At 61.8% G+C, this 112,186-nt stretch carries 105 protein-coding genes, 1 tRNA gene, 3 pseudogenes and 1 riboswitch (2 of these 110 only partly in view); of the genes and pseudogenes, 52 read left to right on the top strand and 57 right to left on the bottom strand.

Features of this window, described 5'->3' with window-relative positions:
* The 4 genes and pseudogenes from AC1DX6_RS13870 to AC1DX6_RS13855 form a co-directional block, all read right to left on the bottom strand.
* Window positions 1-239: the start of a glycosyltransferase gene (locus AC1DX6_RS13870; protein WP_477314194.1), read on the bottom strand. The gene continues 766 nt to the left of window position 1, outside the view; only the first 239 of its 1,005 coding nucleotides appear in the window; the start codon lies at window positions 237-239; the stop codon falls past the left edge of the window.
* A gap of 5 nt (window positions 240-244) precedes the next feature.
* Window positions 245-1,450: a glycosyltransferase family 2 protein gene (locus AC1DX6_RS13865; protein ID WP_477314192.1), complete on the bottom strand. Its 1,206-nt coding sequence runs from the start codon at window positions 1,448-1,450 to the stop codon at window positions 245-247.
* Between the two features lie 303 nt (window positions 1,451-1,753).
* Window positions 1,754-1,888 (bottom strand): annotated as a pseudogene (locus AC1DX6_RS13860) (helix-turn-helix domain-containing protein); the annotation flags it as partial.
* A gap of 39 nt (window positions 1,889-1,927) precedes the next feature.
* Entirely contained in the window at window positions 1,928-2,812 is an 885-nt protein-coding gene (locus AC1DX6_RS13855) for an AraC family transcriptional regulator (protein ID WP_477314190.1), read from the bottom strand.
* 129 nt (window positions 2,813-2,941) lie between these two features.
* Here AC1DX6_RS13855 and AC1DX6_RS13850 point away from each other — a divergent pair, with 129 nt between their 5' ends.
* Both AC1DX6_RS13850 and AC1DX6_RS13845 read left to right on the top strand, forming a co-directional pair.
* Entirely contained in the window at window positions 2,942-3,904 is a 963-nt protein-coding gene (locus tag AC1DX6_RS13850; protein WP_477314188.1) for an aldo/keto reductase, read from the top strand.
* Window positions 3,905-4,055: 151 nt separating this feature from the next.
* Window positions 4,056-4,442 (top strand): limonene-1,2-epoxide hydrolase family protein, encoded by a 387-nt coding sequence (locus AC1DX6_RS13845; protein WP_477314186.1) that lies wholly within the window; start codon window positions 4,056-4,058, stop codon window positions 4,440-4,442.
* 103 nt (window positions 4,443-4,545) lie between these two features.
* On the opposite strand, the gene dnaE is transcribed toward AC1DX6_RS13845, so the two are convergent.
* Entirely contained in the window at window positions 4,546-8,040 is a 3,495-nt protein-coding gene (gene dnaE, locus AC1DX6_RS13840) for a DNA polymerase III subunit alpha (RefSeq protein ID WP_477315101.1), read from the bottom strand.
* A gap of 270 nt (window positions 8,041-8,310) precedes the next feature.
* On the opposite strand from dnaE, the gene AC1DX6_RS13835 reads away from it, so the two are divergent.
* Window positions 8,311-8,538, top strand: coding sequence for a hypothetical protein (locus AC1DX6_RS13835; protein ID WP_477314184.1), 228 nt, complete (start codon window positions 8,311-8,313; stop codon window positions 8,536-8,538).
* A 5-nt stretch (window positions 8,539-8,543) separates the two neighbouring features.
* Window positions 8,544-8,993, top strand: a complete 450-nt coding sequence (locus tag AC1DX6_RS13830) for a hypothetical protein (protein WP_477314182.1) — start codon at window positions 8,544-8,546, stop codon at window positions 8,991-8,993.
* 12 nt (window positions 8,994-9,005) lie between these two features.
* On the opposite strand, the gene AC1DX6_RS13825 is transcribed toward AC1DX6_RS13830, so the two are convergent.
* Window positions 9,006-11,018: an acetyl-CoA carboxylase biotin carboxylase subunit gene (locus AC1DX6_RS13825; RefSeq protein ID WP_477314180.1), complete on the bottom strand. Its 2,013-nt coding sequence runs from the start codon at window positions 11,016-11,018 to the stop codon at window positions 9,006-9,008.
* On the opposite strand from AC1DX6_RS13825, the gene AC1DX6_RS13820 reads away from it, so the two are divergent.
* The 7 genes from AC1DX6_RS13820 (at window position 11,017) to AC1DX6_RS13790 (ending at window position 16,069) form a co-directional block, all read left to right on the top strand.
* Entirely contained in the window at window positions 11,017-11,220 is a 204-nt protein-coding gene (locus AC1DX6_RS13820; protein WP_477314178.1) for a hypothetical protein, read from the top strand. The two genes, AC1DX6_RS13825 and AC1DX6_RS13820, sit on opposite strands and share 2 nt — an antisense overlap.
* The gene (locus tag AC1DX6_RS13815; RefSeq protein WP_477314176.1) at window positions 11,217-12,344 is read left to right on the top strand and encodes an S-(hydroxymethyl)glutathione dehydrogenase/class III alcohol dehydrogenase; all 1,128 of its coding nucleotides are present in this window, start codon (window positions 11,217-11,219) and stop codon (window positions 12,342-12,344) included. The genes AC1DX6_RS13820 and AC1DX6_RS13815 overlap by 4 nt, the downstream gene beginning before the upstream one ends.
* Before the next feature lie 67 nt (window positions 12,345-12,411).
* Window positions 12,412-12,981 (top strand): S-(hydroxymethyl)glutathione synthase, encoded by a 570-nt coding sequence (gene gfa / locus AC1DX6_RS13810; RefSeq protein WP_477314174.1) that lies wholly within the window; start codon window positions 12,412-12,414, stop codon window positions 12,979-12,981.
* A gap of 64 nt (window positions 12,982-13,045) precedes the next feature.
* Window positions 13,046-13,513, top strand: coding sequence for a YaiI/YqxD family protein (locus tag AC1DX6_RS13805; protein ID WP_477314172.1), 468 nt, complete (start codon window positions 13,046-13,048; stop codon window positions 13,511-13,513).
* A gap of 19 nt (window positions 13,514-13,532) precedes the next feature.
* Window positions 13,533-14,282, top strand: a complete 750-nt coding sequence (locus AC1DX6_RS13800; RefSeq protein ID WP_477314170.1) for a DUF1345 domain-containing protein — start codon at window positions 13,533-13,535, stop codon at window positions 14,280-14,282.
* A 109-nt stretch (window positions 14,283-14,391) separates the two neighbouring features.
* Entirely contained in the window at window positions 14,392-15,276 is an 885-nt protein-coding gene (locus tag AC1DX6_RS13795; protein WP_477314168.1) for a cytochrome b/b6 domain-containing protein, read from the top strand.
* Window position 15,277: 1 nt separating this feature from the next.
* Complete coding sequence (locus tag AC1DX6_RS13790) at window positions 15,278-16,069, top strand: molybdopterin-binding protein (RefSeq protein ID WP_477314166.1); 792 nt, start codon at window positions 15,278-15,280, stop codon at window positions 16,067-16,069.
* Window positions 16,070-16,147: 78 nt separating this feature from the next.
* Here AC1DX6_RS13790 and AC1DX6_RS13785 read toward each other — a convergent pair whose 3' ends face one another.
* Complete coding sequence (locus tag AC1DX6_RS13785; RefSeq protein WP_477314164.1) at window positions 16,148-16,570, bottom strand: hypothetical protein; 423 nt, start codon at window positions 16,568-16,570, stop codon at window positions 16,148-16,150.
* Window positions 16,571-16,831: 261 nt separating this feature from the next.
* Between AC1DX6_RS13785 and AC1DX6_RS13780 the strand changes: the two genes are divergently transcribed.
* Window positions 16,832-17,980 carry a helix-turn-helix transcriptional regulator gene (locus tag AC1DX6_RS13780; RefSeq protein ID WP_477314162.1) on the top strand — a complete coding sequence of 383 codons (1,149 nt, stop codon included), beginning with the start codon at window positions 16,832-16,834 and terminating at the stop codon, window positions 17,978-17,980.
* Here the strand turns inward: AC1DX6_RS13780 and AC1DX6_RS13775 are convergent.
* Window positions 17,977-18,978: a hypothetical protein gene (locus AC1DX6_RS13775; protein WP_477314160.1), complete on the bottom strand. Its 1,002-nt coding sequence runs from the start codon at window positions 18,976-18,978 to the stop codon at window positions 17,977-17,979. The two genes, AC1DX6_RS13780 and AC1DX6_RS13775, sit on opposite strands and share 4 nt — an antisense overlap.
* Before the next feature lie 231 nt (window positions 18,979-19,209).
* A riboswitch (glycine riboswitch) is annotated at window positions 19,210-19,296 on the top strand.
* 148 nt (window positions 19,297-19,444) lie between these two features.
* Here AC1DX6_RS13775 and gcvT point away from each other — a divergent pair.
* The 3 genes from gcvT to gcvP are packed head-to-tail and all read left to right on the top strand — an operon-like array spanning window position 19,445 to window position 23,744.
* Window positions 19,445-20,542, top strand: coding sequence for a glycine cleavage system aminomethyltransferase GcvT (gene gcvT / locus AC1DX6_RS13770; protein ID WP_477314158.1), 1,098 nt, complete (start codon window positions 19,445-19,447; stop codon window positions 20,540-20,542).
* 5 nt (window positions 20,543-20,547) lie between these two features.
* Window positions 20,548-20,916, top strand: coding sequence for a glycine cleavage system protein GcvH (gcvH, locus tag AC1DX6_RS13765; protein WP_477314156.1), 369 nt, complete (start codon window positions 20,548-20,550; stop codon window positions 20,914-20,916).
* Between the two features lie 17 nt (window positions 20,917-20,933).
* The gene (gene gcvP / locus AC1DX6_RS13760) at window positions 20,934-23,744 is read left to right on the top strand and encodes an aminomethyl-transferring glycine dehydrogenase (RefSeq protein ID WP_477314154.1); all 2,811 of its coding nucleotides are present in this window, start codon (window positions 20,934-20,936) and stop codon (window positions 23,742-23,744) included.
* A gap of 15 nt (window positions 23,745-23,759) precedes the next feature.
* On the opposite strand, the gene AC1DX6_RS13755 is transcribed toward gcvP, so the two are convergent.
* The 10 genes from AC1DX6_RS13755 to cpaB form a co-directional block, all read right to left on the bottom strand.
* Window positions 23,760-24,932, bottom strand: a complete 1,173-nt coding sequence (locus AC1DX6_RS13755) for a GGDEF domain-containing protein (RefSeq protein ID WP_477314152.1) — start codon at window positions 24,930-24,932, stop codon at window positions 23,760-23,762.
* A gap of 170 nt (window positions 24,933-25,102) precedes the next feature.
* A complete protein-coding gene (locus AC1DX6_RS13750; RefSeq protein WP_477314150.1) occupies window positions 25,103-25,573 on the bottom strand; it encodes a tetratricopeptide repeat protein in 471 nt (156 codons plus the stop codon).
* A 131-nt stretch (window positions 25,574-25,704) separates the two neighbouring features.
* A complete protein-coding gene (locus AC1DX6_RS13745) occupies window positions 25,705-26,541 on the bottom strand; it encodes a PA3715 family protein (protein WP_477314148.1) in 837 nt (278 codons plus the stop codon).
* 79 nt (window positions 26,542-26,620) lie between these two features.
* Window positions 26,621-27,583: a type II secretion system F family protein gene (locus tag AC1DX6_RS13740; RefSeq protein WP_477314146.1), complete on the bottom strand. Its 963-nt coding sequence runs from the start codon at window positions 27,581-27,583 to the stop codon at window positions 26,621-26,623.
* 1 nt (window position 27,584) lies between these two features.
* On the bottom strand, window positions 27,585-28,550 hold the full coding sequence (locus AC1DX6_RS13735) for a type II secretion system F family protein (RefSeq protein WP_477314144.1): 966 nt from the start codon (window positions 28,548-28,550) through the stop codon (window positions 27,585-27,587).
* Between the two features lie 3 nt (window positions 28,551-28,553).
* The gene (locus tag AC1DX6_RS13730; RefSeq protein WP_477314142.1) at window positions 28,554-29,975 is read right to left on the bottom strand and encodes a CpaF family protein; all 1,422 of its coding nucleotides are present in this window, start codon (window positions 29,973-29,975) and stop codon (window positions 28,554-28,556) included.
* Window positions 29,972-31,186 (bottom strand): CpaE/TadZ family protein, encoded by a 1,215-nt coding sequence (locus tag AC1DX6_RS13725; RefSeq protein WP_477314140.1) that lies wholly within the window; start codon window positions 31,184-31,186, stop codon window positions 29,972-29,974. The genes AC1DX6_RS13730 and AC1DX6_RS13725 overlap by 4 nt, the downstream gene beginning before the upstream one ends.
* Before the next feature lie 42 nt (window positions 31,187-31,228).
* On the bottom strand, window positions 31,229-31,498 hold the full coding sequence (locus tag AC1DX6_RS13720; protein ID WP_477314138.1) for a hypothetical protein: 270 nt from the start codon (window positions 31,496-31,498) through the stop codon (window positions 31,229-31,231).
* Between the two features lie 4 nt (window positions 31,499-31,502).
* Window positions 31,503-32,894: a type II and III secretion system protein family protein gene (locus AC1DX6_RS13715; protein ID WP_477315099.1), complete on the bottom strand. Its 1,392-nt coding sequence runs from the start codon at window positions 32,892-32,894 to the stop codon at window positions 31,503-31,505.
* 82 nt (window positions 32,895-32,976) lie between these two features.
* Window positions 32,977-33,906 (bottom strand): Flp pilus assembly protein CpaB, encoded by a 930-nt coding sequence (gene cpaB / locus AC1DX6_RS13710; RefSeq protein ID WP_477314136.1) that lies wholly within the window; start codon window positions 33,904-33,906, stop codon window positions 32,977-32,979.
* 232 nt (window positions 33,907-34,138) lie between these two features.
* Between cpaB and parE the strand changes: the two genes are divergently transcribed.
* Window positions 34,139-36,193, top strand: coding sequence for a DNA topoisomerase IV subunit B (gene parE, locus AC1DX6_RS13705; protein WP_477314134.1), 2,055 nt, complete (start codon window positions 34,139-34,141; stop codon window positions 36,191-36,193).
* A gap of 38 nt (window positions 36,194-36,231) precedes the next feature.
* The gene (locus AC1DX6_RS13700) at window positions 36,232-38,295 is read left to right on the top strand and encodes an FUSC family protein (RefSeq protein ID WP_477314132.1); all 2,064 of its coding nucleotides are present in this window, start codon (window positions 36,232-36,234) and stop codon (window positions 38,293-38,295) included.
* Between the two features lie 141 nt (window positions 38,296-38,436).
* Here the strand turns inward: AC1DX6_RS13700 and AC1DX6_RS13695 are convergent, their stop codons facing one another.
* Complete coding sequence (locus AC1DX6_RS13695; RefSeq protein WP_477314130.1) at window positions 38,437-39,558, bottom strand: DUF2336 domain-containing protein; 1,122 nt, start codon at window positions 39,556-39,558, stop codon at window positions 38,437-38,439.
* A gap of 151 nt (window positions 39,559-39,709) precedes the next feature.
* Between AC1DX6_RS13695 and AC1DX6_RS13690 the strand changes: the two genes are divergently transcribed.
* Together AC1DX6_RS13690 and AC1DX6_RS13685 are read left to right on the top strand one after the other, a co-directional pair.
* Entirely contained in the window at window positions 39,710-40,162 is a 453-nt protein-coding gene (locus AC1DX6_RS13690) for a MaoC family dehydratase (protein ID WP_477314128.1), read from the top strand.
* Window positions 40,163-40,165: 3 nt separating this feature from the next.
* Window positions 40,166-41,041, top strand: coding sequence for an HpcH/HpaI aldolase/citrate lyase family protein (locus AC1DX6_RS13685; protein ID WP_477314126.1), 876 nt, complete (start codon window positions 40,166-40,168; stop codon window positions 41,039-41,041).
* Between the two features lie 2 nt (window positions 41,042-41,043).
* Here AC1DX6_RS13685 and AC1DX6_RS13680 read toward each other — a convergent pair whose 3' ends face one another.
* Both AC1DX6_RS13680 and AC1DX6_RS13675 read right to left on the bottom strand, forming a co-directional pair.
* Window positions 41,044-42,945, bottom strand: coding sequence for a CASTOR/POLLUX-related putative ion channel (locus AC1DX6_RS13680; RefSeq protein ID WP_477314124.1), 1,902 nt, complete (start codon window positions 42,943-42,945; stop codon window positions 41,044-41,046).
* 106 nt (window positions 42,946-43,051) lie between these two features.
* Window positions 43,052-43,636, bottom strand: coding sequence for a nitroreductase family protein (locus AC1DX6_RS13675; protein WP_477314122.1), 585 nt, complete (start codon window positions 43,634-43,636; stop codon window positions 43,052-43,054).
* A gap of 165 nt (window positions 43,637-43,801) precedes the next feature.
* Here AC1DX6_RS13675 and AC1DX6_RS13670 point away from each other — a divergent pair, with 165 nt between their 5' ends.
* A complete protein-coding gene (locus AC1DX6_RS13670) occupies window positions 43,802-44,746 on the top strand; it encodes a hypothetical protein (RefSeq protein WP_477314120.1) in 945 nt (314 codons plus the stop codon).
* Between the two features lie 11 nt (window positions 44,747-44,757).
* Here the strand turns inward: AC1DX6_RS13670 and AC1DX6_RS13665 are convergent, their stop codons facing one another.
* Together AC1DX6_RS13665 and thrS are read right to left on the bottom strand one after the other, a co-directional pair.
* Window positions 44,758-45,696 (bottom strand): lysophospholipid acyltransferase family protein, encoded by a 939-nt coding sequence (locus AC1DX6_RS13665; RefSeq protein ID WP_477314118.1) that lies wholly within the window; start codon window positions 45,694-45,696, stop codon window positions 44,758-44,760.
* An 84-nt stretch (window positions 45,697-45,780) separates the two neighbouring features.
* Window positions 45,781-47,757 carry a threonine--tRNA ligase gene (gene thrS / locus AC1DX6_RS13660; protein ID WP_477314116.1) on the bottom strand — a complete coding sequence of 659 codons (1,977 nt, stop codon included), beginning with the start codon at window positions 47,755-47,757 and terminating at the stop codon, window positions 45,781-45,783.
* 204 nt (window positions 47,758-47,961) lie between these two features.
* Here thrS and AC1DX6_RS13655 point away from each other — a divergent pair, with 204 nt between their 5' ends.
* Complete coding sequence (locus AC1DX6_RS13655) at window positions 47,962-48,795, top strand: SAM-dependent methyltransferase (RefSeq protein ID WP_477314114.1); 834 nt, start codon at window positions 47,962-47,964, stop codon at window positions 48,793-48,795.
* Between the two features lie 64 nt (window positions 48,796-48,859).
* Here the strand turns inward: AC1DX6_RS13655 and AC1DX6_RS13650 are convergent.
* The 3 genes and pseudogenes from AC1DX6_RS13650 to AC1DX6_RS13640 all read right to left on the bottom strand — a co-directional run.
* A pseudogene (locus AC1DX6_RS13650) lies at window positions 48,860-49,006 on the bottom strand (class D beta-lactamase); the annotation flags it as partial.
* Window positions 49,007-49,146: 140 nt separating this feature from the next.
* Entirely contained in the window at window positions 49,147-49,521 is a 375-nt protein-coding gene (yidD, locus tag AC1DX6_RS13645; RefSeq protein ID WP_477314112.1) for a membrane protein insertion efficiency factor YidD, read from the bottom strand.
* Window positions 49,522-49,612: 91 nt separating this feature from the next.
* Window positions 49,613-49,777, bottom strand: a complete 165-nt coding sequence (locus AC1DX6_RS13640) for a hypothetical protein (protein ID WP_477314110.1) — start codon at window positions 49,775-49,777, stop codon at window positions 49,613-49,615.
* Between the two features lie 92 nt (window positions 49,778-49,869).
* On the opposite strand from AC1DX6_RS13640, the gene AC1DX6_RS13635 reads away from it, so the two are divergent.
* Window positions 49,870-50,787, top strand: a complete 918-nt coding sequence (locus AC1DX6_RS13635) for a LysR substrate-binding domain-containing protein (RefSeq protein WP_477314108.1) — start codon at window positions 49,870-49,872, stop codon at window positions 50,785-50,787.
* Between the two features lie 106 nt (window positions 50,788-50,893).
* Here the strand turns inward: AC1DX6_RS13635 and AC1DX6_RS13630 are convergent, their stop codons facing one another.
* Window positions 50,894-51,340 (bottom strand): iron-sulfur cluster assembly scaffold protein, encoded by a 447-nt coding sequence (locus tag AC1DX6_RS13630; RefSeq protein WP_477314106.1) that lies wholly within the window; start codon window positions 51,338-51,340, stop codon window positions 50,894-50,896.
* Between the two features lie 243 nt (window positions 51,341-51,583).
* Between AC1DX6_RS13630 and folE the strand changes: the two genes are divergently transcribed.
* The 3 genes from folE to AC1DX6_RS13615 all read left to right on the top strand — a co-directional run bounded on the left by folE (window position 51,584) and on the right by AC1DX6_RS13615 (window position 53,889).
* Window positions 51,584-52,210 carry a GTP cyclohydrolase I FolE gene (gene folE, locus AC1DX6_RS13625; protein ID WP_477314104.1) on the top strand — a complete coding sequence of 209 codons (627 nt, stop codon included), beginning with the start codon at window positions 51,584-51,586 and terminating at the stop codon, window positions 52,208-52,210.
* A gap of 164 nt (window positions 52,211-52,374) precedes the next feature.
* Window positions 52,375-52,833, top strand: coding sequence for a phosphoribosyl-AMP cyclohydrolase (hisI, locus tag AC1DX6_RS13620; RefSeq protein WP_477314102.1), 459 nt, complete (start codon window positions 52,375-52,377; stop codon window positions 52,831-52,833).
* An 84-nt stretch (window positions 52,834-52,917) separates the two neighbouring features.
* Window positions 52,918-53,889, top strand: a complete 972-nt coding sequence (locus AC1DX6_RS13615; protein ID WP_477314100.1) for a patatin family protein — start codon at window positions 52,918-52,920, stop codon at window positions 53,887-53,889.
* Between the two features lie 16 nt (window positions 53,890-53,905).
* Here AC1DX6_RS13615 and recJ read toward each other — a convergent pair whose 3' ends face one another.
* The 6 genes from recJ to AC1DX6_RS13585 form a co-directional block, all read right to left on the bottom strand.
* A complete protein-coding gene (recJ, locus tag AC1DX6_RS13610; protein WP_477314098.1) occupies window positions 53,906-55,690 on the bottom strand; it encodes a single-stranded-DNA-specific exonuclease RecJ in 1,785 nt (594 codons plus the stop codon).
* A 155-nt stretch (window positions 55,691-55,845) separates the two neighbouring features.
* Entirely contained in the window at window positions 55,846-56,070 is a 225-nt protein-coding gene (locus AC1DX6_RS13605) for a DUF6434 domain-containing protein (RefSeq protein WP_477314096.1), read from the bottom strand.
* An 85-nt stretch (window positions 56,071-56,155) separates the two neighbouring features.
* A complete protein-coding gene (gene glpX / locus AC1DX6_RS13600; RefSeq protein WP_477314094.1) occupies window positions 56,156-57,139 on the bottom strand; it encodes a class II fructose-bisphosphatase in 984 nt (327 codons plus the stop codon).
* Between the two features lie 144 nt (window positions 57,140-57,283).
* Window positions 57,284-58,597, bottom strand: coding sequence for a homoserine dehydrogenase (locus AC1DX6_RS13595; protein WP_477314092.1), 1,314 nt, complete (start codon window positions 58,595-58,597; stop codon window positions 57,284-57,286).
* Window positions 58,598-58,644: 47 nt separating this feature from the next.
* On the bottom strand, window positions 58,645-59,862 hold the full coding sequence (locus AC1DX6_RS13590) for an LL-diaminopimelate aminotransferase (protein ID WP_477314090.1): 1,218 nt from the start codon (window positions 59,860-59,862) through the stop codon (window positions 58,645-58,647).
* Between the two features lie 54 nt (window positions 59,863-59,916).
* Complete coding sequence (locus tag AC1DX6_RS13585; RefSeq protein ID WP_477314088.1) at window positions 59,917-60,264, bottom strand: hypothetical protein; 348 nt, start codon at window positions 60,262-60,264, stop codon at window positions 59,917-59,919.
* 163 nt (window positions 60,265-60,427) lie between these two features.
* Here AC1DX6_RS13585 and phaC point away from each other — a divergent pair, with 163 nt between their 5' ends.
* The 5 genes from phaC (at window position 60,428) to AC1DX6_RS13560 (ending at window position 66,343) form a co-directional block, all read left to right on the top strand.
* A complete protein-coding gene (gene phaC / locus AC1DX6_RS13580; RefSeq protein WP_477314086.1) occupies window positions 60,428-62,263 on the top strand; it encodes a class I poly(R)-hydroxyalkanoic acid synthase in 1,836 nt (611 codons plus the stop codon).
* Window positions 62,264-62,589: 326 nt separating this feature from the next.
* Window positions 62,590-63,729, top strand: a complete 1,140-nt coding sequence (locus tag AC1DX6_RS13575; protein ID WP_477314084.1) for a YcbK family protein — start codon at window positions 62,590-62,592, stop codon at window positions 63,727-63,729.
* 444 nt (window positions 63,730-64,173) lie between these two features.
* Window positions 64,174-64,248, top strand: a tRNA-Glu gene (locus AC1DX6_RS13570).
* 482 nt (window positions 64,249-64,730) lie between these two features.
* Window positions 64,731-64,934 (top strand): YjiS-like domain-containing protein, encoded by a 204-nt coding sequence (locus tag AC1DX6_RS13565; RefSeq protein ID WP_477314082.1) that lies wholly within the window; start codon window positions 64,731-64,733, stop codon window positions 64,932-64,934.
* Window positions 64,935-65,956: 1,022 nt separating this feature from the next.
* The gene (locus AC1DX6_RS13560) at window positions 65,957-66,343 is read left to right on the top strand and encodes a hypothetical protein (protein WP_477314080.1); all 387 of its coding nucleotides are present in this window, start codon (window positions 65,957-65,959) and stop codon (window positions 66,341-66,343) included.
* A gap of 50 nt (window positions 66,344-66,393) precedes the next feature.
* Here the strand turns inward: AC1DX6_RS13560 and AC1DX6_RS13555 are convergent, their stop codons facing one another.
* Entirely contained in the window at window positions 66,394-66,765 is a 372-nt protein-coding gene (locus AC1DX6_RS13555) for a hypothetical protein (protein WP_477314078.1), read from the bottom strand.
* A 53-nt stretch (window positions 66,766-66,818) separates the two neighbouring features.
* Window positions 66,819-67,556, bottom strand: coding sequence for a hypothetical protein (locus AC1DX6_RS13550; protein WP_477314076.1), 738 nt, complete (start codon window positions 67,554-67,556; stop codon window positions 66,819-66,821).
* 305 nt (window positions 67,557-67,861) lie between these two features.
* Here AC1DX6_RS13550 and AC1DX6_RS13545 point away from each other — a divergent pair, with 305 nt between their 5' ends.
* From AC1DX6_RS13545 to AC1DX6_RS13535, 3 genes are all read left to right on the top strand, one after another.
* The gene (locus AC1DX6_RS13545) at window positions 67,862-68,080 is read left to right on the top strand and encodes a Flp family type IVb pilin (protein WP_477314074.1); all 219 of its coding nucleotides are present in this window, start codon (window positions 67,862-67,864) and stop codon (window positions 68,078-68,080) included.
* A 762-nt stretch (window positions 68,081-68,842) separates the two neighbouring features.
* Window positions 68,843-69,517, top strand: a complete 675-nt coding sequence (locus AC1DX6_RS13540; RefSeq protein ID WP_477314072.1) for a peroxiredoxin-like family protein — start codon at window positions 68,843-68,845, stop codon at window positions 69,515-69,517.
* A 399-nt stretch (window positions 69,518-69,916) separates the two neighbouring features.
* Window positions 69,917-70,861 (top strand): hypothetical protein, encoded by a 945-nt coding sequence (locus tag AC1DX6_RS13535; RefSeq protein ID WP_477314070.1) that lies wholly within the window; start codon window positions 69,917-69,919, stop codon window positions 70,859-70,861.
* Between the two features lie 38 nt (window positions 70,862-70,899).
* Here the strand turns inward: AC1DX6_RS13535 and AC1DX6_RS13530 are convergent, their stop codons facing one another.
* Window positions 70,900-71,235, bottom strand: a complete 336-nt coding sequence (locus AC1DX6_RS13530) for a hypothetical protein (protein ID WP_477314068.1) — start codon at window positions 71,233-71,235, stop codon at window positions 70,900-70,902.
* A 676-nt stretch (window positions 71,236-71,911) separates the two neighbouring features.
* Between AC1DX6_RS13530 and AC1DX6_RS13525 the strand changes: the two are divergent.
* From AC1DX6_RS13525 to AC1DX6_RS13515, 3 genes and pseudogenes are all read left to right on the top strand, one after another.
* A pseudogene (locus AC1DX6_RS13525) lies at window positions 71,912-72,061 on the top strand (sunset domain-containing protein); the annotation flags it as partial.
* A 54-nt stretch (window positions 72,062-72,115) separates the two neighbouring features.
* Window positions 72,116-72,253, top strand: a complete 138-nt coding sequence (locus tag AC1DX6_RS13520; RefSeq protein ID WP_477315141.1) for a hypothetical protein — start codon at window positions 72,116-72,118, stop codon at window positions 72,251-72,253.
* Window positions 72,254-72,585: 332 nt separating this feature from the next.
* On the top strand, window positions 72,586-73,056 hold the full coding sequence (locus tag AC1DX6_RS13515) for a nucleoside deaminase (RefSeq protein WP_477314066.1): 471 nt from the start codon (window positions 72,586-72,588) through the stop codon (window positions 73,054-73,056).
* Between the two features lie 196 nt (window positions 73,057-73,252).
* Here AC1DX6_RS13515 and AC1DX6_RS13510 read toward each other — a convergent pair whose 3' ends face one another.
* Window positions 73,253-74,155, bottom strand: a complete 903-nt coding sequence (locus AC1DX6_RS13510; RefSeq protein WP_477314064.1) for a LysR substrate-binding domain-containing protein — start codon at window positions 74,153-74,155, stop codon at window positions 73,253-73,255.
* 95 nt (window positions 74,156-74,250) lie between these two features.
* Between AC1DX6_RS13510 and AC1DX6_RS13505 the strand changes: the two genes are divergently transcribed.
* From AC1DX6_RS13505 to AC1DX6_RS13490, 4 genes are read left to right on the top strand one after another with little or no spacing between them, the layout of a single operon-like run.
* A complete protein-coding gene (locus AC1DX6_RS13505; protein ID WP_477314062.1) occupies window positions 74,251-75,273 on the top strand; it encodes an agmatine deiminase family protein in 1,023 nt (340 codons plus the stop codon).
* Between the two features lie 50 nt (window positions 75,274-75,323).
* A complete protein-coding gene (locus AC1DX6_RS13500; protein ID WP_477314060.1) occupies window positions 75,324-76,364 on the top strand; it encodes an agmatine deiminase family protein in 1,041 nt (346 codons plus the stop codon).
* Between the two features lie 8 nt (window positions 76,365-76,372).
* The gene (gene aguB, locus AC1DX6_RS13495) at window positions 76,373-77,263 is read left to right on the top strand and encodes an N-carbamoylputrescine amidase (RefSeq protein WP_477314058.1); all 891 of its coding nucleotides are present in this window, start codon (window positions 76,373-76,375) and stop codon (window positions 77,261-77,263) included.
* A 39-nt stretch (window positions 77,264-77,302) separates the two neighbouring features.
* On the top strand, window positions 77,303-78,388 hold the full coding sequence (locus tag AC1DX6_RS13490; RefSeq protein WP_477314056.1) for an extracellular solute-binding protein: 1,086 nt from the start codon (window positions 77,303-77,305) through the stop codon (window positions 78,386-78,388).
* A 45-nt stretch (window positions 78,389-78,433) separates the two neighbouring features.
* Here the strand turns inward: AC1DX6_RS13490 and AC1DX6_RS13485 are convergent, their stop codons facing one another.
* The 5 genes from AC1DX6_RS13485 to AC1DX6_RS13465 all read right to left on the bottom strand — a co-directional run bounded on the left by AC1DX6_RS13485 (window position 78,434) and on the right by AC1DX6_RS13465 (window position 80,848).
* On the bottom strand, window positions 78,434-79,096 hold the full coding sequence (locus AC1DX6_RS13485) for a DUF2161 domain-containing phosphodiesterase (protein WP_477314054.1): 663 nt from the start codon (window positions 79,094-79,096) through the stop codon (window positions 78,434-78,436).
* Between the two features lie 147 nt (window positions 79,097-79,243).
* Window positions 79,244-79,489 (bottom strand): DUF6074 family protein, encoded by a 246-nt coding sequence (locus AC1DX6_RS13480; protein WP_477314052.1) that lies wholly within the window; start codon window positions 79,487-79,489, stop codon window positions 79,244-79,246.
* A gap of 181 nt (window positions 79,490-79,670) precedes the next feature.
* The gene (locus tag AC1DX6_RS13475) at window positions 79,671-79,967 is read right to left on the bottom strand and encodes a DUF982 domain-containing protein (protein ID WP_477314050.1); all 297 of its coding nucleotides are present in this window, start codon (window positions 79,965-79,967) and stop codon (window positions 79,671-79,673) included.
* A gap of 135 nt (window positions 79,968-80,102) precedes the next feature.
* Window positions 80,103-80,339, bottom strand: coding sequence for a hypothetical protein (locus AC1DX6_RS13470; RefSeq protein ID WP_477314048.1), 237 nt, complete (start codon window positions 80,337-80,339; stop codon window positions 80,103-80,105).
* Between the two features lie 116 nt (window positions 80,340-80,455).
* Window positions 80,456-80,848: a hypothetical protein gene (locus tag AC1DX6_RS13465; protein WP_477314046.1), complete on the bottom strand. Its 393-nt coding sequence runs from the start codon at window positions 80,846-80,848 to the stop codon at window positions 80,456-80,458.
* A gap of 218 nt (window positions 80,849-81,066) precedes the next feature.
* Between AC1DX6_RS13465 and map the strand changes: the two genes are divergently transcribed.
* On the top strand, window positions 81,067-81,894 hold the full coding sequence (map, locus tag AC1DX6_RS13460; RefSeq protein WP_477314044.1) for a type I methionyl aminopeptidase: 828 nt from the start codon (window positions 81,067-81,069) through the stop codon (window positions 81,892-81,894).
* A gap of 54 nt (window positions 81,895-81,948) precedes the next feature.
* Here map and AC1DX6_RS13455 read toward each other — a convergent pair whose 3' ends face one another.
* Together AC1DX6_RS13455 and AC1DX6_RS13450 are read right to left on the bottom strand one after the other, a co-directional pair.
* Window positions 81,949-82,851 (bottom strand): SDR family oxidoreductase, encoded by a 903-nt coding sequence (locus AC1DX6_RS13455; protein ID WP_477314042.1) that lies wholly within the window; start codon window positions 82,849-82,851, stop codon window positions 81,949-81,951.
* Window positions 82,852-82,912: 61 nt separating this feature from the next.
* A complete protein-coding gene (locus AC1DX6_RS13450) occupies window positions 82,913-83,653 on the bottom strand; it encodes an SDR family oxidoreductase (protein WP_477315097.1) in 741 nt (246 codons plus the stop codon).
* Window positions 83,654-83,775: 122 nt separating this feature from the next.
* On the opposite strand from AC1DX6_RS13450, the gene AC1DX6_RS13445 reads away from it, so the two are divergent.
* Entirely contained in the window at window positions 83,776-84,678 is a 903-nt protein-coding gene (locus AC1DX6_RS13445) for a LysR family transcriptional regulator (RefSeq protein ID WP_477314040.1), read from the top strand.
* Between the two features lie 131 nt (window positions 84,679-84,809).
* Here AC1DX6_RS13445 and AC1DX6_RS13440 read toward each other — a convergent pair whose 3' ends face one another.
* On the bottom strand, window positions 84,810-85,778 hold the full coding sequence (locus AC1DX6_RS13440; protein WP_477314038.1) for a quinone oxidoreductase family protein: 969 nt from the start codon (window positions 85,776-85,778) through the stop codon (window positions 84,810-84,812).
* 97 nt (window positions 85,779-85,875) lie between these two features.
* Between AC1DX6_RS13440 and AC1DX6_RS13435 the strand changes: the two genes are divergently transcribed.
* On the top strand, window positions 85,876-86,751 hold the full coding sequence (locus AC1DX6_RS13435) for a LysR family transcriptional regulator (RefSeq protein WP_477314036.1): 876 nt from the start codon (window positions 85,876-85,878) through the stop codon (window positions 86,749-86,751).
* A gap of 38 nt (window positions 86,752-86,789) precedes the next feature.
* Window positions 86,790-87,545 (top strand): RadC family protein, encoded by a 756-nt coding sequence (gene radC, locus AC1DX6_RS13430; RefSeq protein ID WP_477314034.1) that lies wholly within the window; start codon window positions 86,790-86,792, stop codon window positions 87,543-87,545.
* A gap of 51 nt (window positions 87,546-87,596) precedes the next feature.
* Here radC and AC1DX6_RS13425 read toward each other — a convergent pair whose 3' ends face one another.
* On the bottom strand, window positions 87,597-89,096 hold the full coding sequence (locus AC1DX6_RS13425; RefSeq protein ID WP_477314032.1) for a hypothetical protein: 1,500 nt from the start codon (window positions 89,094-89,096) through the stop codon (window positions 87,597-87,599).
* A gap of 571 nt (window positions 89,097-89,667) precedes the next feature.
* Here AC1DX6_RS13425 and AC1DX6_RS13420 point away from each other — a divergent pair.
* A complete protein-coding gene (locus AC1DX6_RS13420; RefSeq protein ID WP_477314030.1) occupies window positions 89,668-89,892 on the top strand; it encodes a hypothetical protein in 225 nt (74 codons plus the stop codon).
* A gap of 774 nt (window positions 89,893-90,666) precedes the next feature.
* Window positions 90,667-91,425 (top strand): LuxR C-terminal-related transcriptional regulator, encoded by a 759-nt coding sequence (locus AC1DX6_RS13415; protein WP_477314028.1) that lies wholly within the window; start codon window positions 90,667-90,669, stop codon window positions 91,423-91,425.
* Between the two features lie 295 nt (window positions 91,426-91,720).
* Here the strand turns inward: AC1DX6_RS13415 and AC1DX6_RS13410 are convergent, their stop codons facing one another.
* From AC1DX6_RS13410 to AC1DX6_RS13395, 4 genes are all read right to left on the bottom strand, one after another.
* A complete protein-coding gene (locus AC1DX6_RS13410; RefSeq protein WP_477314026.1) occupies window positions 91,721-91,999 on the bottom strand; it encodes a hypothetical protein in 279 nt (92 codons plus the stop codon).
* Between the two features lie 205 nt (window positions 92,000-92,204).
* Window positions 92,205-92,858, bottom strand: a complete 654-nt coding sequence (locus tag AC1DX6_RS13405) for a PIG-L deacetylase family protein (protein ID WP_477314025.1) — start codon at window positions 92,856-92,858, stop codon at window positions 92,205-92,207.
* Window positions 92,855-93,670: a sugar phosphate nucleotidyltransferase gene (locus tag AC1DX6_RS13400; protein WP_477314024.1), complete on the bottom strand. Its 816-nt coding sequence runs from the start codon at window positions 93,668-93,670 to the stop codon at window positions 92,855-92,857. The genes AC1DX6_RS13405 and AC1DX6_RS13400 overlap by 4 nt, the downstream gene beginning before the upstream one ends.
* On the bottom strand, window positions 93,667-94,962 hold the full coding sequence (locus AC1DX6_RS13395; RefSeq protein ID WP_477315095.1) for a methyltransferase domain-containing protein: 1,296 nt from the start codon (window positions 94,960-94,962) through the stop codon (window positions 93,667-93,669). The genes AC1DX6_RS13400 and AC1DX6_RS13395 overlap by 4 nt, the downstream gene beginning before the upstream one ends.
* 341 nt (window positions 94,963-95,303) lie before the next feature.
* Here AC1DX6_RS13395 and rfbC point away from each other — a divergent pair, with 341 nt between their 5' ends.
* Window positions 95,304-95,855, top strand: coding sequence for a dTDP-4-dehydrorhamnose 3,5-epimerase (gene rfbC, locus AC1DX6_RS13390; protein WP_477314023.1), 552 nt, complete (start codon window positions 95,304-95,306; stop codon window positions 95,853-95,855).
* Here rfbC and AC1DX6_RS13385 read toward each other — a convergent pair.
* Window positions 95,850-97,166, bottom strand: a complete 1,317-nt coding sequence (locus AC1DX6_RS13385; RefSeq protein WP_477314022.1) for a DUF4910 domain-containing protein — start codon at window positions 97,164-97,166, stop codon at window positions 95,850-95,852. The genes rfbC and AC1DX6_RS13385 overlap by 6 nt on opposite strands.
* A gap of 4 nt (window positions 97,167-97,170) precedes the next feature.
* The gene (locus tag AC1DX6_RS13380; protein WP_477314021.1) at window positions 97,171-98,232 is read right to left on the bottom strand and encodes an NAD-dependent epimerase/dehydratase family protein; all 1,062 of its coding nucleotides are present in this window, start codon (window positions 98,230-98,232) and stop codon (window positions 97,171-97,173) included.
* Between the two features lie 453 nt (window positions 98,233-98,685).
* On the opposite strand from AC1DX6_RS13380, the gene AC1DX6_RS13375 reads away from it, so the two are divergent.
* Window positions 98,686-99,888: an acyltransferase family protein gene (locus AC1DX6_RS13375; protein ID WP_477314020.1), complete on the top strand. Its 1,203-nt coding sequence runs from the start codon at window positions 98,686-98,688 to the stop codon at window positions 99,886-99,888.
* Window positions 99,889-100,114: 226 nt separating this feature from the next.
* Here the strand turns inward: AC1DX6_RS13375 and AC1DX6_RS13370 are convergent, their stop codons facing one another.
* Window positions 100,115-101,548, bottom strand: coding sequence for a DUF4214 domain-containing protein (locus AC1DX6_RS13370; RefSeq protein WP_477314018.1), 1,434 nt, complete (start codon window positions 101,546-101,548; stop codon window positions 100,115-100,117).
* 137 nt (window positions 101,549-101,685) lie between these two features.
* Window positions 101,686-102,771, bottom strand: coding sequence for an acyltransferase family protein (locus tag AC1DX6_RS13365; RefSeq protein WP_477314016.1), 1,086 nt, complete (start codon window positions 102,769-102,771; stop codon window positions 101,686-101,688).
* A 400-nt stretch (window positions 102,772-103,171) separates the two neighbouring features.
* On the opposite strand from AC1DX6_RS13365, the gene AC1DX6_RS13360 reads away from it, so the two are divergent.
* Together AC1DX6_RS13360 and AC1DX6_RS13355 are read left to right on the top strand one after the other, a co-directional pair.
* Window positions 103,172-104,281 carry a hypothetical protein gene (locus AC1DX6_RS13360; RefSeq protein ID WP_477314014.1) on the top strand — a complete coding sequence of 370 codons (1,110 nt, stop codon included), beginning with the start codon at window positions 103,172-103,174 and terminating at the stop codon, window positions 104,279-104,281.
* The gene (locus AC1DX6_RS13355; protein WP_477314012.1) at window positions 104,278-105,771 is read left to right on the top strand and encodes a lipopolysaccharide biosynthesis protein; all 1,494 of its coding nucleotides are present in this window, start codon (window positions 104,278-104,280) and stop codon (window positions 105,769-105,771) included. The genes AC1DX6_RS13360 and AC1DX6_RS13355 overlap by 4 nt, the downstream gene beginning before the upstream one ends.
* 124 nt (window positions 105,772-105,895) lie before the next feature.
* Here the strand turns inward: AC1DX6_RS13355 and AC1DX6_RS13350 are convergent, their stop codons facing one another.
* Window positions 105,896-106,915 (bottom strand): glycosyltransferase family 2 protein, encoded by a 1,020-nt coding sequence (locus AC1DX6_RS13350; protein WP_477314010.1) that lies wholly within the window; start codon window positions 106,913-106,915, stop codon window positions 105,896-105,898.
* A 379-nt stretch (window positions 106,916-107,294) separates the two neighbouring features.
* On the opposite strand from AC1DX6_RS13350, the gene AC1DX6_RS13345 reads away from it, so the two are divergent.
* The gene (locus tag AC1DX6_RS13345) at window positions 107,295-108,263 is read left to right on the top strand and encodes a phytanoyl-CoA dioxygenase family protein (protein WP_477314008.1); all 969 of its coding nucleotides are present in this window, start codon (window positions 107,295-107,297) and stop codon (window positions 108,261-108,263) included.
* Between the two features lie 169 nt (window positions 108,264-108,432).
* On the opposite strand, the gene AC1DX6_RS13340 is transcribed toward AC1DX6_RS13345, so the two are convergent.
* Entirely contained in the window at window positions 108,433-109,554 is a 1,122-nt protein-coding gene (locus tag AC1DX6_RS13340) for an acyltransferase family protein (protein WP_477314006.1), read from the bottom strand.
* Between the two features lie 164 nt (window positions 109,555-109,718).
* Window positions 109,719-110,996 (bottom strand): glycosyltransferase family 4 protein, encoded by a 1,278-nt coding sequence (locus AC1DX6_RS13335; protein WP_477314004.1) that lies wholly within the window; start codon window positions 110,994-110,996, stop codon window positions 109,719-109,721.
* 136 nt (window positions 110,997-111,132) lie between these two features.
* On the opposite strand from AC1DX6_RS13335, the gene AC1DX6_RS13330 reads away from it, so the two are divergent.
* Window positions 111,133-112,186, top strand: the 5' portion of a protein-coding gene (locus AC1DX6_RS13330) for a glycosyltransferase family 4 protein (protein WP_477314002.1). 137 nt of this gene lie beyond the right edge of the window; the window shows 1,054 of its 1,191 coding nt (coding positions 1-1,054); the start codon lies at window positions 111,133-111,135; the stop codon falls past the right edge of the window.

Here is a 112,186-nt window from a genome sequence, read left to right as displayed (position 1 = left end):
CGAAGGGGCAATCGGTGAGCAAATCGCTCCACGATGGCAGCAGTGGTGCTCGTCGGGCTGCTGTCGACAACGATTATTTCCAGCTTGTCGGTCGGCTCAGCAGCCAGCGAGTCAAGTGTCGCATCAATCCATGCCGCCCCTTCGTGGACCGGCATAACGACGGACAGAAATGGCTTTTCGTCGACACAGCCACCTACTCGAGTTTCCGCTCGGAAGCCAGTCGGGTGGTCAGAACCCATCCCTGTCACTCCAGATTGTCAAGCAGCAACTTGAGCACAAAGCCGGACAGCACCATGGACATGCCGGCCACGCAGGCGGTGGTGATCACAAACGTTAGATGCACCGACTGCTCCATCGGGCCGCCAATGAAAATCCAATGCAGCGCCAGCAGCACGTCCGCGACAAAGCCTGCCACCGCGAGAACGCCTCCGGAAAAGACCAGCCATTCCAACGGGCGGCCGCGCATCAGCCAGGGCACGATACGGCCTCCGTGGACTGGGTGATAAATGGCGATCGCCACCTTGGCCAGCATACCGAAGAGGATGGCTGAAAGGCCGATCAATGTCGCCATGGCGGAGAGCGCGACGAAGTGAATTCCGAAATACCACCCCCCGATGCGGACAGGCCCAGTGGCGAGGATTGCAAGGCCAGCAATGCCAATCACCAGCAGGGTCAGTCCCGGTATGAGGTACATGGTATCGGGTGCATGGGCTACGATCAGCCGCAGGTGTCGCCAACCGTCGCGGAATGAGCGCAGATGAGGCGGGCGGCCACGCTTGTCCGGATAGAGCTTGATCGGCACTTCGCGGATCACCAAGCCTGCGCGATGCGCGTTGATGACCATCTCCGAGGCGAATTCCATGCCGGGCGAGCGCGCGCCCATCTTTCGGAACGCATCGCGGGTGAAACCCCGCATGCCGCAATGGAAATCGTGTATCGGAGAGTGGTGAAGCCAGCGGGCAATCGTCGAAAGCACCGGATTGCCGAGATATCGGTGCAGCGCCGGCATGGCGCCAGGCTCGATACCGCCAGCAAAGCGATTGCCCATGACCAATTCGGCACCACCCTCCAACGCATCGATGAAATCTCCGAGGCTGCTCCAGTCATAGGAATCGTCTGCATCCGCCATGATGAGATACTTGCCTCGTGCAGATTCAGCCGCCGCGCTGATCGCCGCGCCGTATCCCTTGACCCCCTGGTGCACGACACGCGCACCGAGGGACTCTGCAATCTCAACCGACCGATCGCTCGACCCATTGTCTCCGACGACCACCTCGCCCGCGATGCCCCGCTTTGCAAAAACATCGAGAGCCTTTTGGATGCAGATGCCGAGCGTGCGCTCTTCGTTCAGGCAAGGAATAATGGCCGACACGAGAGGTGCTCCCGCATCATCGGCGCGCAGGACATTCAGATCGGCCTGGACCGCCGCAAGATCTGCCTTCGCGATCATCGTGCCTCGCTCCGCCCAATCGTAAGCCCTTACGGACAACCAGGCTACACCCAACATTTCCGCTGCCTAGCGGCAACGTTTAGCAAGAACAAGTTAGTCAATGATATACGAGAGAGCCGTGCCCCGTTGGCGGGTTATGTGGTCCATCAAGTAATTGGTGAAATTTTATGCTCTCGTCGTAAGAGCGGCACATCCGGCACGCTGGCCCTATCGGGCGCCGTGTCAGACCCAGCGCGGTTTCAATCGGCGATGCGCTGGCCGATATCCATGCGGTTGCCGTCAGGGTCTTCGAAGACAAAGGCGCGCAACGTCGGTTGCGCTCCGATCGCCGGCCAAAAGCAGCTGGCGTACCTCCTGCAAACGAAGCTGCTTTTGATACTGGAGGGGGCTGAGGCCGGTCATCGCCAGGAAATGGCGATGCAGACTTGCCCGGCTCATGAAAGCAACGGGCGGTCGACAGACCAAACGCTTCTACGACTAATGCAAGCCAGTTTCGACCATCGTTTGCACCATGTCGGCATCACGACGCGGAGGCGCACCAAAAAGGCGCTTGTATTCCCTGCTAAATTGCGAGGTGCTCTTATAGCCGACAGCGAACGACACAGAAGCCGCGTCGGCCTCCTTGGAAACCATGCGACGGCGCGCTTCCTGCAGCCGGATTTGCTTTTGGTATTGCAGCGGACTCAGAGCCGTTACCGCCTTGAAGCGTCGGTGGAACACGGACCCGCTCATACCAGCAACCGCAGCCATGTCCTCAACGCTGAGTTGCTCCGTGTAGTGCTCACGGATCCACGCCATAGCCTGCCGAATATGCGACAATCGGGAGTCGACGCCGGCGATCTGGCGCAACATCTCGGCGTGAGGGCTCAACATCAGCCGAAACATCAGCTCATGCTCCAGGTGCAGCGCCATCACCGGGATTTCCTTTGGGCGCTCGTACATTGCCAGCAGTCTTTGCCAAGCGCCGATCAGCTCGGCATTGGCCATGCTAAAAGCGAAGCCCGGCTGCATCTGCAACTCCGGGGTCTTGGAGAGGTAGAGCACCACGTTCATGATCACGGCTGGATCGAGATCGAGGCTGATCGCCAGGAACGGTTTGTCCGGTGACGCCTCCACGATCTGACCCATCGCAGTGATCTCGGCAGCGACGACCATTGTCTGTCCGGGACCGTATTCGAACACCTGATCGCCGATAATCGTCCGCTTGATTCCTTGCAGCACGATGAACGCCATCGGGTCGTAAACCAAGGCGTTCAGCTCGGTCGGCTCGTTGATCCTGTAGATGCTGAGACGCGACATGCCAAGATGTTTGACACCAGCATGTCTGATGGCCAGAGCGCGGATTTCGTCGAGGTTGTCCATGCCTCATCAGGGGCCAGTTGCCTGAAAAAATCAACCTGCTGGCGGGATCAGGCAATTTTTCAGGACCATCAGGCATGGCGAAAACCCCGTGGCTGACCCAGATTCCTTCACACAATGAAAGGTGCGATCATGCAAAAGCGAAAACTGGGTACCAACGGCCCGGAAGTCTCTGCCATTGGTTACGGCGCGATGGGCTTTCATCTGGCCTACGGCTCTGCCGACGAAGAGGCAGGCTTGGCAACAATCCGTCGTGCCTACGATCTCGGCGTGACGTTCTTCGATACGGCTGAGCTCTATGGCTGGGGTGAAAACGAGAAATTCATCGGCCGCGCCGTCAAAGGCTTCCGCGATGACGTAGTGTTGGCAACCAAATTCGGGTTCACCCGCTCATGGGAAGCTGACAGCCGGCCCGCGCACATTCGCGAAGTGGCCGAGAACAGCCTCCGCTATCTCGGCGTTGACCATATCGATGTGCTCTACCAGCACCGCGTCGATCCCAACGTGCCAATCGAAGATGTCGCCGGTACAGTCAAAGACCTGATTGCCGAGGGCAAGGTCAAGCATTTCGGGTTAAGCGAAGCTGGTCCCCAAACCATCCGCAAGGCCCATGCCGTGCAGGAAGTGGCGATGCTTCAGACCGAATATTCGATCTTCGAGCGCGACGTGGAAGTCCTGTTCCCGGTCACGCGCGAGCTCGGTATCGGCTTCGTCCCCTACTCGCCGCTCGGTCGCGGTTTTCTGACTGGTGCGGTCAAGCCCGCCGCCGAATACGAAGAGAGCGATATGCGCCGGGGCGATCCGCGCTGGCAGCCCGGCAATTTCGAAAAGAACGTCGAAGCCGTTCGCCAGTTGAAAGAACTTGCCACCTCCAAGGACGCCACTGTTTCGCAAGTCGCGCTTGCCTGGCTGCTAGCCCAGGGCAACGACATCGTGCCGATCCCGGGCTCTCGCAAGGCGGAGCGCGTCGCGGAGAACGTCGGTGCTGTCGATCTGGTGCTGACGGCGGAAGACCTGGCCAAGATCAAGGAAATCCTACCGGCAGGCGGTTTTGGCGAGCGCTATGCCAAGGAACACACGCCAACCTGGCTATAAACCCCTTCTGCGGGCTGGGGTGAGTAACCTGAGCGCTATGCGGCGGTCAGACGAACGCGCTCCTCGCGGACTAAATGCTGATTAACAAGCTCCGAAACATCTGCTCCGTTACCTCACATCCCGTTCCCTCGAAAGTAGAAAGGACGTCGTAATGCCGACCCCGATTGAGACAGTAACTGCCTTCTGCGCAGCGTTTTCCAAGGATCACGGCAAGAGTGCCGTCCGCCAATGGTTCACACCGGAAACAGTCCGGGTGAATGAAGGTATTTCGGTCACTACCGGCATCGATGAAGCGATCGCTGCACTCGAAGCGGTGGAAAAGGCGGTGGGGATCAAGGATGCCTATTTCGACATGCTTGCAATTGCAGCTGATGGCAACCGCGTGCTTACCGAACGACTGGATCGGTTCGAGCGCGTCGACGGTAGTGAGATCGGTGCGGCGATGGTGATGGGCATCTTCGAGGTCGATGGCGATCATATCGTAGCGTGGCGTGACTACTACGACGTCAGGAACGCCGAGAAATGGGCGACCAGCTAAATGGCACCGCCCCTGGCTACGCCATCACGTCCGTGACCCTCGTCATTGCGGCGCTGATAATGAGCAGATCCCTCGTTACATAGCTGCGGAAGCATTCTGCCCTCTACACCAGCTCGACTTCCACCACGCCCTGCACCGCGCGCATGGCGGATGCGATTTGTGGCGAGACGCGATACCCGCCTGGCAAAGCGATCTCGACCTCGCCCTGCGCCTCTCCTTTGATCACGATAATACTGACCTGGCTGTCGCCGCGCTGTTTGAGCTGCGATTGAATGATTGACGTTGGCCCCTCGTCTCGCACAAAGACGCGCAGCGCCTTCTGGATGCGGCTGGCCTCGTCCTCCAGCGATTGCACCGAATTGATGCGCAGATTGACGCCTTCGGGCCGGTCTTCGGCCGAAACGGTGATCACCACCGAGCGGCCGGGCTCGAGCAGGTCGCGATACTGCGCCAGCCCCTCGGAAAACAGCACCGCCTCGTACTGGCCCGATGTGTCGGAAAAGGCCACGACCCCCATCTTGTTGCCGGTGCGCGTCTTGCGCTCCTGCTTGGTGGTCACGGTGCCGGCCAGCCTCCCGGCCGCGGCACCGCGTTTGACGGCAGCCGAGAACTCGCCCCAGTTCTGCACCCGCATCTTCTGCAAGGCAGCCTTGTATTCATCGAGCGGATGCGCCGACAGATAGAAGCCGACCACCTGGAATTCACGATGCAGACGGTCGGCGGCAAGCCATGGCTCGGTCACCGGCAGGTTGAGCGCCTGCGACTGTGCGCCGAGCGAAGCGCCAAAGATGTCAGCCTGACCGGAGACGGCGTTCTGCTGCGCCAGCGAGGCCAGCCCCATCATCCGCTCGACACCGGCCATCATCGCGGCGCGGTCGTGGCCGAAGCAGTCAAGCGCGCCGGCGGTGATCAGGCTTTCGAAGACGCGCTTGCCGACGATCTTCGGATCGACCCTTTCGCAGAAATCGGCGAGGTTCTTGAACGGTTTTTCGCCGCGCATGGCGACGATATGCTCGACCGCCGCATCGCCGACGCCCTTGAGCGCCGCCAGCGAATAGAAGATGCGGTTCTCACCGACTTCGAAATTCCGGAACGACGTCATCACCGACGGCGCCGAGACCACGATGCCGAGGCGCAGCGCATCCTGGCGGAAATCGGCAAGCTTGTCGGTGTTGCCCATGTCGAGCGTCATCGACGCGGCCAGGAATTCGACGGGGTAATGCGCCTTCAGAAAGGCGGTCTGGTAGGAAACGACCGCATAGGCGGCGGCGTGTGATTTGTTGAAACCGTAGTCGGCGAACTTGGCCAGCAGATCGAAAATGAAATCGGCTTGCGGCTTGCCGACGCCGCGCTCGACGGCACCGGTGACGAAGCGCTCGCGCTGCTTGTCCATCTCGGCGCGGATCTTCTTGCCCATGGCGCGGCGCAGCAGGTCGGCTTCGCCCAGCGAATAGCCGGACAGTTCCTGCGCGATCTGCATGACCTGTTCCTGGTAGACGATGACGCCTTGCGTCTCCTTCACCAGATGATCGATCTTGGGATGGATCGAGGCCATCTCCTCCTCGCCATGTTTTCTGGCGTTGTAGGTGGGGATGTTCTCCATGGGGCCGGGACGATAGAGCGCGACCAGCGCGATGATGTCCTCGATGCAGTCGGGCCGCATGCCGATCAGCGCCTTGCGCATGCCGGCACTTTCCACCTGGAACACGCCGACCACTTCGCCGCGCGACAGCATGGCGTAGGTGTCGGGATCGTCGAGTGGGATCGTCGCCAGATCGATCTCGATGCCGCGACGGCGGATCAGCTTGACCGCCGTCTCCAGCACCGTCAACGTCTTCAGGCCGAGGAAGTCGAATTTTACCAGCCCTGCCTGCTCGACATATTTCATGTTGAACTGGGTGACCGGCATGTCCGAACGCGGATCGCGGTACATTGGCACCAGTTCGGACAAAGGCCGATCGCCGATGACGATACCGGCGGCGTGCGTCGAGGCGTGGCGGTAGAGCCCCTCCAGCTTCTGCGCCATATCGAGCAAGGTCTGGACGATCGGCTCGCGTTCGGCCTCTTCGGCAAAGCGCGGCTCGTTGGCTATGGCGTCGGCGAGCTTGACCGGATTGGCCGGGTTCTGCGGCACCATCTTGGAGAGCTTGTCGACCTGGCCATAGGGCATCTGCAAAACGCGACCGACGTCGCGCAGCACGGCGCGGGCCTGCAGCGTACCGAAGGTGATGATCTGTCCGACCTGGTCGCGGCCGTATTTCTGCTGGACGTAACGGATGACCTCCTCGCGCCGGTCCTGGCAGAAGTCGATGTCGAAATCGGGCATCGAGACGCGGTCGGGATTGAGGAAGCGCTCGAACAGCAGCGAGAAGCGCAACGGGTCGATGTCGGTGATCGTCGTGGAATAGGCGACCAGCGAACCGGCGCCCGAACCACGGCCCGGCCCGACCGGAATGCCTTGCGCCTTCGCCCATTTGATGAAGTCGGCAACGATGAGGAAGTAGCCGGGAAACTTCATCTTCTCGATGATGCCGAGTTCGAAATCCAGCCGCTCGCGATACTGCTCGACCGTGTAGCCGACGGTGGGGCCATGCGCCGCCAACCGCGCATCGAGCCCTTCATGGGCCTGCCGGCGCAGTTCGTCCGCCTCTGCCTTAAGCGCCAATTCATTGTCGGCGACATCGCCACCGGTAAAGCGCGGCAGGATCGGGTTGCGGTTTTTCGGATAGTAGGAACAGCGCAGTGCGATCTCGACCGTGTTGTCGATCGCTTCCGGCAGGTCGGCGAACAGCCGCGCCATGTCGGCCTGGCTGCGCAGGAAATTGTCTGGCGACAGCCGGCGGCGGTTGTCGGCGGCAACGACCGAACCCTCGGCAATGGCGATCAGCGCGTCATGCGCATCATAGTCGTCACGCGCGAAGAAAAACGCCTCGTTGGTGGCGACCAGCGGCAGGTCGTGGCTGTATGCGAGATCGACCGAGGATTTTTCGATCGCCCGGTCATAGCCGGAAACCCGGTCCAGCTCGACATAGAGCCGGTCGCCGAACAGCGCCTTCAGCGCCAGGAGCCGCGCCTCGGCGAGATCGCGGCGGTCTTCCTTCAAGGCCCGGCCGATGGGGCCGCGCGGCCCGCCGGTAAGGCAGATCAAGCCGTCGGAATGGCCCTGCAGCATCTCGGTGGTCAGATGCACGGGTTCGCCGGGCGGCGTCTCGAGATAGACGCGGCTGACCTGCTTGACCAGATTGGTGTAGCCGGCCTCCGTCGCGGCGAGCAGCACGACGGCGCTCATCTCCGGTCCATGGCGGCGGCGGTCGCGCTGCGCGTCGCTGGTTTCGCCGGAAAAAGCCAGGTCGATCTGGCAGCCGATGATCGGCTGGATGCCGTCCTTCACCGCCTTCTGGGCGAATTCGAGCGCGCCGAACAGATTGTTGGTGTCGGTGACGGCGATCGCCGGGCACTCGTCCTGCACGGCATGGCCGACGATCTTGCCAAGCTGCAAAGCCCCCTCGAGCAGCGAATAGGCCGAATGCACGCGCAGATGGATGAAGGGCCGCGCTGGCGCTTCGGGCCTGGCAGCTCGCGCAATGGCCTCGCGCATCAGCGGATCGCGTGTCGTCTTCTCGTCTGCCACTCGACTTGGCTCTCAATTCTGCCGGCGAATCTGGTTGTCGCCCTAATCTAGGCTCCCGCGCCACCGCCCGCCAGCATTCCCGGTCCCGATATCTGCCGATCCCCGACAAACTGAACGCCGGCGCGAACGGCCGGCAGCGTCCGAGATCGGTCCGTGTGAAGCGCTTCATGGTTGGCGGGCACCGGCACCGGCACACTGCCAATGTGGACGAAATCATCTTTTTGACAGGAGATTTTCATGGCCAACCGTTTTGTCGTCGATCTCAGCGGTCTCAAGCTCTCCAAGGGTATGGATGAGAAGCTGGCGAAGACCATCCAGCACGCCGTGCTGGCGTCGCTCGCCGACACGCACACGCAGCCGGAGCTCGTCTTGCGCTTTCCCCGTGAATGGCTCGGGCTGGTCGCGCATATCGACCAGCATCAGCTGCCCGCGCTCGACAAAGAGATCAACGGAATGCTGCGCTGACACCCATGGTAGTTGCCTCAGATATCAAAAAGGCCTCGGCGGGTTCGAAAATCGCCGAGGCTGGCGAAAAATCCTGTCCGAGCGCTCGCGCCGAACCGGGCGCCTTGCTGATCGGCGTTGTCGGCGCGGACGGCATCGTCCAGCCGATCCCGACGCGCCTGGAGATCGATGCCGAATTCGTCGATCTGGCGAGCAAGGCAGGCGTGCCGGAAGCGCGCTTCCGCTTTGCCGGCCGTTGCGTCGAAGGCAAATGCAAGCAGTGGACCGGCAATTCCTGCGGCGTCATCGAAAAGGTGCTGACCGGCATGGTCGACCAGATGATCGCGCCGGCGGAAAACCTGCCGCGCTGCGCCATCCGCGGCTCATGCCGCTGGTACAGCCAGCGCGGCGCCGATGCCTGCCGCGCCTGTGTCTACGTCGTCACTGACCAGAGCATGCTGGTGGCAGACGTCTGACCGCCAAAAAGATCAGGCGAACTCCATGATCACCGCATCGACGGCAAGGCTGTCGCCCGGCTTGGCATTGAGTTTCGACACGGTCAGGTCGCGATCGGCGCGCAGCACGTTTTCCATCTTCATCGCCTCGACCACGGCCAAAGTCTCGCCGGCCTTGACCTCCTGCCCCTCGGCAACGGCAATCGACACGACCAGGCCCGGCATCGGACAGAGCAGCATTTTCGATGTATCCGGCGGCACTTTTGCCGGCATCAGTCTTTCCAACTCGGCGATGCGCGGCAGCATGGCGCGCGCCGTCACCGACATACCTTTCCAGGCGATGCGCAGCCCGTTCGGCAACGGCCTGATCTGCGCCGCGATCTTGGCGGAACCTACCGTGCCGCGCCAGATGAGGTCACCCGGCCGCCAGTCGGAGGCGACGGTCAGCGCCTTGCCGCCATCGATCGACAGGTCGATCTCCATCGGGATCGAGATCATGCCTTCGAGGATGGCGGCGCTGAGATAGTCTTCGCCGATCTTGACCACCCAGTCGCGTTTCAGCGCTCCGGAATGCGGCGCCAGCCGCCCGCCCAGCCGGTCGAGCCGGTCGCGGCGCAGCAGTTCGACCGCGATGGCGATCGATGCCAGCACCGCCTTTTCTTCATCGTTGGGAACGATCGGTGCAAATCCGTCCGGATATTCCTCCGCAATAAAGCCGGTCGATATCAGCCCTTCCCGCCAGCGCGGATGCTGCATCAGTGCGGACAGGAACGGGATGTTGTGCTCGATGCCGTCGACGACGAAACTGTCCAGCGCCTCCGACATGGCGTCGATGGCCGCGAGCCGCGTCGGCGCCCAGGTGCAGAGCTTAGCCACCATCGGGTCATAAAACATCGAAATCTCCGAGCCTTCGGTGACGCCGGTATCGTTGCGGATGACGACGTCGCCGAACTGTCCTTCCTCCGGCGGCCGGTATCGCGTCAGCCGGCCGATCGAGGGCAGGAAGTTGCGATAGGGATCCTCGGCGTAAAGCCGGCTTTCCACCGCCCAGCCGTTCAATTTCACGTCGCTCTGCTTGATGGCCAGCTTTTCGCCGGCGGCAATGCGGATCATCTGCTCGACAAGATCGATGCCGGTGACGAGTTCCGTCACCGGATGCTCGACCTGCAATCGTGTATTCATTTCAAGGAAATAGAAGTGCTTGTCGGCATCGACGATGAACTCGACGGTGCCAGCGCTCTGGTATTCGACCGCCTTGGCCAGCGCCACCGACTGCTCGCCCATGGCCTTTCTGGACTTGGCGTCGAGGAACGGCGACGGCGCCTCCTCGGCGACCTTCTGGTTGCGGCGCTGGATCGAGCATTCGCGCTCACCGAGATACAGCGTGTTGCCATGCGCATCGGCCAGCACCTGGATCTCGATATGGCGCGGATCGACGACGAATTTTTCGATGAAGACGCGATCGTCGCCGAACGAGCTTTTGGCTTCCGAGCGCGCCCGGTCAAAACCGTCGCGCACCTCCGACTGGCTCCAGGCGATGCGCATGCCCTTGCCGCCGCCGCCGGCCGAAGCCTTGATCATCACGGGATAACCGATCTCGCCGGCGATCTTTTCCGCATGGTCGGCATTCTCGATGACGCCGAGCCAGCCCGGAACCGTCGAAACCTTGGCGGCATTGGCGAATTTCTTCGATTCGATCTTGTCGCCCATCGCCTTGATCGCCTTGGGCCTCGGGCCGATGAAGACGATGCCCTCCGCCTCCAGCGCCTCGCAGAAGGCGGCCCGCTCGGAGAGAAAACCGTAGCCGGGATGTACGGCCTGCGCGCCGGTCTGCTTGCAGGCGGCGATGATCTTTTCCGGCACCAGATAGCTCTGCGCGGCTGGCGAAGGTCCGATATGCACGGCCTCGTCGGCCATCTCGACATGCACGGCATCGCGATCGGCATCGGAATAGACGGCAACGGTGGCGATGCCCATCTTGCGCGCCGTCTTGATGACGCGGCAAGCGATCTCGCCGCGGTTGGCGATCAGGATTTTGGTGAACATGCTGATGTCGTTGCCTCCAGCCGTCTCTTTTATGGCCTGTGCTTGTACGGTCAAGCCGACCATGCAATTCACCACCTTTCAATCGATTTGCGATTCCAATTCGCCGCTGTGGCCCAGTCTTGCCACCAGCTTCCAGTTGATCGCGTCGATAAAACCTGAAAGCTTGGGCTTAAAAATCGCCTTGGGAGGATTTGTCCGATGAAAACCCGCGCCGCAGTTGCAGTCGCCGCCGGAAAGCCGCTGGAGATCATGGAGGTCGACCTCGAAGGTCCGCGCGACGGCGAGGTGCTGGTCGAGATCAAGGCGACCGGCATCTGCCACACCGACGAGTTCACTTTGTCGGGCGCCGATCCCGAAGGTTTGTTTCCGGCGATCCTCGGCCATGAAGGCGCCGGCGTCGTCGTCGATGTCGGCAAAGGCGTCACTTCGGTCAAGAAGGGCGACCACGTCATCCCGCTCTATACGCCGGAATGCCGGCAGTGTCCGTCCTGCCTATCGCGCAAGACCAACCTGTGCACCGCAATCCGCGCCACCCAGGGCCAGGGCCTGATGCCGGACGGCTCGTCGCGCTTCTCGATCGGCAAGGACAAGATCTTTCACTATATGGGCTGCTCGACCTTCTCGAACTTCACCGTGCTGCCCGAGATCGCGCTGGCCAAGGTCAACCCGGACGCCCCCTTCGACAAGATCTGCTACATCGGCTGCGGCGTCACCACCGGCATCGGTGCCGTCATCAACACGGCCAAGGTCGAGCAAGGCGCCACCGCCGTGGTCTTCGGCCTCGGCGGCATCGGCCTCAACGTCATTCAGGGGCTGAAACTTGCCGGCGCCGACATGATCATCGGCGTTGACCTGAACAACGACAAGAAGGCCTGGGGCGAAAAATTCGGCATGACGCATTTCGTCAATCCGAAAGAGATCGACGGCGATGTCGTGCCGCACCTCGTCAACATGACCAAGCGCGGCGCCGACCAGATCGGCGGCGCCGACTACACCTTCGACTGCACGGGCAACACCAAGGTCATGCGCCAAGCGCTGGAAGCGTCGCATCGCGGCTGGGGCAAGTCGGTCGTCATCGGCGTTGCCGGCGCCGGCCAGGAAATCTCGACGCGGCCGTTCCAACTGGTCACCGGCCGCACCTGGATGGGCACCGCCTTCGGCGGCGCACGAGGCCGCACTGACGTGCCGAAAATCGTCGACTGGTACATGGACGGCAAGATCCAGATCGACCCGATGATCACCCATTTGCTGAAGCTCGAGGACATCAACAAGGGCTTCGACCTCATGCATGAGGGCAAGTCGATCCGAAGCGTCGTGGTTTACTGAGGAGAAAGAGCCGCCGACCGAAGGGCCAGCGACTGAAGTTGCACGGGTTCAACAAGGGAGGAAGAAAATGCCGGAAAAACTGCATCCTAAGATCGACAATGGACTGCCGAAGGAGAGCGCAAGCTTTGCCGGCGGCACGCTGGTCTGCGCCTGCACCAGCAAGCCGGTAAAGGTGAAGGTCAAGGGCCAGATCGCCCACAATCATGCCTGCGGCTGCACCAAATGCTGGAAGCCGGCAGGCGCGGTGTTTTCGGTCGTGGCCGTCGCCGGCACCGGCGACGTCACCGTCACCGAGAATGGCGACAAGCTCAAAGTGGTCGATCCGGGCGCGCTGATCCTGCGCCACGCCTGCACTGGCTGCGGCGTCCACATGCACGGCCCGGTCGAGCGCGACCATCCGTTCAAGGGCCTCACCTTCATCCACCCCGAACGCTTCCAGGAAGATGGTTGGTCACCGCCGGGCTTCACAGCTTTCGTCTCGTCGATCATCGAATCCGGTGTCGACCCCAAGCGCATGGACGGCATTCGTGCGCGGTTGAAGGCAATCGGCATCGAGCCCTATGACTGTCTCAATCCAGGCCTGATGGACTACATCGCCACCTGGACGGCGAAGAAGTCAGGCGCGTTGCCGGCCTAAAGACCTGAAAGAAGCGTTCATGGGGCCGGAAATGCGATCCGGCCCCATATTCATTGGAAGCAAAATGCCCGCACCATCAATTCTCGTCGACGCCGACGCCTGCCCTGTCAAAGCCGAGGTCGAAAAAGTCGCCGAGCGTCATGGCGTCGTCGTTACCTACGTTTCCAACGGCGGCTTGCGCCCGTCGCGCGATCCGATGATCCGCAACGTCGTTGTGTCCAAGGGCGCCGACGCCGCCGACGACTGGATCGTCGAGAATGCGAAAGCCAACGACATCGTGGTGACGGCCGACATCCCGCTGGCCGCCCGCACGGTTGCGCTGGGCGCCCATGTGCTGGGTCCCACAGGACGTCCGTTTACGCCGGAAACGATCGGCATGGCGGTGGCGATGCGCGACTTGAAGCAGCATTTGCGCGAAACCGGCGAAAGCAAGGGCTACAATGCCAGCTTCGCGCCGCAGGACCGCTCGCGCTTCCTCGGCGAGCTCGACCGCATCTTGCGGCGTGCCTTGAAATCCGTCACACCGGACTAGCGCCACCCGAGGCTGGGCCATGACGATCGATACGCCGATCAAGAAACCCCTGCACCGACACATGCAGTTCGCGCTGTCGGCCTGCGTGGGTCTAGCGGCACTGGTGATCGCGCTGGTCCTGGGCGCGCCGCCACTCGCCTATTCGATCGGCGCCGATGCGTTCTTCGCTGCCTATATCATTCTCGTCCTCGTCCAGATGCGGCTGTTTACCGGCCACTATCTGAGCAAGAATGCGCGCGAGATCGATCTGCCGGTGATGGGCATCTTTATTGTCACGCTTGGTATTGTCAGTTTCGCCATCGTCTCTTTGTTCCAGCTGATCAATCACAAGAGCGGCACCCTTTCCGTTGACCTCATCTTTGGGCTGCCCGTCTCGTTGTTCCGATTTGTCAGTCAGGAGGACAGCGCTCGTCCGATCGAGATGACTTTTGCGCTGCTATCCATCCCGCTCGGCTGGTTCACCATCCACACCATGGCAGCGCTTCACTATGCGCATGTCTACTGGATGGACGGCGATGCAGTCGATGCCGAAACCAAGAAGAAAGCACCTGTCGGCGGCCTGAAATTCCCTGACGGCAAACCGCCGGAAGGCCTGGATTTCCTCTACTTTGCGACGGTCATCGGCATGACAGCGCAAACCGCCGATACTGACATAACCACCACGCACATGCGTTGCGTTGTGCTCACTCACTCAGTCCTGTCGTTTATCTTCAACACTGTCATCGTCGCTGCCGCCGTCAATTTCGTCGTCAGCCTCGGCAGCCCGTAATAAATCCGTGATTGAGTGAAACATAGCTTTGGCTGGCGACGTATTGGGAGGAGAACGTTGATCGCAGAGGCCGCGCCGAGATCGCGCGGCCGGGAGGCAAAGAACAAAGATGCAAACGGTTGCCAGGAGCCAATCCACGTCAGGGGCGGATGCCGCCCCGCCCAGGGATGAAACGCTGATCTACCGGCAGTCACGCTGGACGCGGCTGACGCATTGGCTGTGGGCGATCTCGCTGTTCTTCATGCTGCTTTCCGGCCTGCAGATCTTCAATGCCCGCCCACAGCTCTATACCGGCAAGCAGTCGGGCTTCGAATACAACAACACCGTCTTCGCCATCGGCGCCGAAAACACCACAACGGGCCCGCGCGGCTACACCGAGATCTTCGGGCACCGCTTCGACACCACCGGCGTGCTTGGCTGGTCGGGGCCGGCGGGCCAGGAGACAGCGCGCGGCTTCCCGTCCTGGGCGACGATCCCGTCCTACTATGACCTCGGCACCGCCCGCGTGGTGCATTTCTTCTTTGCCTGGATACTGACGACGACACTCATCGTCTGGCTGGTCGCCAGCGCGATCAACGGCCATCTGCGCCGCGATCTCGCGCCGCGCCTCGACGATCTCAAGCGGTTGCCGCAAGACATCATCGACCACGCCAAGCTGAAATTCCACCACACGCGCGAATACAACACGCTGCAGAAGATGGCATATGGCGGCGTGCTGTTCGTTCTCTTGCCGCTGATGATCATCACCGGCCTTGCCATGTCGCCGAGCATGAATTCGGTGCTGCCGTTCCTCAACGAAGTGCTGGGCGGCCGGCAGACGGCGCGCACCATCCACTTCACCGCGATGCTGCTGCTGGTCGGCTTCTTCGTGATCCACATCCTGATGATCCTCGCCGCCGGGCCGATCAACGAATTGCGCTCGATCATCACCGGCTGGTACCGCACCGACCCGCCGGCGCATGGCGGCGAAACATCGTCCGAGAGGAGCGCCTGACATGGCAAAATTCCAGATCAGCCGCAGAAAATTCCTGACCTCGGCCAGCCTCGGCGTGTCCGGCATCGTGCTGTCGGGATGCGATGCCTTCGACAGCCAGCTCGGCATGGGCGACGGCCTGCGCAGTTTCCTCGAAAACGCCAACGGCCTGACCTATCGCGCGCAACGGCTGCTCGCCGGCCGCGACGCGCTGGCGCCGGAATTCACCGAAGCCGATATCCGCCAGCCGCAGCGGCCGAACGGTGTCACCGCACCGGACGACGATGTCTACAAGGGCCTGCTCGCCAACAACTTTGCCGACTGGCGCCTCGAAGTGTCGGGCCTTGTCGAAAAGCCGCTGTCGCTGACCCGCGAGCAGCTGCAAAGCATGCCGAGCCGTACGCAGATCACCCGTCACGACTGCGTCGAAGGCTGGAGCTGCATCGCCAAATGGACGGGCACGCCACTGTCGCTGGTGCTCGACCAGGCCGTGGTCAAGCCGCAGGCGCGCTACGTCATGTTCCATTGCCTCGACACGATCGACCGCAGCCTGTCCGGCGACGTCAAATATTACGGCACGATCGACCTGATCGACGCCCGCCATCCGCAGACGATCCTTGCCTATGGGTTGAACGGCAAACCGCTGCCGGTCGAGAACGGCGCGCCGCTGCGTGTACGTGTCGAACGTCAGCTCGGCTACAAGATGCCGAAATACCTCTACAAGATCGAACTGGTCGACGGCTTCGCCGATGTCGGCGGCGGCCGCGGCGGCTATTGGGAAGACAATGGCTACGACTGGTACGGTGGCATCTAGCCAACCATAGAATCATGATCGGCCCGTCATTGGGGCAACGGGCCGATCACACGCCGATTGCAAGTGAGCCCCCGCGGCTCAATATCCGGCGTAAATCCACTGGCAGTTGTTGTAGGAATCGCAGCTGTAGTACCAGTAGCCGTCGCTGCGCGGCTTTTCGCCGGCCGAAGTGGCCATGCTGGCGACCGCGTCGGCCTTTTTGGCGTCAGCGCCCATTTCCTTCGCCATCTTGGCCATCTTGCCGGCATCCATCAGCGTCGGCTTGCCGTCCTTCATCGTGGCGCCTTGTTCGGCCACCGGCCCGGCCTCGGCCAGCATTCTGGCGGCGACGAGCATGGCCTCGCCGTCCTTGTCGGCCTTGGCGATGTTGGCCAGCGCGACCGCGGTTTCCACTTTCGTGCGTGCATCGGCCTGTTTTTCCGGCGTCATTCCACCGGCAAAGGTCAGCGTTGTCGAGCCAAGGCCGGCCGCAAACGCAAGAGCAAGAATATTACGAAGCATGATCACACCCCTGATTGTTGAATGTCCCCGCAAGACAGGAAAGCAGTTTCGAGGCCGAAAGACCCTACCCAAACTGGTAGGGGGCGGCCTCCTTTGGGTGGTCCGCCCGTTTTGGGGAGGTACCTCCCGCCATGCATCGTTTGACAATCAGTTGCCACTCGCCGACGATGCGCTCTGGGGTTGCAGACAAGATTTCCAGCGGGCATGGTGTGTGCTCCGACCTTACGGAGGAGCGGCTCTGCCGGAACTCGGGGGCGGGCTTTGAGCTTGATGCAGAAGCGCGAGGCGCAGTTTCTCGACGCCCTTTATCTCGGGGTGCGCGACCGGGCTGACTTTGATGCGGCGCTGGAACTGCTCGGCAGCCTGTTCGATGTGACAACCGCCGTCTTGCTGGATTTCGACGCGGCGCGCCCCGAGGTATCGGCTCAGGCCACGATCGGCCTCTTCAAGGGTGAAGCCATGCAGCGTTACCAGCGCGATTTCGCCGGGCTGGACCCCGCGCCAAGAGCGTTCATGGCCGTGCCGGCAGGAACAGCGATCCCCACCTACCGCCTGCTTCCGGAAGAGACCCGCAAACCCGGCGTCTTCTTCAACGAGTTTTTCCGACCATTGGGGCTGGAGGAATGCCTCGGCGGAACGCTGGCATCGACAAGAGGCCGTTTTGCCATGATCGGCCTGCAGCGAACGCCCGACCGAAAACCTTTCGACGATGCGGATATCATGAGACTCGAGGCGCTGATGCCGCATCTGGCACGGGCCTTGCAACTGCGCCGCGACTTCGTCGGGCTCGAGGGTGCCGCCCGCGCCATGTCCGAGATCTGCGACCGGCTGGCGGCCGGTGTCGTGGCGCTCGACGAACATGGACGCAGCCTTTTCGTCAACGCTGCCGCACGACGCATGGCTGTTGCCAATGACGGCCTGTCGATCGACCGTGGCGGCCGGCTTTTTGCCACCAACCGTGCCGCCAGCAACAGGCTCGCTGAACTGGAAAATGACGTCCGCTCAGGCGGCGCCGGCGGCATCGCCCGTGCGCCACGGGCTGCCGGCAGACCCGCCTATGCGATCAGGGTCGCCCCATTCTTCATCGACCACGGGGTGGCCAAGGGAAAGTCGCGACCGCGCGGCGTCCTGTTCGTTGTTCACGATCCGCAGCTCCAGCTGCGCGCGGAAGCGGAAACGATCGGCGCCCTGTTCGGCCTGCCAAAAGGCACCGCGCAGCTCGTCGCCGCCATCGCCGCCAATGAAGACCTGCAGGCCTATGCCGAGCGCACCGGCATTTCGATGAACACCGTCCGCTACCACCTCAAGGCGGCCTACAGCCGGACCGGCGTGCGAAGGCAATCGGAGCTGATGCGGCTGGTCACCACCGCTCTGCGCGATCTCTCAGACCATCGGCACAATAGGGTCTAGGCGACCTTGTCGAGCAACGGCTTCAGCGCCGGATGGATCTCCGGCGAGGCGTGCTTGATCAAGGTCAGCAGTGCGCGCTCGTTTTCATAAAGGGGCCGATCGCCACCGATGCGCTCGGCCAGCCATTTCGCTTCGCTGGCGTCGACCGTCTCGGCGCGGCGGGCAAGCGCCTCTGTCGCCCTGTTCCTGGATTCCCACTCGGCCTCGATATTATCAGGCGACCGATAGGCTTCCATGATGCCGGCAAGCCCACCTGACACCATGCGGCCGAAGAAGCCGCCGATCTCGGGTTCGGCCTGCTCGAAAAAGGAGTCCCGGCGCAGCGCCACGTCGCGCGTCGGCGCTTCGTAGCCAGCCGAACACATGACGAAATTGGCGATCGCCTTGACGAACAGATCGTTCCAGGACGGATCGTTGCTGGCCGCCGCGGTCCGCTCGTTGATCTTGAACAGCACCTCGGCCTCGGCGCGGGTGATGGCAATGTTGCCGTCACCGCCATGGGCATAGAGAATGCGGCGCAGCAATTCGACCTCGGCCTTGGCGATCAACCCGGGAACCAGGCTGCCGCCAAGCATCAGCGGTCCCTTGCCGTCGATCACGGCGTCGGAGACCTGTTGCAGCGCATAGGCGGAAAGCCGGCTCGGTGAGGATTTCGCTTGCTCCAGCACGTGCACCAGCAGCTCTAGTTCTGTCCGGCTGTCGACCATGCCGTCGCGCGAAATCGCCCGGACCAGCCAGTCGGCATTATCCCCGGAGATATAGCCAGCCGGCTTTTCCTGATGGACGATATAGTCGCCGATGGCCTCGACAAAGAACACCGGCCATTCCTCGCATTTGTCCTTGGCCGTCGCGTCGAGCGCGAACAGCGCTTCGGCCTCGCCGCGCGTCACCACGCCGTCGCCGAACACCTCGCGGCGCAGCATGACCACGTCCTCGGCCGTGATGCGGTTCTTCGAAGTCAGCCCCGCCACCGGCGCGTTCATGATGAGTTCGCCCATTTTCAGGTCCCCGTCCGCTGCCGGCTGCTGCCGGTCGCCAAGCGTCATCTCCAATCGTTTTATCAGCAGTGTCTTGAAAAACCGGCAAACGGCGTGGTTAGCGAAGACTTGTCGGGCAATGCATGTCGCCCAAAACAAAGATCTAAGCGCAGCGCGCTTTAGATGTCGCTGGCAGGTGACAAGGTGTCGTTCACGGGCTATGGATGGCGAGTCGAGGACTTTTGCGAGTCCTACCTGTTTGCGGGAGAGAGCAGCGAAAGCTGCCGCCGAAGGGGAAATCGCCCGAAATCTCTCAGGCAAAAGAACCGTAGACGGGAAAGACACTCTGGAAAGTCGGGGCTTGCCCCCGCGCCGAAGGTGTAAGCGCTGCCGACAGAGTTACGGGGCGCGAGTCTCTCAGGCTTCAGACAGAGGGGCACGGACTGGTCGCCATTCGCGGCCGATTGCGTGCGACTCTGGAGATGACATGACGGGCGACCCAAAACACCTTCCCCTCGAGGATCTGCACACCGCCGCCGGCGCGCGCTTTGGCGCCTTTGCCGGCTGGTCGATGCCGCTGACCTATCCGGCCGGCGTGATGAAGGAACATCTTCATACACGCGAGCATGCCGGCCTGTTCGACATCTCGCACATGAAGCTGTTCGAGCTCAGCGGTCCGGGCGCGGTTTCCCTGCTCAATCGCGCCTGCCCTCTGGATGCCGGCGCCCTCGAAATCTCGCAGTCCAAACTGTCCTTTTTCCTCAATGAAGCCGGCGGCATTCTGGACGATTTGATCGTCACCAGGCTCGGCGACGAGCGCTTCATGGTCGTTGCCAATGCCGGCAATGCGGAAGCCGACGAGAACCATCTGCGCGCGCTTGCCAAGGACTTCGAGGTCAAGGTTGACGCGCTCGACCGTGTCTTCCTGGCGATCCAGGGCCCGGAAGCCTGGGCGGCACTCTCCCGCGCCGGCATCGAGACCGGCTCGCTGCTGTTCATGCACGGCATCGAGCCGAAGAAAAACTGGTTCATGAGCCGCTCGGGTTACACCGGCGAAGATGGGTTCGAGATCGGCCTGCCGGAAGCCGACGCGCGCATCCTGGTTGCCAAGCTGCTCGAAGACGAACGCGTGCTGTGGATCGGCCTTGCAGCCCGCGACAGTTTGCGGCTGGAGGCCGGCCTTTGCCTGCACGGCCTGGACATCACGCCCGAGATCGACCCGGCCAGTGCCGGTTTGATGTGGGCGATCCGCAAGGATGTTCGTGCGTCCGGTTCGTTCATCGGCGCCGATGCCTTGCGCGCCATCGTCGCACGCGGCCCGGCACAGAAACGCGTCGGCCTGAAGCCGGAGGGCCGCCAGCCGGTGCGTGGAGGGGCCGCACTGTTCGATTTCGACGGCAACCCGGCCGGACAGGTCACATCAGGCGGCTTCGGCCCTTCGGCCGGTCATCCGGTCGCCATGGGTTACGTCTCAACACCCTTGGCCAAGCCCGGAACACGGGTCTTCGCCGACGTCCGCGGGACCAAAATCCCGATCGATATCAACCCCTTGCCCTTCACTCCTCACCGCTACCGCAAAGGATAGTCCTTATGGCAAAAACCTATTTCACCGAAGATCACGAATGGCTCCGTGTCGAGGGTGGCATCGCCACCGTCGGCATCACCGACTACGCGCAGGAGCAGCTCGGCGATCTCGTCTTCGTCGAATTGCCGGAGCTGGGCAAAAAACTGGCCAAGGGCGACACCGCCGTCGTCGTCGAATCCGTCAAGGCGGCATCCGACGTCTATGCGCCTGTCGACGGCGAGATCACCGAGGCCAACAGCACGCTGTCGTCGGACCCGTCGCTGGTCAATTCGGCGGCGACCGGTGACGGCTGGCTGTGGAAGATGAGGCTCGCCGACGAAGGCCAGCTCGCAGGCCTCATGGATGAGGCCGCCTACAAAGCCCATATCGGCTGATAACAGGACTGAAAACGATGAGCTCAGCACTTACCCCCTTCTCGGCCCGTCATATCGGCCCTGATGTCAACGATGTCAGAGCCATGCTTGCCGTGATCGGCGTCCCCTCCGTTGAGACGCTGATCAGCCAGGCCGTGCCGCAGTCGATCCGCCTCGATCTGCCGCTGACCCTGCCCCCGCCCGCCAGCGAAGCCGAAGCGCTGGCCGAATTGGCGGCGACCATGGCTGGGAATACCGTGCTGAAGAGCTTCATCGGCGCCGGCTATCACGGCGTCCATGTGCCGCCGGTCATCCAGCGCAATCTGTTCGAGAACCCCGCCTGGTACACCGCCTACACGCCCTATCAGGCCGAGATCAGCCAGGGTCGGCTGGAAATGTTGTTCAATTTCCAGACCCTGGTCACAGAATTGACCGGCCTGCCGGTGGCGTCGGCCTCGCTGCTCGATGAGGCAACCGCGGTCGCCGAAGCGGTCGGCATTGCGCTGCGCCATCACCGCGACAAGCGCAGCAAGGTGGCGCTGGCCGGCACGCCGCACCCACAGACGCTGGACGTGGTGCGCACCCGCGCCGAGCCGCTCGGCATCGAGATCGATGGCGAAACCATCGACGACAACACGGCGGCCTTGCTCGTCTCCTGGCCGGACACGTTTGGCGTGTATGGCGACCACAAGGCGGCGATCGAAAAGGCGCGAGCAACAGGCTCCATCGTGGTCTTCATCGCCGATCCGCTCGGCCTGACGCTGACCGATGCGCCGGCAAAACTGGGCGCCGACATCGCTGTCGGCCCGATGCAGCGTTTTGGTGTGCCGATGGGCTTTGGCGGGCCGCACGCCGCCTATTGTGCCGTCTCCGACAAATTGACCCGGCTGATGCCCGGCCGCCTCGTTGGCCAGTCCACCGACAGCAAGGGCCGCCCCGGCTATCGGCTGGCGCTGCAGACGCGCGAACAGCACATCCGCCGTGACAAGGCGACCTCCAACATCTGCACCGCACAGGCGCTGCTCGCCAACATGGCGACAGCCTATGCGATCTGGCACGGTCCCGCCGGCCTGCAGGCGATTGCAGGGCGCATCCATGGGCTCGCCGGCCGCCTTGCGGCGGGCCTGAAGGCATCCGGTGTTTCCGTGCTTGGCTCAAGCCGCTTCGACACGGTCACAGTCGAGGTGAAGGGCAAGGCCGCTTCGATCGCGGCTGCCGCAGAAAAAACCGGCCGCTTGCTGCGTGTCGTCGATGCCGATCGCATCAGCATTGCCTTTGACGAGACCTCGACCGAGGCCGATCTCGGCGCGATCGCCGCCCTGTTCGGCGCCAAGGCCGGCGACGCTGTCGCCAGCACCGTGCCCGGAAAACCGCGCGGCAAGGAGTTCCTCAGCCAGCCGGTCTTCCACGACAACCACTCTGAAACCGAGATGATGCGCTTCCTGCGCCGTCTCGCCGACAAAGACCTGGCGCTCGACCGCGCCATGATCCCGCTTGGCTCCTGCACCATGAAGCTCAACGCCGCCGCCGAAATGATGCCGGTGAGCTGGCCGAGCGTCGCCAATCTGCATCCCTTCGCACCTAGCAGCCATTCGGCCGGCTATCGCGCCATGGTCGGCGAACTCGAGGGATGGCTTTCGGAGATCACCGGTTTTGACGCCGTCAGCCTGCAGCCCAATGCCGGCAGCCAGGGCGAATATGCCGGCCTGCTCGCCATCCGCGCCTATCACCGGTCGCGCGGCGAAGGCCATCGCACCGTCTGCCTGATCCCGTCCTCCGCGCATGGCACCAATCCGGCGAGCGCGGCGATGGCCGGCATGAGCGTGGTCGTCGTGCGCTGCCTGGAGGACGGCAACATCGACATGGACGATATGCGGGCCAAGGCCAACGAGCATTCCAAGAATCTCGCGGCGCTGATGTTCACTTATCCTTCGACACATGGCGTCTACGAGGAAGGGGCGCGCCACCTCTGCGCCCTTATCCATGAGCATGGCGGCCAGGTCTATTTCGACGGCGCCAACCTCAACGCGCTGGTCGCCCTGGCGCGGCCCGCCGACATCGGCGCCGATGTCTGCCACATGAACCTGCACAAGACGTTCTGCATTCCGCATGGCGGCGGCGGTCCGGGCGTCGGTCCGATCGGCGTAAAGGCGCATCTGCAGCCCTATCTGCCGGGTCACGTCACCGAAGGCTCAGGCCACGCCGTGTCGGCCGCACCGTTCGGCAGCGCCTCGATCCTGCCGATCACCTGGATGTACATTCGCATGATGGGCGCCTCCGGCCTGAAGCAGGCGACGGAGACCGCCATCATCTCGGCCAACTATGTGGCGACACGGCTCGCGCCGCACTTCCCGCTCCTCTACAAGGGCCGGCACGACCGCATCGCGCATGAATGCATCCTCGACACCCGCGTGCTCAAGGACAGCGCCGGCATCAGCGTCGACGATATCGCCAAGCGCCTGATCGACTACGGCTTCCACGCGCCGACCATGTCGTTCCCGGTCGCCGGCACGCTGATGGTCGAGCCGACCGAGTCGGAGCCCAAGCGCGAACTGGACCGTTTTTGCGAGGCGATGATTGCTATCGCCGGCGAGGCGGCAAAGGTGGCGAAGGGCGAATGGCCACTGGCCGACAATCCGCTGGTCAATGCGCCGCACACCGCAGCCGAAGCGCTGGCTGGCCAGTGGAACCACCCCTATTCACGGCTGGAAGCTGCCTACCCCGCCGGTGACGCCGACAGCGCCGCAAAATACTGGCCACCGGTGTCGCGCATCGACAACGTCGCCGGCGACCGCAACCTCGTCTGCTCCTGTCCACCGCTGTCGGAATATCTGGGCGCCGCCGAGTAATCCTCTCGGCTGCAGTCAAGCAGTGCGCAGGGCCGGCTCGTCGGCCTTGCTGGCCTTGTTCTGGACGACGACGCGATTTCGTCCGGCGCGCTTGGCCGCATAAAGGGCAGTGTCGGCATCGGCCAGCACGACGTCGAGGCTGGCGCCGTCTGCTGCGCCAAAGCCGATGCCGCCGCTGACCGTGCTGCGCAACGGACCAAGCGGGGTGGCCACCACTTCCGTGCCGAAGCTGACGCTGATCTTGCTTGCGAGGTCGTAGGCTTTTTCTTCCGTCACCCGCGACATGACCAGCACGAATTCTTCGCCGCCCAGCCGAAAGGCATCGACGCCGGTTCTGCCATATTTCCGGATCACCGCGGCAAAGCGGCACAAAACCTGATCGCCAACTGGATGGCCGAACACATCATTGGTCTTCTTGAAGTGATCGAGGTCGAACATGACGACCGACATGAACGGGCCGAAGACACGCTCGCCATAAAATGCCGTCAGCGCGCGCCGGTTCATCAGCCCGGTCAATGGATCGGTCATGGTCTCGGCCTTCAATTCGATCTGCGCCTGCAAATGATGCAGCGACAGCGTCAAAGCGCCGAGCCCGGTCATGCAGGCAACCGCCACGACGGTATTCAGTCGTTCGGCCCAATTGTCAGGGGCAACGCCGAGCACCCACTGACCCTTGATGACAAGCATCGCGCCACAAAGTCCGAACGACAGCCCGCAGGCGCCACTCAGGAACGAAACCACCAGCAGGATCCGGCGCTCGTGACCGCCACCTTTGATCCAGAACATCGCCCCGATCACCGCAAGCAGCGCCGTTACGGCAGCGTAGGTGACGATGAAGCCGACACCGTCGAGGCCGAGGTAAGTCACGCCCGCGCACACAGCCATCGCAAACAGCGTCGGCAGAACAACACGTCTGTACTCGTGCACGCCGAGATACTGCATGGCCGCCAGGCAGAGCGTCAGAAAGCCGAGACCGAGTAGCGCCAGCACGATCTGGCAAAGCCAGGGGCTCGGAGCCCTTGTGTACTGCCAAAACAAGATCACATGCGCGACCAGAACGAGAATGCCGCACGCCACACTCAGCACGAAGCGCCCGCGCGGCGCGCTCAGCCAGATCGCAAACATGGTGACGCTGAGGCATACGCCAGACAGCGCAGCTGCAAGCAGGAGCGAACTGAAATCCAACATGTGTGAGCAGCAGCCTCTTGGGGAGATCGTCGGGTGCGCTGCATTCTAGGGCAGCCAAAGGCTGCAGATACGTATTTTCGGCAGGCCGTCCGACGCTACCTTTCGACAAGGTTTACAAAGCGTCGCTGTCGCGCCCCGCGGAAGCAGCAGCGCACGGCAGAGGCGAAGTTTCAGCCCTTGTTCAGCAGCGCCAGATTGGCATTGACCACCGTCGGGTCGGTCATGCCGGCTTTGGCTTCCAGAAGCAGCGCCTTGGCCTTCTTGCGGTTGCCGCGCAACAATTGCGAATAGCCCATATTGTTGATGATCTGCGGCTTGCGTCCGGCGACCTTCAACAGCTGATCGTAGGCGCGGTCGGCGAAGTCGAAGCGGCCGAGTTCGTCGTAGGAAGCGGCAAGCCCCATCCAGGCTTCGGCATTGTCGGCCTTCAGTTCCACCGCCTTGCGGAAATGCTTCTCGGCAAGGCCATAATTGGCGTCGCGAAATTGCGCCTTGCCCTCCGTCAGGTCGGACGAGCTGACGTCCTTTGCCACTGGTGGGATGGCGGTGGTCTTGGTCGCATCGACACCGCTCGACGTACAACCCGTGACCATCAAGACGGCCGCAATCGCGGCCATTGCCGTGAGAGTTCTGTAACGCATGCCCCTGCCTCAATCGCCCGATTTGCCGGGTCGTTCTTCAGGAAACAGACTACAAGAGAGCAATTAAACTTCAGTGCTGAAACGCACCTAAATTTTGGTTTCGGGCACACACACCATTAACCACACGAAGGCTATTCCGGTCCCATGACCTTGAGTGCCGCAGGAACCGGATAGCGGCTGCCGTCATAGCGCAGCCGGTAGGTCCGTTTCACGGACTTGCCTGGATGGGACTGGCACTCACCCTGTGTGTCGAGGGAGGGATCGTCGGTATCCGTCCGCTCGACCACGGTGATGTCGTGATAGCCGTGATGGCGAGCCGGGTTCATCGCCAGGCTGACCTGGCTGGAATGAAAGGATCCCGCGCAATTGGCATCGCCGTCGCCACCATTGCCTTCCACGACGAGGCCGTCGAGCACCAGCCGCAGCGCATCGCCGTCGACGGCATAGAGCCGCAGGTCGGTTTCGCTGAAGGGGGCGGCCTGCGAATGGTTTGCGATTTCGATGCGCAGGCCAAAGGCGGTGACTTTGGGAGCCAGCCCATAGCGACCGGTATCGAATTCGACCGCGCGGATGGCGAGGGCATCATCGGTCATCAGCCCGGGCTGGAGCAGGCGCTGGCGCACCTGGCGGCTGTTCCTGTCGACGACCAGAAGCTCGATATCGCCGACATGCCCGTCGTCGCTGGATTGGACGCTGTCGGTGAGTGGCACCGCGACCAGCAACAGCTCGTCATGAGCGGGCCAGATCTTGCAGACCAGGCCGAATGGCGAATCGCTATCGGGCAGCGTGAGCGCGATGCTGGTATGAGGTTCCAGCGTGAACGAGGCGCCGTCGGCGCTCTTTTGGGCCTTGGGATAGGCCTGCTGCACCAGGGCAGCAGCATCGCCGCAATCGTCGGCCGCGGCCCAGGCGGGCGACAGGCTGGTGGCAGCGAGGCCGAGGAAGAGCGTTCGCAACAATATTCGCATGGAATTCTCGGTCAGATTGATCGGTTGTCAGGCCCTGTTCTGCATTCCGGGACTGACTTTCTTTCAGGAGCGCTAGTTTCTAATGCGCCGTCATTTTGACGATAATCGGAATGACGGCGATCATCAGCACCACCGGCAGGATGCAGACCACAACCGGCACCGACATTTTGGCCGGCAAAGCGTGCGCTTTCTCCTCGGCCAACGACATGCGCTTGTGGCGCATTTCGTCGGAGAAGACGCGCAGCGCTCCCGACAGGCTCGTGCCGAGTTCCTTCGATTGCTGCAGCAGCGTCGCGAACGAACGCACCTCGTCCAGGCTGAGGCGGTCAGCAAGCGCCTTCAGCGCGTCGTCGAGGCTGCGCCCTGCCCTGAGCTCCAGCGACACCAGCTGCAGATTCTGGCTCAGCGCCGGATAGGTCTTGGCGAGTTCCTTCGAGACGCGTTCGATGCCGGCTTCCATGCTCATGCCGGCATCGGAACAGACAATCATCAGATCCATGAAGTCGGGAAATCCGTTGCGATATTCGCGCATCTTTTCCCGCACCTTCTGGGTCAGCACTAGGCCGGGCAGGAAATAGCCAGCCGCTCCAGACAGGATGATGAAGGTCCAGCGGCTGGTCGCGGTCGCATCGGAGCTGGCCATCCATTCGTTGACCACAAACGCACCGATCGCGCCGCCGACAAAGGCGGCGAAACGGATCAGGAAGAACATGCCGACCGCGCGCGGTTCCATGTAGCCGGCCTGGATGAGTTTCATGCGCAGCCGGGCGACATTTTCCGGATCGCTCTTGGCATAGAAGTCCTGCGCCCGCTTCACCGCCTTTTCGCGCACCGCGTTGGAATTTTTCTTCGGTGTCGGTTCGGCCTGTTCAACCACCTTGTTCTGCTCGACCTTGAGCCGGCGCTTGAGGTCGTTGCGGTCGCCTTTCGCCACCACCAGCGGCCACGCCACCGCGCCACCGCCCAACGCCAGCAGCATCACGGCCACGGGCATCAGCGAGGTCGGCGCCAGCGAAGCGAGGAATTGGATGATTTGTTCCATGTCAGAACCTGAAGTTCGACATCTTGAACATGATGACGTTGCCCAGCATCAGCCAGAAGATCGAACCGCCAAGCAGGTACCAGGTCTTCGGTACGTCCCAAACATCGCGATAGAATTGCGGCATCAACACCATGATGCCGGTAAACAGCAGCGCCGGCACCGCGGTCAGGATGTAGGCCGACATGCGGCCTTCCGACGAAATGGCGCGCACCTTGCGCCGCAGCTTGCCGCGTTCGCGGATCGTCGTCGACAGCCCGTCGAGGATTTCACGCAGATTGCCGCCCGAACTGGTCTGGATCGACACGGCGGTGATGAACAGCGGCAGATCCTCATGGCCGACCCGGTCGAACAGCGAATTCAACGCCGAAACCAGATCCGAGCCATACGTCACCTCGTCTGCGATGACGCCGAACTCGGTGCCGATCGGATCAGGCATTTCGCGCGACACCATGGCGATTGCCACCGGCACCGGATGGCCGGCCTTGAGGCCGCGCGTGATCAATTCCAGCGCTTCAGGCAACTGCAAGCCGAACCGCTTCAGCCGTTTGCCGCGCATGGAACGCATTGCCATCACCGGCAGCAGCGGCACCAGGACGACCAGCAACAGAAGCCCGAGCAGCAGCGACAGGCCGTACCAGAGTGCGGCGAACGTCATCGCCAGCGCCACGCCCGAAGTGATCATCAGGAATTTCGACAGCGGCATGGTCATGCCCGACTGCGTGCGCAGGGCGCGGAAGCGGTCGGGGGAAAACAGCGAGGTGCCGGCTTCGAGGCCGCGCTCCTTGCGCAACTGGATCAGCACCTGTTCCTGGCTGATCTTGTTTTCCTGAAGCTTCATGCGCCGGTTGATGGCGGTGCGCTTGTCGCTGCGCCCGGCATAGAGCAAATAGCAACCCTCGGCGATCATGATGCCGGTGAGTGCTGCCGCCGCGTAGACGACGTAGATGGCACTGAAATTCTGGAACACCGCCTACTCCTGCGGCCGGCCTGGTTCGAAATATTTTCCCGGGAATTCGATGCCCATGGCGCGCAGATCTTCGAGGAAGCGCGGACGGATGCCGGTCGCCTCGTAGTAGCCGAGGATCTTGCCGTCGGCCTCCATGCCGGTGCGCACGAAGCGGAAGATCTCCTGCATCTGGATGACGTCGCCTTCCATGCCGGTCACCTCGGCGACGCTGGTCACCTTGCGCTTGCCGTCGGACAGGCGGGTCAGCTGCACGATGAGGTCGATTGCGCTGGCGATCTGGCTGCGGATCGACTGCACCGTCATCGGCATGCCGGTCATGCCGAGCATCTGTTCCAGACGCGAAATGCAATCGCGCGGCGTGTTGGCGTGGATGGTCGCCATCGAGCCTTCATGGCCGGTGTTCATCGCTTGCAGCATGTCGAAGGCTTCCTCGCCGCGGCACTCGCCGAGGATGACGCGGTCCGGACGCATGCGCAGCGCGTTCTTGACCAGGTCGCGCTGCCTCAATTCGCCATGGCCTTCGATGTTGGCCGGACGCGTTTCCATGCGCGCGACATGCGGCTGCTGCAGCTGCAGCTCCGCCGCATCCTCGATGGTGATCAAGCGTTCGTCTTCCGGAATGAAGGCCGACAGCGCATTCAGCATCGTCGTCTTGCCGGTGCCGGTGCCGCCGGAGATGATGGTCGTCTTGCGGGCATGCACGGCCGCGGCCAGCACTTCGGCCATGTTCTGTGTGATGGCGCCGAACTCGACCAGCTTGTGCAGGCCGAGCTTGTTCTTGGAAAACTTGCGGATCGACACCAGCGGCCCGTCGACGCCGACCGGCCGAATGGCGGCGTTGAAGCGCGAGCCGTCCAGCATGCGCGCATCGACCATCGGCTGCGATTCGTCGACGCGCCGGCCTACCGCAGCGACGATTTTGTTTATGATTCGAAGCAGATGCGCCTCATCCTTGAAGGGGATGTGGACCTGCTGCAGCTTGCCGCGTTTTTCGACAAAGCAGTTCTGGTGGCCGTTGATCAGAATGTCGTTGATCTCGGGATCCTTCAGCAGCGGTTCCAGCGGGCCGAGGCCGACCATCTCGTCGACAATGTCGTCAACCAGCGCGTCAAGCTCGACGGTGTTGATCGCCATCCGCTCCTGGCGCGCCTTTTCGGAGACGAATTCATGAACCTGGCGGCGCATCTCGTCCTTGGGCAGCCGTTCGAGCGCGACCAGGTTGATTTCCTCAAGCAACATCCGGTGGATACGAACGCGCGCGTCGCCCACCTTGTTGCCGCCCTTGGCCGGCGTGGCTTCCGGCTTTGCCGGCAACGCCTTGCGGGTCGTCGGAATGACAACGGCGTGGTGCGCGACCGGCGCGACATCAGCCAGCTTTTGCGGGCGCGTGTCGCGATTCTGCAGTGTGGAAAAGCGGCTGGTCATCCGGCCTTCCTCTTCAGCAATCCCTTGCCGATACTGAACAGCGAGCGCGATTTCTCGGGCGTCGCGACCGCTTCTTCTGGCAGGATGATTTTCTTGAGATCGTTGACGACATTGGCGTTCGGGTCGATCTCGTGCAGCGGCACACCGCGATCGACCGCCTCGCGCACCAGCCGATAGTTGTTGGAGATGCCGCCGACGAAATGCTCGCCGAGGATTTCCTGCACATCCGCATGCTTGATGCCGCTGTCGAACATCTTCTGTTCGAAGCGGTTGACGATGACGTTCGGCTTCACTTCCTTGCCGGCCGTCTCGTAGACGGCCTGGATGAGGCGCTGCGTATGGCGCAGGCACGGCACCGTCATTTCAGCGACGATGTAGAGCTTGTTGGAGCCGAGCAGCACCGTCTCCGTCCACGGAAACCAGGTACGCGGCATGTCGATGACGACATTGTCGAAATAGGCCGAGACGAGATCGAGCATGCGCACCACGACGTCGGTCTTGAAGGAGCGCATTTCCGACGGGCGCGTCGGCGCCGCCAGCACGCAGAGCCCGCTCGCATGCTTGGACAGCATGACATCGAGCAGCTGCCGGTCGAGGCGCTCGGGCTGGTTCTCGATTTCGGTGATGTCGAAGCGCGGTTCGAGGTCGAGATATTCGGCGCAGGCGCCTTGCTGGAAATTGAGATCGACCACGCAAGTCGACGCGCCGCGCGTCACCGAATGGTGCAGCTGAAAAGCGGTCTGCAGCGCGAGCGTCGTGGTGCCGACGCCGCCGGCGGCCGGCATGAAGGTGTAGATCTGCGACTCGGTGTTTTCCTCGCGACCCGGCCCTTGCAGCGCGCGGATGACGGAGCGCACCAGATCGGCGGTGGTGATCGGCTTGACCAGAAAGTCGGCGACCTTGAGCTGGACCAGGATGCGCACCGCGGCGGCGTTGAATTCCTGGGTGACGACGACGACCGGAACGCGGCCTTCCAGCCGGCGCATGATGCGCTGCAGCGACTCGATCTCTTCGAGCTTTGCGGCATCCATGTCGACGATGAGGGCACCGAAATCGCTCTCCTGCACCTCACCGCGAAGCTCGGTGACATTTTTCTCGACCGTCGAAAGCTGGATGACCTCCGAGGCGGCGAACGCCGTGCGCGTGTCCTGCAGGAAAGCCCTATCACCGGATACGAGCAGGATATTCTTGGTCTTGATGCCGCTTGCCATTGTTTTTCAGCCTGTCAGGTCATTCGCCAATAAAAACGCCAATCAATTGGTTGTGGTCGCCTGTGCAGCCTGGGTGCCGGCCGCCTGATCGGCGGCGCCGGCCGCCGCACTGCTGCGTTGGGCCGGAACCAGAAGCTTTGTGTTCTGGACGCCGTATTTCCACGGATCGACCATCTGCATGACCGTATTGGCAGCCTGCGCGTTGCCGGCGCCTGTCGTCGGCCCTTCGCTGCGCACATAGTCGTCACTGGTACAGCCGCTGGAAAAGCCGGCGAGCAACAGGGTGATGCATAGTCCTGGAACCAGGCGCATGGCTTCAATCCTTCGGCAGGTCGAGGAAATGCCCGACCGTGGTGACTGCGGTCGGCTGTGCCGTGCTGCCGCCGGCCATTGCCAACGCACGGTTGGCGTCGGACGCCTTCACTTCCTCGGTGTTGTTGAGAAAGTAGTCGGCATTGCTGGCCGGCTGCGTGCCGTCGGTCGGCTCGGCGAGCTTTTTCGACGGGTCGACCGGCTTGACCAGATAGGGCGTGACGATGATCACCAGATCGGTCTCGCGCCGCTGATAGGCCTTGGAGGAAAACAGCGACCCAAGCACCGGCAGTTTGCCAAGGCCGGGAATGCGCGACGTCGTGATGTCGTTCTGCGATTGCAGCAGGCCGGCAATCATGAAGCTCTGTCCGTTCTTCAGGTCGACCGAGGTCTTGGCGCGGCGCACGATGAAGCCCGGCACAGAAATGTTGCCGATGTTGTAGGAAGCCGACGCGTCGATCGAGGACACTTCCGGCGCGATGTCCAGGCTGACCAGCCCATCCTTGAGCACTGTCGGCGTGAAATCCAGGCTGACGCCATATTTCTTGTAGCTGACGGAGATCTTGCCATTGTCCTCGGAGACCGGGATCGGGAACTCGCCGCCGGCGAGGAAGCTCGCCGTTTGGCCCGAACGGGCGATCAGGTTCGGCTCGGCCAATCGCCGGGCGAGCCCGTGGTCTTCCAATGCTTTGATGGCGATGTCGATCGAAACGCCATTCGACAACAGCCGGCCGATGATCTCGCCCGACCCTGCCGGCGCGATTGCCCCGGGCTCCAGCGTGACGTCGCGCCCGCCGATGCCGTAGGCAAAATTGGCGCTGTATTTCGCGCCAAGCTGCTGCCCGGCCTGCCGGTTGATCTCGACGAAGCGGACGTTGAGCTGAACCTGCTGCGACGACGAGATGTTGACCGAGTTGATCACGTCCTCTTTGCCGGAAAAGCGCGTGGCGATCTGGTTCGCCTTCTCGGCGGCGACCGCATCGTCCGCCTCGCCCGACAGCACGACGCGGCCATTGGCGGAACCAACCCTGATGTTGGCGTCCGGCACGCTGGCGCGGATGGTGCTTGCCAACTGGTCTGTATCGAGGGTCACCTCAATGTCGACGGTGCCGACAAGCTGCTTCTTTTCGTCGAACAGCGCGACACCGGTGGTGCCGAGATTGTTGCCGAGCACGTAGAAGGACTTGTCGGTAAGCGGATTTACGTTGGCGATCTCCGGATCGCCGATGACGATCTGGTAGAAGGCCGCACTCGTCACGATTGTCTTCGGCTTGCCCTTGGCAACCTTGATAGAGGCGTTCTTGGTCGCCGAGACATAGACGATGTCATTGTTGGCCCTGGCCGGCCCGCTGGTGCCGAGCGTCGCCGCCGCGACCAGCGTAGCCGCTGCCGCCATGGCGCGCAAAAGGCGCAGACCTGTCGTCATCCGATATGAATTCAGCCCAAACATTGTCCCGTCCCCGGCCGGTCCCCACCGGCTATTGTTTCTGGTCCCGTGTAGGAACCTGGTATTCCTCGGCCTGCGTGCCGCGCGTCACGATGATCGTCTTGAACTTCGGCTTCTCCGGCTCCTTCGTCATGGCATCGAACAGCGAACCGGCCGTGGCCTGCACGCTGGATGCGACCGAGCCACCGAAGGATGAGATGGTGGTGACGCCGTTCTTGCCCTCGCCGCCTTCGCTGGAAGAGCGAAGCGAGAAGGACAAGGTGCCGACGGTGCGGGCAAGTGCAACTTTCTGCGCGCCCTCGGTCGTCACCTCGATGGTCACCGAATTGGCGATCTGCGGCGTGGTCTGGCGCTCGTCGGCACCCTGCCCGACGCTAAGCACCTTGGCGTCGGATACGACGATTTCGGAGGTGACGGTCGAACCCGACGCGCCTTGCGCGTTCTTGGCCACTTCCTGGATTTCACCCGCATCGCGCGTCAGCACGACATCGACCCGGTCGCCCGGCGTGACGAACCCGCCGACACCGGCAATCTCGTCGGTGCGGATGGTCACCGCCCGCATTCCCGGCGACAGCATGTTGGAAAGCGTTGCGCGGCCATTCGGCCCCGACAATTTGGAGAGCAGCACCGGTTCGTTGATCTCGATCGGCGAAAGCACCACGCGGTTGCCGTCGGCAAGCAAGGCATCGACGGTGGTGAAGGCCCCTTGCGGGACGGAATCCTGCGACCACGGGATTTCGCTGAGCTGTGCCCGGTCGAGTGGCATCCCGTAACGCAGCGGCGCGTTCGCCACCACGATGGTCTTGAACTCGATCTTGGGCGCTTCCGGGACCGAGATTGACGCCGTCTTCTCTCCGAGATCGGCCTTGGCCTGGCTCTTCACCCAGAAATCCGCGGCAAAAATCGAGATCGCCCCGAAAACGGCGGCGATGCCGATCATCGTTATGGCCTTGCCCCTCACGCCGATACCCCTGGAACCTGTGGTCTTTTGTTCGTTGAGGCTTACATTAGGCCGCATTGTTAAAGATTCAGGAATCCGGCGCTGCCGCTTCGACCTATTTCCGCCGGCTTGGTTATCGAATGGTTTTAGGCTAAGACGTTCCATCCCCCGAACGGAACAGGAACCCTCGTTCGCCCGCAAAAAGCGTGGCAGTATCGAAGGGTGATTCGCAGCATCGGAATCTATGGCCAGCATGGACGACAACAACGATCTTTTCGGTAGCTTGGACAAGCAGCCGCAACCGATTCGCGCCGCGCCACGCGCGGTCGATCCGATTGTGCAGGCGGCAAAGCGTCCGGCAGCAACCCGCGACGGCAGCGAGGGCTACAGTGCCGCCGACATCGAGGTTCTGGAGGGGCTGGAGCCGGTGCGGCGCCGGCCCGGCATGTATATTGGCGGCACCGACGACAAGGCGATGCACCATCTGTTCGCCGAGGTCATCGACAATTCGATGGACGAGGCGGTCGCCGGCCACGCGACCTTCATCGACGTCGAACTTACCGCCGACGGCTATCTGGCCGTCACCGACAATGGCCGCGGCATTCCTGTCGATCCGCACCCGAAATTTAAGAAGCCGGCGCTCGAAGTCATCATGACGACGCTGCATTCGGGCGGCAAGTTCGATAGCAAGGTCTATGAGACCTCGGGCGGTCTGCACGGCGTCGGCGTTTCCGTCGTCAACGCGCTCTCGGACCATCTCGAGGTCGAAGTCGCCCGTGGCCGCCAGCTCTATCGCCAGCGCTTTTCACGTGGCGTTCCGGTGACCGGCCTGGAACAGCTCGGCGAGGTCCACAACCGGCGCGGCACAAAAATCCGTTTCCATCCCGACGAGCAGATCTTCGGCAAGGGCGCGGCGTTCGAACCGGCGCGGCTCTACCGGATGACGCGCTCAAAAGCCTATCTGTTCGGCGGCGTCGAGATCCGCTGGACCTGCGATCCCTCGCTGATCAAGGACAAGGACACGACGCCGGCGAAAGCCGAGTTCCATTTTCCGGGCGGTCTCAAGGACTATCTGAAGGCATCGCTTGGCGACGACTTCCAGGTCACTCGCGAAATCTTTGCCGGCAAGAGCGAGAAACAAGGCGGCCACGGTTCGCTCGAATGGGCGGTGACCTGGTTCGGCGGCGACGGTTTCATCAATTCCTACTGCAACACCATCCCGACCGGCGAAGGCGGCACCCACGAGGCCGGCTTTCGCAACGTCCTGACGCGGGGTTTGCGCGCCTATGCCGATCTGGTTGGCAACAAGCGCGCCTCGATCGTCACCTCGGAAGACGTCATGATCTCGGCGGCGGGCATGCTGTCGGTGTTCATCCGCGAACCGGAATTCGTCGGCCAGACCAAGGACAGGCTGGCGACGATCGAGGCAATTCGCATTGTCGAAACCGCGATCCGCGACCCCTTCGACCACTGGCTGGCCGACAACCCGCAGGAAGCTTCAAAGCTGCTTGAGTGGGTGATCGCGCGCGCTGACGAACGGGTGCGCCGGCGCCAGGAAAAGGAAGTGTCGCGCAAGAGCGCGGTGCGCAAGCTCAGGCTGCCCGGCAAACTCGCCGACTGCACGCAGAACGCCGCCGCCGGCGCCGAACTGTTCATCGTCGAAGGCGATTCGGCCGGCGGCTCGGCCAAACAGGCACGCGACCGCGCCAGCCAGGCGGTGTTGCCGCTGCGTGGAAAAATCCTCAATGTCGCCAGCGCCGGCAACGACAAGCTGGCTGCCAACCAGCAGATCTCGGACCTGATCCAGGCGCTCGGCTGCGGCACGCGGTCAAAGTACCGCGACGAGGATTTGCGCTACGACCGGGTCATCATCATGACCGACGCCGACGTCGACGGCGCCCACATCGCTTCGCTGCTGATCACCTTCTTCTACCAAGAAATGCCTAACCTGGTGAACGGCGGCCATCTCTATCTGGCGGTGCCGCCGCTCTATTCGATCCGGCAAGGCGGCAAGGTCGCCTATGCCCGCGACGATGGCCACAAGGACGAGCTTCTGCGCACCGAATTCACCGGCCGCGGCAAAGTCGAGATCGGCCGCTTCAAGGGCCTGGGCGAGATGATGGCCGCGCAGCTCAAGGAAACCACCATGGATCCAAGGAAGCGCACGCTGCTCAGGGTCGACGTGATCGATGCCGTGGCTGCGACCAAGGATGCGGTCGATGCGCTGATGGGCACCAAGCCGGAGGCACGCTTCCGTTTCATCCAGGAACGGGCCGAATTCGCCGCAACGGAAGTGCTGGATATCTAAGCGCCCGCTACTCTAATTTGCCGTTCTAGGAGACGAGCATGTGGGCGCGGCTGAACGAGCATATCGGCACGAGTTTCGCCGCGCTGACACAGCCGACGCGCTCGGACTGGATTTTTGCCCTGCGCACCGTTTCGGCCGGCCTGATCGCGCTTCTCGCCGCCTACGCCCTCAAGCTCGACCACCCGCAATGGGCGATGATGACGGTGTTCATCGTCGCCCAGCCGGTTGCCGGCATGGTGCTGGCGAAAGGCTTTTATCGGCTGCTCGGCACGCTGGCCGGCGGTCTGGCGGCGATCGGCATCACCACCGTCTTCGGCACCGGCCCCTGGCTGCTGGTCACCGCGCTGGCGGTCTGGATCGGCCTCTGCACGCTGGTCTCGTCGCTGCTGCGCAATCCTGAAGCCTATGGCGCAGCACTTGCCGGCTATACCGCCATGATCATCGGCCTGCCGGCCTTCGGACAGCCGCACCTTGTCGTCGATCTTGCCGTAGCACGTTGCGCCGAGATCGTGCTTGGCATCGTCTGCGCCGGCCTGACCAGCCGTCTGATCCTGCCGAAACTGGCGGCCGACGCCATCATCGCCAGGCTGAAGCGCAGCATTCTCGACCTTGCCGTCTATGCCGGCGGCGCCTTCTCCGGCGGCGATGCGGCAATGCTTGCCGGCCTGCACCGAAAGCTGATCACCGATGCCCAGACGCTCGGCGAAATGCGCACCTATGCCAGGCTGGAAGCACCGAGCTTCGCCACCCGCGCCCATCCGGTCAGGCGCACGATCGGCCAGCTTCTGTCGGCCCTGTCGGCTGCGCGCGCGCCGCATGCCCATGCCGCACCGAAAAATGCCGCCCTCATTCCGGTGCGCACCGACCTGCAGGCCCTGGTCGGCGAACTGGCGGCCAAACCGGGCGCCCTCGACGACACCGCGCCCTGGGTGGCGCGGCTCGATGCGATCGCCGCCAAGGCCCGGCAAACGCCGGATATGTCGAGTGTGCAAGATGGCGACAGGCTGGGCACTGTCACCCGTCTCACCATCGCCGCCGATTTCGCGGAAGCCCTGAAGCAGGTGCTGCGCGGCCTCGATGCGCTGCGCTCTCCCGCCTCCCGCCCGGCGCGCGAGCGCAAGCAGCCGGCGCTGGTCGTGCACCGCGACTACCATGCGGCCTGGCGCAACGCCGTGCGCGCCGCCCTCGCCACGTTGCTGGTCGCCGCCTTCTGGCTGACGACGAAATGGTCCGAAGCGGCAGGCACGGTCATTCTTGTCGCCGTCGTCTCCAGCCTGTTTGCCGCGCGCCCCGATCCCGTCCAGTCGGCCTGGGGCTTTTTCAAGGGAACATTGCTGGCCCTGCCCTTCGCCTTCCTCGTCGGTCAACTCGCGCTTCCCGCTCTGCCCGGCTTCGGCTGGTTCGCGTTCCTTGTCGTTCCGATCCTGATGCCGGCGGCACTCGCAATGGCCAATCCGCGCACTGTCGGCGTCGCCACCGCCTTTGCCATCAATTTCCTGGCCTTCCTCAGCCCGCATCAGGCGATGACCTACGATCCCGTGCCATTCTTTGCCGGGTCGGCGTCGATCCTGGTCGGCATCCTTTTGGCGATCGGGGTCTTCCTCGTCGTGCTGCCCGCCGACCCCTGGGTCACCATCAACCGCATCGTCCGGGCCATGCGCGAAGATCTGGCGCGGCTTTGCCTGCATGAGCGCGTGCCTAGACGCTCGGCCTTCGAGAGCCTCGCCTATGACCGGGTCAACCAGCTGATGCCACTGATGCAACGCGCCGGCAAGAAAGGCGACGCCATTCTCGATGGCAGCATCGCCGCCGTCACCGTCGGGCTCGAAATCCTGCGCCTGCGCAGTGCGCAGCAGAATCCCGCCACCCCAACCGAAACCGCGCTTTCGATCACCAATTTTCTGCGCGGACTGGCGCGCGAGCTGCTGTTTCACAGACCAGGCGAGCCGCAAACCGCGACCATCACCGTTGCCAGACAATATGCAGCCGGCCTCACCGAGCGCAGCGATGCCGCCGAAATGCTGCAGATCGCCGCCTCGCTGCGCATCATCGCCGCCGCGATCGAGGATTTCCCGGAGTTCTTCGCTAAAGACCGGGTCTAGGGTGTGTTGAGATTCAGGTCAGGCCGAGCCGAAAATGGCTGATGCCGAGAACCGGAGCGGAGCGCACTTTTGGGTACGTGAGCACCGGAAGCGCAGGAAGCTGCCATTTGCAGGCCGGCCTCATCTGAATATCAGCACACGCTAAGCAGCCGCGATCGCCAGCGCATGTCCCCGCGCATTCTCGCGCAGCGCGTCGAGATGGATCGACTTGACCAGCCCGGCAAGATCGCCTTCCGCCGACTGCCCACCCAATTCCTTCAGCATCAGCCAGCTGACTTCCTGCACGCCGGCGACGCGCTTGCCATTGGCAACCTCACGCCAGATCTTTAGCGCGCGCAGGATGACGGCGTGGGTGGCGGCGGCGAGGCCGGCGCTACGGAACAGCGCCTGCAGCGCCACGTCATGGCCGCCGGCCAGCAGCGCCCTCACCCTTTGCTCGGATTGCTGGCTGAGCGCGACCAGCGCCGAGCCGAAGAAATCGACCTTGCCATGCGCGATGGTGCGGATGATGAAGCTTGCGGTGAGGTCGCCGCGCAGGCGCAGATGTTCGATGAGGGCTGCGTGTTCTGCCGCCTTGGTGCCTTCGATCAGCGTCACCGAAGCCTTGACGCAAGCGTCGCGCGTGACGCGCTCGGCTCTGGCCGCCCCCATCAGCGCCATCACCAGTGGCGAGGTTTTCAGCGTTTCACCGAGTTTGACCAGCAGCATATGCCGACAGTCGGCTGGCAGGCGCGCGTCGGCGATCATCGCTTCGCGCACCGCAGGCACATGGCCATGCCGTTCTGCCATGCGGCGAAAGCTGAGCGAGGCAATGTCGGCGCCGCTGTTGGCGAGAAGCGTGGCGCAGGCTTCCGGTTCGCCGATTTCGGCGATGGCCGCGGCCACCGACATCGAAACGACCGGCCGGTCGGCAATCAACTTCTGCGTCGCCTTCTGGCCGCTGGCAACGCGATCGATCAGGTCGGCATCGGTAAGCAGCGGCGAACGCGCCAGCACCAGCGCGGCCACTTCCGGCTGGTCGGAGGCCAGCGCGCTGATGATCTGCAGCGGCGCGTGATGGCTCATCGACAGCGCTTCGGCGATCGCTTGCCGCACTTTTGACGACGCATCGTCGAGCAGCAGCGTCAGCGCGGCTTCGGCTGCGCAACGGTCCTCGAACGGCAGGTCGGCATTGATATAGGCGCGGGCCAGCGCGCTTGCCGCGGCGGCGCGCTCGGAAACCCTCGCCGTGTAGATCCATTTCAGGAAATGCGAAACAACCATGCCGTCCGCTAACGCCCCTACGCCCGAGTCCGTTCTGGCCCCGTGTAGACCGTAGGCAGAAATGGTTTACGAAGCGTTCACCATGTTTATTAACTGGCTTGCGAGCGGAATAGGCAGCGCCTATCAACCTTGAGCAGTGAGGAGATCGATCATGGCCGGGCTTTATCTAGAGGAGTTCGTCGTCGGCCACGTCTTCAAGCACACGCTGCGCAAGACCGTCACCGAAAGCGACAACATGCTGTTTTCGGTGATGACGCTGAACCCGCAGCCGCTGCACATCGATTTCGACTTCGCCGCCAAAAGCGAATGGGGCAAGCCGCTGGTCAATTCGCTGTTTACGCTCGGCCTGATGATCGGCATTTCGGTGAACGACATCACCGTCGGCACCACCGTCGCCAATCTCGGCATGAAGGAGACGGTGTTTCCGCACCCGGTTTTCCATGGCGACACCATTCGTGTCGAGACCACAGTGATTTCGGTGCGCGACTCGAAATCGAAGCCTGACCGCGGCATCGTCGAGTTCGAGCACCGCGCCTATAATCAAAACGATGTGCTCGTCGCCAAATGCACGAGGCAAGCGATGATGATGAAGAAGGCAATCTAGTCCATGCGCTCGCTGCTCTTTGTTCCCGGCGATTCCGAACGGAAGCTGGAAAAGGGTTTTGCGGCCGGCGCCGACGTGGTCATCGTCGACCTTGAGGATTCGGTGGCGCCACAGAACAAGTCTCTGGCGCGCGACATCGCGGCAAGGGTCATCGTCGAACAGCGGCTACACGCGAAGTCCGCGATCTATGTCAGGGTCAACGATCTCTCAACCGGATTGACCGATGATGATCTCGCCGTACTCGTTGCGGCCAAACCCGACGGCATCATGCTCCCGAAGTCGAACGGCGGCCAGGATGTGCAGCATCTCTCGGCAAAGCTCAGGGTGCATGAGGCCGAGAACGGCCTGCCGGACGGCGCGATAAAGATCCTGCCGATCATCACCGAGACCGCCGCCGGCGTTCTGGCAGCCGCGAGCTACGCACAGGTCAGCGCCCGGCTTGTCGGCGTCACCTGGGGCGCGGAAGATTTGTCGGCGGCGATAGGTGCCCGCACGGCGCGGGACGAGCGCGGCCGCTACACCGACGTCTTTCGGCTTGCCCGCACCATGACCATCCTCGCTGCCGGCGCTGCCGAGGTCGCGGCCATCGACACCGTGTTTCCGAACTTTCGCGACATGGCCGCCTTCGAGGTGGAATGCACGGAAGCCGAGCGCGATGGCTTCACCGGCAAGATGGCGATCCACCCGGCGCAAGTGCCGGTCATCAACGTCGCCTTCACGCCCTCAGTCGAAGCGGTGCAACACTCGCTGGCGATCGTCGCGGCGTTCGAAGCGGCGGGAAATCCCGGCGTCGTCGGCATCGACGGCAAGATGGTCGACCGCCCGCATCTCAGGCTGGCCGAACGGCTTCTGGCCCGAGCCAGGGCAGCGGGGGTGTAGCCTCAGTCCCGCGCCAGCACGATGATCCGGTCCTCCGGCAGATAGGCCAGTGCTTGCGACTTCAGCGGGTTGACGGTGACGCCGCCCAGCGACCGCTGGTCAACCTCTCCGGCGCGGATGCGCCGGTAGCCTATGGCGATTTCGCCGCGCAACCGCGCCGATTCCGCGATCGTCCAAAAGGTCAAAGGCTGGTCGATGGCGACATAGTCGGCGACCGGACGCATGTAGATCTCAGAGCCCTTCTCGTCGAGCAGGTCATCGAAGATCGCGGCGAGGTACTGGTTCTCCGACGCCTGCGCCAGCATCAGGCTGACCAGCCTGTTGCTGACGACGAAATCATCGGCCTTGGTAACAGCCGCAAGCTCCCGGTTGCGCACGTCGATCATCTCGCTGACGATCGAGATGTGCTGGCCGGCATCGTCTGCGATCTTGCGCAGATGCAGCAGCGTCACCAGCGTGCGCGTATCGGCGGGCTGCGCTGCCATGGTTTCGCTGTAACCGAGGACCAGCACGTGGTCGTAGGACGGCACGTCCAGGCTTGAAAGCGCAATCCTGCTCGACGTGTCGGTGATGCGGCAGGAGACGGACAGATTGTCGCCGACGACGGGCAGTGCGGCAACTTCCTGCTCGAGGCCGGGCGTGTCGGCGGCGATGGTCAGGACCGAACCAGGCGCGACGTAGCGCGACAGTTCGTAAGTGATGATCGGACCGCGCCGGTTCCAGCCGAGGATCAGCGTGCGCTCCGGCTTCGCCTCGATGGACCGCGGGCCATGGATCGCCGCCGCGTTGGTCTCGATCCTGGCGCTTCCCAGCTTCATCGCCGCATCGTCCTCGGCGATGATGATGGCGCGGATGCCCGTCTCGATCACCAGGTCCGACGGCGGGTTGAGATTGACCCGCCCCTTTTGGTCGCAAAGCCCGATCAGTGCGCAGTGCTCAAACGCCATCACCGCTTCGCCAAAAGTCTTGCCGGTGAGGTCCGGCAGCTCGGTCGTGTAGATTTCGCAGCCGTCGAAATCGAGCAGCTCCGAATAGACGCCGCTCAGACCCGACTGCCGGCTCGAATGCACGACGATGCGCGAGATCAACTGGTCGGCCAGCACGAGCTGCACCTCGGCTCCGCCGACGACGCGGGCGACCTCGGCGTTCTTGCCATCGCGGATCTCGGCGGCGATGTTGTAGGGGACGGTGCGCCGGTCCGGGTCGTTGACCAGTGCCAGCACCGTCTTGATGACCTGCGAATCCGGATCGTCGCCATTCGGCGATAGCACAATGATCGACCGCGATGTCTGCGGATTGACGATGGCCAGGTCGTAGAGATCGGTGGGGTCGCCGCTGCGGCAGATGATGCGCGTGTTGCCCAGTTTGCCGACCTTGGCAGAGATCTCGTCCTCCATTTCGACCTTGTCCATATTGGCCATGACGACGATGCGCGGATGCCGGCGGCTGGCATTGGCAATGACGAGTTCGGAGATGACGTCAAAAATCGACGGTGACCAGTTGAGGATGATGGTGTGGTCGCTCTCAAGCACCCGCGAACGGCCCTTGCGCAATTCATCGAGCTTGCTGTCGACGCCGGCGCTGAGCACGCCGATGAGAGCCGATACGACGAAGATGCCGGCAAGCGTGACAAACAGCATGACGAGACGGAACGCCCAGCCGGTGTCGCCGCCCATCGTGCCGGAATCGAGCGTACGCATCAGCGATTCCCAGAACGCTTCGAAGAAGTTCAGCGGCTCGCCGCCCTCCGGCGCGATGCGGGTCACGGCAAGGAAAGCCGCGGCGGCGATGATGATCAGTAGGGAAGCGACGGCGAGCCAGCCGATCAGCGCGATCGGGCCGGCGGCCATGCTCTTGTCGAACCAGTAGCGCAGCCGGATTCCCAGCGAACCTCGTTTCTTCATGTCGCCGGCGCCCCGCACTGTCCCAAGGTCGATGCGCCAACCCCAACGCATCGCCGAAGCCGCTCTCTTAGCCTGTGTTCAAATAAAGGGGAATCGCTTTTGCGTGTCAGCCGTTCCACGGCCCGGAATAATCGGCATAGAGCTTTGCCGGATCAGGACGCGGCCGTTCCGGCGCCGGCCCCTGGTAGGAGCCGATATGAACGAAGCCGACGACGCGTTCATGCGGCGCCAGCCCCAGGATCGCCCTGCCCTCGGCCACGTCGGAATACCAGTTGCTGATCATGTTGGTGCCGAAGCCCAACGCATTGGCCGCAATCATCAGGTTCATCGCTGCCATGCCGCCCGACAGGAACATTTCCCATTGCGGGATTTTCAGGTTCTCTTTCGGCACCGACACCACGCCGATCACCAGCGGCGCGCGTGAAAAGCGCGCCAGTTCCTGGTTGCGGCGGTTCTCGGGCAACGGTCCTTCGCGCTGTTCGGCAAGGGCGGCGAGCTTCTTGCCGATCTCGATGCGCGCCTCGCCGCGATAGACGATGAAGCGCCAGGGCTCGAGCCGGCCGTGATCGGGCACCCGCGTGGCAGCGGCGATCATGGTCGCGATATCCGCATCGCTGGGCGCCGGTTCCTTCAGCTCCGGGATCGGCGCGGAATTGCGGGTCAGCAGGAAGTCGATGATCGGCGACGCCATGGGCGCTAGTCTCCTGAAACACTCAATTTTGAGCTGAAGCACGCCATTGGAACATCGGGCGGCTCGGGCATTTGGCGCTATGCGCCGGACGAAAGAGCCTCTAGCAGAAGCGGATCGGACTCTTAAGCCTTGAAATTGCCACCGCCTTGGGCTTCAACGCAAGGCATGTTTGAGGGGACATTGCGTCTTTTCCTGATTTGGCTTTGCGCCGCACTGTTCATGGTGCCGGCTTCGCTTGCCGTCGCGCAGAACGCCGACGGTGTCAGTGACCTGAAACTTCCCGGCATTTCGAGCTATGCAACCCCGAAAAGCGAAACACCGCTGGCTTTGGCCGGCAGCGGCGCGATCACGCTGTCGGCGCAACTGACCGACAAGGGCGCCGACATCACGCGCGGCATCGTCTGGCGCGTCTTCAAGCCTGTAGCTGCCAGCGACGGCAAGCTGCCGATGGTTGCTTCCGCTCATGGCGGCACGGCCGTGTTCCAGCTCGAGCCCGGCAGCTACCTCGTCCATGCCTCCTATGGAAGGGCCGGCGCCACCAAGCGCATCACTGTCGGCAAGGAAGCCAAGCGCGAGAGCCTGGTGCTCGATGCTGGCGGCCTCAAGCTCGATGCCGTGCTGTCGGGCGGGGTGCGCATACCGCCGAAGAAACTGCGCTTCTCCATCTATGAGGGTGAGGCCGAGGTGATCCGCAACGTCGAGCCGAACAGCGTCGTGCGGCTCAACGCCGGCGTCTACCATGTCGTCTCGAACTATGGCTCGGTGAATGCGGTCATCCGCTCCGACATCCGTGTCGAGGCCGGCAAGCTCACCGAAGCCACCGTCGAGCACCGGGCGGCCGAGATGACCATGAAGCTGGTGCGCGAGACCGGTGGCGAGGCGATCGCCGACACCTCGTGGTCGCTGCTCAATGAATCCGGCGATCCGATCCAGGAAACCGTCGGCGCCTTCGCCTCGATGGTGCTGGCCGAAGGCGACTACACCATCATCGCCAAGAACCGCGACCGCATCTACCAGAAGGATTTTGCCGTTGTCGCCGGACAGAACCAGGAAATCGAGGTTCTGGCCACCGACGCCTCGGCCATCGATCCCGAGGAAGGTGCGGACTAGCTAGCGTCTCGTCAAGCTGCCTTGCGCAGGCGTCGCGGCAGGAAGTGGACGCGGCCGGGCTGTACGGCCGGCGCAAGATCGAAGACGCCGCGATGCAGACGGTCGAGCAACGTCTTGCGGTCGCGTAACGGCTCCAGTTCATCCCAGCACAGCACATCGCCGACACGCACGTCGATCGGCTTGCCGGACAGTCGCGCGAACTCATGGATGAGCAGCGAAATGCGCAGCGTCAGCGAGGCCTTGCCGACGAATTTCGCCACCCGGCCGTCGCGCTCGGCCAGGTTCATCGGGCCGCTGACCAGGTGGAACAGCCTGCCGTTCTGCCCGGAAAAATGCATCGGGATGACCGACGCCTTGGCGTCCTGGACGAGGCGGGCCGGAAACATCTTCCACGGCAGGTCGCGCGCCCGGCCAAAGCCCTTTGGCGCCGTGGCGACGCCGCCGGCGGGGAAGACGACGATGGTGACGCCCTCCTTTAGCAGCCGCACCGCTTCATGGCGCACCGCCATGTTGTTCTTCAGCGCGTCCTTGGTCTCGGAAAAGTCGATCGGCAGCGAATAGGGCTCCATCTCGCGGATCTTGAGCAGATCCTTGTGGATCATCACCCGGAACGGCCGCCCCATCTGCTCGGCCAGCGACAGCACGGCAATGCCGTCGCCGATGCCGAACGGATGGTTGGCGACGATCACCAGCGGCGTGTCGGGCAGGTTTGCCGGCGGCCATTGATCGGCGGTGCGTATCCGCACGTCGATCAACTCCAGCATGCGGCTGAACACGGCCTCACCGGTCGGCACCACCTGGCGGCGCCAGAAATCGTAGAGCGCCGCGAAGCGATCGCGGCCCGACAGGCCTTCTATCGAATGAATGACCCAGCGCGTCAGCGCCGGCTGGCGCGGATTGGCATAGGACAGCTCGGGAAATGGTTTTTCGCGCAATTTCAGCTTGAGCATGACGGCTCGTTACAAGGTTGGCGTGACAGACATATGAAAATGGCGGTGGATCGCTCCACCGCCATTTCGTCGAGAATCAAAGACTTATGCCGCGCGTTTGCGCCTGCGATCCGGCGTCAGCGCCTCTTCGGCAAGCATCGCCACCGCCTGGCCTAGGCCCAGCGATTCCTGGTCGCGCGATCCGAGGCGGCGGATGTTGACCGTCTCTTCTTCCGCTTCGCGCTTGCCGCAGACGAGAATGACCGGAACCTTGGCCAATGAGTGCTCACGCACCTTGTAGTTGATCTTCTCGTTGCGCAGATCGGCTTCGGCCAGCAGCCCGGCCGCTTTCAACTGCGCGACGACCTTCAACGCGTAGTCATCGGCGTCGGAGGTGATCGTCGCCACCACCACCTGCAGCGGCGCGAACCACAGCGGGAAATGGCCGGAGTAGTTCTCGATCAGGATGCCGAGAAAGCGCTCCATCGAGCCGCAGATGGCGCGATGCACCATCACTGGCTGTTTCTTCTCCGAATCCGAGCCGATGTAGAAGGCGCCAAAGCGCTCCGGCAGGTTGAAGTCGACCTGCGTCGTGCCGCACTGCCATTCGCGGCCGATGGCGTCCTTCAGCACATATTCGAATTTCGGCCCGTAGAAGGCGCCCTCACCCGGATTGATCGAGGTCTTGATGCGATTGCCCGACTGGTTCCTGATCGTCTCCAGGACATTGCCCATGATCGCTTCGGCATGGTCCCACGCCTCGTCGGTGCCGACACGCTTGTCGGGACGCGTCGACAGCTTGACGCTGATCTCGTCGAAACCGAAATCGGCATAGGTCGACAGGATCAGGTCGTTGATGCGCAGGCATTCGGCCGCCAGCTGCTCCTCGGTGCAGAAGATGTGCGCATCGTCCTGCGTGAAGCCGCGCACGCGCATCAGCCCATGCAGCGCGCCGGACGGCTCGTAGCGATGCACATTGCCGAATTCCGCAAGTTTTACGGGCAGATCGCGGTAGGATTTCAACCCATGCTTGAATATCTGCACGTGGCCCGGACAGTTCATCGGCTTCAGCGCGAACACCCGGTCGTCATCGGTATCGTCGCCGGCGACCGTCACCTTGAACATGGCGTCGCGATACCAGCCCCAGTGACCTGACGTCTCCCACAGGCTCTTGTCGAGCACCTGCGGCGCGTTGACCTCCTGATAGCCTTGCTCGTCGAGGCGGCGGCGCATGTAGTTGACCAGGTTCTGGAACATCTTCCAGCCCTTGGCGTGCCAGAAGACGACGCCCGGCCCCTCTTCCTGGAAATGGAACAGGTCCATCTCGCGGCCAAGCTTGCGGTGGTCGCGCTTCTCGGCTTCCTCCAGCATGGTCTGGTAGGCATCGAGCTGCGCCTGGTCGGCCCAGGCCGTGCCATAGATGCGCGTCAACATTGGGTTGTTGGAATCGCCACGCCAATAGGCGCCGGCCACCTTCATCAACTTGAAGGCGCTGCCGATCTGGCCGGTCGAAGCCATGTGCGGGCCGCGGCAGAGGTCGAACCAGTCGCCCTGCGCATAGATCTTGAGATCCTGGCCCTCGGGAATGGCGTCGATCAGTTCCAGCTTGTAGCGCTCGCCCTTGTCGGCAAACACTTTTTTGGCCTGTTCGCGCGACCAGACCTGCTTGGTGAACGGCTTGTTGCGCGCGATGATCTCGCGCATCTTCTTCTCGATCACCGGGAAATCGTCGGGCGTGAACGGCTCGTTGCGGGCGAAATCATAGTAGAATCCGTTCTCGATCACCGGCCCGATGGTCACCTGCGTTCCCGGCCACAGCTCCTGCACGGCTTCGGCCAGCACGTGTGCCGCATCATGACGGATCAACTCCAATGCACGCGGGTCGTCGCGGGTGACGATCTCGACCTTGCCGGACTTGCCGAGCGGGTCGGAAAGATCGCGGACGGTGCCGTCGATCGCATAGGCGACCGCCTTCTTGGCCAGCGACTTCGAGATCGATTCGGCAAGGCCAGCGCCGGTCATCGCCGCGTCGTAGTCGCGCACGGAGCCATCGGGAAATGTCAGGGAAACGGAATTCAGCATCAGAGTTCTCCTATCCAGTCCCGCAAACGAGCGCGGGTGGTCGTGGGGTAAGGCCGGATGCGTCCGGCAGCGGGCGAGGTTTTAGAGGCAGTGCCGTGCCAGGTAAAGAGCGGCAATTGGCAGCTGTCAGGAAATGTCGCCACAGATGCCGCAGATCGGTCGCCAGGCTTGCGAATCTCGCCAGCATGACTTGGAATCATCAACATGGAAGACGCAACACCCAGCCGAACCGCCCTGCGCGTCGCGCGCTTGAGGGCCATCCATCAGATTTCACCGCAGGCAGCTTTGTTTCGCGATCCATACGCGATTGCGATTCTCGGTGAAGGCACTCCCGGCGAGCAACAGCTTGCGCAGGAGGACGAACACAGCCGGCGAATGCGCCTATTCGTGGCCGCGCGTGCCCGCCTCGCCGAGGATTGGCTGGCGGCTGCGGTGCGGCGTGGCGTCCGGCAGGCCGTGGTGCTTGGCGCCGGCCTCGACACGTTTTCGCTGCGCAACCCGTACCCGGGCCTCGGGGTGTTCGAAGTCGATCACCCCGCCACGCAAGCCTGGAAACGCAAATGCATCGCCGATGCCGGTCTTGCCGAACCGCCTGGCACCACATTCGTGCCAGTCAATTTCGAGCGGCAGCGTCTGGCGGAGGAACTCGCATCGGCCGGTTTGAAATCAACCGAGCCAGGCTTTTTCATCTGGCTGGGGGTGGTACCGTATTTGACGCAGGAAGCGATCTTCAACACGCTTGCCTACATCGCTGGCACCTCCGGATCGGAAGTGGTGTTCGACTACAGCGAGCCGGCGCAGAACCGTAACGAAGCGGGACAGGCTGCATTGGCTTTCTATGCAGCGCGCGTCGCTTCCGTCGGCGAGCCATGGATCAGCTTCTTCGTCCCCGACGAGCTCGCAACATCCCTCAAAAACCTCGGCTTCGATGAGATCGAAGATCTCGAGAGCAGCGACATAGCCGCCCGTTTTTCGGGCGTGCCGAAGGCAAAGAGCAATTCCGGTGGCCACCTCATCCGTGCCCGCCGAAGCGGCTAGGCAGGCTCATTTTATCAACTGCGGTAGATCTTTCAGGAATGCCGCCTGCGTCTTCAGACCCGTATGTCGGTGCGCTCGCAGCATCCAGGATCAGCGTGTATTCGACATCCCCGAGCGGCGCGGATTGGGCGCGCATCGGAAACCCCAGCAGCCAGGCCAGCAGGAACAGGACCACGGCGAAAATGAAGGGAAGACGGTCGACCTGACGCATGCGGCAATTGCTCCTGAGGGGTGTCAGGAGGGCTTAGCGAGGTCTCTTGTCTCGATTTTGTCTCAAATGCGCAGTCTTTGTGCAGGCTGGCGTTAACCCTACCAGATCGTAAATCGGCAGGCTGGCGAGGACCGGCACAATCAGCCTTGCGCCTCGCCGCGCTTCTTGCCGATCTGCCAGTATCGCCAGGGCGTGAACCAGACAAAGCGGTCGTTCAGCGCCTCCGGCACGCGATCGATGCCATGCGTACCGAACGGACCGCAGCGCAGCACCCGGAACAGCCCCATCCAGCCGCCGGCCCACAGCCCGTGGCGGGCAATCGCCTCATGCGCATATTCGGAACAGGTCGGCAGATGCCGGCAGGAATTGCCGACAAAGCCGGACAGCGTCAGCTGGTAAAACCGGACAAACGACGTGCCGAGAACACGGCCCGGCGTCTTGCGCCAGGGGCCTGGCCAGTTGCGCCCGCGCTGCAGTGGCCTCGCCTCATGCGCATGCCGATGTTGGTCGCGCACCGCAGTCTCCGCATCGCGTTTCTCCGGGGGATAGATGTGGGCTTCGGCCGCAGAACGCAATCCCCTTCCACGCACCGCTTTGTCGGCCGCCTCAGGGCCTTGAACGGCGAAAGGGATGCCGGTCCGCCGAATGCGTCCAGCGCGACGGACTGGCCGGCCTCTCCTGGCAGCGTCCGGCATAGGGCCGTTGCTCGTCATACCACTGAAACGTCGCGATCCGCATGACATCGCCAAAGATGGTCAGGAACTGGATCATGGTCGTGTCTCCTTTGACACGGATTAGACGCCTACTGGCCTTCGCCTTCAAACGAGTATAATTTCCGCCTCGGATAACTTTGGGTTATGCGAATGAAGCGCGGGCGTCTTCCATTGACGGCACTCAGGAGTTTCGAAGCGGCCGGCAGACACCTGAGCTTCAGCCGGGCGGCGGAGGAGCTGTTCGTTTCGCAGGCAGCAATCAGTCGCCAGATCCGCGAGCTCGAGCAGTTCCTGCGCCGGCCTTTGTTCCACCGCCATCACCGCCGCGTCGAGCTGACCGAGGCGGGCCAACGCCTGCTCGACCAGCTGGTCAGAAGTTTCGACGACATCGACAAGCTGCTTTCCGAGCTGGTGGCTGCCCCCACGCAGTCCGTGGTTCGCGTCAGCGTCGAGCCATCGCTTGCCTCGGTGTGGCTGGTGCCACGGCTCAACCGCTTCCGCAAATTGCGGCCCGATATCGACGTTTCCCTGGAAGTCGATCCAAGGCCGATCGAGTTCCGCAGCGATCAGCCTGAACTTGCCCTGCGCTTCAGCGCACACAACACCACATGGCCGCGCAGCGAGGCCGAATGGCTTGCCTCGACCGTTGATTCACCCGTCCTCTCGCCCGCCTTGCTGGCATCGGGCCCTGCCCTCGAAAAGCCACTCGATCTGGCTCGCTACACGCTGCTGCACGAGGAAAACCGTCAGGGCTGGGCGCGCTGGTTCGAAGCAGCTGGCGTGTCAGCAGACGCTATAACGGCGCGCGGCCCGATGCTGGCGGATCTGTCGCTGTCGAAGCAGGCAGCCTTGCTGGGTCACGGCGTGGCGCTGGGCGACATGCTGCAGATCGGCGAGGAGATTACCTCCGGCACTCTAATCAAGCCGTTCGACATCGACGTCGCATCAGGAGCCTACTGGCTGGTGGCCAGAAGTTTGAAGGATCTGCCGGAACCGGCCAAGGCTTTTGCTGACTGGATCCGCAGCGAATTTGCCGAAAGCAGAAGCGCGCTAAAAGCGAAGGCTTGATGCTGCTTGCATAAGAAGCGCCGAACCGGCGAGGCTCAAAGCCAGTATCGGACCACGCAAGAGGCTTCTCCGCCATGGGCGATGGAAGGACCGTCATACGCCGACATCACGCCGCTTCTTCGGCGCGCTTTTTCTCGATCTGGCCGATGGCGTCGACCACGGCGTCGAAGGTCAGCATGGTCGAGGCATGGCGCGCCTTGTAGTCGCGCACCGGCTCCAGATATTTCAGGTCGGCGAAGCGGCCTTCGGGCGGCGCGCCATTTTCCTTCAGCATCTTCAGCATCGTCTCACGCACCGCGCGCAATTCGTCGGCACTGGCGCCGACGACATGCTGCGCCATGATCGAGGAGGACGCCTGGCCAAGCGCGCAGGCCTTCACATCGTGCGCGAAATCGGTGACGACGCCGTCATCCATTTTCAGATCGACTGTCACGGTCGAGCCGCACAATTTGGAATGCGCCTTAGCCGTCGCATCCGGATGATCGAGCCGGCCGATGCGCGCGATGTTTCCGGCAAAACCCAGAATTTTCGCATTGTAGACGTCGTCGATCATATTTTTCCAATCCGTCGCCGCCCAACGAACAGCGATTGCCGCTGATACGTCTTTCATTCGCTCGGCACGACCATATATAATGCTGGCAGTCGGGCATCGACAAGACAACCACAAGCCCTTGTCTTTGCCCTAATTTGTTCACGCCGCTTTGCGGGCTGGAAACCGGGCGGGTTTCTGACACCCGAAAGGTCGTGGTCCGTTCAACTCGTCCCTCCAGAGAGGGGGACTACGGGAGACGCCTTTATGGACGCCGTCATCAAGAAGATCATGCCCCCCTCCGACTATCTGGAGAAGCCGGTCACCCACCGGCCGAGCGAGGCCGAGGTCGAGGCCGCTGTGCGCGTCCTGCTGCGCTGGACCGGCGACAATCCGGAGCGCGAGGGCCTGATCGACACGCCGAAGCGCGTCACCAAGGCATTCCTCGAAATGTTCAACGGCTACGACATGTGCCCCGCCGACGAGCTCGGCCGCACCTTCGAGGAAGTCGCCGGCTATGACGATCTGGTCATCGTCAAGGACATCAAGTTCCACTCGCATTGCGAGCACCACATGGTGCCGATCATCGGCAAGGCGCATGTCGGCTATCTCCCCGACGGCAAGGTGGTCGGCCTGTCCAAGATCGCGCGCGTCGTCGACATCTTCGCCCATCGCCTACAGACCCAGGAAGCGATGACGGCGCAGATCGCCGGCGTCATCCAGGACGTGCTCAACCCGCGCGGCGTTGCCGTCATGATCGAGGCAGAGCATATGTGCATGGCCATGCGCGGCATCCGCAAGCAGGGTTCCACCACGCTGACCTCGACCTTCACCGGCGTCTTCAAGGACACGCCCGAGGAGCAGGTCCGCTTCGTCACAATGGTGCGCGGCTGACCCTCCGCCGACACCTGCCAAAGGCGTAGGCTTAGTCGAAAATGGTGGTTTCCGTGGTCCGGAGCTGAGCGTATTTGAGTACGTGAGCACCGGAAGCGCAGGATGCAGTCATTTTGCGGGCCCGGCCTCCCCTGAAATATCTTTGGATCGAACAAGGACCGGTGATGTCGGCACTGCAATTTCCCGAAGCTCCGGCAGACAAGAAAGCGCTGGAGGAAGGCGTAGTCCTTTCGCCGCGCTTCGATGCGGCCGGTCTCATCACCGTGGTCGTCACCGATGCCGAGGACGGCATGCTGCTGATGGTGGCGCACATGAATGGAGAAGCGTTGGCGCTGACGCTGGAAACCGGCATTGCCCACTACTGGTCGCGCTCGCGCAACGCGTTGTGGAAGAAGGGCGAAACCTCGGGCAATTTCCAGAGTGTCATCGAGATGCGCACCGATTGCGACCAGGACGCCCTGTGGCTGCGCGTCAAAGTGTTGGGCCACGACGCAACCTGTCACACCGGCCGTCGTTCATGTTTTTATCGGACGGTGGGGCTGGTCGACGGCAAGGGGACGCTTGCCGACGACGGCAGCAAGCCGCTGTTCGATGCGGAAAAGACGTATCTGAAGCCTTTGTGAACCATTCGACAGTCTGAGATCACCCATGTTCACTAATCTAAAACGTCCTTCCGCTACAAAGGACCTGGGACAAGGGAGATTGTGATGCTCGAGTGGGCGTCATTGCGCAACAGACCAGACGTTCGGGAAGCCAACGGCCTCTCTTCGTCAGGCGGCGCGTCCGAGGCAAAACCTGCTAGGAAAACCGGGATTTCACTGGCTTTGGGCGGCGGCTGTGCTCGCGGCTGGGCCCATATCGGCGTGCTGCGCGCGCTCGACGAAGCCGGCATCGAAGTGTCGATGATCGCCGGCACCTCGATCGGCGCGCTGGTCGGCGGCTGCTATCTCGCGGGTAAGCTCGACGAGCTGGAAGACTTCGCCAGAAGCCTGACCAAGCGCCGCATCTTTGGCCTTCTCGATCTCAATTTGCGCGGCAACGGCCTGTTCGGCGGCATGAAGCTCGACGCGCGGCTGCGCGAACATGTGGCCGGCATTCGCTTCGAAGACCTGTCGAAACCGTTCGTCTGCGTCGCCTCAGAAATCCGCACCGGCCATGAGATCTGGCTGTCCAACGGCTCGCTGATCACTGCCATGCGCGCTTCCTATGCGCTGCCCGGCGTGTTCGAGCCGGTGACCTGCAACGGTCGCGTGCTGGTCGACGGCGCGCTGGTCAATCCGGTGCCGGTCTCGGTCTGCCGCGCCCACGAACAGCCGCTCGTTGTCGCCGTCAACCTTCACTACGATCTGTTCGGCCGCGCCGCTGTCATCAAGCACAGCGCCGGCGAGCTGGTCGTCGAAAGGGATGCGCCAAGGCCCGGCCAGGCCGACGCCGAGCGTCAGTCGCGTGAAGCGCGGCTTGGCATCACCGGCGTCATGGTCGAAGCCTTCAACATCATCCAGGACCGCATTTCGCGCGCCCGCCTGGCTGGCGATCCGCCCGATATGTCGCTGCAGCCCAAGCTCAGCCATATCGGCCTGACGGAATTCCACCGCGCCGAAGAGGCAATCAGCATCGGCTATCAGGCAACGATGGCGCAGATCGGCGAACTGACCCGGCTGCAGACGGTTCTGGCCTGACGAATCGTGGACGCTCTCAGGCGGATGCCGCGTCGGTGATGCGGAACTGCACAGTGCGGTTGCCGTTCCAGTAATTGCCTGACAGCGACCCGGCGACATGTACCGTCTTGCCCCGGTTCTTGAACAGGAATTCGCCAAGTGCCGTATCGACAGCGCGAAAGGCGATCGCCTGGATGCGGCCGCCGCTTTCCGATTGAAGCTCGACGCGGATGTGGTTGGTGCCAACCGGCCGCGCGTCGGCCAGCCGGTGGCGCGGCAGCGCGAACACCGGCGCGACATGGCCGGCGCCGAACGGGCCTGCCTTTTCCAGCGCATCAAGCAGGCCGAGCGTAGCACCCTCGGCGGCGAGCGCGCCGTCGATCGCCAGGCTTTCCTCGCCCTGTAGCCGGAACACGTCGGCGGCAGCGCGTTCCTCGAAGAAAGCCCTGAGGTCGCCGAGCTTTGCCCGCTCGACGGTGATGCCGGCCGCCATGGCATGGCCGCCGCCCTTGACGATCAGCCCGGCATCGGCCGCCTCGCGCACCAGCCGGCCGAGGTCGAAGCCGGACACCGAGCGCCCTGAGCCGGTACCGACACCATTGGGGTTGAAGGCGATGGCGAAGGCAGGCCGGCGCGCATGGTCCTTGAGCCGCGAAGCCAGCAGGCCGACAATACCCGGATGCCAGCTGGTGCTGGCGGTGACGACAATGGCCGGGCCGTTGCCGCCGGCAAGCTCTGCGTCGGCCTCGGCGCGCGCCTGCGCCAGCATCTCCAGCTCCATCTGCTGCCGCTCCTGATTGAGCCGGTCGAGCGTCTCGGCGATGGTGCGGGCCTCGACCGGATCGTCGGTGGCCAGCAGCCGGCTGCCAAGCGCAGCATCGCCGATGCGGCCACCGGCATTGATGCGCGGGCCGATCAGATAGGCTAAATGAAACGTGCTGATCGGCTCGCCAATGCGCGACACCCGCGCCAAAGCCGCCAACCCTTCGTTCTTTTGCTGGCGCGCCATTTGCAGCCCCTTCACCACGAAGGCGCGGTTGACCCCGGTCAGCGGCACCACGTCGCAAACGGTAGCCAGCGCCGCGAGATCGAGCAGCGACAGTAGGTCCGGCGGTGCTGCATCAGGCAAGCGACTGCGCAGGATCTTGGCCGTCTGCACCAGAGTGAGGAAGACGACACCAGCGGCGCAAAGATGGCCCTGGCCTGAAAGGTCGTCCTGGCGATTGGGATTGACGACGGCGACTGCCTCCGGCAGCGGGCCGCCGACCTGGTGATGGTCGAGCACGACGACATCGGCGCCGGCCACTTTTGCCGCATCGATAGAAACGGCGCTGTTGGTGCCGCAGTCGACGGTGACGATCAGCGTTGCCCCGCGCGAGACAAGCTCGCGCATGGCTTCCGGATTGGGACCGTAGCCTTCGAAAATACGGTCCGGAATGTAGATTTCCGACGGCACCGAGAAATGGCTGAGGAACCGCTTCAACAGCGCCGACGAGGCCGCGCCGTCGACATCGTAGTCGCCGAAGATCGCCACCTTTTCCCTGGCCACGATTGCCTGGGCGATACGGGCTGCAGCCTTATCCATATCGGTCAGCGAGGCCGGGTTCGGCAACAGATCGCGGATCGTCGGATCGAGGAAGCGCTCCGTCTCGGCGGCGGTTACGCCGCGCCCGGCAAGCACGCGCGCGACGATGTCGGGCACGCCATGGCCTTGCGCAATGGCCAGTGCTGCCATGTCTTGCCGTTCGGTCAGCCGGTGTTCCCAGGAAACACCTGTCGCCGACTGCCTGACATTGAGGAAGAGGCGTTTTTCGCCGGTCATGCGATCTGCCAGCCCATGTGTGGGCGCAGAATAGTGCATGTCGCCCAAAAGTGTGCAGCGGTTTTGGGGACAATGACATGCACAAGCAATGTCCCAAGGTGGCCTAAGCCAAGCGGTTCGCGGTGATGCGCCTTGTCAGAAAATTTCAAGAAAAACTACGCTTTCCGCTTTTCAGCTTCGCGCCGCTGCCATTCGTCGGCTGCGTCGCCCATCGTCTTTTCCGCACCGTCCTTGAGCCAGGCCATGAAAGGTCGATCGAATTTGAACGCACCGCCGCACTCCTTGATGAAAAAGCGCCGCACGTTCTGGGTGTTGCGATAGGATTTTGTGATGGCGGTCGTGCGCGAAATCGCAGCCGCGTGCCAGTCGAACGATTTCATCTTCATGTCCTTGCGGCCGGATGTAGCCACAGGGCTATCAACTGCACTGCGGACACGCAAGAACCAAGAGCTTGCTGGGGAGCGGCTAGAACTTCTCCAGATCCTGGTGGCGCGCCTTGATCTCGCGCACGGTGCGCGATGACGAGCGCAGCACGATGGTGTGGGTGGTGATGGTATCGCGGCCGAACCTGACGCCGTTGAGCAGATTGCCGTCGGTGACGCCGGTCGCGGCAAACAGCACATCGCCGCGCGCCATGTCTTGCGCCCGGTAAACCTGCTTCGGATCGGAGATGCCCATCCTGGCTGCGCGCGCCAGCTTTTCCGGCGTGTCGAGGATCAGCCGGCCCTGCATCTGGCCGCCGGTGCAGCGCAAGGCGGCTGCCGCCAGCACGCCTTCCGGTGCCCCGCCAATGCCGAGATAGATGTCGATGCCGGTCTCTTCCGGGTCGGTGGTGTGGATGACGCCGGCGACATCGCCATCGCCGATCAGCCGGATCGCCGCGCCCGTGGCTCGGACCGCTTCGATCAGCCTGCCATGGCGCGGCCGGTCGAGAATGCAGGCGGTGATCTCCGACACCGCAACACCCCTAGCCTTGGCCAGATTGGCGATGTTCTCGGCCGGCGACGCGTCGATGTCGATGACGCCATCCGCATAGCCCGGACCGATGGCGATCTTGTCCATATAGACGTCGGGGGCAAACAGCAGGCTGCCCTTTTCGGCAATAGCGATGACGGCGAGCGCATTGGGCAGGTTCTTGGCGCAGATCGTCGTGCCTTCGAGCGGATCGAGCGCGATATCGACGGCCGGACCGATGCCGCTGCCGACCTCTTCGCCGATATAGAGCATCGGCGCCTCGTCGCGCTCGCCCTCGCCGATCACCACCGTGCCCTTGATGGCCAGGCGGTTGAGCTCCTGGCGCATGGCATCGACAGCGGCCTGGTCGGCGGCCTTCTCGTCGCCGCGTCCGCGCAATCTGGCGGCCGCGACCGCGGCGCGCTCGGTGACCCGCACCAGTTCCATGGTGAGGATCCGGTCAAGACCGGCGACAATGTTCTGGGCCACATTCATCGGGGGAAGATCCTGGTTGGCATACCGCCTCCCGCCAGAGGCGCGTTTCTTGTGTCAAAGCTCCATGACAACAGCAAGACCTGCGCGAAGCGTTTTTTGAAAGCGCTGCAATATCAATCGATTAAAAGCTAGAGATGACCGGGCTCACCCTGCCCGCTCGATGCGGATCACCTGCGGCTTGTCGGTCAGATGACCGTCTTTGGTGATGCCGTCGACAGCCTTGCGCACCGCAGCCTCGGTGGTCTCGTGGGTGACCAGGATCACCGTCTTTTGCGCATCCGTCTCGCCGCTGACCGCGTGCTGCACGATCGATTCCAGCGAAATATCATTGTCGGCCATGCGCTTGGCGATCGCGGCAAAAACGCCGATGCGGTCATGCACGGTCAGCCGGATGAAATAGCCGCCGGCATGGCTGCGCATCTGCGCCTTTTTGTACGGGCGCAATTCCTTGGCCGGCAGGCCGAACACCGGACCGTGCTGGAAGCCCGGCCGGCTCTTGGCAATGTCGGCAATGTCGCCGACCACCGCCGAGGCGGTGGCGTTGCCGCCGGCGCCGGGACCTGAGAGCAGCAACTCGCCCAGAATATCGGTTTCAATCGCCACCGCATTGGTAACGCCATGCACCTGCGCGATGACCGAGGCCGTCGGCACCATGGTCGGGTGGACGCGCTGTTCGATGCCGCTCTCGGTGCGCTGCGCGACGCCCAACAACTTGATGCGGTAGCCGAGATCGGCGGCCGCTCGAATATCGGCCTGGCTGATGTTGGAAATGCCTTCCATGTAGATGTCGTTAGCGGCGATCCTGGTGCCGAACGCGAGGCTGGTCAGGATCGACAGCTTGTGCGCGGTGTCGTGGCCCTCGATGTCGAAGGTCGGATCGGCTTCCGCATAGCCCAGCCGCTGCGCGTCCTTCAGGCAGGCGTCGAACGAGATGCCTTCGGCCTCCATGCGGGTCAGGATGTAGTTGCAGGTACCATTGAGGATGCCGAAGACGCGGGTCACCGAATTGCCGGCCATCGCCTCGCGCATCGTCTTGATGACCGGGATGCCGCCGGCAACCGCCGCTTCGTAGTTGAGCAGCACGCCCTTCTTCTCGGCGATCTCGGCAAGCGACACGCCATGCTTGGCGAGCAGCGCCTTGTTGGCGGTGACGACATGGCGGCTGGCTTCGAGCGCTGCCTTCACCGCCGACCGCGCCGGCCCTTCATCGCCGCCGATCAGTTCGACGAAGACGTCGATATCGGCGGTCTGAGCCATCTTGACCGGATCGTCGAACCACTTGGCCGTGCTGAGATCGACGCCACGATCGCGCTTGGGATCGCGGGCCGAAACGCCGGTGACGATGACGTCGCGTCCGCACTGGCGGGTCAGTTCCGCCGCCTTGTCGCGCAGCACGCGCGCCACCGAGGCGCCAACGGTACCCAGACCGGCAATTCCAACACGCAACGCTTCAGCCATGTCCGGCGACGCCCCTCAAGAATTCTGTCGATGTGATATCAGGCAACTCAACGATGCGCGGCGAGCGGCACCACATTGTTGGGCTGCTTGGCGCTGGACGCCAGGAAGCGCTTGATGTTGCGCGCCGCCTGCCGGATCCGGTGCTCGTTCTCGACCAATGCGATACGCACATGGTCGTCGCCGTGCTCGCCAAAGCCGACGCCCGGCGCCACCGCCACGTCGGCATGCTCGATCAGAAGCTTGGAGAATTCGAGCGACCCGAGATTCTTGAACGGCTCCGGGATCGGCGCCCAGGCAAACATCGACGCTGCCGGCGCGGGAATGGTCCAGCCGGCGCGGCCGAAAGCATCAACCATCACGTCGCGGCGCTTGTGATAGATGTCGCGCACTTCGGCAATATCGGCGCCGTCGCCATTGAGCGCATGCGCGGCCGCCACCTGGATCGGCGTGAAGGCACCGTAGTCGAGATAGGATTTGACCCGCGTCAGCGCCGAGATCAGCCGCTCATTGCCGACGGCAAAGCCCATGCGCCAGCCGGGCATGGAAAAAGTCTTCGACATCGAGGTGAACTCGACGCAGACATCGATCGCGCCCGGCACCTGCAGCACCGAGGGCGGTGGATTGCCGTCGAAATAGATCTCCGAATAGGCAAGGTCCGACAGGATGATGATGTCGTTCTTCTTGGCGAAGGCGACCACGTCCTTGTAGAAATCGAGCGAGGCGACCAGCGCCGTCGGGTTCGACGGATAGTTGAGGATCAGCGCCAGCGGCTTCGGGATCGAATGGCGGATGCCGCGCTCGACCGCCGGAATAAAGCCGTCATCGGGTTCGACCTGCAGCGAACGGATGACGCCGCCCGACATTATGAAGCCAAAAGCGTGGATCGGATAGGTCGGATTGGGGCACAGGATCACGTCGCCGGGCGCGGTGATCGCCTGCGCCATGTTGGCGAAGCCTTCCTTCGAGCCCAGTGTGGCCACCACCTGCGTGTCCGGGTTGAGCTTCACCCCGAAGCGACGCTGATAGTAGGCGGCCTGGGCGCGGCGCAGGCCTGGAATGCCGCGCGACGACGAGTAACGATGCGTGCGCGGATCGCGCACCACTTCGCACAATTTGTCGACGATGGCTTTTGGCGTCGGCAAGTCCGGATTGCCCATGCCAAGGTCGATGATGTCGGCGCCGCGCGAACGGGCGCTGGCCTTCAGCCGGTTGACCTGCTCGAAGACGTATGGCGGAAGCCGGCGGACCTTGTGAAATTCTTCCATGTCAGTTCCAGACGATCAATGGGGCGAAAGGTAGTTTCGGCGCGCGATATAACCCTATTTGCAGGTAGGGTCGAGGGCGGGGTCGCATTTGGCTTCGATCTGCTTCAGCGTTTCATCACCGTGATTTTTCGCCAGCGAGTTCAGCGCCGCCGGGCTTGTGCCCTGGACCTTGCCGCCCTTGCCCAGTTGCGCTTGCTGGCTGGCCTTCAGCTGGGCGAGCTTGGCGTTGCTCTCTTCAGGGGTGAGCTGCTGCGCCGCCACCTGCGGCGGGATATTCAAATTCGGATAGGAGCCGGTGTCCTTCGGACCGTCGACGCCGGAAACCGTTGTTCCGCCGCCTGTGTCGTTGCTGGCGCAGCCACCGGTAGCCAGCAAGGCCCCGCCGGCGGTCACCAGCATCATCGCCGCAGCGATGCGGCAAAAACGACCGGTCCCCGAAAAAACAGTCTCGCCAATATTAATCGTCATATTGTTTTCCTGGCAGCCGGGTTAGAGCGTGTTGGACCCGGTCAGATGTCCCATGTTAATATGTCAAGAAAACGCCCCGGGAGGAACCCCGCGAACCATGTCCAAAACACCCGATTCGGGCAAAGCGGAAGATGGCGGACCGTCGACCGTCGAGCAATATCTGGTGAAGGACCCGGAACGCTTCGCCCTGAACATGGCGCGCATGATCGAACAGGCGGGAAAAGCGGCCTCCGCCTGGGCCGAGCCGCGCGAAAAGGGTGAGGTGCGCGACCACGTCGCCGAACCTGTCGTCGATATGGTCAAAACCTTCTCCAAGCTCAGCGAATACTGGCTTGCCGATCCGCAGCGCGCACTGGAAGCGCAGACGCGGCTGTTCGGCGGCTACATGACCGTCTGGGGAAACGCCATCCAGCGCGTCAGCCCGAATGCCGAAGCGCCGGACGATGCGGTCAAGCCCGAACGCGGCGACAAGCGCTTCCAGGACCCGGAATGGGGCCGCAACGCTTTCTTCGATTTCCTCAAGCAGGCCTATCTCGTCACCTCGCGTTGGGCGGCCGACCTGGTCGAGCATGCCGAAGGCCTCGACGAGCACACCCGCCACAAGGCCAGCTTCTACGTCAAGCAGGTGTCCAACGCCATCTCGCCGTCGAACTTCATCCTGACCAATCCGGAGCTGTTTCGCGAAACGGTCGCCTCGAACGGCGAAAACCTGGTGCGCGGCATGAAAATGCTGGCCGAGGACATCGCCGCCGGCAAAGGTGACCTGAAGCTGCGGCAAGCCGACTACTCGCCCTTCGAGATCGGCAAGAACGTCGCGACGTCACCCGGCAAGGTGGTCGGTCGCAGCGATGTCGCCGAGATCATCCAGTATGATCCGACGACCGAAACCGTGCTCAAGCGTCCGCTGCTGATCTGCCCGCCCTGGATCAACAAATACTACATCCTCGATCTCAACCCGCAGAAATCGTTCATTCGCTGGGCAATCGAGCAGGGCCATACCGTCTTCGTCATTTCCTGGATCAATCCCGACGAGCGCCACGGCGCCAAAGGCTGGGAGGCCTATATCCGAGAGGGCCTGCAATACGGCCTCGACATGGTCGAGAAGGCTACCGGCGAGAAGGACGTCAACGCCATCGGCTATTGCGTCGGCGGGACGCTTTTGGCGGCCGCACTCGCGCTGCTGGCGCAGGAAGGCGACAACCGCATCAAGTCGGCGACCTTCTTCACCACGCAGGTCGACTTCACCCATGCCGGCGACCTGAAAGTGTTCGTCGACGAGGACCAGGTGGCGGCCGTCGAGAAATCGATGAACGAAAAGGGTTATCTTGACGGCACCAAGATGGCGACCGCCTTCAACATGCTGCGCTCGGGCGACCTGATCTGGCCCTATGTCATCAACAATTACATGCGCGGCAAGGATCCCCTGCCCTTCGACCTGCTCTACTGGAACGCCGATTCCACCCGCATGGCGGCGGCCAACCATTCCTTCTATCTGCGCAACTGCTATCTCGAGAACAATCTGACGCGCGGCGTGATGGAACTGGCAGGCCGTGTAGTCTCGCTCGCCGACGTCACTATCCCGGTTTACAATCTGGCGTCGAAGGAAGATCACATCGCGCCGGCGCTTTCGGTGTTCCTCGGCTCGCAATATTTCGGCGGCGACGTCGAATATGTGATGGCCGGTTCAGGCCATATTGCCGGCGTCGTCAACCCGCCGGCGGCCAAGAAGTATCAGTACTGGACCGGCGGCAAACCGGTGGGCGATTTTGCCCAGTGGTTTGCCAACGCGGTGGAGCATCCCGGCTCCTGGTGGACCCACTGGCAGCATTGGATCGAGACCCAGGACGACACCCGCGTTCCTGCCCGCAAACCCGGCAAGCATATGAAAACCTTGGGCGATGCGCCGGGAACCTACGTCAAGGTGCGTGTGTAACGGACTGTAATGTCTGGTGAGTTGACGGGCCGGTAAAAGAGGGCGAAATGGTGGCGTCAACCATCAAGCGGCCTCAATTCGCCTCTAGCCACCGATTAAATTGAAGGCATGCAGATTTGACACAGGTCTCGTTTCCGGTTTGGGAACATGGGTTATTGGTACGGAGCGTCTAGACGCCGGGCCAACAACTTACCGGCCGGACGCCGAGGGGGAATTTAGTTTTGAAATCAGCAGGTTGGCGTCTCGCACGAAGAGAAAGCCGCAGCATTGCGGCGGCGCTTTTCTCCGTGCTCCTGGCCTCCTGTACCTCCGCCGGCGACCCCACCATGTCTGTCGGCATGCCCGGCTACAACGCCACCTCGGCTGATATGAAAGCAGCCTCGAGCGCGACGCCGGCAATAGTGACTGATTCGTCCGTGCAGGTGACGTCAGCCTCCTCAGAGGCGGCATCGACCGTGATGAGCGAGGGAGACACACCTTTGCCTGAAAAGGTCGCCTATGTGCCGGTGACCAAGCCCGGAGCGGCCTTCCCCATCAACGTGCCTGCCGGTGCAGACACCATCGCCGGCCAAACGCCGCAGCCACTGGTGCAGCCGGCGCAGACAGCCGCCGAGACCGACGCAGTCGCGCAGAAGATCGCTGCCGCCGATGCGAACACCATCGCACCGAAATCGGACGACACCACCGCCCCGGTGATGAACAACCCTGTCTATGTCACCGCTGGCGAACCTCCGCAGGCGCAGATCAATGCGCCGAAGAAAGGCTTCCTAGCCTCGCTGTTCAGCACCACGCCCGCCTCGGCGGCGCCCGCGCCGCTGATCAACACGCGCTCCGGCGAGCAGCCCACCGCTCAAGCCAAAGCCGCGCCGGCAAAGCCGATCATCACGCTGGCTTCCGCCAGTTCGGCCGACAAGCCGGTGCAGCTGGCTTCGATCGGTGACGAGACCGGCCACATCACCGGCAGCGACGCCTTGCCAGGCGTGCGCCAGACAGCTTTGTTCGAGATCAAGCGCAAATCCGGCCTCGACGATGAAAGCGACGTCGATCTGAACGAGGATGAAGGCTCGGGCGGCGCCTATCAGGTGGCCTCCGCCGCCGGCCTCGCCCGGCTTGCGCCCAACGGCCTCTTGAGGCAGAACGAGAGCGTCGACGTCGCTTGCCTGAAGCCGTCGCTGGTGCGCGTGCTGAAGACCATCGAAGGCCACTACGGCCGCAAGATGATCGTCACATCAGGCTACCGCGACCCGGCCCGCAACCGCCGCGCCAACGGCGCCAAGAATTCGCTCCACATGTATTGCGCCGCAGCCGACATCCAGGTCCCTGGCGTCTCGAAGTGGGAACTGGCGAGCTATCTCCGCACCATGCCCGGCCGCGGCGGCGTCGGCACCTACTGCCACACCGACTCCGTCCACGTCGACGTCGGCCCCGAGCGCGACTGGAACTGGCGCTGCCGCCGGCGCAGCTAGTTCTCTCCATGCGGCCGACGGGTTGAGGGGCGTCAGCAACCCCCGTCCCGGTACCATCAGCGACATTCGAGATTAGCCGAAGCCTCCCAACTTCGTCATCCTTGGGCGTAGCGACGCGAAGCGGAGCGCAGACCCAGGGATCCATGCCGGGACTCCGACCGGAGAACTCAGCGGAGCAGAATCTGCTCCGTGGCGACACTCAGACGTCGCGGCATGGATCCTCGGGTCTGCGCCGCGCCGCTACGCTCCTTGCTCCGCCCGTGGATGACAAATGTGAGGCCTATTCAGGCTAATCTCCAAAGACATGCGATCATGGGTTCAGGAACCCGCGCTATGGCTCACCGAAACGGCCGTTTTCGCCCCTTTCTGAAAAAAGTTGCCGGATGTTGGGGCTGATGGGTTGCCGGTTGCCAACAACGCAATTATAAGCCGCTTCGTCTGAGCGCGCCCATCGTCTAGCGGTTAGGACACCGCCCTTTCACGGCGGTAACAGGGGTTCGATTCCCCTTGGGCGTACCAGAAATTTCAAGCACTTAGCGGAAAACCTCCCTGCTCTGTCCAATTTTTGGCCAATATCCGGCGGGCTTTGTCGGGGTGAGCGATTCCTGTCACACTCCGCCAGCCCATGGGAATGGAGGGAAAAAATGTGAAATGTGGTTCTTGGCGTAGCTGTTGCGGCTCTCGCCGGCTGTTCAAACAGCGAGCCTCGATATGAGATTTCGCAGGGATCGATCGCGGCTTACATGAATCCGGGCCAGTCGCAGCCGACAACCGTCTTGCTTGACCGACAGACCGCTCAGACGTGGTACTTGGTGCGTACAGCCACCGGTGAAGTTACTTGGCTTGCGCTTGGCGAGCCGATGGCAAAATAGAGAAGCCCTCCACCAGAGGCAGCCGGGCAGTTTTTGCCGTACGGATCTGTGAATTTTGTCACAGACGCAACGACGCATCGGCCTAGCTTGCAGCGTGAAGTTTCCTCCAGCGGTGAAGGGAGTACTCCGATGCTTGCGAACCTTCCTATGCTTCTGAACCTTCCTCTTGTCACAGTTGGTCCCCTTGCCGATTGGCTCCGTCATCGAGCCGAACAGAAGGCGCAGTTGAAGACAACGGCCGAGCTGAGCGAGTCACCAGACGACATGCTCAGCGACATCGGGATTTCCCGTGATGACATCACGACGTATGCGTTCAGCAGCAAGCGCGCTTAAGGCCTGGGGCCGGGCAATCAAAAAGCCCGCCACCGAAGCAGCGGGCCAAAAGCGGCACGGCAGCTAGTTACTCCGCGGTCGTGTCTTCGGGCGGCGGCGTCAAAACGGTGATGTCCATTCTGGCGATCGTCGATGCCGCGCGACCTTGCGCGCTAGGATCGGTGTCGCCTGTTTCGGCAACCGTTGCCTTGGCGCGATGTCCTACACTGTCAGCGCTCTTGCCTGGCGCGAATCCCTCGCCTGTTCCTGGCTTTGCCGCTTTCAATTGAGTTTCCGGTACCTGCCGATGCTGACTTGCAATAGCCGAAACCATAGATCCCTCCTGATGGTGACGACACGATGGTATCTGCCATGGCTGTTGTGAGACTTACCACCACGCAGAAGCCCGCCACCACCAGGCCCGCCCTTCCACAAGGCGGGCCGGTCGCGTTATGACTTAGCTCCTACTTGGGGAAGGGGGACAAAATGCGAGCTGTCGACGCGATACTATTAATTGCCGTAGTGCCCGCAGGCATGGCTTTTGTCGTTTGCTTTTTCCTGCGACAGAGATTCCGGATCAGACCGGTTACGCTCATGCGCATATTCGCTCTAGTCATGGCTATGATGGGTTACTTGGATATTCGGTTAGCGGAGGCTGTCGGCGGGAAGAGTAATCCGCCGCCCGCTACTTCGACCCAGCCCCAAACCACCGGATAAACGGCGCATCCTTGCCGGTGATATCCCGCACAGTCTCGTGGGCTTCCTGAAGCGCTCGGAAGTTGATCGCAGCTAGGCGATAGCAGCGGCCCAACAACGCTCTTGTGCAATGCTTCCGCTGCCACCAGAAAGCGCTCGATTTCAGCCTGTGAAAGCTGCTTGGAAAGTTTGGTCCTGGCCATGGTAGCGAACTCCGTTTGAGGGGTCGCCGCAACGGGAGGATTATATTCCTGATGTCGAGGGCGCTGGCAAGTCGGCTTGCGCTCGGTGCGCCGCAGCGAGATGATGGCCCCAAGGGCTCGGGAGGGAACGAATGGTAAGATCCGATGATTGATGAACAAGAGGTCGAACAACTTCGCACCGCTGCCCGAGCCAAGGTCGTGACAGCAGCGCGAAACGCTAAGCTGCTAGATGCAGCGTTTGCAATTATTTCTCATAACAGCTCTCATCAACGGTTCGGTCCACTCCTCGATGAGCGGCCCCTTCAAATTGACTTACGTGTCATGAGAAATCGCTTTTCAGAGGTCGAAATCGATGACGCGCGTCGTCGGGCGCGCGCTCTTTTGCAGGACGCCTACCAAGCCGGCGCGGATGCACTCGCGCATAGATTTAGCCATCCGGAGATCGTCAATAAGCTCCGACAGCGTCATCCCGGATTTTCCGACGAATGCTACAAGGATACCATCAGCCAAGGATGTTTTTTGGCCCGGTGACGCCAGCCTTGCCAGAGCGTCACCAGCGCGCGTTCCCGCTGGCCGCTATCCTACAGCGGCGGAGCATCCGGCGCGCTGTGGCGCCTGCCGCTGCGCTCAAGGGTGGCCAACATGCGCGCCTCGGCCGCTTGGCGGTATCGTGTCAGGGCTTCCTGCTGTTCGCGCTCGCGCTCCCGCCGGTAGACTTCCGGCAGCGGCTGCCAGTCGGCCGGCTTGAGCTTCATGCACCACTTCTCGCCACGGTATCCCCAATGGGCGATGGCGACGACGTCGGATCCGTCAAACCAGCAAGAGACGTTTAGCTTCGGAAAATGCAGACACCTGGCCGCCCACCAAATCTTATCGATGTCGTGGTCGCCTGGACCCTTTGCCCATCGCGTCCAGCCCTTGCCGGGCCGTTCGATCAGGTCGCTGTCACGCATTTGGCCTCCATCGCAAGTGGCAGTACTCCTGGGCGCTTCCCTAGTCGCTATCGTTATTTCGCGACGAGCGGCTGAAGTGCTACAGCGGCAAGATTGGCCGCCTCGCTCCCCGAGAACGCCGCTGTCACTGTTTCGGCGGAGGTGGAAGTTCTTGACGCGTGGATGCCCAGGAAGTCCTTTCCGCAACGAGCCCTAAAATCTTGGGTGACATCGCTCAAAGAACCGGAGGTGGCGCCGGCAGCAATCAACGATATCAGGGCGATGCCATCGGCTGGAATGGGGATGGAAATGCTGCTGCCGCGTTCTGCAGCTGTCGCCGCAGGTGTTTCAGAAGCTCCAACCGCTCTGTAAACTTGCATCGTGACTGACGGATTGCCGCCATCAAAAGTGAGCCCGATGTCGGTCGAGGTGGTGTTGTCTAGTTTGTCGCCGCTGCCTGCCGATATTTCCCAGATCTCGGAATTGGCGCTTGCGGGCGCATCATTGCTGCGCACCATACGCTTTGCATGAATGCCCCCGACCGTCACCGAATTCAGCGTCCGCAACTCGCTAAAGAACTTCCAAGAGATTTCGAGCCAGATATCTCGATTGGCGGCAACATCGCCCAATTCCTTCGAAGGTACCGTAACTGTGGGGCCAGGAACGAGCCCTCCGGAATTAAAGGTCGAGATCGCCGAGACCGTGATCGGCGACGTCCGCTTCTGAAATCCAAAGACCGCCGCCGTCACGGCCAATGCCACCAGGACAAGGGCAGCGGCTATCCAAACGACTGACCGATTACGATTTTGCATGGTTGCCCAACCCTACGGGGAACATCGTAGTATTAGCAACTGCTTGACTGCAAGGCAGAATATAACTGGATATATGTTCGCTGGTTCCAGCCCAGACAAGCATCCAAATAATTAGGCGAACCAAGAAAGATAATATTATCAATCCCTTACATTAGCGTTCAATAAGGAACCGACTGCCTTCGAAACCTTGATTATTAACAATGAGTTAAGCGATTAGTTGACTCCGCATCCCGCCATGGCACAGGATCAAATTCAGGACCGGGGGGGCACCTCTGTCCATGTTAGGGGTAACAGGGGTGAGACAAATGACGAAACTTCTCAGCATGGCCAACCAGTTCAGTGACGATGAGTCCGGAGCAGCAATGGTCGAATATTCAATCCTCGTCGGCATTATCGCCGGTGCGGCAATCTTGGCAATACTCGCGATCGGCGCCTGGGTGTCGGGCCGCTTCACTGGCCTCTGCGGCTCGCTGAACGGCAAAGCTGGCGGCACCTGCGTTGCAGCGACCGGAACCGGCACCTGATCGATAGATACGCACGCCCCCGTCAGTAACCCGATGGGACGTGGAAGTGGGAGGGTCGGCGCTTAGTCACGCCGGCCCTGTTCGCTTACGGCGGCGCATAGGTCGCGGCGACCATGCGCGTCGAGGTGCCCGTGCCAGAATTGCTCCACCTAGCAGCATGTTTTTCCCCTATGGTCGTCGGTGCTGAGAATGTTCCGCAGCAATTCGGGATTGAGTTTTTTCAGACCGGAATAGAGCGCGCCCGTTCCCTGCTCGGCGAGGCCGGCATTCTTAGCGAAGACCTTCAAAGAGGCGTTCAGCGTGTCCTGGTCGATGTTTGCCTGCTGTGCGGCGAACGCGAGAGCCTGGTAAGTATCGGTGCGGAGGCCGACTGTCCGAGAGTTCGATGCAATCTCGTCAAACTCGGAAATCGCTTTCTTCGCGCCGTCGAGAATGCCTGTCAGGCTGGCAAATGGGGACGTCGCGATAAATCAGCGCCCACAAGATCAACGCCTTTATGTACCGCTGTGCCAGGATCGATGACTCCCACCGTCAAAGGCGCCGGATCTGGATCGCTTCGTGTCGGCAGTTGTCCCGAAATTGCCGGGAGATTTCCATCTGCAAAGCCCCTTCCACTTTTAAGGAAGCAGTTTGGGCCGCGGTCGATCGGCGTTTCAAGCGGAAAGTGCCGACACTAAGGTAGCGCCCCAACGTCCGCCATCTCTGTGCTACAATGCACCGCAGCGCTTCCGTTACTGGATTGACCCGCGAGGAGGATCAGGCATGTCCGACCGCACCGACGTAGGCCCTCTGCGACTGGGCGAACGAGCGCCCAATTTCGTACTCGACGCAATTACGCGCGAGGGCAAGATAGCTATCGACGATTTCCGCGGCGAGAGGCCAGTGCTGGTTGGGCTGTATCGAGGTCTGCATTGTCCGTTTTGCAGGCGTCATATCGCGACGGTTTCGCTGCTCACACCAGCCCTTAACGCAAAGGGCATCGAAAGCCTCACGGTGGTGAACACGCCCATCGAGCGGGCGCGCCTTTATCTCCGCTACCATCCGATGGTTGGTTTGCTTGCTGCATCCGATCCGGAGCGCGTTTCACACCGCGCCTTTGGATTGCCCAATATGCAAATAACTGAGGGCGAGAGCGCATGGCCGCACAAGGCTTCGATGAGCGATGTGAAGGCGATGCGGCTCAACGTGCCGGGCGAAATGCCTGAGCCGATGGATCCGTTTGCCACGCTCGAATATCTGAACAAAAAAGACGATTACGATATTACCGAAGCGGACCAGCAAATGATGGCGACCGGCGTGGGCCAGCTCACGGGCCAGTTCCTGCTCGACCGCAACGGCGTCGTTCGCTGGACGTTCTCCGAGGTTTTCGATGGCGGCTTGGGCGCCCACCCGAACTCTGAGGCGATGATGTCGGTCGCGTCGCATATTGGTCAGTAGCGGCGCAGTTGCGGACATCGGCTGCACGGATAGCAGGTGTTATGCAAACCGTTGGTTTTTTCGCACTTGGCCGACGCTGCGGTTCGGTGCCTACAAGTGCGTTGGTGGGTGCCGGCTTTCGTTGGCTTTCCGTCAGCCGCTAGCCGACGATCAGTACCAGCACGACTGCCGCGGCAAGGACCAGCTACTTCACATTTGGGAACATGCCGAGCGGCCAACATGCCCATCGCTCGAACAAGCAGGCCGACGTGTCAGCCGATGTCCGTGTGCCGCGGCTGATCGGCATCCGTCCTTTGCCCGACCTCATGCATTCGGGGTGATGTCACCAGTTGCGGTCCATGGTAACTTTCTCGCGCCGCACGCAGAGGCGCCTAACTGAAGCAAGGGGAGTGGCCGCTATTGGCGCGTTATAAAAAATTCATTTTGCATTGCGGAATTCACAAGACCGGAAGCTCTTATCTTCAGGCGAGCCTGGCTTCCAACCGCGACGTGTTGGCGGCCAACTCGATCCATTACCCCGAACCCAACGACCCGGCGAATGAAGCGTTCGGGCCGCAGCACAGCATCGCCGCAATCGGCTACGACGACGGCAAGTCGTTTGAGCAGAACGTTGGCGCGTTCTTCTCGCTCGATTCCGACTGCGAAACGTTGCTGATGTCAGGCGAGGAATTTTCGCGAGCGAGCGCTCATCCATCTTTTTTCCAAAGCCTATTGAATGTCGGCGCCGAGGTGAAGGTGGTGTTTTATTTGCGGCGCTTCGATCACTTGCTTGAACGCGTGTATTCGCAATGCGTCAAAGACTACCTGGTAGGCCCTATCGAAGCAGCCCAATATCAACTTGAATTCTACGAAATCCTGCGACCGTTTGTTGCCGCACTCGGTGCCGATCGTATTGTCGTTCGACCGTACAACCCTAAATTTTGGCCCGGCGAATCGATCGGTCAGGATTTCTTCTCCGCAATTGGCCTGCCTCACCTCTGGGGTGCAATGAGAAAGCCGGCCGGTCGGATCAACGAAAGCCTGTCACGGCCGGAAACATACATGCTTTCAGTTACTGAAGGCATCGGTGAAAAGCAGCGCCTGCTAGACCACTTCCGAGCCCTGCCATTCCCGGAGTGCGGCAAGGCGAAGTTCTTCCGATCACCCGATTTTCGCTTTGACTTCAACCTGAAATATATGGGTTTGAACTCTGGCGTTGTCGCCCTCAATGGCGGGGTGGACATCACTGAATTTCTCGATCTGGCCAACGTCGATGATGATCCACATTGGCAAGCTTTCGACCCGAACGACCGTCAGATAGACGATTATCTTGAAACCTTCAGGGCCCAGGCATTCGTGAATTAGACAGTGGATATGATTGGGAAGCGGCGGCCGAACTGCGGTCAGTCGAGAAATTCGATTTTCTTGAAGGACATCATCTCGCCCATGACGTTGCCGCTGTCGTCGAATTGCTGTGCTTTCCCGACCGTGACGGTCACGCGCTTTCCCTTGTAGCGGCGCGGCATCGCCACCTGCTCGTTCCAGGTCTTGCATTGCGGCGCGACGCACAGGCCGACTTGCTCGGCCTTCTTGCTGTCGACGATGGTCAGGTAGCAGTTGTCGCCGCATTCGAAGCCGCGAATTCTGCCTGTGATCGTCTTGTCCTTGGCCAACGAAGGTGCCGCCTGCGCCAAAATGCTGGCTGCAACGAAAAGGGCCAAAGCTATGGGCGAGGACATTTGTTTCATTCAGACAGCCTGTCGCAAGCAGCATTGGTGCGCAAGCGGTTCCGCAGATGAGCCCACGCAGTCAATCATCCTTGGTCGTGAGCGGTTTGAGGCCAGCGCAGCAAAGTCAGCGCATGGCGCTTCGGCCCGTCCGGCATCGCGGCGGAGCCGGCCAACGCATCCTGCCGGTAGACAGTCATGATCGGCGCTCATGAGTCCATTTTTCTCGTCAAGGAGGTCCACATCCGCATCGACGCCTCCCCTGGTGGAAACGCGCTGTTAACGTCGTTCGCGGGTGGCAGTATGTCAGCCCCGGCTCGAAGTGTAAGTTCTGCACCTCTCAGCCGTGGAGGCGGGAATGAACTTGCTGCGAACAGCGCTTTTTTGCACGGCCATCATCGGCTTGGTACCGGCCGTTCGCGCTGAAGATAAGCCTGTTCCACCAAACGGCGAAGTAACGCCACTGCAGCCGGCAGTTCATTGCGAGGGGCAAAATTGCCTGCTCCCGACCGAGGACCCCGTCCAGGAGTGCAAGGGGCAGGATTGCACGCCGGCTCCCGCGATTGACCAGCCGCCGGGTCCGGAGATCCAACAGGTCAAGTGAGTAGCATCAGCCGGCATTCGAGACCCCGTGAAACGATGTCGCGAGTTTCGTTCCGGCGGATTGGCTCAGGGCGTCATAAGCGGCGGCGCCTGCAGCATCAGCACTGGCGAGCGGATCTACCATGTCCTCGGCCAGGAGCATTGTTGGGAGACGAAGATCAGCCCACAATACGCAGAGCGTTGGTTCTGCAGCGAGGGCGAGGCAGTCGCGGCGGGATGGCGAAAAGCAAGACGGTGGGGGCACATGGCCGGGAAAAAGGTGATCGCAGTCAAAGACTGGACTTGCGGAATGAGCGACGAGATCGGCCGTGTGGTGCTGACGATCAACCCGACCGAGGGTGAGCCGATCCTGGTTTTGATGACGATCTTCCAGGCGGCAAAAATGGCTCAGGAATTGCGGTCGCCGAAACTCGTTCCCCTCCGATGAGTCCACGCCGGTGGTAGCGCTATATTAGCAATCGCTTGCTTTTGGAAAAGAGCAGGATCATGCTTGGCGCACGGCGTGAGGAGGCCACCAGGATAATGGTGGAAAGGGGTACGTCATGGAATCTGTTTGCTACGTCCAAAATGAGATTTGTCTGTTGTCGCTCTTCGCCAACATCACGATGGCGTTTCTCGTCATGGCACCGTTCGCAGCGACGCGCCTGCTGGTGTTGAGGATGCGCAAAGACGCTGTCGGGACACTTCAGCCGGCCTGATTTCCCCTCTTGAGGGAAGATTTCCGAGGCGAGCAGTTCAATCGCTGGATAGGATTTTGCTATGACCCGCGATCAGATGCTCGCCCACCTCCGCTCCGCCGACGCCGTCGCGCGCGAAGCGGCGACGCATGGACATCATCCCTTCGGCGCCGTCCTGGTCGGGCCTGACGACCGCATCCTCATGCGCCAGGGCAATATCGACACCGTGCATCACGCCGAGACCGAGCTCGCCCGCCGCGCCGCGGCGGCCTACGAGCCTGAGTTCCTCTGGCAATGCACGCTGGTCTCGACCTTCGAACCGTGCGCGATGTGCGCCGGCACGATGTATTGGGCGAACATAGGGCGGCTTGTCTACGGGGCCGACGAGACCAAGATCCTGGCGCTGACCGGCGATCACCCGAAGAACCCGACGATGAGCCTTTCCTCGCGCACCGTGTTCGGCTCCGGCCAGAAAAAGATCGAGGTCTTTGGCCCCTTCCCCGAAATCGAGGACGAACTGCACGAGGCACACCGCGATTTCTGGACGCGCTGACGCGGTGGTCTGAGGGCTGCCGGGGCAAGCAGCCACAAAGCGGCGAAGTAACGCCACCGCACCCGGCAGCAAGGGGCGAAATTGCCTGCCTGCGACCGAGGACCCTGTCCAGGACTGCAAGGGCCAGGATTGCACTCTGGCTCCTGCGATTGGCCAGACGCCAGGTCCGGAGATCGAACAGGTCAAGTGAGTGGCATCAGCCGGCATCCGAGACCCGGTTAAACGACGCCTGCTGACCCAACCAATCCCATGTTCCCCGCACATCGACATCCCGAAGCCGATCCTGCGTGGAAACGGCGTACCATCCGCGACCCGCATCAAGGATGTGGGCGAATGGCTGGACGAGGCTCCCTGATGTGAGCGCCGCTGCCACCAGCGGCAGGCTGCCCAAAGCCACCCCCTGGCCATGCTCGGCAGCCGCAAGCGCCAGGTCGCTGTCGCTGAAATTGGTTCCGTGCCATGTGCCGTTCGGTTCGACGCCGACGCTGCGCAACCAGTCCGCCCAGCCGGTCGGGCGCTCGTCATGGATGAGCGAAGCGCCAAGCAGGTCGGCGGGCGTGCGCAGCGTGCTGGCCAGATCCTTGGTCGCGACCGGCGTCAAAAAATCCCGGGCGATCAGCAGGCTTTCGCAACCTTCCGGAGGCGCGTCCGCGTAGACGATTGCCAGATCGAGTTCCATGGTCTCGAAATCGACGGAGGCGCCACTCGTATCGAGCCAGGGCTCACAGGCCGGCACGGCCGCACGCAGAGCCGGCAGGCGACTGAGCAGCCAGCGCCGGCTGAAATCGCGCGGTGCATAGATCACGACGCTGCCGGGCTTTCGATAAGGTTCCAGCCGCCGATACCCCTCCTCCAGAAGGTCGAGGCAGCGGCGCACGGTGCGCTGATAATCGCGCCCGGCATCCGTCAGCCGCACTTCGCGGCCGTGACGCATGAACAGAGGCTGGCCGATATGGCCTTCGAGCAGGCGCATCTGGTGACTGATCGCCGACTGGGAGAGGCCGAGTTCTTCAGCCGCGCGGCTGAAGCTTTCCAGGCGCGATGCCGCCTCGAACCCCTTCAGAAACTGCGTCGGCGGGATATGCCTGAACTTCACCATTCATGAATTCCATTCACTGAAATGAGGAACCTTTCTCAGTTGTACGGCTGCTGAAGCCGATGAACAATGAGATCGATACATGAATGGAGAGTTTGATGAATGCCATAGAGTGGCCGGCGCAGCACTTGAAGTTTCGCCGCCCCGCGGAGTTCGAGCCGCATGCCAGGACGTGGATGGCGTGGCCACACCGACTGGACCTGTATGGCGCCACCTTGCCCGCCATGCAAAAGGCCTATGCCGATGTTGCCCACGCCATTGCCCAGTTCGAGCCTGTCACCATGGTGGCCCATCCCGACCATGCCGACAGCGCCCGTGCCCAACTTGGAAACCGGATCGAGGTGGTCGAAATTCCGATCGACGATTGCTGGATCCGCGATTCCGGCCCGACCTTCCTGAAACTGGCCGATGGCGGCCTCGCCGGCGTGTCCTGGCGCTTCAACGCCTGGGGCCGCAAGCATGAACCTTACGACCAGGACAATGCGCTTGCCGAACGGCTGCTGGCCCGCGAGGAGGCATCGATCTTGCGCTCCTTCCTGCATTGCGAAGGCGGCTCGCTGACGACCGACGGCCAAGGCACGTTGATCGCGACCGAAACCAGCCTGCTCCACTCCAACCGCAATCCCGGCATCTCCAAGGCCTGGGTCGAGAAGGAATTGTTGCGCATGCTCGGCCTCGAAAAGGTCGTGTGGCTTCCCGGCGATCCGCTGGATCTGGAGACCGACGGCCATGTCGATGGCATGTGCTGCTTCGTCAAGCCCGGCGTGGTGATGTTCGAATTCAATCCCGATCCGTCCGACCTGCACGGCCGCATCCTTGCCGACAATCTTGCAGCCCTTGCCGGCCAGACCGACGCGCGCGGCCGCAGTTTTGAGGTTATCCCCATCCCCGAGGCCTATGACGTCGAGGCGACGAGCGCGGTGTTTGCCCGCTCCTACATCAATTTCGCACTCGCCAATGGGGGCGTCGTCATGCCGGATTTCGGGCGCCCCTCGGGGGAGGAAGCCAAGGCAGCAATTGCCCGCGCCTTCCCCGATCGCCGCATCGTCACCGTCGATGTCGGCGCCGTCGTGCCGGCGGGCGGCGCCATCCACTGCATCACCCAGGAACAACCGGTGTGATGAGGTGGACACGACGTCACGCCATCATGGCAGCAACAGGGTGGGCGCTCATGCCTGAGATCGCGATCACGGCAGCCAGGGCCGGAAGCTGGAAGGTCACCGCGCCGTCCGAGGCCGAACCGCATACCAGGACCTGGATGGCCTGGCCAAGCACGCCGGCGGTCTATGGCGGACCGGGCGCCTATTACGAGAGCGTGCAGGAAACTCTGGGCCGGCTGGCGGCGGCGATCGCCGAGAACGAGCCGGTGGCGATGGCTGCCCCGGCAGCCGAACATGAGCTGGCGGCAAGGCTGTGCGGTCTAAAGGTCGAACTCGTCGACATTGCCACCGACGACATGTGGATGCGCGATTCCGGCCCGGTGTTCGTGCGCGCCGAGGATGGCACTATTGCCGCCGTGGACTTCCGCTTCAACGGCTGGGGCGACAAGCAGGCGCATGCCAGCGATGCCAGGATCGCCGGCAACGTCGCGCAACACCTCAATGTGACCCGCCACGTCGCCGCGATCCGTGGCGAAGGCGGCGGCATCGAATATGACGGCGACGGAACCTTGCTTTTGGCAGAAAGCTGCTGGGTCAACGACAACCGCAATCCAGGACTCTCACGCGCCGATATCGAACGGCATCTGCAATCGATACTCGGCGTCGAGACTGTGATCTGGGTTCCCGGCGTTCGCGAGCTCGACATCACCGATGGCCATATTGATGGCTCGCTCCGCTTCGTCAAACCCGGCCTGCTCATCGCCAGCAGCGTGACCGGCGACACCTCGGAATGGGGCCGCGCCCAAGCCGAAGCGCTTGCCATGCTAGCGAGATCCAAGGATGCGCGCGGGCGCAGCTTCGAGGTGGTTTCCATCCCCGCCGCAACCGGCGTCCGCTCGACAAGCGAAGACTTCCTGACCAGCTACGCCAACTACTACATCGGCAACGGCGCGCTCTACACGCCGCAGTTCGGCGACAGGAAGGCCGATGCCCTGGCCGCCGATACGCTTGGCCGTCTGCATCCTGGGCGCCGCATCGTGCAGCTCGACATGGACCGCATCTACGAGAACGGCGGCGGCATCCATTGCGTCACACAACAGCAACCAAGGTGAGGTGAGCCGTGCGTCAACTGATTGCCGCCGCTGTCCAGATTTCCTGCACCGATGAGGTCGAAAGCAATCTCGACAGACTGGAAACTCTTGTCCGCGAAGCCGCAAGGCGCGGCGCCGGGCTTGTCGTGCTGCAGGAGCTGTTCGAAGGCGTCTACTTCTGCATGGATGAGGATATCAGGCACAACAGCCGCGCCCTCCCCCTCGACGGCCACAAGACCATCGAACGGATGGCGGCGCTGGCGCGCGAGACAGGCGTCGTCCTGCCGGTTTCGCTGTTCGAGCGCGACGGCTCGCGACTGTACAACACCCTGGTCATGATCGACGCCGACGGCGAGGTGCTCGGTCGCTATCGCAAGAGCCATATCCCGAACAGTCCGGGCTACAGCGAAAAACTCTATTTTGCCGATGGCGACACCGGCTTCCGCATCTTCGAAACCGCCGCCGGCAAGATCGGCGCCGGCATATGCTGGGATCAGTGGTTTCCTGAGGCAGCCCGCGCCATGGTGCTGATGGGCGCCGAGGTGCTGATCTATCCCACGGCCATCGGCTCGGAGCCGTCCTTTCGCGGCTGGGATTCCCGCGACCATTGGCAGCGTGTCATGCAGGGCCATGCAGGTGCCAATCTGACCCCGGTGATCGCCGCCAACCGGGTCGGCGTCGAAAGGGGCGAAGCAAAGGAGATCGTGTTCTACGGCTCGTCCTTCATCGCCGATCACACCGGCGCCAAGCTCTCCGAAGCCGACCGCGTCTCCGACAGCGTGATCACGGCAGCGCTCGACCTCGACGAGATCGCGGAGGCAAGGCGCAGCTGGGGCGTGTTCCGCGACCGGCGTCCCGATCTCTACGGCGTGCTGCTGGAGCCGACACCGGAGCTCCTGCTTGCCAAAAATGCAGCCTGATTGAACAGCCCCGATCGGGGTTCACCAAAGGAGGACATGATGAAACATTGGCTCGCGCTCGCCGCGGCATGCCTTTTTGCGACCTCGGCCCAGGCCGAGGAAAAGGTCCTGCATCTCTATTCCTGGGAGTCCTATTTCGGGCCTGGCAGCATCGACAAGTTCGAGGCGCAAACCGGCATCAAGGTCACCTACGACATGTTCGATTCCAACGACATCGTCGAGACCAAACTGCTCACCGGCGGCTCGGGTTACGACCTCGTCACCATCAATCTCGCGCCGCATCTGCAACGCGAACTTCCCACAGGCGTCTGGGCGGCACTGGACAAGAGCCGCCTCTCCAACCTCGGCAATGTCGACCCGGCCGTCGCTGCCCGCCTCGACGAGGTCGACAAGGGCGGCGAGCATGGCGTGCCGTGGATGTGGGGAACGACCGGTGTCGGCTACAACGTCGAGAAGATCCGCGCGATCATGCCCGATGCCCCGGTCGACTCGCTGCGCTTGCTTTTCGACCCGGAAATCGCCGCCAAATTCGCACCCTGCGGCATCACCATGCTCGACGACGCCGAGCAGGTGCTGGGCCTGGCACTGATCTATCTCGGACTGGACCCGGACACCACCAATCCCGACGAATTGCAGAAGGCAGTGGACGTGGTCGCGAAGGTGCGCCCCTATGTCAGGAAATTCCATAGCTCCAGCTACATCAACGACCTCGCCGAAGGCGATGCCTGCCTGTCGCTCGGCTTTTCCGGCGACATGCACATCGCCGACATCAGGGCCAAGGAGGCGAAACGGCCGTTCACCATCACCTACCGCCTGTCGAAGGAAGGCAATCTGGTGTGGGCCGACATATTGGCGATACCGAGCGACGCCCCGCATCCGGAAGCCGCGCACGCCTTCATCGACTTTGTGCTGCGCCCAGAAATCGCCGCCTCAGCAGCCACCGACACCGGCTTCTCCACAGCGAACAAGGCTGCACTTGCGCTGCTCGACGAGAAACTGCGCGCCGACCCCAATCTCTACCCTTCGGAAGAAGCGCAGAAGCGCCTGCATCTACCGAAGGCGCTCGACCAGAAAGCCCTGAGAATGTGGTCGAAAGCCTGGAATCGCGCCAAGGGCCTGGAATAGGACACGTCTGCGCCCCCTTCGCGGAGGACCGGTGCAAGCAGCCAATCACCCCTGGTCGTGCACCGGCTGCGGCCAGCGCAGCAAGGCCGCGTGGCCACCTTCGGTCAGCGCATAGACGCCGCGCTCGGCCCTGGCGAACCATCCATAGACATTATCGAGCAGAATGCTGGCGGCGCGAGGCGAAATGGTTTTCAGGTCGCGCGGGCGTTTTGGGCCGTCCGCCATCGCGGCGGCACAGGCCAGCGCATCCTGACGGTAGGCAGTCATGATCGGCGCGCGCGACCCACCGCCAACGACAGGATCGCCGCGCCGGCGCTTGTGCTCTTCCATCAGCCGCGACCGTCGCTTGGGGTCGCGCCGTGGCGGCAGAGCGGCCGGGCTGAGCAACAGTTCGACATGGCCGGTGTCGCTGACGGCCAGAAGCCCGAAGCCGAGCCGCCGGCACAGCGCGCGAAAACGGCGATCGTGCTCACGGCCCTTGCCGGACATGCGCGCCGCCAGCCAGACCTCGTCGCATGCCGCGGCGCGATCGACGCCTTGCAAAACCAGTTCGAGGTTGAACTGCAGTTTGAGTTCGCAGATGACCAGCACCGGCGGCTCGCCGTCGCGCAAGCCCACGATATCACAACCGCCGACTTCGCCTTTGACAGTGAATTCGAGGCTCTCGAGAAACCGCTTCACCGGGATGTAAAGAGACGTCTCCTGCATGCTGCTGGCATAGCCGATTCGGACCGGGCTGGCACGGCAGCGCCTAATGCATGTCGCCCAAAAGTGCGCAGCGGTTTTGGGACAACGACATGCATCAAAACAAAGACTTAAAGCGCGTTGCCTGAATCCGCTTCAACGCGACGCGCTTTAGGCGAGATCACCCGTCAGCACGTGCATCTCTTTCTGCACAGCCGCGAAAAACCGGCGAACCTCATTGGCGGCCGAAGCCGCGTCATTGCCGGCCCCAATCGCGCGGTCGAGGAGTTCGCGCGCCGTCGCTTTCCAGAAGGATGTGGCTGTGTCGCCATGCAGGTTGCCAAGCTTGGCGGCAACCTCGCGCACCAGGACGACCTGCCGGTCTATTGGAAAGGCTCGCACATTTGCTGACGACATCTCTGGACCATCACACTGACGCAACGAATCAGACGCTGCACTACAGGCACTGGCCTAGCCGCAAAACTGGAAATGGAACCTTAACGGGGCAGTCCAGGCGTCATTTGCGCCAGCAGACTTCGCCGGCGATTGAGCAAGCGCAATGAGCCGTGGTCGGACGGCCAATTGCCTTTGCTCCAGCCTAGATCCTCACGCCCCTCGCCTCACCGCCGCGCTTGCCAGGAACCATCATGTCCCTGGCCAGCAAGCCGCTGACACGGCAGAACGCCAAGAATGCCCGGCAGGCGTCCTCGGTCTTGACCACGTCGACCGTGGCGCCGAAACAGGCATTGAACGCAGCCTCGTAAACCTTGCCTTGCCGGCGCGCCGGCCAGCCATGCAGGACGTCGAGCGCCTGTTCGACACTGTAGATTTCCTCGACCGGCAGGCCGGGCGCGGGCGCGATGCGCACCGGCACCTCGAATTGCAATCTGTCCATCTTTTCTCTCCCGAAACGGCGTCGCCACAGCAACGCCGTTCGTCCTAGAAAGTTGCCTTGACCGGGCTTTTACTCAAAAATGTGTCGTCACTGCGGTCATCTTTCGGACAGAAGCCTGCACCGAGGCGCAGGGCGCTATTGGTTCGCCGGATCGGTCTCCGCATCGTAAGCCATGCGTACGACCATGATCAGGATGTAGACCGACGGCACGGCAAAGAGTGCGGCAAAGACCAGGGCTGCCGTTCCCGCCATGCCGAGCGTTTCGGCAATCGCCCAATAGACGGTTCCGATGCAGATGAGCGCCTGCACCGAGAGAAACAAAGCGGCCGAGACCGCGCGCGTAAGCGTTTTGAGTGTTTTGATACGTTGCATCTGGATATTCCCGGAAATGACGCGCCACGCAGCCGGTGACGGCCGATGGCCGTCGCACAGGACACGACGCGGATTGGGATGGGGATGGGTTGAGAGGCGCGGCTAGCGCCGGCAGCCTATGTGGATGGCGGCGCGCGCGGCTGGTTGGCGCTTGCCCGTGTCGGGGCCACGAATGCAGAGGCGACAGCTACCTGGACCGCCGGGGTCCGATCGAGCAGGAGGAAAGCGGCTTCAGGCGCAAGCGCGCCGGAAGTGCCGCTGACGAATTTGATTGGAACCGGCCGTGCGGTGCGGATTTCAAGTGCGTGCGTCTTGCCGGTGATACGCAGCAGTGCTGCCACATCGCCCTGCCGGGCGGCACTGATATCGGCGCCGCCCGATGCGGCGGTGGCCGATGCTGTGGCCTCCGACTGGCCCAGGCACAACAGCGAAAGCAAAAGCAGCGCCATCAGGCCCGAGCAGGCTGCCCTGATCGACGACGTGAATGGATTTGCGCGCTTGGATGCCATCAGAAGACCGCCCTAGCCTACGAATTGAAGAAAGGAAAGCTTTGCGGCCGAATGGCTTGGCGTGGGCCGGACAGGCACACCGGGCAGCCGAATATCGCCTGTGCACCCCTATGGGCGGCAGTTCGGCCTTGAACCTTGCGCCATCCGGTGCCAAATCTGGGGAGATTTTCGCAACGGCGCTCACATTTCCAGCCCGCCCACCCTTGCAGACGGACAAAATGGTCACTTACCTCGACGCCGCCACGGCACCCCTGAGAAACACCGGCCAGATCCGCCTCTATGGCGAAGAAGGTTTTGCCGGCATGCGCAAGGCCTGCGACCTCACCGCACGCTGCCTCGACGAACTGGTGCCGATGGTCGAACCCGGGGTCACCACCGAAACCATAGACCGCTTCGTCTTCGAGTTCGGCATGGATCACGGCGCACTGCCCGCGACGCTCAACTATCGCGGCTATACCAAATCCAGCTGCACTTCGATCAACCACGTCGTCTGCCATGGCATTCCCGACAACAAGCCGTTGAAGGATGGCGACATCGTCAACATCGACGTCACCTATATCCTCGACGGCTGGCATGGTGATTCCTCGCGCATGTATCCGGTCGGCACCATCAAGCGCGCCGCCGAACGCCTGCTCGAAGTCACCCATGAATGCCTGATGCGCGGCATTGCGGCGATCAGGCCGGGCGCCCGCACCGGCGCCATCGGCGCCGCCATCCAGACCTTTGCCGAAGGCGAACGCTGCTCGGTGGTACGCGATTTCTGCGGCCACGGCGTCGGCCAGCTGTTCCACGATGCGCCCAACATCCTGCACTATGGCAGCGCCAATGAAGGCGTCGAGATGCGGCCGGGCATGATCTTCACCGTCGAGCCGATGATCAATCTCGGCCGGCCGCATGTCAAAGTGCTGTCGGACGGCTGGACGGCGGTGACGCGCGACCGCTCGCTGTCGGCGCAGTACGAGCACACGATCGGCGTCACCGAAACCGGCTGCGAGATTTTCACGCTGTCGCCAAAGAACCTCGACCGCCCCGGCCTGGCGGCCTGAGCGGTCAAGGAATATCGAGGCCAGTTTAACGGCCGCGAGCTCAGGCCCGCGAATTCAGGCAACCACGGCCGGGTGAAGCAGGTCTTCAAGGCCGATGTTGCGATACATCTCCCGACGCATGCGGTCGGCAACGCCATTGACGATCTCGGCGCCGTCCTGCGACGGGTCGACATGGACGCGGAACGGCCGTTTGCCGAACGGCGTATCCACGACGCGAACGATCTCGCGGGCCACCTCCGACGGATCGGCGTCGGCCGGCTCGAGGCCGGCCAGCCCCTCAAGCGCCCGATCGGCGATACCGGCATAGGGACCGGCTTCATACTCGGCGGCCCGCGCCGCATCGGACGGCTTGCCCGAATGCGCGAAATGATTGGTGCCCTTGGTGAAGGCGCCGGGAACCATGATGGTGGTTTCTATGCCCCACAGAGCGAGCTCGGTCGAGTAGGACACCGCCAGCGCATCCATTGCCGCCTTGGCGGCAAAGTATGGCGCCAGGAACGGCGGCGTGCCACCGCGCGTCGAGGAGGAGCCGACCCAGATCAGCAGGCCCTTGCCTTGCTCGCGCAGATGCGGAAGTGCTGCGCGGTTGACCCGCTGCGCGCCCAGGACGTTGACGTCGTACTGCTGGATGAGCTGGTCGGGGGTGAAGGCTTCGGCGGGGCCGAACACCATATGACCGGCATTGTGGACGATGACATCCAGTCGGCCCGCATCGGCGAGAATGTGGGCGATGCCGGCATCGGTCGAGACGTCCGACTGCACGTCCAGCTCGGCGGTGCGCAGATCGGCCTTGTGCTCGGCGGCCCAGGCCGCGACGGCTGCGACCTGGGGCGCATTGCGCCCGGTTGTCTCGCGCATCGAGGCGTAGACGGTATGGCCGGCTTCGGCCAGCGACTTGGCGGTCATCAGGCCGAAGCCCGAGGAAGCGCCGGTGACGAGGATGACGAATTTGGACATGATGATGTTTCCTTGATTGAAGCTCGCTGGGAGCTGAAGCGGTTCCGGGTTGCCGGCGAGATCAGATGATCCCGCCATTTGCCCGCAGGGTCTGGCCGTTGATCCAGGCGCCGTCCGGGCCGGCGAGGAAGGCGACCGCATCGGCGATATCCTCGGGCTGGCCGAGGCGCTCGAGCGGAGCAAGCTTGGCCAGGCGATCGACAACCTCCTGCGGCTTGCCATCGAGGAACAGCCTGGTCGCCGTCGGCCCCGGCGCGATTGCGTTGACCGTGATGTTGCGGCCGCGCAATTCCCTGGCAAGCACGCTGGTCATCGCCTCCACCGCGGCCTTGGTGGCAGCATAGACGCCATAGGTCGGCTGCAGCAGGCCGACGACGCTGGATGAGAAATTCACGATCCGGCCGCCGTCGCGCAGACGCTTTGCCGCTTCGCGCAATGTGTTGAAGGTGCCCTTGAGGTTGACGGCGATCTGGCGGTCGAACAGGGCATCGTCGCTGTCGGCGATCGTGGCGAGGTTCATGATGCCGGCATTGTTGATCAGCACGTCGACGCCGCCGAAAGCGGTTTCGACCGTGTCGAACATACGCGCCACCGCGGTTGCGTCCGCGATGTCGGCCTTGGCCGCCACCGCCCTGCCCCCGGCGGCTTCGATTTTGGCGACGATCGCCGCTGCCGAGGCGGCATTGCCGGCGTAGTTCACCACGACAGTGAAGCCGTCCTTGGCAAGGCGCTCGGCAACGGCGCCGCCGATGCCGCCCGAGGCGCCGGTGACGATGGCGATCTTGCCGGCCTGGTTGGTCATGGTCTGGTTGGTCATGGTCTGTCTCCTTGTTGGATGCCGTTGATCGGCTGACAGCAAGATGCGCCTTCCAGTGTCGCGGATAATCAGGCATAATCCGACATCATCATTCGAGAATTCGAACAATGGATCGCTTCGACGCCATGCGCGTCTTCATCCGCATCGTCGAGCGGCGCAGCTTCACCAAGGCCGCCGACGATCTTGGCCTGCCCCGGTCATCGGTCACCGATGCGGTAAAGGGCCTGGAGGCGCGGCTTGGCGTGCGGCTGCTGCAGCGCACGACCCGTCAGGTCAGCCCGACACTGGATGGCGAAGCCTATTATCAGCGCTGCGTCAGCCTGATCGCCGATCTGGAAGATGCTGAAGGCGCCTTTGTCGGCGCCAAGCCATCGGGTCTGGTCCGCGTCGACATGCATGGCACCCAGGCGCGGTATTTCCTGCTGCCCGGCCTGCCCCGCTTTCGTGAGCTGTACCCGGATATCAGGCTGCATATCAGCGAGATGCACCAGCCGATGGATATGATCCGTGAGGGCTTCGACTGTCTCTTGCGCGCCGGCGAACTGGCCGACAGTCCGCTGATAAAACGACGCCTGGCGACGCTGGAAAGGGGCACCTTCGCCGGCCCTGACTATCTCAGCCGCTTTGGCACGCCGCAGACGCCCGACGAGCTCGGGGGACACGAAATGGTCGGCCTGATGGCGCCGGATGCAGCCGAGGTCATTCCTCTCGTCTTCAGCATCGACGGCAAGACCCGCCAGTTCACCTTGCCTGCCATGGTGACGGTGACCGGCCCCGAGACCAATGTCGCTTCCGCCTGCATGGGCCTTGGGCTGATCCAGGTTCCACGCTACCGGGTCGTCTCGGAGCTGGCCAGCGGCGCGCTGGTCGAGGTGCTGGCCGGCTTTCCACCGTCGCCATTGCCGGTCCACGTCCTCTATTCGCCGACGCGTCAATTGTCGCCGCGCCTGCGCGTGTTCATCGACTGGATGGCCCAACAGTTCCGCAACCGAACCGCGCGGCCCGAATGAAGCGCCGCCGGATCGCGGCAGCTGCATTCGAGATTTTCACGCGACCGTCGAAAAACCTCGGCCCACCGGCCTGGAACGCCGCGCATCCATTGGGACGCGCAATGTCCGCCAACTCGCACGTTGGCATCGATCTATGGGATGAGCAGCAGGCTTCCGGTGGTCCGTCCAGCCTCCAGTTCCGTGTGGGCTTTGGCCGCGTCCTTGAGTGCGAATTCCTCGCCGATGGCTGCGGTGATGTTCAGGCGGAAGGCATCGATCAAGGCTGCAGCGGCTTCGGCATAGAATGCCGGGTCGCCGGTTGCGGCCATGATGCTCGGGTGCGCAAGAGCGCGGTTGGGCCGTAACTGGTCGAGCGAAACCTGCGGGATCGGCCCGGCCGCCTGGCCGAAGCTCACGGCAATACCGAAAGGCCGGATGCATTTGATTGTCTTGGCAAGCATGACGCCGCCGATGCCGTCGTAGCCGACATCCACGCCGCGACCGCCAGTCAGATCCATGACCTCGTGAACGAGATCGGCATCGCGCCCGACGATCAAATGGTCGGCGCCGTGGGAGCGGGCAAGGATGGCCTTCTCCTCGGAACTGGCCGTGCCGATCACCGTTGCGCCGAGATGTTTTGCCCAGCGGACCAGAATGGCGCCAAGGCCGCCGGCCGCGGCATGGACGAGGATGGTGGTGCCCGGCTTCACCGCATATGTACGGTTGAGCAGCATATAGGCCGTCATACCCTTCAGCGTCGATGCCGCTGCCGTGCGCAAAGCGACGCTGTCAGGCAGCTTGATCGCCCGTTCCGCCGGCAGCAGGCGTGTCGAACCATAGGCGCCGACCGGCGCACCCGCATAGGCGACGCGATCACCGACAGCGAGGGATGAGACCTCGGGGCCGGCGGCCTCGACGATACCAGCGCCCTCGGCACCGAGTACGACGGGATAGGAGGGCAGCGGATAGATGCCCTTGCGATGGTAGATATCGAGGAAATTGACGCCGATCGCTTCGTGGCGGATGCGTATCTCCTTTGGGCCGGGAGCTTGCGGAGCGCGCTCCGAAACCAGGAGTTGGTCGATGCCTCCCGTAGCGGCTAGCGTGACGACGATATCCATCCTCATTCTCCGATTTGCTGTTCCAATGCGTGAATGGCAGATGGTCGGTTGATTGAAAATTCCCTATAATTTCCCAAGCAATGGGAAAAAATCGTCGATGGTGGATTGGGAAGATCTGCGCCATTTCTACGCTCTCTCCCGCCTGGGCACGCTATCGGCCGCCGCACGGGCACTCGGCGTCGAGCATGCCACAGTGGCGCGGCGCGTGGCGCATCTCGAAGAAAAGACCGGCACCAAGCTCGTCGACCGGCGCGGGCGCCGCATTTCGCTCACGGCCAAAGGTCAGGAGATCGCCACCATCGCCGCGCGCATGAGCGAAGATGCCTTGACGATCGAGCGGGCCGCGCTGAATGCCGACCACCGGCATGTTGGCACGGTCAGGGTGAGCGCTCCGCCGGCCTTAGCGACAGCAGTGCTGGTCGAGCGGTTCGTCAGCCTCCGGCAGCGGCATCCAGGCATCAACGTGGTCGTCATTGGCGAGACACGCTATGCCTCGCTTGGGCGGCGGGAGGCGGATATCGCGGTGCGGCTGACGCGGCCGGAACAGGGCGATCTGACCGTCACCAAGATCGGGGAGATCGGCTTCAACCTCTATGCCGATCCCGCCTATCTCGCCGCAACGCCCGAGCAGGATTGGACCTTTGTCGGCTATGAGGAAACCATGGCCTCGTCGCCACAGGAAAGGCGGCTTGCGCAGATTGCCGGTGGCCGACCGGTCGCCATCCGAGCTTCGGCGCTCGAGTTTCAACTGGCCGCGGTCAAGGCTGGCGGCGGCGTTGCGTTGCTGCCGGATTTCATGGCGGCGCCCCAGAATTTGACGAAACTGCCTTTGCCCGCCGATCCGCTTACACGCGAAATCTGGCTGGTCGTGCACACCGATATCAAGGATGTGCCGATGATCCGCGCTGTGGTGGAAGGGCTTGGCGGCAAGGACATATCAAAAAACCTCGACCGCCCCGACCTGCCGGCTTAGTCTTTCCGCCTGAGCCTTTTGGGGGAGCATGGCGGCATATGGGGAAAATCGGCGACGACGACGAACGGGGTTTCTTCTCCGAAGCGCGGATCCCGCCGCCTGCCAAGGCTGCGGCGATCGAACAGCCGCACTATATCGGTCACCGCGACCGCTTGCGCACGCGATTCACAGCCGCCGGCCCTGACGCCCTGCCCGACTATGAACTGCTGGAGCTTTTGCTGTTTCGCCTGATCCCCCGGATCGACACCAAGCCGATCGCCAAGGCGCTACTGGCCCGCTTCGGCACCCTGGCCGAAGTGCTCGGCGCGCCCGCGGCACTGCTTCAGGAGGTGAAGGGCATCGGTCCGGCGGTGGCGGTCGATCTCAAGATCATTGCCGCGGCGGCGCAGCGCATGGCGCGCGGCGAGATCAGCGGCCGCGAGCTCCTGTCGTCGTCGACGCAGCTTCTCGAATATTGCCGCTCGGTCATGGCATTCGAGAACCGCGAGCAGTTCCGCGTCCTGTTCCTCGACAAGAAGAACACGCTGATCGCCGACGAGGTGCAGCAGGTCGGCACCGTCGACCACACGCCGGTCTATCCGCGCGAAGTGGTCAAGCGCGCGCTCGAACTCTCCGCCACCGCGATTATCCTGGTCCACAATCACCCCTCGGGCGACCCGACGCCATCGCGCGCCGACATCGAGATGACCAAACAGATCATCGACAGCTCCAAGCCGCTCGGCATCGCCGTCCACGACCACATCATCATCGGCAAGAAGGGCTATGCCTCGATGAAGGGCCTGCTTTTGATCTGAGCGAGCGAGGCGGGTGGCGGCTCTGGCGCATCACCGCGGCCACACGGAATCTCATTCCCGGTTGCCCGATCCTGCTGCAGGTGCCCACGTGGCTCCTCCACCACGAGAGAGGAAGCCCTCATGGGTCTCTGCCACTGCCGGTGCCTGATGTCCGGTGGTTCGCCCAAGCGCTGCCATGGTGCGCCGGGCGCGAACTCTAGTGGCGGAAACGACGGCAAGTCCGATGAAAAAGAGGATGCCTGGATCGGCACTGCCACCTGACACTGAGCTGGCAATTATGCCTGCGAGGGAAGCATTCCTGACACTTGTCACGACCGCATCAGTTTCTGGGTCTACCCACTCCCGCATCCGCCCCAATCCGCTGACCAGGACGCCGAGCAGGATCGCCATCATCAACGACCCGAACAAGCCAAGTTGGGAAAGCACCGCGATCGGCCAACTTGATGCCCTTGAACTGCCGAAACCAATGCCGAGGCCACTGGTGTCCAGGAAGGACTGCAGGCTCTTTACGTTCCAGTAGGCGCGCTCCTCGCCGGAGGCCGAATCTGCCTTGTTGACGATGGTGGCGTTAATCAACTTGACGAAGGGTTCAAGGACGCCGGCGTTGTAGAGGCTGATGCCCATGATGGCGACCACGCCTGTCGCCATCAAAGCGGTTAAGAGTATCTCCTCGCGCTCAACCCGCCCCCTGAAGACCGAAACCAACATCGAGAAGGCGACCGGAAGGCACAGGAGAATGAGACCGACGTGAGCGGTCGACGAAGTCGACAGAACGGTCAGGAAGAGCAGGATGCCCGCCAAGCACTGGGCGAGGCGTGATTTGGCCTTTCTCCAATACGTGTAGCAGAATGCCAGACAGCAGAGGGAAACGCTTGCAAAGGAAGAGGCCTCTGAAAAAGGCCCCGTGATCCGCACGAATCCCGCCTCGACTGCTTCGGTTACAAGTGCGTAGTTGGCGGTTCTGATCGGGGCCAGCAAGTCTCCCGCTCCTGCGTTCTTGCCGATAAGATCGACCAGCCCCATGCCCGTGTGCAGACCGCACCACAAGAAGAAGCCGCGGCGGACCTGGTCGATCCTGTTGGAGTGTAGCAGCAGCACGCAGAGCGCGATGGCGGTGAGCCCGCCAAGAATGAAGTACCCCGTCTGTGAGATGTTGCCCGAAACCGGGGCCAGAGATGCTTCGACGACCGCAACCCGGGTTTTCGACTGCACGAAGACGGCGGTCTGTCCTGCGAAGAATCTTGGAAACAGCCATGCCCCGATGATTGCGTAAGCCATCAGGCTTGTCAGAACCCAGACCGGACGGATGCTTCCGAACACGCTTCCAAGATCGAACCAGATGCGACGTCTGGCGGCGACGGCCGTGACGAGCAGGGCCGCAAACATGGTGTAGATCAGCGGAGACGACCCACCTAAAAAGGTCAGCGTCATGGCGGCCGTCGCACCGAATGCCTGGGAAGCGACCAGGCCGATGATCAGCATTCCCCTGGAATAGTAGGCAACGATCAAAATGGCCGCGACCACCAGGAGCCCCGGCAAGGACATCTGCATTGCTGACCGAGCCTCCCGCTTGGTTTGGCCCCGGGTTATGCGGACGCGCGAAACTGTCCGACGGCTCATCTTTCGGCAGATGGATATCCCGAGCAAGAGAGCCAAAGGGCGTAGCCCGACACCCGCATCTGCAGGACATGGCAGATACTCCTGCCTAAGGTGGGGTACCGAAGGGTGATCGTCCGCTTGGCGTGCGCTTGAAGACTGAATGGCTGCATGTCCAGGTTTCGGCTGCTGCGTCGTAAATTCACGGCGGGATGGATCGAGGATGTGAAAAATGAGCGCCTTTTCGCTTTCGGGAAAGCGGTGACCGACGAGTCGGTGAACTCCACGAGTTGTTTCGCGCTGGCTGTCTTTTCGTAATCCGGCCAGCGCCTCCTGCAAAGGGCTAACCCTCAATCCGCGACCGCCTCCTAAAGAACGCCTCGACCAAAGAGAAATGGCAATCTTATACTAGGGCTGCAGGCTTGTTTTTGCTGTCAATTGCACAGCCCTGTGTTAATGGTGAAATCGTGGGAGCGCCGGGCAACGGGCGGGTTGTTGGAGTTCCGGCACGAGGAGGAGAAGCGGTATGACCATTCAGGTTGTACATAGCGCATTCGGTCCCAGGCAGGTCAGGCAACTCAAGGAAGTTTACGAGCGTGCGCGGGCGGTGGAGGCAAAGTACCCCGAGTCCCACCTTGCCAGCAAAGCCGCCAAAAGGCTGATAGCCGCCTTCGAAACCGTGATCCAGACGGACGGAACGCTTCTGGATGTGCAGTGGCTAAGCGAGGCTGATCCTCAAGGAAACGCCTGAGACCCAGGCCTTCATCCAGCGTCCACGAAGCCTTCGGCTAGACGGCTAATTTCCGTCGACGTCAGCCACGCCCTGCAAGCGGATTCTGCTTGCCAAATCAAACTTCTCTGGAACCTGGCCTGACCGCGTGTTCGCCGCGCGGAGCGATAGGGGAGCCGTTGGGCGGGCAGTGACTCCCCTATCCTGTCTCCGCGCTTTCGCTGCAGACAGGCCGCGTAAGCCTTGAGCAGACGCCGGCATTCCAATGTTCAGCCTGGCACATATGCCGTCAACGAAGCTTTTGGAGGGTCGACGAAGCTTTTGGAGGTAAGATGTAATGTTGTCAGGGGATGCGAGCGGATCCTGCTTCCGCCTATCGGATGAGGACCGGCCGAACAGCCCCAATCAGGGTGATCTGCGCAATCGGGTTGATCTGCTTGGCTGATTGGCCGACGGCACGATGTGTCCGACAAGGTCCGGTGCAGGCCAAGCGTCCCATTCCGGCGTCTTCAAGGGATCGCAGCGCTTGGGTTCCAGCTTGGCTACGTCTTTTTGAAGACTTAAAAATCTTTATAAAATTAACATAAGTTAGAGACTGCTTATAAATAACCCATAGACTGCTCAAGCTGTTCTAGGTGGCTGCAGTGGGGAACTGCTCAAGGCTCCAAGCTGGGGATAACCCAGCCTGAAGCTTCGAGTGGGTTGGGTATCAAAGTTCAATCCAAAAGAATGACGGAGCTCTAGCTCTATTGGCCGCCACAAGGCAGATCGCGTTGGGGAAAGGCGGGTACTAGTATGGGTTCTACAGTAGGATTGCACGATTACACTTCCACAAATCAGACAAGAGTTCCGTCCAGCGGAACGGAAAATGTCCACGAACAGGCAGGCAAGCAATGCCTCCTCATCCTGGACGGAAGGGCCCTAGACCGCGAGTGTCTCGCATCGGCCCTCGAGGACCACGAACTCGGCATGGCGGTCGTCGCCATGGGTTCGATCGAAGAATGGCGGGTGAAGAAGGGTTCGGCCCCTCCCCTCGCTGCCATACTCTTCAACCTTGGCGGCCGGAAAGTCACCGATCATGGCATCGCGGACGAGATCAGGCATATTTCGTCCGAGTTCAAATCGGTGCCGGTGGTTATCCTGGCCGACACCGAAGACCTTGCACAGATACTGACGGCTCTCGAATGCGGCGCACGCGGCTACATTCCGACTTCGGTCGGGATCGACGTGTGTGTCGAGGCGATCAACCTTGCAGCGGCGGGAGGCATCTTCGTCCCGGCGAGCAGTGTCCTCTCGATGCGGCACCTGATAGATTCAGGCAGCTGCGACACGCGGCCTTTGACTGGCATGTTCACGCTCAGGCAGGCCGAAGTCGCCCAGGCGCTCCGTCGCGGCAAGGCGAACAAGATCATCGCCTATGAACTGAACCTGCGCGAAAGCACCGTGAAGGTCCACATTCGAAACATCATGAAGAAGCTGAAGGCGACCAACCGGACGGAGGTCGCCTACAAGGTCAACGATCTCTTCGCAGAAGGAGCTCTGGTTGAGGAGTAATCACTAGCGATAAGACGGCCCGCCTTGGTGAATCCCGGCGGGCCGTTTTCGTTCGTTCAGCCTTTGAAAGTTGAATGACCGATTGCAGTGAATAGCATCAGGTCTCTGGCAGCAGCCACACCTACACGGCGAGAATCTCGTCCTCGTACCGTTTTGGGGTGTCATGTCTGGGACGTCGACGAAGGCTGTCTGACAAACGGTTCAAGATCCCTCCGGCGACGAAGGTATCAGAACACAGGTCGAGAGGGCTCGCAGGGACCTGTACAGGGCGGCTTGCCGCCTTGGCGACCGCCGATCAATCTACAGCGGGAACAGGCTCAGGGAAGGTGTATCTGCCCACCCATCTAATGGCTTCCTCGATCGTATCGAAGTTCTTGTGCTGCCCGCTCAGCAGCCCGAAGCCGGTCTCGAGGAACCATTTGCCTTTCGTGCTATAGGCTTCCTCATCAATCTCGGTAAGGACGGCGACCAGCTGGTCGGATTTCCACACCAGAACACCGGATTCTCCCCCCTCCACCGTTCCGATCCGGGCTTCGCTGAGCGAAAATCCACGAGCAATTTCTTCTTTGCCCACGTTGATGATTCCCCAACTTCAAAATGGATAGTAAAAATCCGTCGGCCTTGGATGGCTGGCTGCTTCTGTGTCTTTTTCAGCGGACGTCGCCCGACGGCGACAGAGGAATTTGTTAGCAGATCGCCCGGCAAGTTCAATGGCTCTTCACGCGATTTGTTCGTTGATCCACCGTTAGTTTTTTCGCGGGGGAATTTGCGAAAAACTGCTAAAGAATTTTGGCCTTCCGGAGTGTGAACGCCTCGGCAAAATGCTCGGGTGCCCGGCATTCCATCCCGCGCAATCTCGCAAGCCCGGCGAATGTCTCGCGGTCGAACCAGTCCTTGGAGCGCTGCGTCCCGAAGTGCTCGTGGAGGAGTTCGATCTTGCGTTCCAGCACGGCGGCCGTGAGCGGCACATAGGCATTGGGCTGGCAAAGGTCGCCATCCCATTTCGGTATCTCGTATTCGAGCACCAGATGATCGCGGAACACGTTCCAGGTCAGTTGGTTGACCTCCCGGTGGTCCTGATGGGCGTCGAACCTGGCGTGGGTAAACACCACGTCGGGATCAACCCGTGATCTTACCTCGATCAGCCATTGCTTTATCGATCGGCTATGGGCGGGGAAGTAGCTGTCTTCGAAATCCGCGACATCGACCGTCGACGAGCGCGATCTTTCGAGAAAGGCCTCGGCCGACCTCCTGGCTTCCGCTGAGCGCAGGCCGCCTGCGCTCAGCACGCACCAGTAGACGTTCAGTTTGACCCCCGATGCGATCAGGCCGAGTATCGTGCCTCCGGCGCCGATCTCGATGTCGTCGGAATGGGCTCCAAGGCAAAGGATTGAGAGTTCCTCCCCGCGACGTGCGAGGCCAAGGCCCATCATGATGCGGCCAACACGACGCTGCGCCTGTTCTTCTCGGCGGTGACCCTCATGTTCCAGGGCATGTCGCCTTTTTCGACCATGTCTTCGAGCGATTGCCAATCGCGCAACGTGTCCATCGAACGCCAGAACCCTTCGTGCTTGTATGCCATCAGCATGTTGTCATCGATCAGCCGCTTGAAGGGTTCGACAACGAGTTCCTCGCCGTCACGCATGTAGTCGAAGATCTCGGGGCGGAAAATGAAGTAGCCGCCATTGATCCAGATCTCCGATGTCTGCGCCGCACGGAACTCGCGTACGCGGCCATCTTCCGCGATGTCGGCCAGGTGGTATGTCAGTGGCGCGTGCACGGCGAGGAAGCAGCCGATCTTGCCACTGGCCTCGAATTTCCTGATCATATCGTCGAGGTCGACATCGGTCAGGCCGTCGGAATAATTGGCCAGGAACATCTTCTCGTTCCTGACGTGGTTTTGCGCGGCCCACAGGCGCTCGCCGATGTTGCGCCAGATGCCGGTGTCGAGCAGGGTGATGCTCCAGTCCTTGACCGTGTCGCCGAGCAGCTTCACGTCCTCCCCTCCGTGCGTGACCACGCAATCGGAAAAGGTCTGCGGCCGGGTATTCAGGAAGAAATCCTTGATGATGTTGGCCTTGTAGCCCATGCACAGCACGAATTCGTCATGCCCGTAGTCGCTATACCACTGCATGACGTGGCGCAGGATCGGCTGGGGGCCGAGCGGAATCATCGGCTTCGGTATGCTTTCGGAATAATCGCGAATCCGGGTGCCGCGGCCGCCGCAGAAAAGAACGACTTTCATCTGTGTAGCTCCGATGGATCAATCACGGTTACGAACGGAATTGGCACCACGAATTTCGCGTTCCAGGCGGCGACATGGTGCATCTGCTTGATGATCTCGTCCTTCAGGTTCCACGGAAGGATCAGGATGTAGTCCGGCTTGGCCTGGTCGATCGCGTCGATGGGCTTGATCGGGATGTGCATGCCCGGTGTGAAGCGACCGTGCTTGTAGGGATTGCGGTCCACCGTGAAGTCGAGGAAGTCGGTGCCGATGGCGCAGTAGTTGAGCAGCGTGTTGCCCTTGCCAGGCGCGCCATAACCGCAAATCCTTTTGCCCTCGTTTTTGGCCGAGACCAGGAACGCGAGAAGATCGCGCTTCGCGCGCTGCGCCTTGTAGGCGAACGAGGTGTAGGTCGTCATTTCCGTAAGCCCATGCCGCTTTTCGCGATCAAGGAGTTCAGCGATATGGTCGTGAGTGGCCCTGCTGCTGCCCTCGTGGGCGAGATAGACACGCAGCGAGCCGCCGTGGGTGGGCAGTTCCTCGACGTCGATCAGCCGCAGCCCGTGGCGGGCCGCCATCAGGTCGATCGTCAGCAGTGAGAAATATGAAAAGTGCTCATGGTAGATGGTGTCGAACTGGTTCTCGGCCATCAGCCGCTCGATGTGCGGGAACTCAAGGGTGACGACGCCCTCTGGTTTGAGCAAGATTTTCATTCCGGCGACGAAGTCGTTGAGGTCGGGCACCTGCGCCAGGACGTTGTTGCCAATGATCAGATCGGCGCTTAGTCCTTCGGCCACCATCTGACGTGCCAGGCGCACCCCGAAGAAGTCGACCCGGGTGGGCACGCCCTTCTCGACCGCCGCGCGCGCAACGTTGGCGGCCGGCTCGACGCCAAGTACGGGAACGCCGAGTGGCAGGAAGTGCTGCAGCAGGTAACCGTCATTGCTTGCCAGTTCCACTGCAAAGCTGTGGGCGCCAAGTCCAAGTCGCTTCGTGATCGCTTCGCAATAGGCTTTCGAGTGGGCCACCCAGCTTGTCGAAAATGAAGAGAAGTAGGCGTATTCGCTGAAAATGGTCTCAGGGCTCAAATACTCCTTGAGCTGCACCAGGTAACAGCTCTCGCAGACCAGGACGTTGAGCGGAAAATAGAGTTCCATCTGGTCAAGCTGTTCGGCTTGCAGGAAGCTCTCGCAAGGAGGCGACATGCCAAGGTCGACCAGAGTGTGACGCAGGCGCGATCCGCAGAGCCTGCAACCAACATTCCGGCGTGTCGTGTTGTGGTCGCGAACGATTTCGACAGCCTCAATGTTCATTCGGTACTCCTGGCGCGATGGTGTGAAAGACGGAAACGCGGGGGCTTGACGATGAACCTGTGCCCTCCGCGCCTCCGTAGAGAGACCTTCTTTGGAGAGTGCTTCTTTTTCGACGCAGGTTAGGACGCAGCGCCCATGGGTTCGATTTGCCAATCCGTTGGGCGCCTTAATCCTTATAGGGAAACGGCAGATGCAATGGCGCCGCCGAGACCACCGAACGGGTAGTGCCGCCGGCCCCGGCATACCGCGATCGGAGAAGCCACCTAAGGCTTAGGTAGCTCTTCCAGCCCGGGCACGCGGTGTCGACAATCGGACTGCCGGCCACTGGGGTTTAGGGCGACATGCAGTTTACCGAAACGGAGCTGAAAGGTGTCTGGCTGATCGAGCCGACGCCGGTAATTGACGACCGCGGCTCGTTCACCCGTCTCTTCTGCGAAAAGGAGATGGCCGACTGCGGCCTGGCGACGCGCTTTGTCCAGCACAGCCGGGCACATTCGGTCAAAAAGGGAACCCTTCGGGGGCTGCATTATCAGGAGGAACCGTACACCGAGGTGAAGGTCGTCTCCTGTGTCCGCGGCGCGATTTTCGATGTTGTCGTTGACCTGCGCCTGGACTCGCCGACACGCCACAACTGGCTGGCCTTCGAGCTGACGCCCGAAAACATGAAACAGGTCTACATCCCTGCAGGGTTCGCCCACGGGCTCCAGACCCTGACGGATGATGCCGAGGTCTCATACCTCATATCGCAGTTCTATACGCCTCACGCGTCGACGGGTGTCCGCTACAACGACCCTGCCTTTTCGATAGGCTGGCCTTTGATGCCGACGGCGATGTCGGAAAGGGACATGACGTGGCCGCTGCTCAAGCAGCGGACTGCCGCTGGCGTCTTATAAAGCCGCGGCCAGGAGACCATGATCCGACAGCAATTTCGCGGCGGCGGCCAGTTCCCCGAATGGCAGGCCCGAGCGTTCCGCCATCGCCAGAAGCGAATGCTGCCCGTCGGCGAGATTCAACACCCAGAGCAGGGACATCGAGGTGGCGCCCGAAGACTTCTGCCCTCCCAGCGCGGCGTAGAGGCCGCGCCTGCCGAGTTGTGGTTCGCCCTTGGGAAAAAGGTTCAACGGCGTCCAGTCCCCTTCGACGATGTCGATCACGTCCATCAGGATGCGGAAGGAATCCTCCAAGTGCTCCGGCCCGATGAAGTCGAGATTGTCGGCAGACGTGTGGTATTCGGGAAATGTGCCGTGGACGCTCCGCTGGAACATGCCGACCGGAAGATTGAAACCCGGCGAACAATATTGCCTCTCGTCATAGCCGTATGGGGAGAAATCCATCAGCTTTGCCTCGGCTTCACGCCCGAGCACATGGGCCATGGCGCGGTCGATGAAGGCGTCGCCGCGGCGGCTGCGCTTGTATGCCGGGCGTCCTGCATCGCCCACGCATGACACAACCAGACCGTGGTCGATGAAATGTGTCCGGTCCTCGTTGCGGGACAGCCACGCGAGCGCGCCGATCGTGCCCGGAGCGAACAGGAAGCGGTAGCTGTATCGTGTTTTCCTTGCCTTCAGGCTTCGCGCAAGGGTCGCCAGCAGGGCCAGACCTGAACAATTGTCATTGGCCAGCGACGGATGGCAAATGTGTGCCGAGAGGAGGAATTCCCGCTCTGTCTGCCCGCGGTGCAGGTATTCGCCGTAAGTGAGGCTGCCGTCTTTGAGTTCGGCATCGATCTCCACACGGTAGAGACCGTCGGGCAACTTGGCCACGAGGTCATGGGCCATGCAGAAACCCCATGTCGGGGCGTAGTAGCAGGTGCGATAGGGGATCATTTGCGGCTGTTCGGGCAAGGTATGGATATGTGACTTCAATTCGTCGAGCGGCAGTATCCCCTTGAGGGGCAAGCTGTAGTTGACGACGTGCAGGTTGGAGTCGGCAAAGTCTACCACCGTTTGCCCGTCCGGGCCCGTAATGCTCGCCGAGCGGATGTTCCACTCCTGTGGAACAGTCCAGTCGAACAGCTGCGTCCCGGTGGGCACCTCATGCCGTTCCAGGTCAACGTCCCTAGACAGGATATCCAGCGTTCGTCGCACACCGTCTCCGGTGATGCTCCTGCAAATCGGAAAGAGACGTTCGGCCAAGGCATAGATTTCCTGGCCGACGCCGGTGGAAGACGGCGGGCCAAGCCCGTCGGGGTTCACGTGCTCCATCTGGTTACCCTGCCGCTGCCTCCAGCGTTCGCGAAGGTTCGGTGACCCGCATCCGCGCGTCGAGAAGTCCGCTGGCCAAAAGGTAGCGGATGTGACCGATGCGCTGGAAGCGCGGCCCCTCGAATTCCTCGAGAGTGACATTCGACTTGCTGTAGGCCTGGTAAAGCTGCTCGGCGCCCCTGCGCGCATCCCATTGCGGCTTGAAGGCAGGAAGAGAGCGCGCGATCTTGTCGAAGCTGACGCGATAGGACCGCTTGTCGGGACCAGCATCCGACGCGAACTCAAGCCGGCAGCCCGGCACGACCTTGGCGACAATCTCGGCTATGTCGCGGATCCTGTAGTTGTGGTCCGTCCGTCCCACATTGAAGGCTTCGTTGTGGATGATCTCGCGCGGCGCCTCCAGGCCGGCGATGAACGCCCTTGAAATGTCCTCGATGTGGACGATCGGCCGCCATGGTGTCCCGTCGGACTTCAGCAGGATCATGCCCTTGGTGACGGACCACGCAACCAGATTGTTCAGCACGATGTCGAAGCGGAGCCGGGGCGACAGACCGTAGGCCGTGGCGGGTCGGAAATAGATGGGAGAGAAGCTGCTGTCGGCCAGTTCTGAAATATCCCGTTCCGAAAGCACCTTGGACCAGCCATAGGCCGTAACCGGGTTCAGCACGGCCGTTTCGTCGACCATTCCGTCGCCCGCCTGTCCGTAGTTGCTGCACGATGACGCAAGCAGGAAGCGCGAGACGCCGGCCTCCTTGGCCGCCTTCGCGAAACGGACGGTGCCCCTGTGGTTGATCTCGTAGGTGATGCCCGGATCCAGATCGGACAGCGGATCGTTGGAAAGAGCCGCCAGGTGGATGACGGCATCGAACCCTTCGAGGTCGCGCGCATCCACATCCCTGACGTCCTTTTGGATGGACGGAACGTTAGCCTGCTCTCCGCCCGAAGCAAAGGTACAGCGCCGGTAGAGATCGCTGTCGTAACCCGTCACCGAGTGCCCCGCGCTGAGCAGCATCGGCACCATCACCGAGCCGATATAGCCTTGATGGCCGGTCACCATGACTTTCATTGCACACCTCTTCTCAAGCGGAATGATCGCGCAGAGGCTAGTTGTGCTGAGTACAGTGAGGGAGAACACCAATAGGCGATCAGGGTGCCCCGTTGGACGAAGCCCTGCCACCAGCTGCACCTTTCGGGTGCTGCGCGCCTAATCCTTTCGGAGGGTTTTCTTCAGAGCGCCGTCCGCCGCATCGTGATGGCTCCATCGGCCTATTCGTCGGCTCTTCCTGGTCAGAGAGGGAAAATACCTCCGATGCCGATATGACTTGCGACTGCCGGGGCAACATTCGGAGTCTTACTTCTTTCGGCTGTCCAGCGAGCAGCCGCGTGTCCTTTTAAATCGAAAGACTGAAGAGAAATCGTGCCGCCCGTGTGCGAAAAATAAGCTCGGAGTTGATCCTTTCGGAACGATCGCTGAGCCGGGCGAATTCCCGCGAAGGAACTTCGCAGCAGAGGAACATCGATGGTCTCGCGTTCCCCAGGGCTTCAACACGGCTGCAACCGCGTCGGATCAATCGACACGCTAAGATGTTTCGCAATGACGGCCGTGGTGGCCCAGCACAACGGCCTCCTCCCCTTCGGATGGACCGGGGTCTGGTTGTTTTTCGTCATCTCTGGTTACGTCGTGACCCTTGCGATGATCGGCCGACAGTCTGACTTGCCGGCAAGACGGGGTCTGGCAAGATTTTTCCGCCGCCGAGCCCTCCGGATCGTACCGGTCTACTATGCCTATATCGGCTTGGGCGTGCTGGTTTGCCTCGCCACCGGAGCCGGCACAGATATGGTTGCCGTGGGATCGCTGCTGGGCTTCATCAACAATGTCGCCATGGTCCTCGGACGCGGCGAGCTTCCATCGTGGCCAGTAGGGCATTTGTGGACGATTTCAATCGAGATGCAGTTTTATGCCGTCTATGGGTTGCTTTGGTTCCTGGTGTCCCGCCGCACGGTGGTTCTTCTCTTGCTGGTCGCGCTTCTCGCTTCCCCTGTCCTGCGCCTGGCGGCTTCTTTCCTGGTGGCCCATCTTGGATGGGACGGCGAAGCCAGCGCCTACGCAATCTATTCGGGTTCTTTCCTGCACACCGATTCGTTCGCGACGGGCGCGCTGCTGGCCTTGGCAAACCAAAGGGGGGTCCTCGGCAGAATCGCACGCCCGCTTGCCGTTGCAGGCGGCGCCACGCTTGCGATCTATGCTTCTGTCTATATCGGCCTGAACTATGCGGCGGGCGATCGAGGCCTGGACATGTTCCGAAACGTTCTATCCGGCATCCTCTGGGGTCAGTATCGCCAGGTCTTCCTCTATACCGCCATGGCGGCCGCCGCCGGAGGTTTGGTTGCGCTGGCAGCTGCCAAAGACCCGTTGATCGATTGGCTGCTCAGGCCGCGCCTGCTGCAGCGCATCGGAGAAATCTCCTACGGCGCTTATGTCTACCATCCGCTCGCGATACTGGTCTCCACCCTTCTCATGTCGGCAATTTTCCAGCTGCCGCCGGAAAATTGGTCCATCGGATGGAAAATCATTGGCTTCCTCGCCTCCTATACGCTGACATTGACCGCCGCCGAGCTTTCGTTCCGCTATTTCGAAAGCCGCTTCACCCGCCGCCGCGAGCATGCGCCGCAGTTCCGCACGGATCCGCTGCCGTCCTCTAAGGGCACTACTTTGGTCTGATCGAGTACAAGACCCCCAATGCCAAGGGGCAACTGGGCTCAAGTAGTGGGGAGAAACACCAATAGGCGATCAGGGTGCCCCGTTGGATGAAGCCCTCTCGCCAACTGCACCTTTCGGGTGGTGAGGATTGTCTTCCGCGAGCCGGCGCCGTGTTGCGACGCTTCCATCGGCCTCTTCATCAGCTTTTCCCGACCCTCGAGAGCGAAGGGCGCCCATCGGTTCCATTTCACCCGGGAGTAGCGACAGCGGGTGTCTCGCGGATGGCGGCGTGTACGGATTTGAACTCCGCCGAAGTGACGATTCCGAAGGCCACGGCCTCACGCGTCATTGCGCCCGCACGCAACTGATGGACATAGGTGTCAAGCCCGTAGCTGTCAGCGGGACGGTTCAGAAGCAGCAGATACAAAAACCCGACATAGGCGCGATCGGTCAGGCCGATCATGGCATATCTGGCTTCGAACTCGTCCGAGCGCAGCATTTCCATGATCATGTCGGTGAGTTTGGTCTCTCCGCCTTCAAGTGCTGCCGACCACTGATTTACGCCGGCCTCGTCGCCCTTGTGGCCTAGGATGAGGCAGTAGACGAAACTTGCCTGCCGCACCGGCACGGACTCGTTTGCCGCCGTAGTCTCGGTGTCGCAGTCCCGATGCGGCTTGATGATCGGCAGGGGGCCGCGGGTGAAGTCCCGCACCGTCTTGTAGGCAGGCTTCGGTTCGCCGGTCTGCCATTTGCCATCGGGGGCAGGCACGAGCCTCACCAACCCCATATTGGCTTCGTAACCCGGGGCCCAGTAGGTCTCGTCGAGCAGTTCGTAGATGTATGCAGCCTCGACCTTGTACTTCCCCTTGAGCTCGCCCAGCCGTGTCATTGCCTGCTTGATACCATCGGCCTGCTGCTGCTCGCTGCGCTCACTTCCGCCGGGATTGTTGAATTCGGTGACCCAGATCGGTTTGCCGTAGCCCGAAATTTCACGAAAAGCCCATTCTGGATCTTCGCCATACATGTGCCAGACCGAGATGTCCCAGGCGATCCCGTCGTGCTTCATTCGCGCGAACGCACCAGTGTGGCCCCATCCGGCGGTGCCCAACGCCTTCCTGATCCCTGGGTCGACCTCTGTCATGCCGTCGGACAGGCCTTTCAGGACGGCGCTCACCTTCGCCCAGCGCGGGCCGTAGTAGTCGAGCGTTCCCGTCCCTCCTGCCGGCCCCCATCCACATGGATACTGCGAGCCGTCATCGCGTTTCTCACAGGGCTTGATGATGGCATAGTTCTCCATCTCGTTGCCGAGTTCCCAAACACGGATGTCTTTCTTGAATCTGGTGCCGAGGGTCACCGCCAGTTTCCTGGTTTTCCCGTAAAGCTCGTCCGGGCTGTTCTTGTCCAGATCGATGGCAGCCGGGGTGATGACTGGCAGGATCTCGATCCCCCTCGCCTTTCCGGCGTCGACAAGCTGGGCAAGGCTATCTGCATTGTCCTCGCCGGTGACGTTGACCCGGTACGATTTCAAGCCGAGATCCCGAATGAAATCGAGCTGCCTTTCGATCGGGACGCCCATATAGGCAGCTATCGGATGGCCGTTGACGCCCCAGAGGAAATCGGCGGAAGCCGGCGCCGCTGTCGCCAGCAGGCAGGCTGCAGCAGCTGCGAAACGAAAGGACATGGCAAGAGTCTCCCTGGCCGACCGAAAATTCAGCGTGGATAGTCGGGACTGAGGTTGTAGGAAGCAATTTCACCATACGGGTGAATCGAGTTCCCCTAGTACCCCATTCGGAGGTACCCTGATCGGAGACCGCATCGTCATGGCCGTCGCGGGAATCCTCCCGTCAAACTGCCAGACTCCAGCGGCGGCTGCCTTTTCTGATGCTTCGTGACCTTCCAAATGAATTGTAGAAGTGGCTTTTCCACGAGTAGGTGCGCCAGCACACCGACAACAAGGCATATGAAAATGACGCCGGGAGCGAAGACGGCTTGTGACATTCCCCCGACAAAGGTCGACTTAATTGCCAAGCCATATGCCATCATAACGAAGATGTGGGTCAGGTAGATCGCGTAGGATGAATCGCCTAGCAGCACAGCTGCTCGCCCCGCTCTCGATTGCGGCCGCCCGACTTTGAGGAAAGCCGCCACGATCAAAGTGGCCGGAAGGCCCCACACGATGACCCGGAAAGTGTCGGACAAATCGGGACGCGTTACCACGATCGAAGACACCACTATGGCAAGAAACCCGAGAATACTGAGAGTTGGTGAGATTTTCCTTTTTCCGCCGCTTGAAAAGAACAAGGCCAAGAGGATACCGAAACAAAACTCCAGAACGAGAGGGCTGGAGACGAAACTAGCAAATGTCGGATTCTCAATTCCTCCCCCAAAAGCAATCCCAAGTATCATCAGAACGATCGCCCCGACCGATGTTGGCGCCATCCTCCCAAACATGAGGCACACCGAAAAAACCAGATAGAAATATATCTCGTACGAAAGCGTCCAGGCGACGTAGACCAACTTATCTCCAGGCAACAATAGAACTGAATTTATTACCGTATACGAGTCTATTTGTTTGTTTCGCAAGAAACCGACTACGGATATTGCAACAATGGCTGCACTGCATATCCAGTACAATGGGAATATGCGCGTTGCTCGCTTGATAATGAAGTCCTTCGGTGTTTCCGGGAGCCGACCAGGCGGAAAGCTCACATAGACCATAATGAAGCCGCTAATCACGAAGAACAGATCGACCCCTGCACCGCCGGAAGTTGCTATCCAGTGAGGACTGAAGCGTCCGGCTTCCGATCCATCGGACATCTCAAGAGTGTGGCGGACTATTACAGCTGAGGCCGCAATGGCGCGGAGAATTTGAAGTCCATACAGCTCGCGGTTTTGCCCGCTCATCGGATTTCCCGCCGTGTCAGAACAAGGTTTCAGAGCCTAGGTGCGTCCTGCGGTAACACAACGCATCCCTCCGGGGAGGGCATCCTACGTCCGATGGATACCCTGTCTTCCCTTTGGAAGGTCTTCCGCCAATACCGAGGCATGCTGCTGAGCACACTCCAGGTTATTGCGCATAGTCGGAAAACCGCTCCGCACCAGCGATCCGGCATCTTCGCACAGAACCGCTTTCCGTAGTCAGTGCGCTCCTGCTTGAGCCCAAAATGACGGCGAGATGCACTCAGTCAAAGGTGGTGGGTCGCTACCGCTAATTCGGGGCCGGCAGTCGGAATCCGGGGATGGTATGGTTTGGCACCAGGCAAATGGCTTTGGTTGCGGAACGCGCTGTGAACGGGAGTGCTGCATGTCACTGAGGGCCGGCGACTGGGTGGAGGTTCGGTCGAAGGAAGAAATCCTTCGTACGCTCGACAGAGATGGTCGGCTTGAGAAGCTTCCGTTCATGCCGCAGATGTTTCAATATTGCGGTCGCCGCTTTCGTGTCTACAAGCGCGCGCACAAGACATGTGACACGATCAACTTTGCTGGCGGACGCAAACTATCCGACGGCATCCACCTTGAAAACCTGAGGTGCGACGGCAGCGCGTTTGGAGGCTGTCAGGCGGCGTGTCTGGTTTTCTGGAAGGAGGCATGGCTCAAGCCTGTGGACTCGGCGTCCTCGAACGAGCCTATCCCACTGCGGGCCACGATGGCCAATGGCAAGGGTTGCACAGAAAGCGATGTACTGGCTGGCACCCGCGCCAAGAGCCAGCCGATTTCGGGTGGCCCGAGATACTCATGCCAGGCCACGGAACTTCTGGAGGCGACCACCCCCCTTCCCTGGTGGGATGTTCGGCAGTACCTGGAAGACTATTCATCGGGAAATGCCGGCGGATGGCGCCTCTTCGTGGGGTTCGTTTATGTGGCGGTATTCAGTTGCTATCACTACACGCGCCGTTTGGGCCTCACCAGGCTGTCAGTGGGCGTCAGCCGGGTTTATGACAGGGTGCAACGCCTCTACGGAGGCGTTCCATTCCCGCGATATCGGGGATCAATACCCACCGGCCAGCCGGCTCCAACGATCAAGCTTGATCTTCAGCCCGGCGAGCTGATCAGGGTCAGGTCCTATGAAGAAATCCTCAAAACCCTGGACACCGACAATAAGAACCGTGGTCTGTATTTCGACGCGGAGATGGTCCCTTATTGTGGTCACACCTTCAAAGTCAGGTCGCGCGTAACAACGTTCGTCAATGAAAAGACCGGACTAATCAACAGTCTCAGGGGTCCGGCCGTCATCCTGGATAAAGTCTGCTGCAATTCACGTTATAGCGATTGCAGGATGCACTGCCCGAGAGCCGTGTATCCCTGGTGGCGAGAAATTTGGCTGGAACGGGTGCCTGGCGAGATGATTGATCAGAGAAGGCATGCGCCGGCCGCTCAAGCTGAGACACGCGCGCATGCCGTCAGCGGCACATGAACAACGAGCCCCTGGTTGCGAAACGCGAGGCCGGCAGCCTTAAGAGCGAAGCCGTTCAAAGTGGCGTCGCCAGAATGGCGAACCAGGCCGCGAACCTGATACTCAAGGTAGGCTACATTGCCATACTGGCACGCCTGCTCAGCCCCAACGATTTTGGTCTGGTTGCGATGGTGGTGGCGCTCACAGGCATTTTCGATGCCTTTACCACCGCCGGGCTTTCCTCCGCGACCATCCAAAAGCATGAGATTTCGATCGAGCAGGTCTCTGCGCTTTTCTGGGTCAACATACTGGTAGGTATCCTCCTCACGCTGCTGTGCGCCGGGAGCGCCTACCTCATCTCCACGTTTTATCATGAGCCACGCCTGCTCTGGATCGCCTTCGCGATCGCTCCAGGGTTCCTGCTCAATGCCGCCGGGGTTCAGCATGCCGCACTGCTGGAGCGCAATCTGCGTTATGTCACGCTGAGCGCAATCGATACCAGCGCCCTGTGTGTAGGCGTCGTGGTTGGAGTGCTGCTTGCGTTGCATGGCTTTGGATATTGGGCACTGATCGCCCCAACACTTATCTCACCGGCAATCAACAGCCTCGGCTTCTGGATCGCCACCGGCTGGATTCCTGGACCGCCCCGGCGCGGCGCCAACATCCGCTCGCTCTTGCATTTCGGTGGAACCGTCACGCTGAACAACCTGGTCGTTTATATCGGCTACAACGCCGAGAAAGTCCTTCTCGGGCGGTTCTGGGGCGCCGGGCCGCTTGGACTGTATACCCGGGCTTTTCAGCTGATCGGCATCCCCACGGCGACCATCAACGGCGCCGTCGGAGCGGTGCTGTTTTCCGCCTTGTCGCGAATGCAGGACGATCCCGCGCGGTTGCGGAACTTCTATCTCAAGGGGTATTCGATCGTCATTGCGGTAACGGTACCCATTACAATGTTCTCATGTGTGTTCGCACATGACATCGTCACCGTAATTCTGGGCCCGCAATGGACGGAGTCGGCCACTATTTTTCGGCTGCTCGCCCCTACCATCCTGGTGTTCGGAATCATCAATCCCACATATTGGCTGCTCATCGCGACCGGCAAGCAGAAGCGCAGCCTGTACATAGCCTTTGCCATCGCCCCTCTCGTCATCGTTTCCTACTGCATCGGGATTTCCTTTGGCCCCGAGGGCGTGGCCCTCAGCTACTCGACGGCGCTGATGCTCTGGCTCTATCCGCACCTGGCCTGGAGCCTGCATGGCACGCCGGTTTCAGTCGGGGATCTGCTGCGGGTGATCGTGAGGCCGTGGATGTCGGGCATGGTGGCCTCGGCCGGCGCGCTGGCGCTGCAACACTATCTCGGCCCAGAGGTTCCTTCCCTTGTGCGGCTGCTGGCGGGAGGGGTGGTTCTGAGTGGCATCTACGGGTTCGTCTTACTGTTCGTGTTCGGACAGCTGAACCTGTTCCAGGATGTGTTGCTGAGCTTCCGGCGCCGGCAACGGGCCAGCGCCTGATACAGCAAACACATCGACCGGTGGCTGCGAGAAATTTCGGCTGTTCCGTTGGCATTTCCTCAGGAGCCGAGTACCCTCGGGTTGGATATGCTTGGGGAATGCAGCCCATCGGGCTGCTTGCGCGCTACTGACGAGGACGGTTGAACGCTACATCCTGCTTGCCACCCCGATGTTGCCCCCCCAGGCCCCGGCCTGAAAGCACCAACAGCGCTCGTTTGAAGGATCCCTTCGATCGATAGAAATGTCCCAGCGGCGGAAACAGCCTCGATGCGGGTGTCAACGAAAAGCAATATCTGAGCAGCTCGACACCAAAGGCAGTCTTTCCCCGCAACAGATTCAAGACAGCCTGCCAATAGGCAACGTCGGCAATCTTGTGGAGGGCTATGCGATGCAATCGGCTTGCCCCCGGCATGGCAGCGCCTTCCCGCGAGAAGAAGCTGTCAAATACGGCCTGTCGTTGCTTCAACTGGGTTAGTTTGTCTGAAAATTGGACGGCCGTTATCTGTGCCGGATGCACACGATTGATACCGAGAGCGCCCTCGAATTCCACGACCGAGCCCAACTGGGCCAGACGAAGCACCAGCTCCAGGTCGTTTGCGTGGGGAAGTGACGCGCGGTAGTGACCCGCCGTCTTTTGCGCAGCCATCCTGACCAGCACCGCCCCCAGGGCAATGGAATTGCCTAGATGGCGGCAGCAGTCGTCGATAAACCGCGCTCCTTCCGTTACCCGCCATCGATCTGACTGACTGGGCTCGACGAAGTTTTCCCCCTCAACCATGTCGAGCTTGGGCCCGATGGTTAAGACAGCGCTGGGATTGCTATCGAGGACCTCAACCGCGCGTCGGAGCGAGCCGTCCGTCAACAGATCGTCGGCGCACAAAAGCATGAAGTAGTCTCCGCGCGCCAGGTCCACGCCTTCATTGTAGGACGCAACTGGTCCCAGGTTCCTGGCGTGGCACACGACTTCAATCCGGCTGTCCTCTGCAGCAAGTCGGCGTGCCACCTCCACGCTGTCGTCCGTTGACGCATTGTCGATTACAACGATCCGGAGATCATCGAAATCTTGCGAAAGTACACTGTGTACACATTGCGCGAGGAACCGACCGGCGTTGTAGCAAGGTATGACTACATTGATGCTGGACATCAGCACAGGTTCCTCTTGTGTAGCGCCTTGTTGTCGATCCAAACTGATGTGACCCCGGAACGGCGCCAAACCATGGCCGAAGACAAAGGCTTAGGTCCCCAAAGCGATCCTCTAACAGTTCGGCTGGAAGGTCATGCCGTCTAAAAGGCTATGGGATGGCAATCGGCCAAAAGGGTTAGCAGTGCCCAAAAAAGGACGGCGTCGGTGGCGTCCCCGGCGATGCCCGCAATAGGTCTGATGCCTCGGCTGATAGGCTTACGGGATGCTACTTTTGGCCACGAGGTCGCTAAGACAAAATGCCATGCCTCAACTGGCTCCCTACTCCGAATGAGGCGCTGTCGCCGGCGGCGGTCGGCAGGTTAGTTTTAGAAGCCGGCGCGTGCATTTGCGGCAGCCGTTTCCGGGGGATATTTCCATGGCAGCTTTGTTCATTGACTCGAACCACGACGACGAACAGCGTCGCCGGAGGCTTTACTCGGGAGACATTTTTGTCTTCTCGGCGACACCGAATACCGAGGCCTTGATCGGCCTCGCCAGGGAGATGCTGGAAGCGGCGTTCGCACCGCATGACCCGCGAGCGGTTCACGAGCACTTGACGGCGGAGCACGTCGCCTCGATTCTTGGCAAGACCAAACCCGCCTTCATCCACCACCCGGAATGCAAGAGGCTGATCTCCCTTATCATGCAGGAGCGGGGGATGGACCTTGAAAACCTCTATTTTGACGTACCGAGGATGAGGTCGGCATATCCGTCCCATTTCCTGTCGTCAGGGATCGCCTACGCTTTCCATCCGCATCGCGACACCTGGTATTCGGCTCCGATGTGCCAGATCAACTGGTGGATTCCGATCTATTCGCTCGATCCGGAAAACGCGATGGGCTTCTATCCCGGCTACTTCGATACCCCGGTGAAGAACAATTCCGAAATCTATAATTACTACGAATGGAACACCAAGAACCGCGCCGACGCCGCCAAGCACGTCAAGAGCGACGCCAGGGAGCAGCCGAAGCCACAGCAGGAATTGAACGAACGATCGCTCCGCTACCTGCCGCCGCCCGGCGGCATCATCGCCTTCTCCGGCGCGCAGCTGCACGAAACCGTTCCGAACACAACCAGCGTCGCGAGGTACAGCATCGACTTCAGGACGGTGCATCTCGATGACGTGGTCGCCCGCCGCGGTGCCGCCAACGTGGATTCCCGCAGCACGGGAACCACCATGCGAGACTACATCTGCGCGGCCGACGTCAACCGGCTCCTGCCAGAGGAAGTCGTCAAGCTCTACGATGACGGCACCGAAACGGCCGACAAGGTGCTCCGGTTCGGCGACCGCCTTGTTGCGGCCCAATAGAGGCGTGCGCGATCGGCCGACTGACTGCCGCGACATGGCAACGGGCGTCTTGTCACGCACCCGATGACCTGAGTGCACCACTACGCCCACGAGATCGTCTGCGCTGGACCGCTGATGGCGTAGCCGCGCGAGGGCGCTCCGTGGCAATCACTCCAGGCGGGCACCGAGCTCAGGCAAGGCTACGGCTCTGGCCGGGGAACCGATTGGAAAGATATCGGGTCAGCGGCACCTCCGCATAAAGATAAACCAGCACTGAAACGCAGGTTAAGGCCACGGGCGTCGCGAACAACAGCACCGTGGCGAGCCCCGCCGAATTTCCGCTTTCGGTAACGAGCTTCTCGGATACGATATCCACGAACCAGTGGGTCAGGTAGATCGCGTAGGTGCATTTGGCGAGAAAGTTCAAGAGCTTGGAGTCGCTGTAGACGCCGAGCTGCTCAAGAGCGACAACCCCCAGCAACAGCAGCGACATCGGCACGCCGAGCGCGAGGAGACGGGGCAGTGACGGCCAACAGAAAGGTCGCAAGATCGCAGCTATGGCTCCGATGGCGACTGCCGCCGCCGCAAGGGTAACGGCCCCGCGCTGCGGCAGTTTGACTGGGATCGACCCGCTATTGGCGAGCCTGTAGATGATGATGCCGAGGGCGAAGTCGATCAGGATGGGGTTGGTGTAAAATCTAAAAATGGGGTTCTCGATGTTCAACGTCTGGCCTGCGGCCGCCAGAAGAACTGCGAAGGCGGCGGAATAAAAGATCCCGTTCTTCACGCTGATGAGTTGGAAAGCCGCGATGATCAGGCTGAATTCGACGATTACCAGCAGTGTCCAGGTCGGGTACAGGATCGGATAGGGTCCGGAGGGGACGAAGGCGAGCGACATGAAAAGCTCATACAAGGACTTCGGATGGCTTTTCATCGCGTAGTTTTCGACAAGGAATGCGAGAACCGTGAAGATCCAATACAAGGGCACGATTCGAATGAGCCTCGTTCGCAAATAGGCGCCGGCCGACTTGCCATTGTTGCCGAGCACGTGCGCGGTGAGAAAACCCGCCAGAACCATGAACAGATCCGTTCCGAAACGGAAAACGGCCAGGACAGCCGGATCAATGTGGGCGGCGCTTACCACTCCAGCCATGTGGATGTAGGCGATGGCGTAGGCGGATACCAATCTCAGAAGCTGAGGATTGTTCCAGAACCTCCTGGCCTGAGCAGTCCGGGCAGCCGGCTGGTATTCCGCGGTTACCCTGGACGTTATCGATGCGAAGCTGCCCGTGCCGATCGTTGAGAAGACCATCGCCCCACCCAAGGAAGCCGATACAAGTGCCCAGTGGTCCCCCTGACCAGTTTACCAGTGCCGAGCGGACCGGAGAACTGACCCAAATGGCGCATCACTACTCAGTTTGAGGCATATGGGCTTTGACCCGCCGCGGCTCTTCTTGCTGCGGGCCGGGCAGCCGGTCAATCGCGGAACTCCCCGAAATCGGCGTCGACATGAACCATGAGTTCGAGGTATTTCCACGCGATCCAACGCCAGGAATAGCTGCTCGCCCTCGCGTGCCCCTTGGTGATCAATCGCTGCCGCAAGTCTTGGGCGAGCATCAGCAGGCGGACAGCCTCGGCCCACGACTGGACGTCGTCTGGATCGGCATAGAGAGCCGAATCCCCGCAGATTTCAGGAAGGCATGGCGAGGTCGAGGCCACGACCGGGCAACCAGATGCCATCGCTTCGACAGCGGGTAACCCAAAACCCTCGATGCGTGACGGAAACAGGAAGCACAAAGCGCCTTCGAGCGCCTTCTTGAAGTCGTCGTCCCCTATGCGGCCAAGCAGGACGATGTTGCCGGGCATTTCCGGGACATAGCGCAGGACCGTGGTCTCGTCGACATCGCCCGGCATCCAGAGATCGAGGCCCATCTCGTCGAGAAGCGGGGCCAGCCTGGCGAGAAGCCCCATGTTCTTGTATTCCTGATCCCGCCTTCCGAGACAGAGGACATACGGCCTGCCGCGGTCGACGGCCAGCGACGATCTCGTTGCATCCCATCTCTTCGCATGGTCGCTGCCGTTGTAGGTGACGACGATGTTTTCGTCCGGCGCGATGCCGAAATCTATCAGATGGTTGCGCGAGAGTTGCGAGACGGTGGTGATACGGGCAGCCCGCCTGCCGAGCGCCGGCAGGATCAGGCGATGCGCCCAGCGGAAACCGAACCCGTAGCTCGACGGCATTAGCCTGGTGTGCATGTCGTGGATGCATGCGATCTGGCGCCGCAGCGCGACGGGAGCGAGGTTGCAGAAGCTCAGCAATCCTCCCGGCACGTGCCAGGGCAACTGCGCCTGCACCCAGAATTGCGGCAGTCGCGGCCTGCTGAATTCAGGAACGACCCGGACGGGGATGGCATCGAGACGGAAAGGTTCCGAAAGCGGGCGCGGCACCACGAGATCGATCTCAAGGTCGCGACCGAGCGGATGCCCTTCCGAAAGGAGGGCATCGAGGGCCATTGTCACCTCGCGGGCATAGCGGGCAACTCCGGTCGGCCGAAGCGTCGTGAAGTCTCCGTTTATCGTCCAGCGTCGTCTTGGCGCATCCCGGTCCGCCCACGCCCAGGCGGAATGCCCGATCGCGGAATGGGCAGCGTTGGCAGGCGATCTCGCCAGTGGTGTCTCGGCGTGGTGGCCATTCAACCGTCCGGCCGGTCTTGGCGGTGGCGCCTGCGTCGTGCCGAACTCGAGCTTGCCCATGTCCACCTTCCCCGGTCCTTTCGGCGCCCTGAGCGAGACTAGCATTCCCGGGGGCACTAAGGTCCTCAGACGTTTGAGGTAGGCACAATGCCGGACCTCGCCTATCCGGATGCTTCCCGGTTAACCGGATGACCCGATGGCCATGGTGACCCGGCGTCTTCGCAGCCCCACACTGAAGGCCACAAAAGGGGACGCGATGGCACGGCGCTGGACAATCAACGGGCGTTTTCTTTCCCAGCCGACAACAGGCGTCCAGCGTTACGCGCGCGAGGTCGTCCGCTCGCTCGACGCCTTGATGGCGGAACAGGATCCCCTCGCTCGGGGCCTCGAACTCGGACTGCACTGTCCCCCCGGCTCCGATAAGATCCCCCTGGCTTTCATCGAGCGCCGCGAGATCGGCCGCACGAGCGGCCATATCTGGGAGCAGACGCAACTCCCTTTGTCGCTCGACGGAGGCGGACTGCTCAGCCTCTGCAACACGGGACCACTGCTTTCCCGAAAGCATATCGTCTGCATCCATGATGCAAATGTCTGGAATGCGCCGCAAAGCTATTCGCGTGCCTTCAGGAGCTTCTACAAAACGTTGCTGCCATGTCTCGGCAAGACGGCGTGGCGTGTTTCGACGGTTTCCGACTACTCGCTGGGCGAACTGGTCCACCGCGGCGTCATCCGCGCGCAACGGGCTTTCGTAGCCCAGAACGGCCATGAGCATGCCTCGCGATGGACGCCTGAACACTCGGTCAGGACACGAATGGCGGCCTCGCGGGAAACCATCGTCATGATCGGCAGTACCGCACCCCACAAGAATGTAGGGCTTATCCTGGACATGGCTGACCGCCTTGCCGAAGCCGGGCTCAGGATTGCGATTGTCGGCATGTCGGATTCGCGCGTTTTCAAGTCAGGACCAACCAGTGCAAAAGCCCAAAACATCCAGTGGCTTGGCCGCATTTCCGATGGCGAGTTGGCTGCGCTCCTCGGGGACTCATTATGCCTGGCTTTCCCCTCGCTCACGGAGGGCTTCGGCCTCCCCGCCCTCGAGGCGATGGCGGTCGGCTGCCCAGTGGTGGCTTCCGACCGAGCCAGCCTGCCTGAAGTCTGCGCGAACGCAGCGTTGTTTGCGTCGCCCGACGACCCGGAGGCATGGTTCGACCGATTCATGCAGCTGCGCAATTCTGACGCCCTGCGACTGC

Source organism: Mesorhizobium sp. P2_C4 (genome assembly GCF_056404575.1).
This window is presented reverse-complemented; position numbering and strand designations above follow the sequence as displayed.

Excerpts from the sequence above, each read along its gene's own strand:
- AC1DX6_RS13865 (WP_477314192.1), bottom strand. The coding sequence starts at position 1,450 with ATGATCGCGAAGGCAGATCTTGCGGCGGTCCAGGCCGATCTGAATGTC.
- AC1DX6_RS13855 (WP_477314190.1), bottom strand. The coding sequence starts at position 2,812 with ATGGACAACCTCGACGAAATCCGCGCTCTGGCCATCAGACATGCTGGT.
- AC1DX6_RS13850 (WP_477314188.1), top strand. The coding sequence starts at position 2,942 with ATGCAAAAGCGAAAACTGGGTACCAACGGCCCGGAAGTCTCTGCCATT.
- AC1DX6_RS13845 (WP_477314186.1), top strand. The coding sequence starts at position 4,056 with ATGCCGACCCCGATTGAGACAGTAACTGCCTTCTGCGCAGCGTTTTCC.
- dnaE (WP_477315101.1), bottom strand. The coding sequence starts at position 8,040 with ATGCGCGAGGCCATTGCGCGAGCTGCCAGGCCCGAAGCGCCAGCGCGG.
- AC1DX6_RS13835 (WP_477314184.1), top strand. The coding sequence starts at position 8,311 with ATGGCCAACCGTTTTGTCGTCGATCTCAGCGGTCTCAAGCTCTCCAAG.
- AC1DX6_RS13830 (WP_477314182.1), top strand. The coding sequence starts at position 8,544 with ATGGTAGTTGCCTCAGATATCAAAAAGGCCTCGGCGGGTTCGAAAATC.
- AC1DX6_RS13820 (WP_477314178.1), top strand. The coding sequence starts at position 11,017 with ATGCTGATGTCGTTGCCTCCAGCCGTCTCTTTTATGGCCTGTGCTTGT.
- AC1DX6_RS13825 (WP_477314180.1), bottom strand. The coding sequence starts at position 11,018 with ATGTTCACCAAAATCCTGATCGCCAACCGCGGCGAGATCGCTTGCCGC.
- AC1DX6_RS13815 (WP_477314176.1), top strand. The coding sequence starts at position 11,217 with ATGAAAACCCGCGCCGCAGTTGCAGTCGCCGCCGGAAAGCCGCTGGAG.
- gfa (WP_477314174.1), top strand. The coding sequence starts at position 12,412 with ATGCCGGAAAAACTGCATCCTAAGATCGACAATGGACTGCCGAAGGAG.
- AC1DX6_RS13805 (WP_477314172.1), top strand. The coding sequence starts at position 13,046 with ATGCCCGCACCATCAATTCTCGTCGACGCCGACGCCTGCCCTGTCAAA.
- AC1DX6_RS13800 (WP_477314170.1), top strand. The coding sequence starts at position 13,533 with ATGACGATCGATACGCCGATCAAGAAACCCCTGCACCGACACATGCAG.
- AC1DX6_RS13795 (WP_477314168.1), top strand. The coding sequence starts at position 14,392 with ATGCAAACGGTTGCCAGGAGCCAATCCACGTCAGGGGCGGATGCCGCC.
- AC1DX6_RS13790 (WP_477314166.1), top strand. The coding sequence starts at position 15,278 with ATGGCAAAATTCCAGATCAGCCGCAGAAAATTCCTGACCTCGGCCAGC.
- AC1DX6_RS13785 (WP_477314164.1), bottom strand. The coding sequence starts at position 16,570 with ATGCTTCGTAATATTCTTGCTCTTGCGTTTGCGGCCGGCCTTGGCTCG.
- AC1DX6_RS13775 (WP_477314160.1), bottom strand. The coding sequence starts at position 18,978 with ATGGGCGAACTCATCATGAACGCGCCGGTGGCGGGGCTGACTTCGAAG.
- gcvT (WP_477314158.1), top strand. The coding sequence starts at position 19,445 with ATGACGGGCGACCCAAAACACCTTCCCCTCGAGGATCTGCACACCGCC.
- gcvH (WP_477314156.1), top strand. The coding sequence starts at position 20,548 with ATGGCAAAAACCTATTTCACCGAAGATCACGAATGGCTCCGTGTCGAG.
- gcvP (WP_477314154.1), top strand. The coding sequence starts at position 20,934 with ATGAGCTCAGCACTTACCCCCTTCTCGGCCCGTCATATCGGCCCTGAT.
- AC1DX6_RS13755 (WP_477314152.1), bottom strand. The coding sequence starts at position 24,932 with ATGTTGGATTTCAGTTCGCTCCTGCTTGCAGCTGCGCTGTCTGGCGTA.
- AC1DX6_RS13750 (WP_477314150.1), bottom strand. The coding sequence starts at position 25,573 with ATGCGTTACAGAACTCTCACGGCAATGGCCGCGATTGCGGCCGTCTTG.
- AC1DX6_RS13745 (WP_477314148.1), bottom strand. The coding sequence starts at position 26,541 with ATGCGAATATTGTTGCGAACGCTCTTCCTCGGCCTCGCTGCCACCAGC.
- AC1DX6_RS13740 (WP_477314146.1), bottom strand. The coding sequence starts at position 27,583 with ATGGAACAAATCATCCAATTCCTCGCTTCGCTGGCGCCGACCTCGCTG.
- AC1DX6_RS13730 (WP_477314142.1), bottom strand. The coding sequence starts at position 29,975 with ATGACCAGCCGCTTTTCCACACTGCAGAATCGCGACACGCGCCCGCAA.
- AC1DX6_RS13725 (WP_477314140.1), bottom strand. The coding sequence starts at position 31,186 with ATGGCAAGCGGCATCAAGACCAAGAATATCCTGCTCGTATCCGGTGAT.
- AC1DX6_RS13720 (WP_477314138.1), bottom strand. The coding sequence starts at position 31,498 with ATGCGCCTGGTTCCAGGACTATGCATCACCCTGTTGCTCGCCGGCTTT.
- AC1DX6_RS13715 (WP_477315099.1), bottom strand. The coding sequence starts at position 32,894 with ATGGCGGCAGCGGCTACGCTGGTCGCGGCGGCGACGCTCGGCACCAGC.
- parE (WP_477314134.1), top strand. The coding sequence starts at position 34,139 with ATGGACGACAACAACGATCTTTTCGGTAGCTTGGACAAGCAGCCGCAA.
- AC1DX6_RS13700 (WP_477314132.1), top strand. The coding sequence starts at position 36,232 with ATGTGGGCGCGGCTGAACGAGCATATCGGCACGAGTTTCGCCGCGCTG.
- AC1DX6_RS13695 (WP_477314130.1), bottom strand. The coding sequence starts at position 39,558 with ATGGTTGTTTCGCATTTCCTGAAATGGATCTACACGGCGAGGGTTTCC.
- AC1DX6_RS13690 (WP_477314128.1), top strand. The coding sequence starts at position 39,710 with ATGGCCGGGCTTTATCTAGAGGAGTTCGTCGTCGGCCACGTCTTCAAG.
- AC1DX6_RS13685 (WP_477314126.1), top strand. The coding sequence starts at position 40,166 with ATGCGCTCGCTGCTCTTTGTTCCCGGCGATTCCGAACGGAAGCTGGAA.
- AC1DX6_RS13680 (WP_477314124.1), bottom strand. The coding sequence starts at position 42,945 with ATGAAGAAACGAGGTTCGCTGGGAATCCGGCTGCGCTACTGGTTCGAC.
- AC1DX6_RS13675 (WP_477314122.1), bottom strand. The coding sequence starts at position 43,636 with ATGGCGTCGCCGATCATCGACTTCCTGCTGACCCGCAATTCCGCGCCG.
- AC1DX6_RS13670 (WP_477314120.1), top strand. The coding sequence starts at position 43,802 with ATGTTTGAGGGGACATTGCGTCTTTTCCTGATTTGGCTTTGCGCCGCA.
- AC1DX6_RS13665 (WP_477314118.1), bottom strand. The coding sequence starts at position 45,696 with ATGCTCAAGCTGAAATTGCGCGAAAAACCATTTCCCGAGCTGTCCTAT.
- thrS (WP_477314116.1), bottom strand. The coding sequence starts at position 47,757 with ATGCTGAATTCCGTTTCCCTGACATTTCCCGATGGCTCCGTGCGCGAC.
- AC1DX6_RS13655 (WP_477314114.1), top strand. The coding sequence starts at position 47,962 with ATGGAAGACGCAACACCCAGCCGAACCGCCCTGCGCGTCGCGCGCTTG.
- AC1DX6_RS13640 (WP_477314110.1), bottom strand. The coding sequence starts at position 49,777 with ATGATCCAGTTCCTGACCATCTTTGGCGATGTCATGCGGATCGCGACG.
- AC1DX6_RS13635 (WP_477314108.1), top strand. The coding sequence starts at position 49,870 with ATGAAGCGCGGGCGTCTTCCATTGACGGCACTCAGGAGTTTCGAAGCG.
- AC1DX6_RS13630 (WP_477314106.1), bottom strand. The coding sequence starts at position 51,340 with ATGATCGACGACGTCTACAATGCGAAAATTCTGGGTTTTGCCGGAAAC.
- folE (WP_477314104.1), top strand. The coding sequence starts at position 51,584 with ATGGACGCCGTCATCAAGAAGATCATGCCCCCCTCCGACTATCTGGAG.
- hisI (WP_477314102.1), top strand. The coding sequence starts at position 52,375 with ATGTCGGCACTGCAATTTCCCGAAGCTCCGGCAGACAAGAAAGCGCTG.
- AC1DX6_RS13615 (WP_477314100.1), top strand. The coding sequence starts at position 52,918 with ATGCTCGAGTGGGCGTCATTGCGCAACAGACCAGACGTTCGGGAAGCC.
- recJ (WP_477314098.1), bottom strand. The coding sequence starts at position 55,690 with ATGACCGGCGAAAAACGCCTCTTCCTCAATGTCAGGCAGTCGGCGACA.
- AC1DX6_RS13605 (WP_477314096.1), bottom strand. The coding sequence starts at position 56,070 with ATGAAATCGTTCGACTGGCACGCGGCTGCGATTTCGCGCACGACCGCC.
- glpX (WP_477314094.1), bottom strand. The coding sequence starts at position 57,139 with ATGAATGTGGCCCAGAACATTGTCGCCGGTCTTGACCGGATCCTCACC.
- AC1DX6_RS13595 (WP_477314092.1), bottom strand. The coding sequence starts at position 58,597 with ATGGCTGAAGCGTTGCGTGTTGGAATTGCCGGTCTGGGTACCGTTGGC.
- AC1DX6_RS13590 (WP_477314090.1), bottom strand. The coding sequence starts at position 59,862 with ATGGAAGAATTTCACAAGGTCCGCCGGCTTCCGCCATACGTCTTCGAG.
- AC1DX6_RS13585 (WP_477314088.1), bottom strand. The coding sequence starts at position 60,264 with ATGATGCTGGTGACCGCCGGCGGGGCCTTGCTGGCTACCGGTGGCTGC.
- phaC (WP_477314086.1), top strand. The coding sequence starts at position 60,428 with ATGTCCAAAACACCCGATTCGGGCAAAGCGGAAGATGGCGGACCGTCG.
- AC1DX6_RS13575 (WP_477314084.1), top strand. The coding sequence starts at position 62,590 with ATGTCTGTCGGCATGCCCGGCTACAACGCCACCTCGGCTGATATGAAA.
- AC1DX6_RS13565 (WP_477314082.1), top strand. The coding sequence starts at position 64,731 with ATGCTTGCGAACCTTCCTATGCTTCTGAACCTTCCTCTTGTCACAGTT.
- AC1DX6_RS13560 (WP_477314080.1), top strand. The coding sequence starts at position 65,957 with ATGATTGATGAACAAGAGGTCGAACAACTTCGCACCGCTGCCCGAGCC.
- AC1DX6_RS13555 (WP_477314078.1), bottom strand. The coding sequence starts at position 66,765 with ATGCGTGACAGCGACCTGATCGAACGGCCCGGCAAGGGCTGGACGCGA.
- AC1DX6_RS13550 (WP_477314076.1), bottom strand. The coding sequence starts at position 67,556 with ATGCAAAATCGTAATCGGTCAGTCGTTTGGATAGCCGCTGCCCTTGTC.
- AC1DX6_RS13545 (WP_477314074.1), top strand. The coding sequence starts at position 67,862 with ATGACGAAACTTCTCAGCATGGCCAACCAGTTCAGTGACGATGAGTCC.
- AC1DX6_RS13540 (WP_477314072.1), top strand. The coding sequence starts at position 68,843 with ATGTCCGACCGCACCGACGTAGGCCCTCTGCGACTGGGCGAACGAGCG.
- AC1DX6_RS13530 (WP_477314068.1), bottom strand. The coding sequence starts at position 71,235 with ATGTCCTCGCCCATAGCTTTGGCCCTTTTCGTTGCAGCCAGCATTTTG.
- AC1DX6_RS13520 (WP_477315141.1), top strand. The coding sequence starts at position 72,116 with ATGAGCGACGAGATCGGCCGTGTGGTGCTGACGATCAACCCGACCGAG.
- AC1DX6_RS13515 (WP_477314066.1), top strand. The coding sequence starts at position 72,586 with ATGACCCGCGATCAGATGCTCGCCCACCTCCGCTCCGCCGACGCCGTC.
- AC1DX6_RS13510 (WP_477314064.1), bottom strand. The coding sequence starts at position 74,155 with ATGGTGAAGTTCAGGCATATCCCGCCGACGCAGTTTCTGAAGGGGTTC.
- AC1DX6_RS13505 (WP_477314062.1), top strand. The coding sequence starts at position 74,251 with ATGAATGCCATAGAGTGGCCGGCGCAGCACTTGAAGTTTCGCCGCCCC.
- AC1DX6_RS13500 (WP_477314060.1), top strand. The coding sequence starts at position 75,324 with ATGCCTGAGATCGCGATCACGGCAGCCAGGGCCGGAAGCTGGAAGGTC.
- AC1DX6_RS13490 (WP_477314056.1), top strand. The coding sequence starts at position 77,303 with ATGAAACATTGGCTCGCGCTCGCCGCGGCATGCCTTTTTGCGACCTCG.
- AC1DX6_RS13485 (WP_477314054.1), bottom strand. The coding sequence starts at position 79,096 with ATGCAGGAGACGTCTCTTTACATCCCGGTGAAGCGGTTTCTCGAGAGC.
- AC1DX6_RS13480 (WP_477314052.1), bottom strand. The coding sequence starts at position 79,489 with ATGTCGTCAGCAAATGTGCGAGCCTTTCCAATAGACCGGCAGGTCGTC.
- AC1DX6_RS13475 (WP_477314050.1), bottom strand. The coding sequence starts at position 79,967 with ATGGACAGATTGCAATTCGAGGTGCCGGTGCGCATCGCGCCCGCGCCC.
- AC1DX6_RS13470 (WP_477314048.1), bottom strand. The coding sequence starts at position 80,339 with ATGCAACGTATCAAAACACTCAAAACGCTTACGCGCGCGGTCTCGGCC.
- AC1DX6_RS13465 (WP_477314046.1), bottom strand. The coding sequence starts at position 80,848 with ATGGCATCCAAGCGCGCAAATCCATTCACGTCGTCGATCAGGGCAGCC.
- map (WP_477314044.1), top strand. The coding sequence starts at position 81,067 with ATGGTCACTTACCTCGACGCCGCCACGGCACCCCTGAGAAACACCGGC.
- AC1DX6_RS13455 (WP_477314042.1), bottom strand. The coding sequence starts at position 82,851 with ATGTCCAAATTCGTCATCCTCGTCACCGGCGCTTCCTCGGGCTTCGGC.
- AC1DX6_RS13450 (WP_477315097.1), bottom strand. The coding sequence starts at position 83,653 with ATGACCAACCAGGCCGGCAAGATCGCCATCGTCACCGGCGCCTCGGGC.
- AC1DX6_RS13445 (WP_477314040.1), top strand. The coding sequence starts at position 83,776 with ATGGATCGCTTCGACGCCATGCGCGTCTTCATCCGCATCGTCGAGCGG.
- AC1DX6_RS13440 (WP_477314038.1), bottom strand. The coding sequence starts at position 85,778 with ATGGATATCGTCGTCACGCTAGCCGCTACGGGAGGCATCGACCAACTC.
- AC1DX6_RS13435 (WP_477314036.1), top strand. The coding sequence starts at position 85,876 with ATGGTGGATTGGGAAGATCTGCGCCATTTCTACGCTCTCTCCCGCCTG.
- radC (WP_477314034.1), top strand. The coding sequence starts at position 86,790 with ATGGGGAAAATCGGCGACGACGACGAACGGGGTTTCTTCTCCGAAGCG.
- AC1DX6_RS13425 (WP_477314032.1), bottom strand. The coding sequence starts at position 89,096 with ATGCAGATGTCCTTGCCGGGGCTCCTGGTGGTCGCGGCCATTTTGATC.
- AC1DX6_RS13420 (WP_477314030.1), top strand. The coding sequence starts at position 89,668 with ATGACCATTCAGGTTGTACATAGCGCATTCGGTCCCAGGCAGGTCAGG.
- AC1DX6_RS13415 (WP_477314028.1), top strand. The coding sequence starts at position 90,667 with ATGGGTTCTACAGTAGGATTGCACGATTACACTTCCACAAATCAGACA.
- AC1DX6_RS13405 (WP_477314025.1), bottom strand. The coding sequence starts at position 92,858 with ATGATGGGCCTTGGCCTCGCACGTCGCGGGGAGGAACTCTCAATCCTT.
- AC1DX6_RS13400 (WP_477314024.1), bottom strand. The coding sequence starts at position 93,670 with ATGAAAGTCGTTCTTTTCTGCGGCGGCCGCGGCACCCGGATTCGCGAT.
- AC1DX6_RS13395 (WP_477315095.1), bottom strand. The coding sequence starts at position 94,962 with ATGAACATTGAGGCTGTCGAAATCGTTCGCGACCACAACACGACACGC.
- rfbC (WP_477314023.1), top strand. The coding sequence starts at position 95,304 with ATGCAGTTTACCGAAACGGAGCTGAAAGGTGTCTGGCTGATCGAGCCG.
- AC1DX6_RS13385 (WP_477314022.1), bottom strand. The coding sequence starts at position 97,166 with ATGGAGCACGTGAACCCCGACGGGCTTGGCCCGCCGTCTTCCACCGGC.
- AC1DX6_RS13380 (WP_477314021.1), bottom strand. The coding sequence starts at position 98,232 with ATGAAAGTCATGGTGACCGGCCATCAAGGCTATATCGGCTCGGTGATG.
- AC1DX6_RS13375 (WP_477314020.1), top strand. The coding sequence starts at position 98,686 with ATGGTCTCGCGTTCCCCAGGGCTTCAACACGGCTGCAACCGCGTCGGA.
- AC1DX6_RS13370 (WP_477314018.1), bottom strand. The coding sequence starts at position 101,548 with ATGTCCTTTCGTTTCGCAGCTGCTGCAGCCTGCCTGCTGGCGACAGCG.
- AC1DX6_RS13365 (WP_477314016.1), bottom strand. The coding sequence starts at position 102,771 with ATGAGCGGGCAAAACCGCGAGCTGTATGGACTTCAAATTCTCCGCGCC.
- AC1DX6_RS13360 (WP_477314014.1), top strand. The coding sequence starts at position 103,172 with ATGTCACTGAGGGCCGGCGACTGGGTGGAGGTTCGGTCGAAGGAAGAA.
- AC1DX6_RS13355 (WP_477314012.1), top strand. The coding sequence starts at position 104,278 with ATGAACAACGAGCCCCTGGTTGCGAAACGCGAGGCCGGCAGCCTTAAG.
- AC1DX6_RS13350 (WP_477314010.1), bottom strand. The coding sequence starts at position 106,915 with ATGTCCAGCATCAATGTAGTCATACCTTGCTACAACGCCGGTCGGTTC.
- AC1DX6_RS13340 (WP_477314006.1), bottom strand. The coding sequence starts at position 109,554 with ATGGTCTTCTCAACGATCGGCACGGGCAGCTTCGCATCGATAACGTCC.
- AC1DX6_RS13335 (WP_477314004.1), bottom strand. The coding sequence starts at position 110,996 with ATGGGCAAGCTCGAGTTCGGCACGACGCAGGCGCCACCGCCAAGACCG.